At 43.2% G+C, this 115,096-nt stretch carries 95 protein-coding genes; 40 read left to right on the top strand and 55 right to left on the bottom strand.

What is annotated here, in order from left to right; translation table 11 throughout:
• Positions 1 to 193: 193 nt before the first annotated feature.
• From DC094_RS20205 to DC094_RS20190, 3 genes are all read right to left on the bottom strand, one after another.
• On the bottom strand, positions 194 to 481 hold the full coding sequence (locus tag DC094_RS20205; protein WP_116688939.1) for a hypothetical protein: 288 nt from the start codon (positions 479 to 481) through the stop codon (positions 194 to 196).
• Between the two features lie 121 nt (positions 482 to 602).
• Entirely contained in the window at positions 603 to 2,951 is a 2,349-nt protein-coding gene (locus DC094_RS20200; RefSeq protein ID WP_116688938.1) for an AAA family ATPase, read from the bottom strand.
• Between the two features lie 580 nt (positions 2,952 to 3,531).
• Positions 3,532 to 5,319 (bottom strand): NACHT domain-containing protein, encoded by a 1,788-nt coding sequence (locus tag DC094_RS20190; protein ID WP_116688937.1) that lies wholly within the window; start codon positions 5,317 to 5,319, stop codon positions 3,532 to 3,534.
• Between the two features lie 379 nt (positions 5,320 to 5,698).
• Here DC094_RS20190 and DC094_RS20185 point away from each other — a divergent pair, with 379 nt between their 5' ends.
• Entirely contained in the window at positions 5,699 to 6,649 is a 951-nt protein-coding gene (locus DC094_RS20185; protein ID WP_116688936.1) for an integron integrase, read from the top strand.
• A 200-nt stretch (positions 6,650 to 6,849) separates the two neighbouring features.
• On the opposite strand, the gene DC094_RS20180 is transcribed toward DC094_RS20185, so the two are convergent.
• Both DC094_RS20180 and DC094_RS20175 read right to left on the bottom strand, forming a co-directional pair.
• Positions 6,850 to 8,295: a protein adenylyltransferase SelO gene (locus DC094_RS20180; RefSeq protein WP_116688935.1), complete on the bottom strand. Its 1,446-nt coding sequence runs from the start codon at positions 8,293 to 8,295 to the stop codon at positions 6,850 to 6,852.
• A 239-nt stretch (positions 8,296 to 8,534) separates the two neighbouring features.
• Entirely contained in the window at positions 8,535 to 9,164 is a 630-nt protein-coding gene (locus DC094_RS20175) for a YgjV family protein (protein WP_116688934.1), read from the bottom strand.
• Positions 9,165 to 9,688: 524 nt separating this feature from the next.
• Here DC094_RS20175 and DC094_RS20170 point away from each other — a divergent pair.
• Positions 9,689 to 11,356, top strand: coding sequence for a putative transporter (locus DC094_RS20170; RefSeq protein WP_116688933.1), 1,668 nt, complete (start codon positions 9,689 to 9,691; stop codon positions 11,354 to 11,356).
• Positions 11,357 to 11,508: 152 nt separating this feature from the next.
• On the opposite strand, the gene DC094_RS20165 is transcribed toward DC094_RS20170, so the two are convergent.
• Positions 11,509 to 12,102 (bottom strand): porin family protein, encoded by a 594-nt coding sequence (locus DC094_RS20165; RefSeq protein WP_116688932.1) that lies wholly within the window; start codon positions 12,100 to 12,102, stop codon positions 11,509 to 11,511.
• A gap of 846 nt (positions 12,103 to 12,948) precedes the next feature.
• Here DC094_RS20165 and DC094_RS20155 point away from each other — a divergent pair.
• The 5 genes from DC094_RS20155 (at position 12,949) to DC094_RS20135 (ending at position 17,911) form a co-directional block, all read left to right on the top strand.
• Positions 12,949 to 14,481, top strand: a complete 1,533-nt coding sequence (locus tag DC094_RS20155; RefSeq protein WP_116688930.1) for a Re/Si-specific NAD(P)(+) transhydrogenase subunit alpha — start codon at positions 12,949 to 12,951, stop codon at positions 14,479 to 14,481.
• Positions 14,482 to 14,491: 10 nt separating this feature from the next.
• A complete protein-coding gene (gene pntB, locus DC094_RS20150) occupies positions 14,492 to 15,871 on the top strand; it encodes a Re/Si-specific NAD(P)(+) transhydrogenase subunit beta (protein WP_116688929.1) in 1,380 nt (459 codons plus the stop codon).
• Between the two features lie 81 nt (positions 15,872 to 15,952).
• Positions 15,953 to 16,282: a hypothetical protein gene (locus tag DC094_RS20145; RefSeq protein ID WP_116688928.1), complete on the top strand. Its 330-nt coding sequence runs from the start codon at positions 15,953 to 15,955 to the stop codon at positions 16,280 to 16,282.
• A gap of 192 nt (positions 16,283 to 16,474) precedes the next feature.
• Positions 16,475 to 17,185, top strand: coding sequence for a hypothetical protein (locus DC094_RS22315; RefSeq protein ID WP_178030942.1), 711 nt, complete (start codon positions 16,475 to 16,477; stop codon positions 17,183 to 17,185).
• A 249-nt stretch (positions 17,186 to 17,434) separates the two neighbouring features.
• A complete protein-coding gene (locus tag DC094_RS20135) occupies positions 17,435 to 17,911 on the top strand; it encodes a hypothetical protein (protein ID WP_116688927.1) in 477 nt (158 codons plus the stop codon).
• A gap of 26 nt (positions 17,912 to 17,937) precedes the next feature.
• Here DC094_RS20135 and DC094_RS20130 read toward each other — a convergent pair whose 3' ends face one another.
• The 4 genes from DC094_RS20130 to DC094_RS20115 all read right to left on the bottom strand — a co-directional run bounded on the left by DC094_RS20130 (position 17,938) and on the right by DC094_RS20115 (position 21,529).
• Positions 17,938 to 18,849, bottom strand: coding sequence for a radical SAM protein (locus tag DC094_RS20130; protein WP_116688926.1), 912 nt, complete (start codon positions 18,847 to 18,849; stop codon positions 17,938 to 17,940).
• Between the two features lie 106 nt (positions 18,850 to 18,955).
• Positions 18,956 to 20,023, bottom strand: coding sequence for a methyltransferase domain-containing protein (locus tag DC094_RS20125; RefSeq protein ID WP_116688925.1), 1,068 nt, complete (start codon positions 20,021 to 20,023; stop codon positions 18,956 to 18,958).
• Between the two features lie 116 nt (positions 20,024 to 20,139).
• Positions 20,140 to 20,880 carry a TIGR04283 family arsenosugar biosynthesis glycosyltransferase gene (locus DC094_RS20120; protein WP_116688924.1) on the bottom strand — a complete coding sequence of 247 codons (741 nt, stop codon included), beginning with the start codon at positions 20,878 to 20,880 and terminating at the stop codon, positions 20,140 to 20,142.
• Complete coding sequence (locus DC094_RS20115) at positions 20,840 to 21,529, bottom strand: DUF2064 domain-containing protein (RefSeq protein WP_116688923.1); 690 nt, start codon at positions 21,527 to 21,529, stop codon at positions 20,840 to 20,842. The genes DC094_RS20120 and DC094_RS20115 overlap by 41 nt, the downstream gene beginning before the upstream one ends.
• Before the next feature lie 203 nt (positions 21,530 to 21,732).
• Between DC094_RS20115 and DC094_RS22975 the strand changes: the two genes are divergently transcribed.
• The 3 genes from DC094_RS22975 (at position 21,733) to DC094_RS20105 (ending at position 26,171) form a co-directional block, all read left to right on the top strand.
• Positions 21,733 to 22,419 (top strand): TVP38/TMEM64 family protein, encoded by a 687-nt coding sequence (locus DC094_RS22975; RefSeq protein ID WP_339374138.1) that lies wholly within the window; start codon positions 21,733 to 21,735, stop codon positions 22,417 to 22,419.
• Positions 22,416 to 23,873 (top strand): dihydrolipoyl dehydrogenase family protein, encoded by a 1,458-nt coding sequence (locus DC094_RS20110; RefSeq protein ID WP_339374137.1) that lies wholly within the window; start codon positions 22,416 to 22,418, stop codon positions 23,871 to 23,873. Before DC094_RS22975 ends, DC094_RS20110 begins: the two co-directional genes overlap by 4 nt.
• A gap of 717 nt (positions 23,874 to 24,590) precedes the next feature.
• Complete coding sequence (locus DC094_RS20105; RefSeq protein WP_116688922.1) at positions 24,591 to 26,171, top strand: BCCT family transporter; 1,581 nt, start codon at positions 24,591 to 24,593, stop codon at positions 26,169 to 26,171.
• A 45-nt stretch (positions 26,172 to 26,216) separates the two neighbouring features.
• Here DC094_RS20105 and DC094_RS20100 read toward each other — a convergent pair whose 3' ends face one another.
• From DC094_RS20100 to DC094_RS20090, 3 genes are all read right to left on the bottom strand, one after another.
• Entirely contained in the window at positions 26,217 to 26,924 is a 708-nt protein-coding gene (locus DC094_RS20100; protein WP_116688921.1) for a 3'-5' exonuclease, read from the bottom strand.
• A gap of 3 nt (positions 26,925 to 26,927) precedes the next feature.
• Positions 26,928 to 28,814 carry a DUF294 nucleotidyltransferase-like domain-containing protein gene (locus DC094_RS20095; RefSeq protein ID WP_241504096.1) on the bottom strand — a complete coding sequence of 629 codons (1,887 nt, stop codon included), beginning with the start codon at positions 28,812 to 28,814 and terminating at the stop codon, positions 26,928 to 26,930.
• 197 nt (positions 28,815 to 29,011) lie between these two features.
• Positions 29,012 to 29,761, bottom strand: a complete 750-nt coding sequence (locus tag DC094_RS20090; RefSeq protein ID WP_116688919.1) for a DUF547 domain-containing protein — start codon at positions 29,759 to 29,761, stop codon at positions 29,012 to 29,014.
• A gap of 289 nt (positions 29,762 to 30,050) precedes the next feature.
• Here DC094_RS20090 and DC094_RS20085 point away from each other — a divergent pair, with 289 nt between their 5' ends.
• The 6 genes from DC094_RS20085 (at position 30,051) to DC094_RS20055 (ending at position 38,827) form a co-directional block, all read left to right on the top strand.
• The gene (locus tag DC094_RS20085; RefSeq protein WP_116688944.1) at positions 30,051 to 30,332 is read left to right on the top strand and encodes a peptidylprolyl isomerase; all 282 of its coding nucleotides are present in this window, start codon (positions 30,051 to 30,053) and stop codon (positions 30,330 to 30,332) included.
• A gap of 153 nt (positions 30,333 to 30,485) precedes the next feature.
• Positions 30,486 to 31,490, top strand: coding sequence for an asparaginase (gene ansA / locus DC094_RS20080; RefSeq protein ID WP_116688918.1), 1,005 nt, complete (start codon positions 30,486 to 30,488; stop codon positions 31,488 to 31,490).
• A 146-nt stretch (positions 31,491 to 31,636) separates the two neighbouring features.
• Positions 31,637 to 33,193 (top strand): methyl-accepting chemotaxis protein, encoded by a 1,557-nt coding sequence (locus DC094_RS20075; protein ID WP_116688917.1) that lies wholly within the window; start codon positions 31,637 to 31,639, stop codon positions 33,191 to 33,193.
• A 517-nt stretch (positions 33,194 to 33,710) separates the two neighbouring features.
• Positions 33,711 to 34,250, top strand: coding sequence for a hypothetical protein (locus DC094_RS20070; RefSeq protein ID WP_116688916.1), 540 nt, complete (start codon positions 33,711 to 33,713; stop codon positions 34,248 to 34,250).
• 541 nt (positions 34,251 to 34,791) lie between these two features.
• Entirely contained in the window at positions 34,792 to 35,898 is a 1,107-nt protein-coding gene (locus DC094_RS20060; protein ID WP_116688914.1) for a transposase, read from the top strand.
• 511 nt (positions 35,899 to 36,409) lie between these two features.
• Positions 36,410 to 38,827, top strand: coding sequence for a helicase-related protein (locus DC094_RS20055; RefSeq protein WP_116688913.1), 2,418 nt, complete (start codon positions 36,410 to 36,412; stop codon positions 38,825 to 38,827).
• Positions 38,828 to 38,859: 32 nt separating this feature from the next.
• On the opposite strand, the gene DC094_RS20050 is transcribed toward DC094_RS20055, so the two are convergent.
• Positions 38,860 to 39,834 (bottom strand): GlxA family transcriptional regulator, encoded by a 975-nt coding sequence (locus tag DC094_RS20050; protein ID WP_116688912.1) that lies wholly within the window; start codon positions 39,832 to 39,834, stop codon positions 38,860 to 38,862.
• Positions 39,835 to 39,967: 133 nt separating this feature from the next.
• Between DC094_RS20050 and DC094_RS20045 the strand changes: the two genes are divergently transcribed.
• Both DC094_RS20045 and DC094_RS20040 read left to right on the top strand, forming a co-directional pair.
• Positions 39,968 to 40,528: a cysteine hydrolase family protein gene (locus DC094_RS20045; RefSeq protein ID WP_116688911.1), complete on the top strand. Its 561-nt coding sequence runs from the start codon at positions 39,968 to 39,970 to the stop codon at positions 40,526 to 40,528.
• Positions 40,529 to 40,634: 106 nt separating this feature from the next.
• Positions 40,635 to 41,165 (top strand): class I SAM-dependent methyltransferase, encoded by a 531-nt coding sequence (locus tag DC094_RS20040; RefSeq protein ID WP_116688910.1) that lies wholly within the window; start codon positions 40,635 to 40,637, stop codon positions 41,163 to 41,165.
• Between the two features lie 43 nt (positions 41,166 to 41,208).
• On the opposite strand, the gene DC094_RS20035 is transcribed toward DC094_RS20040, so the two are convergent.
• Entirely contained in the window at positions 41,209 to 42,087 is an 879-nt protein-coding gene (locus tag DC094_RS20035) for a sulfurtransferase (RefSeq protein ID WP_158527413.1), read from the bottom strand.
• 254 nt (positions 42,088 to 42,341) lie between these two features.
• Between DC094_RS20035 and sstT the strand changes: the two genes are divergently transcribed.
• From sstT to DC094_RS20020, 3 genes are all read left to right on the top strand, one after another.
• Positions 42,342 to 43,592: a serine/threonine transporter SstT gene (gene sstT, locus DC094_RS20030; RefSeq protein WP_116688943.1), complete on the top strand. Its 1,251-nt coding sequence runs from the start codon at positions 42,342 to 42,344 to the stop codon at positions 43,590 to 43,592.
• Between the two features lie 89 nt (positions 43,593 to 43,681).
• Positions 43,682 to 47,122, top strand: coding sequence for a DEAD/DEAH box helicase (locus DC094_RS20025; protein ID WP_116688908.1), 3,441 nt, complete (start codon positions 43,682 to 43,684; stop codon positions 47,120 to 47,122).
• Between the two features lie 176 nt (positions 47,123 to 47,298).
• The gene (locus tag DC094_RS20020; protein WP_116688907.1) at positions 47,299 to 47,904 is read left to right on the top strand and encodes a hypothetical protein; all 606 of its coding nucleotides are present in this window, start codon (positions 47,299 to 47,301) and stop codon (positions 47,902 to 47,904) included.
• A gap of 123 nt (positions 47,905 to 48,027) precedes the next feature.
• Here the strand turns inward: DC094_RS20020 and DC094_RS20015 are convergent, their stop codons facing one another.
• The 17 genes from DC094_RS20015 to metG form a co-directional block, all read right to left on the bottom strand.
• The gene (locus tag DC094_RS20015) at positions 48,028 to 48,321 is read right to left on the bottom strand and encodes a hypothetical protein (protein ID WP_178030940.1); all 294 of its coding nucleotides are present in this window, start codon (positions 48,319 to 48,321) and stop codon (positions 48,028 to 48,030) included.
• A gap of 378 nt (positions 48,322 to 48,699) precedes the next feature.
• On the bottom strand, positions 48,700 to 48,993 hold the full coding sequence (locus DC094_RS20010; protein WP_116688906.1) for a hypothetical protein: 294 nt from the start codon (positions 48,991 to 48,993) through the stop codon (positions 48,700 to 48,702).
• Positions 48,994 to 49,181: 188 nt separating this feature from the next.
• Positions 49,182 to 49,409: a FeoC-like transcriptional regulator gene (locus DC094_RS20005; RefSeq protein WP_116688905.1), complete on the bottom strand. Its 228-nt coding sequence runs from the start codon at positions 49,407 to 49,409 to the stop codon at positions 49,182 to 49,184.
• A 1-nt stretch (position 49,410) separates the two neighbouring features.
• Complete coding sequence (gene feoB, locus DC094_RS20000; protein WP_116688904.1) at positions 49,411 to 51,702, bottom strand: Fe(2+) transporter permease subunit FeoB; 2,292 nt, start codon at positions 51,700 to 51,702, stop codon at positions 49,411 to 49,413.
• 122 nt (positions 51,703 to 51,824) lie between these two features.
• Positions 51,825 to 52,052, bottom strand: coding sequence for a FeoA family protein (locus DC094_RS19995; protein WP_116688903.1), 228 nt, complete (start codon positions 52,050 to 52,052; stop codon positions 51,825 to 51,827).
• 161 nt (positions 52,053 to 52,213) lie between these two features.
• Positions 52,214 to 53,842, bottom strand: coding sequence for an FAD-dependent oxidoreductase (locus DC094_RS19990; RefSeq protein ID WP_116688902.1), 1,629 nt, complete (start codon positions 53,840 to 53,842; stop codon positions 52,214 to 52,216).
• Between the two features lie 274 nt (positions 53,843 to 54,116).
• Complete coding sequence (locus tag DC094_RS19985; RefSeq protein WP_116688901.1) at positions 54,117 to 56,228, bottom strand: bifunctional metallophosphatase/5'-nucleotidase; 2,112 nt, start codon at positions 56,226 to 56,228, stop codon at positions 54,117 to 54,119.
• Between the two features lie 381 nt (positions 56,229 to 56,609).
• Positions 56,610 to 57,017: a lactoylglutathione lyase gene (gene gloA / locus DC094_RS19980; protein ID WP_116688900.1), complete on the bottom strand. Its 408-nt coding sequence runs from the start codon at positions 57,015 to 57,017 to the stop codon at positions 56,610 to 56,612.
• 130 nt (positions 57,018 to 57,147) lie between these two features.
• A complete protein-coding gene (locus DC094_RS19975; protein ID WP_116688899.1) occupies positions 57,148 to 58,275 on the bottom strand; it encodes a fatty acid desaturase in 1,128 nt (375 codons plus the stop codon).
• Positions 58,276 to 58,629: 354 nt separating this feature from the next.
• A complete protein-coding gene (gene nth, locus DC094_RS19970) occupies positions 58,630 to 59,262 on the bottom strand; it encodes an endonuclease III (RefSeq protein ID WP_116688898.1) in 633 nt (210 codons plus the stop codon).
• A 3-nt stretch (positions 59,263 to 59,265) separates the two neighbouring features.
• Positions 59,266 to 59,967 carry an electron transport complex subunit E gene (locus DC094_RS19965; protein ID WP_116688897.1) on the bottom strand — a complete coding sequence of 234 codons (702 nt, stop codon included), beginning with the start codon at positions 59,965 to 59,967 and terminating at the stop codon, positions 59,266 to 59,268.
• Positions 59,960 to 60,631, bottom strand: a complete 672-nt coding sequence (rsxG, locus tag DC094_RS19960) for an electron transport complex subunit RsxG (protein WP_116688896.1) — start codon at positions 60,629 to 60,631, stop codon at positions 59,960 to 59,962. The genes DC094_RS19965 and rsxG overlap by 8 nt, the downstream gene beginning before the upstream one ends.
• 22 nt (positions 60,632 to 60,653) lie before the next feature.
• Complete coding sequence (gene rsxD, locus DC094_RS19955) at positions 60,654 to 61,673, bottom strand: electron transport complex subunit RsxD (protein ID WP_116688895.1); 1,020 nt, start codon at positions 61,671 to 61,673, stop codon at positions 60,654 to 60,656.
• 3 nt (positions 61,674 to 61,676) lie between these two features.
• A complete protein-coding gene (rsxC, locus tag DC094_RS19950; RefSeq protein WP_158527412.1) occupies positions 61,677 to 64,553 on the bottom strand; it encodes an electron transport complex subunit RsxC in 2,877 nt (958 codons plus the stop codon).
• Positions 64,550 to 65,137 (bottom strand): electron transport complex subunit RsxB, encoded by a 588-nt coding sequence (rsxB, locus tag DC094_RS19945; protein ID WP_116688942.1) that lies wholly within the window; start codon positions 65,135 to 65,137, stop codon positions 64,550 to 64,552. The genes rsxC and rsxB overlap by 4 nt, the downstream gene beginning before the upstream one ends.
• 21 nt (positions 65,138 to 65,158) lie before the next feature.
• Complete coding sequence (gene rsxA, locus DC094_RS19940; RefSeq protein ID WP_422615590.1) at positions 65,159 to 65,743, bottom strand: electron transport complex subunit RsxA; 585 nt, start codon at positions 65,741 to 65,743, stop codon at positions 65,159 to 65,161.
• A gap of 236 nt (positions 65,744 to 65,979) precedes the next feature.
• Entirely contained in the window at positions 65,980 to 68,022 is a 2,043-nt protein-coding gene (gene metG, locus DC094_RS19935; protein ID WP_116688893.1) for a methionine--tRNA ligase, read from the bottom strand.
• Positions 68,023 to 68,213: 191 nt separating this feature from the next.
• Between metG and apbC the strand changes: the two genes are divergently transcribed.
• Together apbC and dcd are read left to right on the top strand one after the other, a co-directional pair.
• Positions 68,214 to 69,299 carry an iron-sulfur cluster carrier protein ApbC gene (gene apbC, locus DC094_RS19930; RefSeq protein WP_116688892.1) on the top strand — a complete coding sequence of 362 codons (1,086 nt, stop codon included), beginning with the start codon at positions 68,214 to 68,216 and terminating at the stop codon, positions 69,297 to 69,299.
• 73 nt (positions 69,300 to 69,372) lie between these two features.
• Entirely contained in the window at positions 69,373 to 69,957 is a 585-nt protein-coding gene (gene dcd / locus DC094_RS19925; RefSeq protein WP_116688891.1) for a dCTP deaminase, read from the top strand.
• Between the two features lie 68 nt (positions 69,958 to 70,025).
• Here the strand turns inward: dcd and DC094_RS19920 are convergent, their stop codons facing one another.
• The 4 genes from DC094_RS19920 to purM all read right to left on the bottom strand — a co-directional run bounded on the left by DC094_RS19920 (position 70,026) and on the right by purM (position 75,152).
• The gene (locus DC094_RS19920; RefSeq protein ID WP_116688890.1) at positions 70,026 to 72,584 is read right to left on the bottom strand and encodes an ankyrin repeat domain-containing protein; all 2,559 of its coding nucleotides are present in this window, start codon (positions 72,582 to 72,584) and stop codon (positions 70,026 to 70,028) included.
• Between the two features lie 125 nt (positions 72,585 to 72,709).
• Positions 72,710 to 73,447, bottom strand: coding sequence for a DUF3108 domain-containing protein (locus DC094_RS19915; protein WP_116688889.1), 738 nt, complete (start codon positions 73,445 to 73,447; stop codon positions 72,710 to 72,712).
• Positions 73,447 to 74,103 (bottom strand): phosphoribosylglycinamide formyltransferase, encoded by a 657-nt coding sequence (gene purN, locus DC094_RS19910; RefSeq protein WP_206605714.1) that lies wholly within the window; start codon positions 74,101 to 74,103, stop codon positions 73,447 to 73,449. Before purN ends, DC094_RS19915 begins: the two co-directional genes overlap by 1 nt.
• 14 nt (positions 74,104 to 74,117) lie before the next feature.
• Positions 74,118 to 75,152 carry a phosphoribosylformylglycinamidine cyclo-ligase gene (gene purM, locus DC094_RS19905; protein WP_116688888.1) on the bottom strand — a complete coding sequence of 345 codons (1,035 nt, stop codon included), beginning with the start codon at positions 75,150 to 75,152 and terminating at the stop codon, positions 74,118 to 74,120.
• Between the two features lie 264 nt (positions 75,153 to 75,416).
• On the opposite strand from purM, the gene DC094_RS19900 reads away from it, so the two are divergent.
• Both DC094_RS19900 and hda read left to right on the top strand, forming a co-directional pair.
• On the top strand, positions 75,417 to 76,577 hold the full coding sequence (locus DC094_RS19900; protein WP_116688887.1) for a DUF2066 domain-containing protein: 1,161 nt from the start codon (positions 75,417 to 75,419) through the stop codon (positions 76,575 to 76,577).
• A gap of 59 nt (positions 76,578 to 76,636) precedes the next feature.
• A complete protein-coding gene (hda, locus tag DC094_RS19895; protein WP_116688886.1) occupies positions 76,637 to 77,341 on the top strand; it encodes a DnaA regulatory inactivator Hda in 705 nt (234 codons plus the stop codon).
• Between the two features lie 72 nt (positions 77,342 to 77,413).
• On the opposite strand, the gene DC094_RS19890 is transcribed toward hda, so the two are convergent.
• From DC094_RS19890 to DC094_RS19860, 7 genes are all read right to left on the bottom strand, one after another.
• Positions 77,414 to 77,848 carry a DUF2069 domain-containing protein gene (locus tag DC094_RS19890; RefSeq protein ID WP_116688885.1) on the bottom strand — a complete coding sequence of 145 codons (435 nt, stop codon included), beginning with the start codon at positions 77,846 to 77,848 and terminating at the stop codon, positions 77,414 to 77,416.
• A 9-nt stretch (positions 77,849 to 77,857) separates the two neighbouring features.
• Positions 77,858 to 78,487, bottom strand: coding sequence for an NAD(P)H:quinone oxidoreductase (wrbA, locus tag DC094_RS19885; protein ID WP_116688884.1), 630 nt, complete (start codon positions 78,485 to 78,487; stop codon positions 77,858 to 77,860).
• Positions 78,487 to 78,831, bottom strand: a complete 345-nt coding sequence (gene arsC, locus DC094_RS19880; protein WP_116688883.1) for an arsenate reductase (glutaredoxin) — start codon at positions 78,829 to 78,831, stop codon at positions 78,487 to 78,489. The genes wrbA and arsC overlap by 1 nt, the downstream gene beginning before the upstream one ends.
• Positions 78,832 to 78,924: 93 nt before the next feature.
• Entirely contained in the window at positions 78,925 to 79,470 is a 546-nt protein-coding gene (gene greB, locus DC094_RS19875; protein WP_116688882.1) for a transcription elongation factor GreB, read from the bottom strand.
• A 479-nt stretch (positions 79,471 to 79,949) separates the two neighbouring features.
• Complete coding sequence (locus tag DC094_RS22970) at positions 79,950 to 80,417, bottom strand: DUF4382 domain-containing protein (RefSeq protein ID WP_369406230.1); 468 nt, start codon at positions 80,415 to 80,417, stop codon at positions 79,950 to 79,952.
• Between the two features lie 259 nt (positions 80,418 to 80,676).
• Positions 80,677 to 81,309, bottom strand: coding sequence for a lytic transglycosylase domain-containing protein (locus DC094_RS19865; RefSeq protein WP_116688880.1), 633 nt, complete (start codon positions 81,307 to 81,309; stop codon positions 80,677 to 80,679).
• Between the two features lie 161 nt (positions 81,310 to 81,470).
• Positions 81,471 to 81,686 (bottom strand): hypothetical protein, encoded by a 216-nt coding sequence (locus DC094_RS19860; RefSeq protein WP_116688879.1) that lies wholly within the window; start codon positions 81,684 to 81,686, stop codon positions 81,471 to 81,473.
• A 162-nt stretch (positions 81,687 to 81,848) separates the two neighbouring features.
• Here DC094_RS19860 and DC094_RS19855 point away from each other — a divergent pair, with 162 nt between their 5' ends.
• The gene (locus DC094_RS19855; protein WP_116688878.1) at positions 81,849 to 83,195 is read left to right on the top strand and encodes a hypothetical protein; all 1,347 of its coding nucleotides are present in this window, start codon (positions 81,849 to 81,851) and stop codon (positions 83,193 to 83,195) included.
• A 54-nt stretch (positions 83,196 to 83,249) separates the two neighbouring features.
• Here the strand turns inward: DC094_RS19855 and DC094_RS19850 are convergent, their stop codons facing one another.
• A complete protein-coding gene (locus tag DC094_RS19850) occupies positions 83,250 to 84,956 on the bottom strand; it encodes a proline--tRNA ligase (protein WP_116688877.1) in 1,707 nt (568 codons plus the stop codon).
• A 104-nt stretch (positions 84,957 to 85,060) separates the two neighbouring features.
• Positions 85,061 to 85,759, bottom strand: coding sequence for a tRNA (N6-threonylcarbamoyladenosine(37)-N6)-methyltransferase TrmO (gene tsaA / locus DC094_RS19845; RefSeq protein ID WP_116688876.1), 699 nt, complete (start codon positions 85,757 to 85,759; stop codon positions 85,061 to 85,063).
• A 187-nt stretch (positions 85,760 to 85,946) separates the two neighbouring features.
• Here tsaA and DC094_RS19840 point away from each other — a divergent pair, with 187 nt between their 5' ends.
• The 4 genes from DC094_RS19840 (at position 85,947) to DC094_RS19825 (ending at position 94,803) form a co-directional block, all read left to right on the top strand.
• Positions 85,947 to 87,680: an FG-GAP repeat domain-containing protein gene (locus DC094_RS19840; protein WP_133245644.1), complete on the top strand. Its 1,734-nt coding sequence runs from the start codon at positions 85,947 to 85,949 to the stop codon at positions 87,678 to 87,680.
• A gap of 162 nt (positions 87,681 to 87,842) precedes the next feature.
• Positions 87,843 to 89,609 (top strand): FG-GAP repeat domain-containing protein, encoded by a 1,767-nt coding sequence (locus DC094_RS19835; RefSeq protein ID WP_116688874.1) that lies wholly within the window; start codon positions 87,843 to 87,845, stop codon positions 89,607 to 89,609.
• A 107-nt stretch (positions 89,610 to 89,716) separates the two neighbouring features.
• Positions 89,717 to 93,649, top strand: coding sequence for an ATP-dependent RNA helicase HrpA (gene hrpA, locus DC094_RS19830; RefSeq protein ID WP_116688873.1), 3,933 nt, complete (start codon positions 89,717 to 89,719; stop codon positions 93,647 to 93,649).
• Positions 93,650 to 93,828: 179 nt separating this feature from the next.
• Positions 93,829 to 94,803 (top strand): DUF3187 family protein, encoded by a 975-nt coding sequence (locus DC094_RS19825; RefSeq protein WP_158527411.1) that lies wholly within the window; start codon positions 93,829 to 93,831, stop codon positions 94,801 to 94,803.
• Positions 94,804 to 94,970: 167 nt separating this feature from the next.
• On the opposite strand, the gene DC094_RS19820 is transcribed toward DC094_RS19825, so the two are convergent.
• Complete coding sequence (locus DC094_RS19820) at positions 94,971 to 95,309, bottom strand: tyrosine-type recombinase/integrase (protein WP_304598355.1); 339 nt, start codon at positions 95,307 to 95,309, stop codon at positions 94,971 to 94,973.
• Between the two features lie 232 nt (positions 95,310 to 95,541).
• Here DC094_RS19820 and DC094_RS19815 point away from each other — a divergent pair, with 232 nt between their 5' ends.
• From DC094_RS19815 to DC094_RS19795, 5 genes are all read left to right on the top strand, one after another.
• On the top strand, positions 95,542 to 96,648 hold the full coding sequence (locus DC094_RS19815) for a transposase (protein WP_116688870.1): 1,107 nt from the start codon (positions 95,542 to 95,544) through the stop codon (positions 96,646 to 96,648).
• Positions 96,649 to 97,025: 377 nt separating this feature from the next.
• Positions 97,026 to 97,295 carry a hypothetical protein gene (locus tag DC094_RS19810; protein WP_116688869.1) on the top strand — a complete coding sequence of 90 codons (270 nt, stop codon included), beginning with the start codon at positions 97,026 to 97,028 and terminating at the stop codon, positions 97,293 to 97,295.
• A 166-nt stretch (positions 97,296 to 97,461) separates the two neighbouring features.
• Positions 97,462 to 97,941: a YiiD C-terminal domain-containing protein gene (locus tag DC094_RS19805; RefSeq protein WP_116688868.1), complete on the top strand. Its 480-nt coding sequence runs from the start codon at positions 97,462 to 97,464 to the stop codon at positions 97,939 to 97,941.
• Positions 97,942 to 98,033: 92 nt separating this feature from the next.
• Positions 98,034 to 99,158 carry a beta-ketoacyl-ACP synthase III gene (locus DC094_RS19800; protein ID WP_116688867.1) on the top strand — a complete coding sequence of 375 codons (1,125 nt, stop codon included), beginning with the start codon at positions 98,034 to 98,036 and terminating at the stop codon, positions 99,156 to 99,158.
• Positions 99,159 to 99,304: 146 nt separating this feature from the next.
• Positions 99,305 to 100,054, top strand: coding sequence for an MlaA family lipoprotein (locus tag DC094_RS19795; protein WP_158527410.1), 750 nt, complete (start codon positions 99,305 to 99,307; stop codon positions 100,052 to 100,054).
• 68 nt (positions 100,055 to 100,122) lie between these two features.
• On the opposite strand, the gene DC094_RS19790 is transcribed toward DC094_RS19795, so the two are convergent.
• On the bottom strand, positions 100,123 to 100,446 hold the full coding sequence (locus DC094_RS19790; protein WP_116688865.1) for a PilZ domain-containing protein: 324 nt from the start codon (positions 100,444 to 100,446) through the stop codon (positions 100,123 to 100,125).
• Positions 100,447 to 100,597: 151 nt separating this feature from the next.
• On the opposite strand from DC094_RS19790, the gene DC094_RS19785 reads away from it, so the two are divergent.
• Together DC094_RS19785 and DC094_RS19780 are read left to right on the top strand one after the other, a co-directional pair.
• Complete coding sequence (locus DC094_RS19785; RefSeq protein ID WP_116688864.1) at positions 100,598 to 101,779, top strand: SpoIIE family protein phosphatase; 1,182 nt, start codon at positions 100,598 to 100,600, stop codon at positions 101,777 to 101,779.
• A 2-nt stretch (positions 101,780 to 101,781) separates the two neighbouring features.
• Positions 101,782 to 102,270, top strand: a complete 489-nt coding sequence (locus DC094_RS19780) for an STAS domain-containing protein (RefSeq protein ID WP_116688863.1) — start codon at positions 101,782 to 101,784, stop codon at positions 102,268 to 102,270.
• 53 nt (positions 102,271 to 102,323) lie between these two features.
• Here the strand turns inward: DC094_RS19780 and tal are convergent, their stop codons facing one another.
• The 7 genes from tal to DC094_RS19745 form a co-directional block, all read right to left on the bottom strand.
• Positions 102,324 to 103,271: a transaldolase gene (gene tal, locus DC094_RS19775; RefSeq protein WP_116688862.1), complete on the bottom strand. Its 948-nt coding sequence runs from the start codon at positions 103,269 to 103,271 to the stop codon at positions 102,324 to 102,326.
• Between the two features lie 6 nt (positions 103,272 to 103,277).
• Complete coding sequence (locus DC094_RS19770) at positions 103,278 to 104,945, bottom strand: BatD family protein (RefSeq protein ID WP_116688861.1); 1,668 nt, start codon at positions 104,943 to 104,945, stop codon at positions 103,278 to 103,280.
• Positions 104,939 to 106,843 (bottom strand): vWA domain-containing protein, encoded by a 1,905-nt coding sequence (locus DC094_RS19765; RefSeq protein ID WP_116688860.1) that lies wholly within the window; start codon positions 106,841 to 106,843, stop codon positions 104,939 to 104,941. Before DC094_RS19765 ends, DC094_RS19770 begins: the two co-directional genes overlap by 7 nt.
• Positions 106,836 to 107,822 (bottom strand): vWA domain-containing protein, encoded by a 987-nt coding sequence (locus DC094_RS19760; protein ID WP_116688859.1) that lies wholly within the window; start codon positions 107,820 to 107,822, stop codon positions 106,836 to 106,838. Before DC094_RS19760 ends, DC094_RS19765 begins: the two co-directional genes overlap by 8 nt.
• A complete protein-coding gene (locus DC094_RS19755) occupies positions 107,819 to 108,262 on the bottom strand; it encodes a DUF4381 domain-containing protein (protein WP_158527409.1) in 444 nt (147 codons plus the stop codon). Before DC094_RS19755 ends, DC094_RS19760 begins: the two co-directional genes overlap by 4 nt.
• The gene (locus DC094_RS19750) at positions 108,255 to 109,301 is read right to left on the bottom strand and encodes a DUF58 domain-containing protein (protein ID WP_116688857.1); all 1,047 of its coding nucleotides are present in this window, start codon (positions 109,299 to 109,301) and stop codon (positions 108,255 to 108,257) included. Before DC094_RS19750 ends, DC094_RS19755 begins: the two co-directional genes overlap by 8 nt.
• 161 nt (positions 109,302 to 109,462) lie before the next feature.
• The gene (locus tag DC094_RS19745) at positions 109,463 to 110,422 is read right to left on the bottom strand and encodes an AAA family ATPase (RefSeq protein WP_116688856.1); all 960 of its coding nucleotides are present in this window, start codon (positions 110,420 to 110,422) and stop codon (positions 109,463 to 109,465) included.
• 462 nt (positions 110,423 to 110,884) lie between these two features.
• On the opposite strand from DC094_RS19745, the gene adeD reads away from it, so the two are divergent.
• Together adeD and DC094_RS19735 are read left to right on the top strand one after the other, a co-directional pair.
• Entirely contained in the window at positions 110,885 to 112,654 is a 1,770-nt protein-coding gene (gene adeD / locus DC094_RS19740; protein ID WP_116688855.1) for an adenine deaminase, read from the top strand.
• 565 nt (positions 112,655 to 113,219) lie between these two features.
• Complete coding sequence (locus DC094_RS19735) at positions 113,220 to 114,002, top strand: hypothetical protein (RefSeq protein WP_116688854.1); 783 nt, start codon at positions 113,220 to 113,222, stop codon at positions 114,000 to 114,002.
• A gap of 74 nt (positions 114,003 to 114,076) precedes the next feature.
• On the opposite strand, the gene DC094_RS21935 is transcribed toward DC094_RS19735, so the two are convergent.
• Entirely contained in the window at positions 114,077 to 114,259 is a 183-nt protein-coding gene (locus tag DC094_RS21935; protein ID WP_133245643.1) for a hypothetical protein, read from the bottom strand.
• A gap of 77 nt (positions 114,260 to 114,336) precedes the next feature.
• On the opposite strand from DC094_RS21935, the gene DC094_RS19730 reads away from it, so the two are divergent.
• Positions 114,337 to 115,096: transposase (locus tag DC094_RS19730; RefSeq protein ID WP_133245642.1), on the top strand; the 760-nt coding region annotated here is incomplete at its 3' end.

The following is a 115,096-nucleotide window of genomic DNA, read 5'->3' as shown; positions in this document are numbered from 1 at the left end:
CTGAAGGCTTATTCTCGTTAAGGGAAAGATGGATCACGCTTCACTATCCCAAGTGAAACGCCCTGTGCGGACCCGCATGCAGGGTGTTGTGGGGGCTGAGGGTTAGAGACCCTCGGCTACCCGATTATGTGCTACTTACGAGGCTATTAACAGAAGCCATTACTTCTATTGGAAGCAATGGCTAATAAAAAAGCTACACCGATTTAGGAGTTAAATTGGATGCTGCCTTACTGTCTTTTCTCTTTCGCGCCAAGCACCGATTTGTTGCTTCAGTGATAGGAGTTTCCCCACCTTTAACTCCTCTCATGTACATCAATGCTGCAGCAGCTTGCATGATAGATTGAGCCGACTCAGGATCGGCCATATCTTTAGTCATTTCTTGCACAAGTTCAGCATCAGTTATGCTATTTTTTTCTGCACGATCAAGAGCTTTAAACTCTTTTCTCGCTCGAGTTTGTTGCGTTTCAAACAGTTTTTGCATCAGAATAACCTCATAAATTCAGGTTTCGAAATTGAAGCCTGAACTTATGGTATTGGGTTGCATGATATATTTTTCAAGATTTATCTGATTTTTTATGCACATAACGGTTTATTATGTGCATCTACAGTTCATCATAAACAACAGTAATGACCTGTTCAGCTAGCGCTCTTGTGTTTTCAAGCGCGTCATCGCCAATTTCGTGCATAGGTGTGTTTAAAGTATCTCGAATCGCACTCAGGCGAGCTTCAAGTTCAGCAGTGATATAGCCCTTTTCCCTTAAAGCAACAGTGCAAACTGACAGGTCTGATTTCGCTTCACCAAGATCAATGAGCTGTTTCTTAAAACGATGACGAATTTCTCCCTCAAAGAAAGGTCGCAAGGTTGTGAGAATGTCGTTATTAGTTTCACGATTAACAAATGCTTTAATTCTGTCAAAAGCAACATCATGCTCTGTAGCCATCATGTCATCAATTTCAACGGCTTCTATCGAGCAAGTTTCAGCACCATGAACTAATTTTACCGATTTAGCGCACCGCCTGAATTTCTTCACAGCTTTTGCTGCCATTCCTTTATAGTGAGTCGTTAGTACAAGTTGTTTAATAGTCCGTTGCAGCTCATCCAGTTTATTGAGAATCAGTGCTATTCGTTCATTGTCAAAACTAGTAACAGGATCATCCAGCACTAAAATAGCCTTAGCTTTCTCCTCTGTTGGAAGAGACATCACCTTAGCTAAAAATATACAAAGGGCTAGCGCTCTGCGGTCTGACTCACTAAATACTGTATTAATCTTATCAGCAGAAATATCCTCACCTTTAAACTTAACACGAAGATCATAGATAACTTGTCTGCCGCGATTATTAGGTACTTTGATAATCTCAAAGTTACTTGAGCCGAGCTGACGAAACAGTCCATTTATCAAATCAAAGTAAGTATCTAAATACGCTGTTTGTGATTGTTCGAGCTTCTGCTTTTGTGCTTTATAAGTAGTATCTAACTCATTAACAGTTGCTAGCTTCTGTCTGTACTGAACACAAAGAGGCTCTAATGCTATCCGCTTTAGCGCCAAATTAGCTTGTGTTTGTTGTTGTGCAATTTCTGTCAATTGATGATTCAGCTCCACTTCATTAAGTGAGCCTTTATAAGCATTGAAGATAGCGTTAATTTGCTCTGCGACTACCCAATATTCATAGATAGCTTGATTATACGTTGTTGCTGCTGTGTTCAGTACATCGAAGGTAACGAGTTGAGCAGGTTCGTAGGGCGTAGTAAACTTTTGCTCTAGTCTCGGTATCCAGAATTCCGTTGCTTGCTGACTATTTGCAATAACGGCATCAAAAGAAGCGAGAATATCTTCATGCTTTTGTTCCAATGAAGCAGTTAAAGGCGCTAGAGCTTGATTGGTTATAATTTGAGGCTCCACATACAGCTCAAACACTTGTTTATTGGCTTGGTGTAGCTGAATAAGGTTTTCACGAGTATTTGGAATACTAAATGGCTGACGAAGGCCATTTAAAGTTTGTCTTTTTTCTCTGTTAAATCTATCAAACTCAGCATTAAAAGCCTGCTGGTACGCAGCGATTAGGCCTTGAGCATCAGCACTTAAAGCCTGCCCACAGAAAGGACAATCATCTTTTATTTGTGCGATACCTTGGCTAGCCCAACCTTTAAAAGTAGCTGAGTTGTTCACATGATTGCTCATGTGATTTTGCAGTGATACCAATGAATCTTGATGAACATTTTGAAGGCTAGATGCTAGTACAGCATTAATTGAATCAATTGCTTGAGCAAAGTTGACCTGTGTACCAACCGCATTTAGAACATTACGACGTTTGATTTTTTCGATATTCTGAATGGTAGTTGTGACTTGCAGTTTTGATTCGTCATGTGCCGCCACGTTAGTTTCTAACTGTTCTTTAGTCTCCGAAGGTAAAGCGGAGTTAGCATACGCAGGAGCATTACCCACAGCGTGAGTTATAAATTGCCCTTCAATATCAGAGAGAAGTTTTTTATCAGCACGAAGGTTGTTATTCATCTCAGCTAAAGCCGCAAACAAAGCGGTGTTACTCTCACCAAGAATAAAACTTGTCATGTTTTCAGAGTTTGGCCGCTCTTGCTTCTGACCAGTGATTACATTCCTATGTATAAAGCTTTGGTCAAAAACATATAAACCTGAACAATCAGGAGTTTTTACTTGCCACTGGCCGTTTTCGAATTTAGATGTAACATTACCTGTCGCAGTACCGAACATGAATTCAACTTTAGGCGGTTTAGTTGGGTCATTTGGTATGCTTTTTCGATGCATTATAAAATCAGGATCATCTTCTGCTAGTGAATGAATAACATCACAGAGGGTACTCTTACCATTTCTATTCTCACCATAGATAACGGTCACATCACCAAGATCTATTCCACCTGCAACGGTTTTGGTGAAATTGCCAATACCTTGTATTAGCTTTATTTTTTTTAACATCTAACACTTATCCTTAAGCCATCAATGTAAATTAACGGATTGAGAGATCAGTTAATTTATCTTAATCTGACCGAATTTACTGTGAGTTCGAAGTAGCGAAAGCACATAACGTGGTAGCAACACCGGTGAGCAAATGAGCCTGCGGCGAAATTTGTGATCCGGTGCCTGCGATTGTTATGTGAATTACTCATTTAAATGCAATTAAGTAGCTAAAAAAGCAGGCTATAGAAAACCAAATTATTAGAATAGTATTTCGATGTTTTTCTGAATCGGGCCTCGCAGGGATATCCATGAAATGAAGATACTTCATTGGGCGCCCTAGCAATTTTTCAACAAAAAATTTTGCCAACACAGCCCACAAGAACGCTACAGCGTAGTGCTCAAAAGCGCCTCCGTCGTCAGCAAAGTAGAAAATACCAGCTGACATTAGCAAAAATACAAATAGACCGATACTAAACAAATAACTACCTTTCACATAACGCCCTGTTAACAGGCTAAATAAAGTTGGCTAGAATAAGCGACGAAGGAGCAAAAGCCAACTGTATTTTGTCCTTGTTTAACAGCTTGTTAGGCAAATATTTTAAAAGGGTAAAATAGCATCAGTTACTTTGTCTGATATTTCCAAATCTGCCTCTAAATTTAAAACCTCGTCTTTAAATGAACTATTCTCAAACTTTTTGGAAAGATACTTAGTCACTTCTTTTTGTATTCTGTTTTCTTTAAAAAACTTATCAATAACTATTACATAGTCGCCATCCAAGTCTTGAGAGTCGATATAATCTGGTTCATCACAATAAGATAGAAACTCAGCGAGCATCAACGTTTTACCTTGTAAGTATGAGTTTATAGCTTTTTTTGCAAACTCTGAATATCGAACGTATAAAACAGAAGACAATGTATCTCCCCAATAAAAGTTCTTTAGCTTACCTGATTCATCTATTCGTACTTTTGAATCACTACCTACTAATTTTATTAGCGAAGGATAATTTATATTAATGCTTGAGTTATCATCTAAACAAAGTGCATTTTTCTTATACGGGATAAGGAAATATTTTGTGTAATTTCTTTCATCAATAGTTTCAAGAAACGATAGAGTGTTTTGCCATTTTCTAAATTCATTAAAATCATTGATAACTAGTTTATAAAAACCTATTTTACGATCTTCACTAAGCATTGAAATAAATACTGAAGCAAAATACTCTTGAATACTTTTATGAGTGAAAGAGAATTCATTAAAACCATCTCGAACGATTAGTGCAGTAATACTTGTTATATCGTCAATTAAACGATCTTCCAAATTTTCTGGGAGTCCGTCCAATTTTGCAGAATTATGTAAATAATCTTGAAATAAATAGCTGGGAAATCTAGTGTTATTATCGTTCAAAGATAAAAAACTTAAGGAGTTAAATAATCGTTGCATTTGATAATCGGTTAAGCCAGCCTTTCTTTCTCTCTCAAAACCCATTTTCATTCTATCGTGTCTATAAAGCATTGTTGGGAAAATTAAACTGTAAAACTCAGAAAGGCTATCTGGTTTAAACTGTCTTGCATTATAAGTAATAGTGAATAAGGTAAGTAATAAAGCTGTAGTAGTAACTTCAGAGATAAAGTCACTATTTGAAAGGATTGTATTAATACTTTCTGCTTCTTTATCTGATTTATATAAGTGGTTTACAAATTTCTTTTGCGTATCAAGTAACATAGGGCTTATTTTTCGTTTAGAAAAATAAAATGAAGATCCCATACCAGAATCTGGTCTTGATGACACAACTATCCGTAATTCAGGATAAGTTCTTACTATTGTTTCTAACTCTCTCGCGATTCGGGTTCTTTCGTTATTTGGAACCTCATCAAAACCATCTAAGAATAAAACTATTTTTTCTGACTTCGCCAAAAAATCAAATAGAGAATTATCAAGTTTAACTCCTAGATCTTCGATTGCTTCCATTAACTCTTCTTTGAGCTTTTTCTTATATCCCAAATTTCTAAATTCGATAAAAATAGGGATATAATTACTTCCAGCTCCTTCTTTGATGCAAAGTTTTCTAAGGTATAAAGATTTCCCTTGCCCAGGGCCTCCTTCGACTAGAACTTGTTTAGTACCAAATTGACTAAAGGATTCAATTTTTTCACCGTCAAAAAGTACAGCTTCATCAAAAAATATATTATTTAAATTTACGATTGAATCGGGATTTAATATGGTTTTGACTTGTCCTATTCGTTCAACATTATCTTTAAAGGACTTAAGCTTACCAATAGCGAATGCTTCAGATATTTTTTCTTGAACTTTACCCTTGGCAGACTTCAACAAATCATCAACAATACCATCGAGACCACCAGTTGCTTTTTTTATTATATCGTCAATCATAACGGCTCCATGTAGGTTGAGGATTTCACTATTTGCCTAACAGCAACCTATACCGCATTTTTGCCGCATAGTCTTATATAAATATGAAAGACAAATTCCGCTTTAGCTCGCCGCTAGGGCTTTACTCTGGTGGCTTGCTTGCCTTTTCATGGCTTGCTGGCGACGATATATTTTGATTCCGTGTATGTCAATTGATTGAACTATCGACAAAATGCTGCTGAACAGAGGGGTTTTGAAAAAAACACATTAACTCATTGAAATAAAATAGTTACTTTAAGGTTTGCTCAATCGACATATACGGTTAACTTTTGTTGAGTTTGACATAATTAGACACTGTATCTATATACAGCTATCTTGTTTTCGTTTTGTCAGGTGCAGTATGCGATTACAGCAGCGTTATTGCGAAGCCGTTCGCCAAATGAACTATTCCTATGCGACTGAGAAAACTTACTGGCAGTGGATTCGCCAATTCTTGCTGTTTCATAAGATGCGTCATCCAGATGACATGGCTGAAGCTGAAATCACCCAATTTCTGAGTCATTTGGCAATAAAGAAAAATGTCTCAGTTTCAACGCAACAAATTGCGTTAAATGCCCTTGTTTTTTTATACCGCCACGTTCTTAAAAAACCAGAACTGAAACTTGATGCCTGGCAACGTCCAATGCGCCCTAAAAAATTACCGGTGGTTTTTTCCCGAGCGGAAGCCAAGCGCGTTATTAGTTACCTGACTGATGCACCATTGGCTGTAGCGCTACTTATGTATGGTGCGGGGTTGCGACTGCAAGAAGTCTTGCGCTTGCGGGTTAAAGATATTGATTTTGATCGTTTTGAAATAACAGTAAGAGAAGGAAAGGGTAATAAAGATCGTCGTACTATGTTGCCGAATCAGGTTGTTTCTTTGTTGAAGACAGCGATAAAAAATTCTGAAAAACTGCATCAAGAAGCATTGGAAAATGGAGTTGAGTTTGTTCACCTTCCATATGCTTTAGCTCGGAAGTATCCTAATGCTGGAAAGGAACTGGCTTGGCAATATATTTTTGCCAGCAAGCAACTTAGTAAAGATCCCAGAAGCGGAAATATTGGTCGGCACCATATTGATGCTAGCTGCATTCAAAAAGCGGTGAAGCAGGCGGTGTACCGTGCGAGGCTGAACAAACACGCCAGTTGCCATACCTTCCGGCATAGCTTTGCTACCCATTTGCTTGAAAGCGGCTATGACATTCGCACGGTGCAAGAGCTTCTTGGTCATAGCCATGTGAACACAACTATGATCTACACCCATGTACTGAATAAAGGTGGGCGCGGTGTCAGAAGTCCGCTGGATTTATAACGTATTATTCTAGATTAAATGTTTATTTAAATTGTTGAAGTTGTGGGTAGTAATTAACTGGCTGTTGTCCTTTTTTTCTGACATGCTGCATCGTCCTGACGCTAGTTAATGCTGGGTTTCACCCCGCCAGAAATTGACGGGGTTCAGGTTGAATAGAGGTGATGTTTTTCCAAATTATAGTTACCAGCCTTAATCAGGTTTTAAGAAGAGCAGCTAATTTCCATATGTTTTCCTTGCTGAGGTGGCGGCATACTGAAATGGCTAAGCTCGGCACGTACTTCAAAAGGTCGGCTGACAGCTTCAAATAATTGCTGTACTACTGAAAAATCACCAGCTTCAGCTGCTTCTATTGCTTGCTGGCAGTACCAGTTACGCAGTACATATATTGGGTTTTTCTGTGCCATTACTGCCGCTGCAGTGGTGTGCGTGCCATCAATGGCATGTTCAAGCATTGCCCGGCGATAGTCGTCGAGCCATTGCAAGGTTGCTGGGTTTTCAAGGTCGAGGGTCAGCGATGCCTGCTTGGCTTCGGGTAGGTCTTGTTCTACCCATAAAGTCAGCTTGCGAAAGAAAAAATGATAATCGATTTTTTGTTCGGTAAAAATATTTAATAAACCACTAATTAACGGTGCTATTTCAGGCGTATTTATATTTAGTCCTAATTTATGAGTTATTAATTGTAAATAATGTTTTCTTAAATGCGTTTCATATTGCTCTAACGCTGCTTTTAATTGTTCTGGCTCACATAGTGGCGATATTGCGGCGGCCAGGCATTGTAAATTCCACATGCCAATGGCTGGCTGGCGATCAAATGCATAGCGGCCTTGGTAATCGGAATGATTGCAAATATAACCCGGTTGATAATCATCGAGAAAAGCAAAAGGGCCGTAATCGAAGGTATCGCCAATAATCGACATATTGTCGGTGTTCATAACGCCGTGGCAAAAGCCTTGTGCCTGCCATTGGGCAATTAATTTTGCGGTGCGGCTAACCACAGCTGAAAAGAAACCATGGTAATCGTCTGCAGTCACTTCAGGGAAATGTTGCTTAATGGTGTAGTCGAGTAATTCTTTTAATAAATCATGTTGCTGGTTAAAGCTGAAGTATTCAAAGTGACCAAAGCGGATATGACTGTTGGCGACGCGTAATAGCATGGCACCGGTTTCGGCCGTTTCACGAAATACATGGCTTTGGCTGTTGGTCACTGCCAATGCGCGAGTAGTGGCAATGCCCAAACCATGCATGGCTTCAGAGCAAAGAAATTCACGAATAGAAGAACGTAGTACCGCGCGGCCATCGGCATGGCGGGAGTAGGGGGTTTGTCCGGCACCTTTTAAATGCAGGTCATAGCTTTGATCATCGGTGGCGATGATTTGTCCGAGCAATAAACCACGGCCATCACCTAATTCAGGGTTCCAGCCGCCGAATTGGTGGCCGCCATATTTCATTGCCAGAGGTTCGGCTCCTGGTGGCAATGCTTGCCCTGAGCAGAGTTCCAGCCACTGTTGCTCCGAAAAGGTTTCTTTAGAAAGCTGTTGCGCCAGCGTTGAATTAAAAACCATCATTTGAGCATGGTTTAATGGCTTGGGTAGTTGGCAGTGATAAAAAGCCGGGTTTAATGTAAGGAAATGATTATTAAAATTCATACTCAGACTTTGGTAGATGCAGCTAGGCTGAGCTTAATTGAATTGTCTGGGCAGGTCGAGCTTTGGGCCGAGGATGCCGCGTAGTTAGATGGCTGGTTAGCGGATAAAGAGAAAAAGGTGACAAGCTAGATAGCTGAACTATTTTGCTGGCTCAGGCTGCGCTGTTTATATATTTTCCAGATATAAAAAAGCCGAAGTTGTAATGGAGCAACTTCGGCTTTAAATAGATTGTCGCTGAATTAAGCCAGTTTCAAGCTGTAGTCGTTACCGTCACGGGCAAAACCCATGTTTTCGAGATAGCGATCGTGGCCAACGCTGCCGCTTTTACAAGTGACTAATTTAATCCCTTGCTTGGTAAAGAAATCAGCATTTTCTTTGAAAATATACTGGCCGGCTTTTAAATCACGGTATTGAGGGAGTACGAAATCCAGCTCAACATCTAATGTATCTTTACCACTGCGGCTACCGATAAATACACCTGCCAATGCCAGATCACGGTGAATCATCATTGAAATAGTTTCTTTTTGGCTGGCTTTTTCAATATCAAAGCTTGGAAATAGTGCTTTTACATCCGTGTTATTGAACTTCAAAAAAGCATCTAAATACTTATCGTCAAGGTCGATGTCGAGATAGCTGAAGTGAGCCTTCTCGTTATACATCTTCCACAAATAATAAATGTTTGCACAAGCAATGAAGTAGTTCAGGGCAGCAACCGGGGTCGCACCAATTAATACACCGTAGGTTCCGAAACAGGATGCACCTAACAGGTTGAGCCAGCGCAATCGAACGATAGAGTTCATCGTCAGACTGATGCCGGTGATAATAGAGGCTACATAGCCAAAAATTTCTAACCAATTCATATCGAACATTTTGATTTAACTTCTGTGAGAGGAGTTTAGACCGGGTTACTAGCTAATATCGGTAAACCAGATTGCCTGCCGAAGGTATCGCAAACAGCTCGTCAGTTTGCAATACCGAACAACTGTTCGGAATTTAGCGTTAACGCATTTGACCGATCAGGTTCGTTTAGGTGCAGGGAGGAAAGCCGCGTAATGTGCCAGAGTGGTTACTGATTGTCTAGATTGATAGGATGAATTTCGTATCAATCTTTGCCTACGCACAAGGTTTTGGCGTGCATATAGCCAAGCTTCTTTAAAGGGTGCTGAATCCTGAAGTTTGCAGTGGTTTGGTCAAGGTGCTTACAGAGTTTCGGAAGTTGTATCAATTTTTCGAGTGTGAGCATTTGTTATGATTGGCCTGATCAATATCGATCATTCAACGGATCTCCCGTTGTCTGCTTTTTCTTTTTCGTAAGGCGACACCCGACTGAATGCTTCAGAAGGGAGAGCCGTCCTGCGCGCTTTTTAAACAAGACGCATATTAGGCAGGGATTATGAGTCAAATAGCGACATCCTTGGTGATTTTATCGCTAGTAGCGGTCATTGGACTTTGGATTGGTAATTTTAAGATACGCGGAATGGGCCTAGGAATAGGTGGTGTTCTGTTTGGCGGCATCATTGTCGGCCACTTTGTCTATCAAAATCAGATTGAACTGAATATGGAATCGCTGCATTTCATTCAGGAATTCGGTTTGATTTTATTCGTTTACACCATTGGTATTCAGGTCGGCCCTGGCTTTTTTGCCAGTTTGCGCAGTTCTGGACTGAAGTTGAATGCGCTGGCTGCCAGTATTGTGGTGTTGGGTTGTGTGGTTGCTGTTGCGGTTCAGCAGATTTTTGATCTGGAATTGCCGGTAATTCTTGGTATTTATTCCGGCGCAGTCACCAACACACCTTCGCTTGCGGCAGGCGGACAAATTCTTGCTGAATTAGGTGCCAGTAGTGAAGCCTTGACGGTTCCAGGTCTGGGCTACGCAGTGGCTTACCCGTTTGGTATTTGCGGTATTTTACTGACTATGTCTTTGGTGCGGCTGTTTTTTAAAATCAATATTGATAAAGAAGCAGAGCAATTTGAACACCAGAACAGTAAATCAGGGCAAGCACTACAAACACGCAATTTACGAGTCAGCAACCCGAATCTGATTGGCATGGCGCTATCTAATGTGCCGGCGCTGAATGATGGTGAAGTGGTGTGCTCTCGCTTAAAGCGTGGCGAGAATTTAATGGTGCCCAAGCCCGATACTTTGTTGGCAGAAAACGATCTGATTCATTTAGTCGGTAAAGATGAACTGCTGGATAAGGTTCAAGTGGTGGTGGGTGAGCCGGTTGATGAAGATTTAACCACCCATGGTTCAACCATGAAGTCGATTCGTGTGGTGGTCACTGAAGAAAAAATTCTCGGTAAAACGCTCAATGAATTGGGTATCAAACAGAAATACGAAGTGGTTGTTTCTCGTTTGAACCGTACCGGTGTTGAGCTAGTGCCTAGCCGAGATATGTCACTGGAGTTCGGTGATATTTTAAATATTGTCGGTACCCAGGAAGATTTGGACGAGGTGAGCAAGTTGGTGGGCAATGTCCGCCGTAAGCTTCAGCAGGTTCAGATGATGCCAATTTTCATTGGTATCGGACTCGGCGTGTTACTCGGTTCTATTCCGTTTCAACTGCCGAATTTGCCGGCACCATTAAAGCTGGGTTTGGCAGGTGGACCATTATTAGTGGCGATTATTCTGTCGCGGATTGGCAGTATTGGCCGCTTGTATTGGTTTATGCCGCCCAGTGCCAACTTGGCATTGCGAGAAGTTGGCATTGTACTGTTTCTTGCAGTGGTGGGTTTGAAATCGGGCGCTCATTTTATGGATGTGCTGGTGGGTGGTGATGGCTTAATGTGGATGCTCTATGGCATTTTTGTCACGCTGATTCCATTGATGATCGTCGGTATTGTTGGTCGCTGGTATCTCAAACTAAATTATCTGACATTGTGTGGAACGCTGGCAGGTTCAATGACAGATCCACCGGCGCTGGCTTTTGCCAATAGCCTGCATCCAACCAGTGGTGCTTCTGCATTGGCCTATGCCACGGTTTATCCGCTGGTGATGTGTTTGAGAATTCTCTCGCCGCAGATTATGGCGATTTTACTTTGGTCTGCAGGGGCAGGTTAAGAGACGGTGCTAAAAAAACGGCCAACTGCAGCAATACAGTTGGCCGTTTTTTTGTTTCTATAACCGTGGTACTTGAAAGAGCGGATACATTGGCTGCTCTAGCTTACCTTAGTCACTTAAATTGTGAGCTTAAAGGGCTTGATTTGCTGGGACTAGAAATCTAGCTGAATCCCAATAAAGCCACCTTTAATTGTTTCGTCTTCAACCAAGCCGTCAAATCCATCTAACTCAATTTTATTATATCGATAACCAGCAGTAATGGTTGTTAGCGGTAAAATATGGAAACCGACCGCCGCAGAAAGATCGATAAAATCGCCATCTTTTTTGCCGATAGAACCTCGAATATAAGCAGATAAATCATCAGCATCGGGCAATAATTCAATGTCGGCTATCAGCATCGGCGTATAGCCATCAAAAGACTGGCTTAGAATTCGGCTATTGTTGTACTGGCGTAATCCGCCACCTAAATCTAATGAAACCAGATCGTTATCTAGGATTTCATAATATAGCCAAAAGTCACGGGCGCTTATTTCGGTGTTGCTGTCATCTGCGGAGAAACCACTAACCGCTAGGTTAGGAAGGAAGGGCAGAGGGTGTTCGAACTGAAGATTAAGGGTTTCTACATTGCCTTGATCGGCTGTGAACCAATAGGTTGCGCCGATTTTTGCTCCAATTACATCGGCTTGTACGCCGCTGCTGACGCTAACAAGACCAGCTAATACAACTGCACTTATTTGTGTTCTCATAAAATTCCTAAATATTGCTCAGTGGTGAAAATATTGTTTTGTTGTCGAATCGGCCGAGTTAGCTGCTTATCGATCAGTTAAGTATTTTGATAATAGCAGGCAGTTCGCTGCAAGTATCTCTAGACAGTCGGCTATAGATAACAATCCTAAATAAACGGTGATTGCGGCTAATAATCCCAGCTTTCAATAACAATCTATTGGTATGAATATTTTCAAGAATAGTTAGTAATGTCTGTAAGGAAAACTTTTTGATAGATCCTTGTTTTTTCCATGGAGTTAGTAAGAGCGCAATATTGGATTGCAAGATAGCAAAGATGGTTTTCATTTTATCAGTAATCAATGTAATTAAGCTGTTGATATTCATCTTTAAAGACGATTGTTTTGGCTGAATCGATTAATTCTGCTGGATTGAATCTAAAACAGAAATAGTAGGCGAGTTAAAAACATTTATAGCAGAAGTAGTTGGAGTGAAACGCAATAAGAATAGAAATCTCTCAGAGCTTTTAACCGTCGTGATTAGTTATATCAACTAAGGCTCAACTGCTGGTAAATTTCGATCAACAGTTTAGGTTTGCTGGGTTGTTAGCGACATTTTTTTGCGAATTTAGGGTCAAACTCGTGTCTTTTGCGTGCAACCGTCGTTTGAGCTGGTAGTATTGGAAGCCTGTCATGGCGGGCTGGTTCAATAACTGTTGTTTATAGACCTTAATAGATGAACTTGAAAAGTTCGGGCATAGGGTACTTTAGGTGACAGGTGATTATATAAAGCAACCCGCCTTATAAAGGTGAATCCGCCGACAGGTGTTCAATCTTTTTTTTTCTGGTCAGTTACGTCAGGACTTCTCCATGCTGATAGGTATTCCGAGAGAGAGTCTCGCTGGTGAAACTCGGGTCGCTGCGACCCCAGCCACCGTCGAGCAGCTGCAAAAGCTAGGCTTTACCATTGCCGTAGAAAGCGGTGCCGGTGAAGCTGCCAGCTTTCAAGATGCAGCCTATGAAAATTCAGGTGCTTCTATTTCGCCAAGCGCAGATGTTTGGCAAGCAGATATGCTGTTTAAGGTAAATGCACCAAGCGATGAGGAAATTGCAAAAATTCGGGAAGGGGCAACCCTAGTAAGCTTTATTTGGCCTGCTCAAAATGCCGAATTAATGGAAAAGCTTGCTGCTCGAAATATTACTGTGTTGGCAATGGACTCGGTACCGCGTTTGTCGCGTTCCCAGTCAATGGATGCTTTGTCATCTATGGCCAATATCGGTGGTTATCGTGCTGTCATTGAAGCTGCCCATGAATTTGGTCGTTTCTTTACCGGTCAGATTACCGCTGCAGGTAAAGTGCCACCGGCTAAGGTTTTGATCATTGGTGCGGGTGTTGCTGGTTTGGCTGCGATTGGTGCTGCAGGTAGCTTGGGTGCGATTGTTCGTGCTTTTGATACCCGCCCAGAAGTTGCAGAGCAAATCAATTCAATGGGTGCAGAATTCCTCGAGCTAGATTACGAGGAAGAAGACACCGGATCTGGCGACGGTTATGCCAAGGAAATGTCTGCAGCATTTATTGAAGCTGAGATGGCATTGTTTGCTGCGCAAGCAGCAGAAGTTGACATTATTGTTACCACTGCATTGATCCCCGGCCGCCCAGCACCGAAGTTGATCACTGCTGAAATGGTTGCATCGATGAAGCCAGGTTCTGTGATTGTCGATATGGCAGCACAAACTGGCGGTAACTGTGAGCTGACAGTTCCTGGTCAGAAGCACGTTACTGAAAACGGTGTAGTGATTCTTGGTTATACCGACCTACCTGGTCGTTTGCCAACCCAGTCTTCGCAGCTATATAGCTCGAATCTGGTGAACTTGATGAAGCTGCTGTGTAAAGAAAAAGACGGCACGCTAGACATCGATTTCGAAGATACCGTGGTTCGTGGTGTAACGGTGATCCGTGAAGGCGAAGTCACTTGGCCTGCACCGCCAATCAAAGTTTCTGCGGCACCGCAACAGCCCAAGTCTGAGCCTATTGCGCCGCCAGAACCGCCAAAACCTATGGCTCCTTCTAAGAAGTACGCCATTATGGCTGGTGTTGGTTTGACCTTTGCCTGGTTAGCTGATGCTGCGCCGACTGAATTCCTGTCGCATTTCACCGTGTTCATTTTGGCATGCGTGGTGGGTTACTACGTGGTGTGGAATGTGAGTCATTCGCTGCACACGCCGCTAATGTCGGTAACCAATGCAATTTCTGGCATCATCGTCGTCGGTGCATTGCTACAGGTTGGCTCCGGTGGATTTGTTGTTGGCTTATTGGCATTTATTGCCATTTTGATCGCAAGCATCAATATCGTCGGCGGTTTTACTGTTACTCAGCGCATGCTGAAGATGTTCAGGAAATAGGGGCAATATTATGTCTGAAGGATTGATACAGGCGTCCTATATTGTTGCCGCCTTGCTGTTCATTATGAGTCTTGCTGGTTTATCCAAGCAAAATACCGCCATGGCGGGTAATACATACGGCGTTGCTGGTATGGCGATCGCATTGATCGCTACTATTGGTGGCGCAGCTGGTGGTGGCGGTATTGTACTGACCTTGCTGGCAATGGCGATTGGTGGCGCGATTGGCGCCAAGCTGGCATTAAAAGTCGAAATGACGGAAATGCCAGAGCTGGTCGCTATTTTGCACAGTTTTGTTGGTTTGGCTGCAGTTCTGGTTGGTTATAACAGCTATCTGGACCACGGTGTAATGGAAGGCGTATTGCTGACTATTCATCTAGGCGAAGTATTTATCGGCGTATTTATCGGTGCAGTAACCTTCACCGGTTCAATCGTTGCGTTTGCCAAGCTACGTGGCCTGATTAAATCGACGCCTCTGGCATTGCCACATCGTCACAAACTCAATTTAGCTGCGGTGGTTGTTTCACTGTTGCTGATGAAGTGGTTTGTTGGTGCTGATGGTGCGCTGTTCCCATTAATTTTGATGACCTTAATTGCATTAGCCTTTGGCTGGCACTTAGTCGCATCAATTGGTGGTGCAGACATGCCAGTTGTTGTTTCAATGCTGAATTCCTATTCAGGTTGGGCGGCAGCGGCGGCAGGTTTCATGCTGGCCAACGATTTGTTGATTGTCACCGGTGCATTGGTAGGTTCGTCAGGTGCGATTCTTTCTTACATCATGTGTAAGGCAATGAACCGTTCCTTTATTAGCGTTATTGCTGGCGGATTTGGTACAGATGGCGCTGCTCCAACGGGTGATGAAGAAGTTGGTGAGCACCGTGAAACGTCTGCTGAAGACGTTGCAGAAATGCTCAAAGATGCCACTTCTGTCATTATCACTCCAGGTTACGGTATGGCAGTTGCGCAGGCTCAGTACCCGGTATACGAAATGACCGAAGCATTGCGCAAGCGTGGTGTCACAGTTCGCTTTGGTATTCACCCGGTTGCTGGTCGTTTGCCCGGTCACATGAACGTATTGCTCGCAGAAGCCAAAGTACCTTATGACATTGTTCTGGAAATGGATGAAATCAACGAAGATTTCCCAGAGACAGACGTGGTGCTGGTGATTGGTGCTAACGATACGGTGAATCCAGCTGCGCTGGAAGATCCATCCAGTCCAATCGCTGGCATGCCAGTATTGGAAGTTTGGAAAGCTAAAAATGTTGTCGTATTCAAGCGTTCTATGAATACTGGTTATGCTGGGGTGCAAAACCCATTGTTCTTTAAAGAGAACACCGGCATGTTGTTTGGCGATGCCAAAGACAGCGTAGAGAAAATCTTTAAAGCGATTTAATCGTTAAAAGATCATCTCTTGGAAAGGCCGCGAAAGCGGCCTTTTTTGTAATTTTTCATGATGAAGAAATAGGGAGCCACTGTGACCGACAAAATTTTAATTAAGTTATCCGACCGGATTACTGAAGCACACACCAGAATTCAAAAAGATTTTGAGCAGCTTAATCCAGTGGTTGGCTTGAGTCGTGGTATGCGTGCTCAGGGCATTCCAGCTGATGCAATCACCATTGACTGTTTGAAAAGCAAAAAACGGATCATTCTGATATTGCATGACCATCAGCAGGAAATTGTCAGTTATCAGCGCTCATTTAAAGATCAAGATCCTTCGGATAAATTTGAGCAGGTTTCGTATGATGAGCTGACTGCTGAAACTTTATATTGTTGGATTAAAGATTATTTTCTAGAAAGCTAGAGATAGACAGTTAGTTCCGCTTAGTTTTTGAGCGTGAACAATCTTATTTAGTCAATTTGATGCAAAGGCCATTGACCTCAAATGGCATCTAATATTAAGTTGCGCGTAGTTTCCGGTATTTCCTGGTGGTTAATTTTAATTAATGATTCAGGTCAATTAAATTATTTGCAGCAATGCTGCAGGCAGGTTTTTATGCGCAAATCAAATCGATTACTTTTAGTTTCAGTCATGGCTTCTTTGATGGGAGTTAGCTCGCTGCAAGCAGCAGAAAATTTAAGCACAATCTGCGCTTCTGGTAAGCAAGTTCGTTTAATCGAAGTGATTTATCCCACAGGAAAAGTGGTTCCTTGTGAAGTGCAATATACCAAAATGGAAAATGCAGGTGCTGAAGTAAGCAATACGCTTTGGAAAGCCCAAAATAGCGTTGGTTTCTGCGAAAAGAAAGCAGCAGAATTTACAGAAAAACAACGGGGTTGGGGTTTTAACTGCAGCACGGTTGAACCGGTGGTAATTAATGAGAATGCCCCAGTTGGTGAATCATCTGATGCTGTTGGTGATACTAAAGGCCTCAGTGTCAACCAGATTGCCATTGAAGTTTTGGTTAGCGAAACCGTAGACGTTATCAATAATCCAAATGACGTATCAGAAGTTAATTCAAGTGGTGAATCGGCCGCTGTTTCAGCTGACAAGCCGACACAGATTCAGCCAATCGAAGCAGATACCACTTCAGATACTCAATCAAAGGTGAGTGATGATAACTTGCTGCAAGTTGAAGTGGTTGATGAGCAAGTACAAACAAAGCCTGCTGCAATGGAAACGGTGTCTGTTTCTAATCAAGCAGCTGTTAATGGTAAGGCGGCGGATGCTGAAGAAATCTCGCTTCAGTCAGAACAAATTCAATAGTTTGTATAGATAGTACTGCTTCACTGGGGTTTGTTTACAAGCTCTGGTGAATGCTCGAAAATAAAAATCCATAATGTCAGTTTTTCATTTCTAGTAGTTTTCTTGCTTTATTTATAATAATGTTTTCATCTATAAGTGAGCTGGTGCACATTGCATTGGTTCTTTTTGTATTGGCTAAAGTAACAGTTGCTAAAGTAACAGTTTGAAATTAAATATTTTAAAATGACAGCTGTGCGTTTTAGTTAATTATTGGAAATTATTGATAAGGCACTGGTTGTGAATAAATCAAAGATTTTGTTAGTGACATTTTTTGTACAAATATTATCTAACCAGGGTTTAGCCAATGAAAATCTAGTCAGTGAAGATTTAACTATAAGTTGCAATTCTAGTTTGCAAACGCACCTCATCCAAGTTGAATTCCCATCAAATGAACCGCTGCCTTGCCGCCTTATATTAAAGATAGATCAACAGGCAGATGTACTATGGACAGCAAATTATCAGCAGGGATTCTGCGAAAAAAAACAATTAAAATTGGTAAAGAAATACCAAGCAGAAGGTTTTGTATGCCAAGCAGGCAAAGTAGAACTGAATGATTCTGAACTAACAGGTGTTATTCAAGACAATCGATCTGTTCGTGCTGTTGTTACAGAAAATTCTCTGGAAGGCTCTACAAATCAACCGACAAAGCCTGCTGTTTCCCTACCCCGAGTGATTCGTTTGAAGTAGTAGAGATTCAAGCAGGCCTTTGCCTATCACATCTCACTACAAGATGAGCCAAATTTAAAGCAGCTAAAGCAGCGGTGATGTTTCATTGAAATCCGCTGTTCTAGGCTTTCTTTCAAAGTGCCGCCTTGGTCGTAATCTGGGTCGTCGTCGACTAATGTGCAGGCATAAACACGCATTTCACCTTTGTCTTTCACCACCATTTTTGAAAAGGCGCACATGAAAGATTGGCGTGTTTGTTCATTTTGGTAGGTGGTCATGCAATGCTGCGTTACATAGGGCACTTCGGCATGAGCGCCGGGTAATAAAAAGTCAGGGAAGGCGACTAGGTGTAAATCGGTTGGTAAGCCGTAACGTTGAAATATGTCGGCAAATGCCTGTTCTATCTCTTTAGCATTTTCATCAGGTTTCATCTGTCTGGCGACTGAAATATGAAAGCCTAAATCAAACAATGCTTTTAAACCTTGCAGGGCTTTATCGAAATTACCTTCGCCGCGGCCTAGGTCGTGTTGTTTTTCATCTGGAAAGTCGATGCTGACTCGAAATGAAACGGGGTGTTTGCTTTTTGCTAGGTCGTTTAATTGGTCAATTCTTTTTAATAATGCATCGGTGCCGTTAGTTAATACCAAGCAAGGTCGAGCATCTGCCGCATATTCGAGAATTTTTACCAGATCTTTTGCTAGAAAAGGTTCGCCACCGGTAAAAGAAAACTGTTGGACGTCCAGCTCGATCGCTTCATCGATGAAGGGTTTGGCGTCGTCAAACTTAATCAATTGCAGTCGGTTGTCGCCCGGTTTGGAACCTTCGAAGCAAAATGGGCATTCTAGGTTGCAAGCAGTTCCGGTATGAAACCATAGTTCTTTAATTCCGTGGGCGTCGATATAGCCGCGCGGATCTCCGTTGGGTGTAAAAAACCAGTCTTTTGTTTTAATTGTTTGCATAAAAACCGCTAATTTAATAAATGCTTAGTTGTGCAGCGCAAGATGTTGTTAACCCATATTTCTGGCGAAATTTCCGCCAGAAATATAATGGGTGCTTTCTAATTACCTAGCAGCAACCACCGCCAGAAGAACCGTCGGCTGATTCAGCTGTGGCAAATGGCATTAAGGTACCGCAGTCGGCATAAATACCGTAGTGGTTGCTAAAGTCGCCGATAAATTCAAAGAATTCAGCAAAACGGGTGTCATGCAGCATTTTCCAAGTATTGCCACATACTGGGAAGATTCTGTTCTTATCGATCAGGTGATGGTTGTCGAGAGCGAATACATTTTCATGGTTTTCAATGCCACCACGGTAAATCACTGCTTGACCATAATCTTCGCAGTGACTTTCAAGGCCTTCTAATTTAAACAAGCGCCATGTCGCTGAGAAAAAGCCAATGTGACCAATCTTTTCTTCGATTGCTTCATTGGCAATGGTGATCGGGCGATCTTCCACTAGGCGTGGATCGCCAAAACCTGCGCCTTTTGCCAGGTTAATAAAATCATTCCAGTAAAGCGCACCCGATAAACACTCACCGTGTAACACGGGGTCGGCAACCAATTCTGCTGAAACTCTGCGGTCGGAATAGACATCTGAGAAGTAAATTTCTCCGCCAGGTTTTAATAATTTGTAAGCCTGTTCTAAAACAGCTGCTTTATCTGGGCACAGGTTGATGACACAGTTAGAAACGATGATATCAAAGCTGTTTTCTTCAAGGCCGAGTTGGTCTAACTGTTCTAGATAACCTTTAACAAACCGCACATTGGATTTTTGATAGCCAAATTTTTCTTTGTGCCAGTCAACATGGCGATTAGCAACTTCCAGTTGTTGATCGGTCATATCAACACCAACCACTTCACCTTCTTCACCGACCAGCTGTGCCAATACATAACAATCACGGCCACTGCCGCTGCCCAAATCGAGAATCCGACAACCTTTTAACTGCTCTGGTGCCACCAGTCCGCAGCCGTAATAACGGGTCATTACTTCATCGTGGACATTGATTAAGGCGGCTTTCAACCAGCTTGGTGGTTGGGTGTCAGTACAGCAGGCGTTGGTTTGCAAATCGAATGACGATTGCAGGGTTTCACCGTAATACTCTTGGGTTTGCTGATGTTTGTTATCAGTGCTCATGTATGTGGTCTCTTATCTTTGGAATCACTTGCCGCAAACTTAGAGCGCGCAAGTGATAAAAAATTCATTGGGTTTTTCCGTGCTGGGTTTCTAGCGATAGTTTTCAACTTCAATTTTCAACTATGTGTTTTCCAACTACGGTACCAGCTGGCTAACCGGTGGGGGCTGACACCTAGCATGTAAAGCAATGCAAAAGCTCTATTGAGAATGATTCTTTTAACCCAACCATCGTGCTGCCAGCGGCGGGCATCAACACCAATGGTTTGCTGAAGCGGTAGAAATTGCCCCAGCTGACGTAGTCGCTTAACCAATCGAACTTCTTCAAATAACGGTAAGTGTTCAAAGCCATCGGCTTTTAAATAGTCTGACTTAAGGCAAAACAAACCTTGGTCACCGTAAGGAATGCCTTTTTTGCAGCGCCAGTTGGTCATTTTTTCAATCAGGGTTGCTAGCCAGCCATGTTGCCCGATAAAACTGAATTGAAACCAGCCGCCGTTTTGCCCATTAGCAATCGCAATATGGATCAGTTCTATCGCGTTTTCAGCCAGTTGGCTGTCAGCATGAACAAACCACAGAATATCGCCGGTCGCCTGACGCGCCGCTAAATCTAACTGGGCGCCTCGGCCAGGCTTGCTGGCAAGCCAACCGGCTGAAAATTGCTGGCATATCTGCTGGCACTGAGGATCGGCAGCGCCATCGCACACCAGAATTTGCTCTGGGCGATGGTGCTGCTGTTGTAGTGACGTTAACAATTGCAGCAGGGCAGAATTATCCTGATAAACCGGCACAATTAATGTCAGGCGGGTTTTAAATGGGCTAATGGCTTTTTGTTCCCTGTTCTTCGGCAACTTGTTCAATTAGCGAAACCAAATTTTTTCGTGCTGGTGACATACGGAGCTGCAAGTGTGATTTTACTGCCAGTAAATCGGATAAGTGATCGACATCTGAAAACATCGGTAAACAAGCAACGGTTAATCCTTTGGATTGGCACAATGCGAATATTTCTTCCCTCAGTGTTCGAGTGCTCCATGGCAAGTTTTGCAGGTCTGGCCAAGGCTGCTTGCTGGCCATTAAGTAAACACCGCCATCCATCGCTGGGCCTAATACAATATCGGCATTAATTAATAATGGAATGACAGCGTGGAATATATCTGGAGTGATCGATGGGCAATCACTTCCGATAATAATCGTTGTCTGGTGGCCTGCATTTCTGGCGTTTAAATCAACCTGCTGTATTTTTTGGCCAAGATTGCCTTCTAATGGCTGGCTGATAATTTCCACTTGGCTATGGGTCATTGTGCTAGCCCAAATTTCATCAGCTGGTGATGAAGGTGACAAAATCTTCGGTCCATGCCATCCATTAAAATCTTCCATTGCGCAACTATGTAAAGCAGTTGCTACCTTAAAGGCAGTGGTTGGGTTGGTATCTTTTGCCAATCGTTGCTTTCCAACCCCCAATGAAGGCCGTTTGCAGAAAAGTATTAACGTAGGATCAGTGTTTTGCATTTAGACTCTAACCAAATTGTCATTAGTTACTGTATCGGAATTTACCTTAGTGGAATGCATTAAGCTCCCACAACCGGTTAGACCGTCAGCTGCTGAATGATATCGATGATGATTTGTGTATCGATTAATTGCAACTATGACAAAAATGACAGGTCATAGCAGGCATAGTGGTTATTTAAAAATTCCATTTTTTGGAGAGAAGAATGAGTCGGGGAAAAATAGTACTTCTTGTTGTGTTAGCAGCCATGATTGCCGCTTTCTTTATTTTTGATTTAGGCAGGTTCTTCAATCTGGAATATATCAAGAGCCAACAAGTTGCTTTGTCAGCATTTTATCAAGATAACACCTTGTTGACCGTCGGTGGTTATTTTGCAGTTTACCTTTTGGTGACTGCGCTTTCATTGCCGGGTGCGGCGATCATGACTTTGTTGGGTGGTGCGATTTTCGGTTTGTTATGGGGAACCGTGATCATCTCGTTTGCCTCTAGCATTGGTGCAACACTGGCATTTCTGGTTTCAAGATTTTTGTTGCGTGATTCGATTCAACAAAAATTTGGCAGTAATCTAGCATCCTTTAACAAGGGAATTGAGCAAGAAGGTGCATTTTACTTGTTCACCCTTCGATTGGTTCCAGCTGTACCATTTTTTGTGATTAATTTGGTGATGGGATTAACGCCAATAAAAGTTAGAACTTTTTATTGGGTCAGTCAGTTAGGTATGTTTGCCGGTACGATTGTTTTTGTAAATGCCGGTACCCAGTTAGCGCAGATTGATTCATTGAGTGGCATCTTGTCTCCTGGCCTGATTGCTTCATTTGTATTATTAGGCGCGTTCCCATTGTTGGCTAAAAAAGGCGTGGCCTTAGTCAAAGGAAAAAAGCAATCAGTATGAAAAATTATACAAAACCAAAAAAGTTTGATCGTAACATTATTGCGATTGGGGCAGGTTCGGCAGGTCTGGTCACTTCATATATTGCTGCTGCGGTGAAAGCCAAGGTCACGCTGATCGAAAAGAATAAAATGGGCGGAGACTGCCTGAATACCGGTTGCGTACCATCCAAAGCACTAATTCGTAGCGCCAAGATGGTTTCACATGCCAAGCGCTGCCAAGAATTTGGTATTGAAGCCTGTGATGTCAAAGTTGATTTTGCCAAGGTAATGGATCGGGTGCAGGCGGTTGTAAAAGAAATTGAGCCCCATGACTCAGTTGAACGTTACACCGAGCTGGGCGTTGAATGTATTCAGGGTGAAGCCAAGCTGATTTCACCTTGGGAAGTCGAAGTGAATGGGCAGGTGTTATCTGCCCGGGCGATTGTGATTGCTACCGGTGGCCGTCCGTTTGTTCCACCGATTCCTGGTTTACAAGAATCGGGTGTACTGACTTCGGATAATATTTGGGACTTGCGGGTTCAACCTAAGCGTCTTGCAGTGCTAGGTGGTGGTCCGATTGGTTGTGAATTGGCGCAAAGCTTTCAGCGTCTCGGCACCCAAGTGATTCAGATCGAGCTGGACTCTCGCTTAATGCCTCGTGAAGATGAGGATGCTTCCAGTTATGTTATGAGTAGCATGCGCAAAGATGGCGTTGATCTTCGTTTAGGTCACAAAGCGGTTAAGGTTTCAGTAGAAGATGGTAAAAAGCGAATCACTTGTGAGCATAATGGTCAGCTGGTAGAAATTGTTTGCGATGAAATTTTATGTGCCGTTGGCCGTAAAGCGCGTTTGCAGGGCTTTGGTTTAGATGACTTAGCAGTCAAAACTACCAAGTGGGGCACTATTGAAGTCAACGAGTTTTTACAAACTAATTATCCGAGTATTTATGCTTGTGGTGATGTTGCTGGTCCTTATCAATTCACTCATACCGCGGCGCATCAGGCTTGGTATGCTGCGGTAAATGGATTGTTTGACGGTTTCAAAAAATTCAAAGTCGATTATTCGGTTATTCCATGGTGTACCTTTACCGACCCAGAAGTTGCCAGAGTCGGTTTAAATGAGCAGGAAGCTAGAGATAAAGGCATCGCTTTCGAAGTCAGTAGTTTTGACCTAGAAGAATTAGACCGGGCGATTGCCGATAGTGAAAACCACGGTTTTGTAAAAGTACTTACGGTACCCGGAAAAGATAAAATTCTTGGTGTAACGATTACCGGTAATCACGCAGGTGATTTAATTGCTGAATACGTGTTAGCTATGAAACACGGAATTGGTATGAACAAAATTCTTGGCACGATACATATTTATCCAACAATGGCTGAAGCCAATAAATATGTTGCCGGTGAATGGAAACGGGCCAATGCGCCACAAGGCCTATTGAAGTGGGTTGAAAAATTCCATAACTGGCGTCGCGGCTAATTAACTGTGCGCTAATCGATGATTAGTTGTTTGACTTGATATATTTAAACGCCTGATGATTTCATCAGGCGTTTTTTTGTTATGTAAATAACAATATATAGTGCCGATAGGTTTGGTTTAAGTAATAGTTGGCGATTTACAAAGGTAGGTGCATCAGCAATTTGGTTCGACCAGCCAAGCTGATGGGGTGGTTTAGCTACCGCTGATATTTGAAAAGAGACCAGTTAAAGTGATTGATGCTCTGATTTTTTACTTTGAGCTCTAACTATGTTCAAATTTACTCATTCGCTTGCCCAAAAAACATGTGGGCTGAAATCCTCGAATCAAGCAATATCATCGATTTTAAGTCGGTTGGATTGCATTCAAAGAATTACTTATCAAGAAAATGGTGGGTGATTTCGTAGTTTATTCTGCGTTTCTGTTAGGGGCGTCTGTTAAATCTTAAGACCTCAAATAGGCATAACTGTCGTCGGCGGTCTGCGTAAATCTATGTTTTGAATCTATAGATTTGAATACGCTGTTGATTATGTTTTTATGCAGATGACCATTCGGAATTTTTATTTTGTGTTAAATCAGTTGCAAGCTAGAGCAAGAAAATCAAAGGATGTGGTTTTTAAAAATTAGCGTGTAAATATATTTCAATTCTTATTTTCATGACATTGTTAGTCATTTAAGGCAGTTTTAACTTGATGGCTGATACTTTCCCTGCGAGGAATTATGAGTTCAAAAGAACGTAGTTCTAAAAAATATAGTATAGACAGTACCGATTATATGATCGGCCAGGATAATGTTCAAAAGTGGGGTATTGATGTTCATCAGCCTGTTTTTGGCATTAGTGCTGGCTTGGTTGTTCTTTTTATTATTGTGGTGCTGTTATCTGACACCAGCGTTGCTAAAGCAACACTAGATGGCCTTAAGTGGGACATTATTAATTCGTTTGATGCGCTCTTTCTATGGGCAGGCAATTTCTTTGTCGTTTTCTGTATTGCTTTGTTTTTCTCGCCTTATGCCAAAATCCGCTTGGGTGGCAAAAATGCCAAACCTGAATATTCCAGAGCCTCATGGTTCGCCATGCTATTTGCCGCTGGAATGGGCATCGGCTTAATGTTTTGGTCAGTTGCTGAGCCAGCTGCTTATATGACGGGTTGGTATAAAACGCCATTAGGTGTTGAAGCGTTTACTCCAGAAGCAGCAAAACTAGCGATGGGTGCAACCATGTACCACTGGGGATTACACCCTTGGGCTATCTATGCAGTGGTTGCGTTGTCATTAGCATTCTTCACTTTCAATAAAGGGTTACCTTTATCGATTCGCTCGGTATTTTATCCTTTATTAGGCGATAAAGTGTGGGGCTGGCCTGGGCACATCATCGATATACTTGCAGTGCTGGCAACATTATTTGGCTTGGCAACTTCTCTTGGGTTGGGTGCGCAACAGGCTGCTAGTGGCATTCATCATGTATTTGGTGTCGAGAATGGTCTTGCATTGCAAATCATGGTTATCGTTGTCGTTACTTTACTGGCAGTTGTTTCTGTTTTAAGAGGCATGGACGGTGGTGTAAAGCTGCTTAGTAATATTAATATGTTGATTGCTATTGCTTTGTTAGTTTTTGTTTTTGCAGTCAGTTTTTCAACTTCACTGCCGAACATTGCAACGACGCTTTCTTCATATATTGAAAATATCATCCCATTAAGTAACCCACATGGCCGACCAGATGAAGCATGGTTCCAAGGTTGGACTGTATTTTATTGGGCGTGGTGGGTTTCATGGTCACCATTCGTTGGCATGTTCATCGCTAGAGTTTCTAAAGGGCGGACCATTAGAGAATTTTTAGCCGGTGTTTTATTTGTTCCTACATTTGTCACGTTAATTTGGATGTCGGTTTTTGGTGGGATTGCACTAGATCAAATCATTGAAAAAGTCGGTGTTTTGGGTCAAGAAGGCTTGACCGAAGTACCACTGGCGATGTTCCAAGCGTTTGATCAATTACCTGCAGGGCAACTGTTGTCGGTGATCGCGGTGCTTTTGGTAATGGTATTCTTTATTACCTCTTCAGATTCCGGATCGCTAGTAATTGATAGTATTACTGCTGGCGGAAAAATTGACACGCCAATGGCCCAGCGAGCTTTTTGGGCAAGTAGTGAGGGTGCGGTTGCTGCACTGTTACTATGGGTTGGTGGAACTGAAGCGATTCAAGCGTTGCAGGCCGGTGCTATTTCAACCGGATTGCCCTTTACCATTATACTGCTGCTAATGTGTGTCAGCCTGGTAATGGGACTGAGAACAGAAGAACATTAACCAAGCGTAAATAGTAGCGTGCTCCCGCTTATTAGCGGGAGCGTGTTAATCGTCATGCCATATTTTGCCGATTACTTGATGTTCTGGAAAGTGATGAACCGCTTGGGCTTGAAATAACTCGGCGGTGGCAATCGCATCGGTTAATGCATGGTGTGGTTGGTAGGTTGGCAAGTTGTAACGATGACGACATTCTTGCAACCGCAATGATTCTTGGGGCTGATTACGTTTAAGCCAGCGCCCAATTAAACCTTTGCGTTGTAACAGTGCTTGAGATTCGACTTCCATGGTGTCAATAACAGGAAAAGCGAGAGACTCTCCTACCAGCTCAAGTAGTGCGTGGGTTATAAAGTTTCTTTCTATTGCCCTGCAGTGCACCACGACAATTTTCCCCTCAAGTGCCTTTAAAAAGTCTTCTAAAATATCGTTAAAATCAGGTGCATCTTCTAACGCATTATGAGTAATGCCATGAATAATGACAGAATCATCCTGCATCGGTTGGCTGGGTTTTACCAACCATTCCATTGCCTCACTGATGAAAATTCTATCTAGAGTAAAAGGCACTAGCCCAATGCTGATGATTTCATTATTTACTGGATCTAAACCACTGGTTTCAAAATCCAGCGCCACCATTGAAAGCTGGTTTAAGGGTACATCGGCAGCAACAATTCCAGCGGCATAGTAATCTTTCAGCCGTTGGTCTGCGGCTGAAATTTGTAGCTTAGAAAACTGGCTATTCCATTGTTTTTTCTTCATGGGTTATAAGTTGTTCTTTTTGCTTGGATAACAGAATTTTAGATAGCTTTGAGATCGGTCAAGCACTTGAAACGCTTCTTTTAGATTTTTTCGTTCAAAGGTCGAAAGATTATCTGGCTCGATATTATTATCCGGCGTATCGCCCCGTTCAATATCGGCTGCTTGGTGTCGAATTCGCACCATAGAGATATATTCCAGCGCATCACTTAAATCTTGTGCCTTTCCCGAAGGTAGTACATTTGCTTTGGCTACATCATCTAGTCGTTCAAATGAATTTTGAATAGTCGAGCCAACCGCTAGGGCATGAACTCGAATAACATCGGTTAATGGCGCAGTACCACGGCGTTTAAGGTTGATCGATTTTTTATGTTGGCCGTCTTGTTCCATAACAAAGCCTTTAAAAAAACCGAGTGGCGGAGTTCGATTCAATGCGTTTCTTGCCAGATGACTGAGAAAACGTGGAGAGTTTCTGGTTTTTCTAGCAATAAATAATGATAAATGACGTGCCCATTTTTCTTGTCCCCAAACGCCATCTAGATCAAAAAATATCGAGCTATGCAATAGAGCTTTGGGCGATGGTTTTTCAATCCAGTCAGTAAATAAATCTCGCCACTGCTGAAGTGTTAGGCGCCACTCAGGGTTGCTGGCCATTATGTCACCAGTACAATAGCAATAACCGCATTTATCTAATCCATCACAAACCAGTTGCGATAATTGATCAAAGTATTCGCCGTGCAGTTCTTCTTGGTAGCTATTATCAAGAATAATTGCGTTGTCTTGGTCAGTGACAATCAACTGTTCATCTCTGGCCATTGCGCCCAATGCCATAAAGCAATAAGGGATCGGTGGCGCGCCTAGTTGTTCTTCTGCCAATTCTAATAATCTTTGTTTAATTGCCCGGCCAATAACCGCCATCGCTGAACCGATCATATGGGAATTGGCATCTTCATTGACCATGCGTACAAATATATTAGGCAGTTGTTCCGAGAGTTTTGCTAGCTCTTCAATATTGGCTTGAGTGGCGATACTACGAACAAACAGCAAGCTGCTTTGCGATTCATGCTGAACAATATCGGTAAGAGAAATAACCGCGAGCGTATTATTGGTTCGAACGACTGGTAAGTGATGAACACCTTCACGGAGCATTTTTAAAGTGGCTTCATAAACATACGCGTTTTCATCTAATACCGTCAGGTCAGTGGTCATCACCTCGCCAACTTTGGTGTTGTAGGGTAATTGGTGCGCTAAAACTTTACTGCGTAAATCATGGTCGGTGACTATGCCGATGATTTGACTGTCTTGTTCCCATATTTCGGCATCATCTGGTTGCTCGTCGACAATCAAAACATAAGAGACACGTTCATCGGTCATTAGTTTTGAGAGCGTAACGATATCGGCTTCAGCTGATATGGTTACTGCATCGCGAGTGATTAGCGATTTAATTTTAACGGTGGTTAGGTCGTTGCTATCTGACTGATTAGATAATGTTTGCCGAAGTAACGTGCTGCCTTCCGATTCAAAGAAATCTGAAAAAACATCATAGTTATCACAATATTCATGATAAATACTTCTAGGGAAGCAATAAAGCAATGTGTCTTCCATTGCCCGAACCGGAAAACGCACCCGGCCATTCATCATTAATCCCATTTGGCCAAAAATATCGCCAGCATCTAGCCGATTATGTAAATCACCATTGCGGCGAAATACTTCAACAGAGCCACTGCGGATCACATATAAATCTTGAATCGGGTCGCCGTATTGAAGAATATCAGCTCCAGATCGAACGTAGCTAATCTCAGCGCTGCTGGCTAGTCGTTCTAAAGCTTCTTCAGATAAACCATCAAAAGGAGGGTAGCTTTTTAAAAATCTTGAAATCTCAACCAGCTGCATGGCAATGCTAAACCTTTAATTATCTAATAAAATCAGGCTATTGATAGCTATAAGAGAACGATTAAATAGCCTCTTTACTATCGATTAACTTTGCCTGTTTAACTTCTGTCGAAGACCCATCAGGGTATCAGTATAAAATGCATGAGTATCTCTAGTTATGAGATAACTCATGCATTGAGTACTAAGCAGTAGCAAGGCTAGTTCCCGTTATGTTTCCAGTTATATTTTAAGTTACTTACCAGTCGAGACTCTTTTTCAAGTGGTCGATATTGTTTGATAAATTGCAGAACACCAGTTTTTTTGAAGTCTTCTTCGAACCAATCAAAAATCTTCGAAGGCGTAACTTTTAAACCGTTAACCTTTACGCCTTTTAAGTTGTTCGCAACAAAACTTTTGGTTTGATCATCTAATTGATTTTCCAGTTTAATGGCCGTGTATGCCTCAGGTCTTAAATCTGGGCAGCTAATTGAAGCGCAAACAATCGCCATATGCACTCTTGGGTCGCCCATTGGACGAAGAATTTTGTGTTCAATTTGATCCAGAGTGACTGACTTGCCACCGAGCGTACCAATGGTTTTTTTCCAAACAGGGCTGAAGAAATTACCAATGTCGCGAATGCTATCAACCGGCCAGTTGCTAACCATCATTTTCAGCGTCAGTAAGTTGTAAGCATTAATGTAGAAAGCTTGTTTTTCAGCGGGCGTTTTAAGGTTTTCTAGTGGATATTGTTGTAACTGGTCGAGCGCTTGCTGATATTTGGGATCTTTAGCGATTGCCGAGTAATCAACAAGGTTCAGTTTAATCCCATCTTTTGTGCCGCTAGTAATGTGCTGCTTCAGCAATTGATCATAGATTTGCCAATCTAGCTCTGCTGCTTGTAATAAGTTAGGTAGCAACAGAGAAGAAATCAGAATCATGCGATTAAGCAGTCGAGTGAATGGTTTCATGTAGCGCCTATATGGGTGTATGAACAGATTATTTGATATAGAACATAACAGATAGTTTGGCCCGCTTGCAGCAAACAAACGGTTAACTGGTGCCTCAAGAGCGCTGGATTAGCTAGATCTGGCGATCATTGTTCTATTGCTGGTAAAAAAAATTACCTAACCAGAATGGCTTGCGAATATCGACACTTTCAACCGTCAATTGTTGCAGCCAAACAGAAGCAAAAGTGAGATTGATCGGCTATTATCGGCTGACGACTCAATCATATTACCTACCAACGGAAGCGATACTATGGCAAATGCTAGCGCACGTCACATTTTGGTTACCACTGAAGAAACATGTCAAGACTTGAAAAGTCAAATTGAAGGTGGTGCTGATTTTGCCGAATTGGCAAAAGAGCATTCCCAGTGTCCATCGGGCCGTCAAGGCGGTGACTTGGGCGAATTCGGACCAGGAATGATGGTTCCTGAGTTTGATGAAGTTGTCTTCTCTGCTCCAGTGAAAACAGTTCAGGGCCCAGTGAAGACTCAGTTTGGCTTTCACTTGTTAGAAGTGACTAGCCGCACTGACTAATCAGGTTGAGGATTACTTGATTATTGTTAGCAATCTTCTTTTTTAGATTGTTAAAATGGCCGCAAAACGCGGCCATTTTTGATGCGTCTAAAAAATCAGTTAACTAACTAAATCGTTATTAGAAGTAAATTACAGCGAAATTCAGAGGGAAATATGAATAAAGTTTTGGTGATTTATACTGGCGGAACAATTGGCATGCAGCCGACTGATCGAGGATATGCGCCTGCAGGCAATATGCTTGAATTAATTAATCAAAAAATCCCTGCTGCATCGTTATCTGATTTGCCTCAATTTGAACTGTTGGAATACCAGACGCTGATTGACTCCAGTAATATTCAGCCAGAAAACTGGGCCCAGATAGCGACTGATATTTCAAAAAACTACGCTCAATATGATGGTTTTGTAGTGCTGCACGGCACCGATACCATGGCTTACACCGCTTCAATGCTGTCATTTATGCTGCAAGGTCTGAGCAAACCGGTAATTGTTACTGGCTCGCAAATACCACTATGCCGGAGTCGAACCGATGCGGTTGAAAATATTGTCGGTGCATTAACCTTGGCAGCAAATGACCAAATTGCCGAAGTCTGCCTTTATTTTAATGGTCGAGTATTACGTGGTAATCGAGCCAGAAAATTAAATGCATGGCATATGGATGCATTCGATAGCCCTAACTTTGGTTGGTTAGGCAGGCTAGATATTAAATTACAACTCAATGCTACTTTGCTAAAAGCCTCCGATAAGCCCCAGTTTGATTTAACTTGCCAGCCTGAGCCTTTAGCAATGCTATTGCCATTATTTCCGGGTATTTCTCCGCAGTGGATTCTTAAAGCAGCTGATATGCCAGCTAAAGCAATCATCTTACATACTTACGGCGCAGGAAATGGACCGGAATCTTCAGAATTTCTAGCAGCATTAAAATCTTTGACCGATCAAGGCAAGTTGATTGTTAATCTGACCCAGTGTTTAAAAGGCGCTGTGGTTCAAGATAGCTATGCCGCAGGTACTGCTTTAGCCGAAGTAGGCGTCATTTCTGGTGGAGATATGACACCAGAAGCAGCGTTTTGCAAATTACATTTTTTGTTCTCCCAAGGTTTAACTAGAGAGCAGGTCATTGAAATGATGCGAACCAACCTGGTAGGTGAAATTAGCCTGTAGTGCTGGCACGCTATGTTTATTTGTGTGACACCTTAAATGTCATAACAAATTGATAACCCACAAAGCCATCTTGTTGATCTATATCACTCAAGCTTTTACTGCTCGAGTCGATAGCAACTATAACATCGTACTCGAGAGCATTTGGCATGAAAAAAAACCTGCCAGTTACCCAAAAAGAAGTCCTATTCGGTGAAGATGATTTATTGATCTCAACGACCGATCTAAAGGGCCGGGTCACCTTTGCTAATGAACACTTTTGTCGCATTTGCGGATTCTCCCAGGAAGAATTAATCGGCGCAGCACATAATATTGTGCGCCATCCTGATATCCCACCGGTGGTTTTTTCCAACATGTGGAGTGAGCTTAAAGCCGGCCGCTCTTGGTTAGGCGTGGTTAAAAACCGTTGTAAAAATGGTGATCATTATTGGGTCAATGCCTATGTGACGCCTATTTTGGAGCATGGCCGGGTAATTGGTTATCAATCAGTTCGCTGCGTCGCAACCGAAGATGAAAAGATTAGGGCAGAAAAATTCTACGAAATGATGTGGAATCCGCCAAAAACTTTTGGTTTAAGAGGGGTTTCTTTACAAGCAAAAATTTCTTCATTAATTATTGTTGCAGGTTTTGCGCCTCTAGCCGGATTCTGGTTAGGAAGTGGTGAGTTATTGCCGGTATTGCTTACCAGTTTTGTTAGCGTGATTGCAGCAGCTAGCCTAGCCAATATTGCGTTTGCGCCGATGCGCAAATATGAAAAATCAGCAATGGAATTGGTAAATAATCCTGCGTTGAACCTTTTATATTTTGGCCGTAATGATGAGCCAGCAAGAATGCGCATGGCCAATCAAATGTTAACTGCCAAGGTCAGAACCTTGTTTGGTCGCGTTGCCAATGAAGTCACGTCGTTAAATCAGCTGACCAGTGAAACATGCAAAATTGCCGATGAAACTAATCAAAACCTTGCTGCACAAAGCAAAGAGCTGACCAATATTCATGTGGCATTTAGCCAGAACTCTGTGGCAATTCGTGAGATCGCAGCCAGCGCGGGTGAAACTTCAGGCGCGACCCACGCAGCACGAACTGAAACCATGCAAGGCCGGGAAATTGTTGAAACCACGGTCAGTGGTATTAATCAGCTAGCCGATACCATGATCGAGGCATCGCAAAAAGTTGAAGGTTTGCGTAATGCATCGCGTGAAATTGGTAATGTTCTGCAAGTGATTACTTCAATTGCCGAACAAACTAATTTATTGGCATTAAACGCTGCAATTGAAGCGGCGCGTGCCGGTGAGCAAGGCCGAGGTTTTGCAGTGGTGGCCGACGAAGTTCGCGTATTGGCAACCCGCACTCAAACTTCTACTGAAGAAATTCGCCAAACCATTAATAAATTGCAAGAAGAATCCGAACACGCAATGCACGCGATGCAACATGGTGCTGGCATGGCATCAGAAAGTGTCGAGCATGTATCTAAAGCGGGCGATGCCTTGCAAGGTATTGATAAAGCAGTGGCTCAAATTAGTGAAATGAGTGAGCGAATTGCCACCGCTGCAGAAGAACAAAGTGCAATTTCTGAAGAAATGAGCAGAAACCTAGCGCGGATTAACGATGCAGCAGGCGCGAATCAGGAATCAGCAGAATCAACGGCAACTGCCAGTGAAAAGCTTAACCAATCGGTGGGTTATCTAATGGAAACCATTAGCCGTTAAATTCGTTATTAAATGTCCGTTACCAGGCATTTTTATCGATAAGATGCGTCTGTGAATAGTCAAGCAAGCTATTACATAAATCGTCCTCTCTTTTCAGATGAAGGTTTGTAATGGCTTGCTTTACTTTATTGTAACTTCGAAAGAAATTGTTGGATCTATTGCCAATAGATTGCTTCAGTAGCATAAGCATAGTTAGCCTGACGAATCGCTTGCTATACCTGACGCTTCAAGCAACATAACTGTATATAAGTACAGTGCCGAAAATGTCAAACCTGGTGCACCAATTCGAGTATGTAAATCGAGCACCCTTAATAACTACTATATTTCAAATGTTTGGTTATATGTGCTAGTTAGTATCGGGCTAATCGGGCTAATCGGGTAGCTGAAGGTCTCTAGCCCTCAGCTCTTAAATAATCGCCAAAACATTCGCAGGCACTGGATCGCATTTTGCTACAGGCTCATTTGCTTATCGGTGTTGCTACAACGTTAAGTTGCGTCAGTTAAAGAGATTGAAGTTATGTTAAAGAACATTATTCTATTTATAATCATAGTTATATATAGCTCTTTGACTTTTTCAAATGAGAAGGTGAAGGTACATACTTATAAGAATAGTAAGGGCTTCACGTTTAGAAATTTTAGTTTTACGCTGACTCCTGAAAATACGGTATTAGCATCAGATGTTCGTCTGAGAAGAAAAGGTTATTCTCGTAATGCTTCTAACTATAGAAATGAGATATTGGATGAAAAAAGCATAAACTATATTGAATACGGTCAATTTCAGATATTTATTCCAAAGGAAAAATTTCCGTTAAAAAACAGTGCTGATTTTTTCGTCATAGCTAGAATGCCTCCAACTTTTTCAAGCGACCCTGCATATGATAAACATGTAAAGAAGAAAAAACAGCTTTATGAAAGAATTTCTAAAATAGTCAAAGAGAACACGGGTTCAGTAAAGGTAGTATTCGAATTTCCTCATAAAAATTCAGAAAAAATAGATGCCAACATTTATTTCAGAAGCTACAACGGCGCCTATATTGATAAAGTTGGTAAGCTGTAAAGCTGCTGTTTGACAGTCAAGCGTTAAAATTTACAGCGGTTATGTAATTAGGTATCCTCAGCTATCACAACACCCTGCAGGCGGATTCGTACAAAAAAACAAGCGCCAGCCACAGTTTTAACCCATTCATGCCGCTAAAGATAAAAAATATTGATTCACGATAAGCGAGTAATAAAAATTATTGGTTTCCTAGTAGTGTTTTTTTGATATCTTGAGCTGGTAGCAGCTTCTGAGCGAGATGTTGCTACCATCAAAATAATATATTTTGAATGCCTCTAATGCGCTGGGGCTTTGGGTGGTAGCAATTTTATTGGTAGCAATTTTACTGTTTTGACTTGGAAAAACCATTCTCTTGATGCTCATTTTTATTGAATGGGTTTCAGTCAGAAACTTTAAATCAGACAAACAATGACGCCACCCAAGATATTTTTTATACCCACCAAAAAATATTCAATTTCTCATGCGGTTGTAACTGGTTTAATCTCCTACAACCGTTGAAGTTTGCAGGAGCGGCACTTGAAAAAGTTGTCTTTTTAACACCATGCCGGCACCCAGAGCCATTCTCTATGACCCAAAAGAAAATCCGTTTCTACATGTAGTAAGTCGCTGCGTACGCCGTGGGTGGCTATGCGGTGAAGATCCAACACTACTCAAAAAGCACCGTAAAAATTACGACCACCGCCGCCAGTGGATTGTCGACCGAATTGACCGACTCAGCCAAGCGTTCGCCGTCGATATTGCAGCTTACGCCGTGATGTCCAACCACTATCATCTGGTGGTGTATGTAGATGTGGAGCGCGCGAAAAATTGGAATATCAAGCAGGTGTTGTTGCAATACTGCAAGGTATTCGAAGCACATCCATGGGTTAAAGATTATCTTGATCCTGACAAATTTCACGCGCTGACTCAAATACAAATTCAATGGGTTGAAGAAACAGCTGATACTATTTACCGCGAGCGATTATATTCCATTAGCTGGTTTATGCGCTCAATTAATGAGCCGTTAGCACGTATGGCAAACGCTGAAGACCAATGTAGTGGTCGATTCTGGGAAGGCCGCTTTAAAGCACAAGCCCTTTTGGATGAGCAGGCCTTGCTCACCTGCATGGCCTATGTCGACCTGAATCCGCTTCGCGCCGGTATTGCACAAACGCCAGAAACATCGGATTACACTTCAGTGCAAGCTCGGGTCGAAACTGAATTACCCGTCAATAATCATCGTAGAAAGAAAAGTCGAAAAACAAATAATCAGCGTCGCTACGATTATAATTTCGCCCGATTAAAACCTTTTGTTAATAGCAAAACCAAATCTAGCATTAATATCAAAGATAAAATTCATCCGCTGCCATTTAAATTAAAGGATTATTTAGAATTGGTTGATGCCAGCGCTCGCATGGCACGAACGAACAAAAAACATTACATGGATAATAGTTTGCCGCCAATTTTTGAACGATTACAAATTGAGACTGATGCACGCTGGTGGGCATCTGCCATGAGCGGTCGCAGCACTGTGATGGCCAGTGCGCGACAGTTTGCCCACGCAATGGGTAATGCGCTGAACCTCAAACAATTTCGTGATCGAGTCAAGCAACAAACCGAGGCTTGGCGACAGCAAGCACAAGCACTTGGGAAACAACCACCCTCTTGATAGTCGTTTTGATTGAGTGGGTTTAAATCTAGAATCTTTAAAATCAGATGTAATTTAAATAACCGGAGCTAATCTGGTTTTCGTCGTGGCATCAATTCAGTATAATCGCATTCGAAACGAAGAAAGCGGTTGCCGCAATCGCGTCGAATGCCAGCTTTTTCAGTTAGCCTAGTCATTAGATTTCTTGATTAGGATATAGTTAAGTTTATGGGTGGCATGATGTTTTGTGATGTTTTGTTTTTTCTGCCTGACGAATCAGGCTATCCAAAAGGAAATTCTCCCGAAAGAAGGAATAGCATTTAAATAAAAAGCATGCTGTTCACAATACTTTCAATGCTTACGAAAAAACGCGAGGTTTAAATTATCAGCTGTTTGTAAAATACCCATTTCCTCGCAGCCCTAATAATGCAAGCTGTTTCAAGGAATATCGAGCGATGCGCCATCACTTGCTTCAGCCCTTCATTGCAACGACAATAGCAAACCGATAATTGCCTCAGGTCTTGCTTGTTTCATGCCTTCAGTTTCTCTTCCGATTGATTCGGTTAAAGCCGAGTTTCTTGAAAAAATCTCATTAAATCATCTGGTAGTCGCTGCAGAAACTGGCTCGGGTAAGTCTACTCGCTTACCGTTATGGGCTGCTGCGCTGGGGCAAAAAGTGTTGGTGGTTCAGCCGCGTCGGCTGGCTTGTGTCGCACTGGCGGAGTTTTTGTCAAAAACCGTGAATGCTGCGGTGGGTGACAAGATTGGTTATGCGATTCGTTTCGAGCAGAAAATCACCGCCAATACGGAAGTGGTTTTTGTCACTCCGGGGGTGGCGCTACGCTGGCAGATGAAGGGTGAGCTGAAGCAATTTGATACGGTAATTCTGGATGAGTTTCATGAGCGGTGTATTGATACCGACTTGTTGTTGGCACTGTTAAAAAAAGAACAGCGCTGTCGGTTGATTGTGACCTCGGCGACTTTGTCAGCAGCTAGGCTGCAAGATTATTTATCGGCTGATTTAATTACCGCCAAAGGTCGGCAATACCCGGTGACTAGTCAGTATTTGGCGCAAGATAGCCGAGCCATGCCCGATTTAACCAGTCTGCGGCAAATGGTTTTTACTGCAATAGAAAAAGCACTGGAATTTAAAGATGGCAATGTTCTGGTTTTTTTACCCGGTCGTAAAGAAATTACTCAACTGCAGCAGCAATTAAATGCTCGCTATAAAGAACAAGTTTCTGTGATTCCGCTGTATGCCTCGGTTGATCCGGTCATGCGAATGGCGGCATTAAGCACACCAGCAACAGCTGATCTACCCAGAATCATTCTAGCGACCAATGTTGCTGAAACATCGCTGACGATTCCCGGCATTACCAGTGTGATTGATTGCGGTTTAGAGCGGCAAACACACCAGCGTAATGGCCGAACTGTATTGGGCTTGCAAGCGATTAGCCAAGCCAGTACTGAGCAGCGGAAAGGTCGGGCTGGTCGGACACAGCCCGGGCGAGTATTTCGCTTGTGGGGTGAACATGCACCGCTGGCTGCCCATGGTTTGCCGGAAATATTGCGAGAAGAACTAGCAGAAATGATGCTAGCCAGCGCGTGTTGTGGTGAGTCTCTAGCCGAATTGCAATTTATTGATTCGCCGAAACCTAAACAGCTAGAAATGGCTGCATTACAGCTGCAACAAATGAATGCGCTTGATGACCAATCTAAGATTACTCAACATGGAAAAATCATTTTTCCATTGCCCATTGATAGCTTATTTGCCCATTTAATTTCGACGATGCCAACGCCAGAATTACAAGGCGCGATGGTCGATTTGGTCGCAGCTTTATCGGTTCAGCAGCGGCTGTGGCAACTGCCCAAAGAGCAACATCAATTACAAGTTCTGCAACAGTGGCAGCCTCATAGCTGCGATGCGACCACGCTGATTTTATTATTACGTAGCGATGGTAAGTTAATTCCAGATGAAGCCAATGCCGATTTAACCGCGATTAAAGAAGCTCGGTTGCTTGCGAGGCAAATCCGTCAGCAGCTTGCTTTACCAGCGATTCCTAAAACACTCGATTTTGATCGGCAGCAATGGCTAAATGCAGTGATTAAGGCTAAACCGGAATTATGCTTTGTTCGGCGGACTAAAAGACGCCAAGCGCTGGGTAATGGTTATTGCGAAGTATCACCCGCTAGAGAGTCGCGCTTTGCCGAAACCGATGAGGCGGCGATTGTTTTTGATGACTTTGCGATTGCTGGTAAAGGCACTCGGCAAGCTTTGACGATTGCCAGTTGCATGGCATCGGTGACATTGAAGCAATTATCTCAAGCCGATGTCGGCGAAATTGCGCCAGGTAATGCCAGTCTTGAAAAAGGAAAATTGTGGTTAAAGGTTGATCGATTATTGGCCAATCGAATTATTGAACAAAGCCTGATTGAGCCTAAAGGTGTTTTGGCTCGACAAGCACTTTTGCAGTTAATACAGCGCAATAAACTATTGCCGGGTTTGTTTGATCAGTTACAAATAGATATTGCTGGCTGGCAATTATGGCGAGCCATCGATAGTGATGATTTTCCCAAATTGGATGCTCCATTAATTAATGATCATTTGTTGCCATTAGAAATCGCCGAAGCCGCCCAGAGTTGGTTGTTAGGTCAGCTAGTTGATTTGGAAATTGAATCGCTTGAAGATTTACGGTTATTTGATTCGGCTGATTTTGTTTTCCCGGGGATTACCAATTGGCAACAAGAAAAATTCCAACAAAATTATCCGTTAAGGTTGGTGCTGGCCGAGTTGCAATTAAAAGTTAGTTATCAGATAGTAACCAAAACAGTTGTTATTGAAAAAATTACCGGTAGCCGAAAAAAAGACCCTGCTAGATGGGAGTTACCCAAGTGGATTGGCTGGAAAATTCATTATCGGCAGGCGAGTCGCTTGGTTGTAATTAAGTAATTGAAGTTGTTTAGGAGAGCCTGTAGATACACCTAACTTTTAACAAATCTAGCTTTGAATTCTCCCGGTGTTAACCCAATAATTTTTTGAAAAATTTTACGGAAAGAAGAACTGTCTTGATAGCCGACTTGAAGTGCAATTTGTTCAATTGCCTCGCTACTATTTTCAATTAAATCGCACGCTTTTTGTACTCTGACTCTTTGTAAGTAAGCCAGAGGCGTGAGGGTAGTTGCTTTGCTGAATCGTCGAAGTAATGTTCGTTCAGTGGTATGAAAAATGCTGGCTAGTTCACTGATTAATATGGTGTTGTTGAAGTGTTTTTGTAAGTGGTGCTGAGCATTTAATACTAACTCGTCGCCATGAGTGAAAGAGGGGGTGAAGCTCTGATAGTACCGCTGCTGGCGGGCACCGGTATCGACAATCATAAATTTACCCAGTTGGCGCATGCAGGCTGATCCCGCAAACTGCGCAACCAGCTCTAGCCCAAGATCAAGCCACGACATTAATCCACCGGCAGTAATTAAATCACCATCATTGATTAATATCTGATTGGTATCGAGTTGGCACTGGGTAAACTTTTGTCGAAAAATATCAGCCAATCCCCAGTGGGTAGTTACTTGTCGCTGATCTGCTAACCCGCAAGCCGCGACAATAAATGCACCGGCGCAAGCCGAGCAGATAATGGAACCATTACTGTGAGCATCTCTTATGTAATCCAGCAGATTGTTTTCTGGTTGCAAGTAATAGCTTTCACCGATGCTAGGTGGAACGACTAATGCTGATAAAGGTGTCGATCGTGAATAGTTGGCTTTAATAAACGGATTTGCAATGTGTGATGAATTGACAAATTCACATGAAAATACCACCGGATGGCTAAAACGGTTCGCCATTTGGAACAGCTCATCTAGGCCGCTAACGGCCGATTGCATTGCTTGCGGATAATTGACTATTTGTATCACGACCTGATGAGTTGTCTCGTCAATTACGGATGCTTTTACAGATGTCATTTGTCTGTTATGACCTTAAATGTGTCAAATATGACAGCAGTATAGATTGCCGCTGTGATCAATAATAGTCCGCAGATCAGCCGCACTGCTTGCGAAGCATGAAGCTGGAAATTGTTGATTTTTGGAGTGAGACATGAAACGTCAGGCATTGTTAGTTATTGATTTACAGAATGATTACTACCCATCAGGCAAGTGGCCGCTGCATAAAATTGAACAAGCAACAGAAAATACTCAGCAGCTATTGAGTCAATTTCGTTCGTCAAATCAGCCGGTTATTCATGTTTACCATGAGTTTGAATCAGATGATGCACCATTTTTTACCATCGGCTCCCAAGGTGCAGAAATTCATCATCAAGTAAAACCGATTGCAGGAGAGGATGTTGTTAGGAAAACTACTGTAAATGCATTCTTAAACACCAACTTGCAACAAATTTTGCAGCAAAAGAATATTGAAGAGCTAGTCATTGTTGGTGCGATGAGCCATATGTGTATTGATGCGGCCGTTAGAGCGGCATCTGATTTTGGTTTCTCTTGCATTGTTCCTCAAGATGCTTGTGCCAGCCGTGATTTAGAAATTAATGGCCAAGTAGTTGCAGCTGAGCAAGTTCATAATGCTTATATGGCGGCATTAGGTTTTGCTTATGCAGAAGTAACGGATACTGAGCAACTGTTGCACAAGCTAAAAGCTGCTTGAAATATTAAGTATTGAAAATCATGCCAGAGCTATAAAGCGCTGGCATGATTTTGAATTAATCGCAGGTTGTATGAATAACCAGTTAAATTAATAGCAGAGAAGGTAGATGGCAAAGAATAAAGTAATCGCAGGCAGAGTATTGGGGAAGGTGCATTATATTCATCGCTCTGCATTAACTTGTTTAACCGCAGATCAGCAGCAGGCGATTAGTCAAGCAGAGCAGCTAGTCAAAGAAAATGATCAAGTTCCAGCAGAGTGGGTTGAAAACTGGAATCTGGCAAAAGTAGCGACTGACCTTTCGCAAGTTTCACTGTTGGTATATCAAGATTTCAAGCAGCATTTATTCCCTTGTTTACAGCATGCTATGATTGTTTCGTTAAGTCAGCCACCGATAAAACCACTGAAACTGATCGATTATAGCCAAAGAGAAAATCCGCCGGTGTTACATCGCCAAGAGCTGATGTTAATGCCAGATGACCCAAGACGAGCTCAATTGGCTGAAGTGACTCACTTTTGTGAAAGCAATGGTTTGTTTGAACAAGCGTCTTATATTGGTACCTGGAAAAAATGGCTCGAACGATTACAGAATCGCGGGTATCAGATCAAAAAATTTACAATTGAAAAAATACCGGAGTAATCAAAATAGACTATTCCGATATTTTGCATTTTATATTTGAGAATTAAGATGTTTCAATCGGCGTATTTTCAATTTTGGTCCATTGACTCCACGAGCCATTATACAATTTAGGCATTGGTAGACCGGCAATTTGACTGGCTAAAATGTTATGGCAAGCAGTTACGCCAGAGCCACAATAAAATACTGCTGTTTTTTCACTATCAAGCAATTGATTAAAGGCAGTGCTTAGATCTTCAGCTGTTTTAAATAAACCATCTTGATCGAGATTGTCTGGAAAGGGGCGATTTTTGGCGCCAGGAATATGACCGGCAATTGGCCCCAGTGGTTCGACTTCACCCCGATAGCGTTCAGCGGTTCGGGCATCAACCAGCAGTAATTCATTTTGCTGATTTTCAATTTGCTGCAATATCTGCGGCATCTCGACCAGCATGGTGTCATCGGGCGATACACCTGCGCAATTGCTACGAATAATGGTTGGAATTTTATTATCCAGCGGATAATTACAGGCTTGCCACTGCTTTAACCCACCTTCCAGCACGCGAACATTGTCTATTCCGTAATGTTTTAAAAGCCACCAAGCTCTGGCTGCGGCCATTGCACAACTGCTGTGATCATAAACCACTACTGAACTGTATTGGTCGATGCCCCAGCTTTGCAGCTTTTCAATAAATTGCTTTGGCGCTGGCAGAGGGTGGCGACCTAATTTTCCATCGCCAATTGGTGCAGAGAGATCTAAATCGAGGTGTGCATAGCGAGCACCAGGAATGTGATTTTTCTGATACTCAGCAATATTGGCTTGAGGCTCAGCAAGATCAAAGCGGCAATCAATAATCACCAGTCCAGCATGTCCCAATTGAGCCAATAGCTCGCTACAGGAGATTAGTGGAGAAGTCTTGATAGAAATATCTTGAGAAGTTGTCATATGCCTGTGGAATAGGTGGCGAGCAATAGCTCTATTCAGGCGCAAAGACTGCATGAGATCAAGTCTTCGGTAACAAAAAAGATGTTAATGGCTAGACAAAAGATGTGACAGGCTAGACGTGAGTCAGGGTTATCGTTTAACAGCTCAGGTATTTTTAATCGGAATCTGTGAACAATTATGCAGATCTAGATCCCTGCAGCGAGATGTTGCTGCTGAACAGGGCTAAAGAAAATTATTACGGGTGTGCCTATAAAATGTCTAATGCATCAATAAGTGAACGAATGTTCAAGGGAAATCTGGTTTTGCAGATACTGGTTGGCATCATTGCAGGTCTAGCACTTGCGATGATTTCTCCAGAAACCGCAAAATCTTTCGGGCTTTTGGGAAGCCTGTTTGTTAAAGCTTTGAAAGCAGTCGCACCAATTTTGGTATTTGTATTAGTTGCTTCGGCAATTGCTAACCAAAAAGCTGGCCAACAAACCCATATGAAGCCAATTTTGAAGCTTTATATTGTCGGCACACTATCTGCTTCGTTCATTGCAGTTGCATTAAGCTTTGTATTTCCAACCGAATTAGCACTGACTACGGCAAATGTTACAACCACGCCTCCAGAAGGCATTACTCAAGTTCTGAGTAATTTATTATTCAATATCGTGGATAACCCAATTAGTGCTTTGATGAACGCAAACTTCATTGGCATTTTGGCTTGGGCGATTGCTCTGGGTGTTGCGCTACGTCATGGCTCGCAAGCGACCCGTGAAATGGTTGGCGATCTGGCACACAGCGTTTCTTCAATTGTGCGTTTGGTGATTCGTTTTGCGCCTATCGGTATTTTTGGTCTGGTGGCTAACACATTGGCTACCACTGGTATGGGTGCACTGCTGGGTTATGCCTCTTTGTTGTCGGTATTAATCGGCGCAATGCTATTAATGGCACTGGTCGTTAATCCAATTATCGTTTGGAGTCAGATCCGACGTAACCCATATCCACTGGTATTTACCTGCCTACGTGAAAGTGCGGTTACCGCATTCTTCACCCGTAGTTCAGCAGCCAATATTCCAGTTAACATGGGTCTGGCTAAGAAATTAAAACTGGACGAAGACACTTATTCAGTATCTATCCCACTGGGTGCAACGATTAACATGGCGGGTGCGGCAATCACGATTACCGTATTAACCATGGCGGCAGCTCATACTGTTGGCGTTGATGTTGATCTACCGACCGCATTACTGCTGAGCGTTATTGCTGCGGTATCTGCATGTGGTGCATCGGGTGTTGCTGGCGGTTCTTTGCTGTTAATTCCTTTGGCATGTGGCCTGTTTGGTATTCCAAGTGAAGTGGCAATGCAGGTCGTAGCGGTTGGATTTATCATCGGTGTATTGCAGGATTCTGCAGAAACGGCACTGAATAGTTCAACTGACGTATTGTTTACTGCAGCGGTTTGTCAGGCAGCAGCTAAAGCTTCAGAAAGCGTTGAAGTGGTTACCGAGAAAGCTGCCGCATAAAAACTAATGAGTTTTACGTTTTGAAAAAACCCGCTTCGGCGGGTTTTTTTGTATAATCTCCAGTCTGAGCTTCTAGTGTTTGATCGCCAATGCCTGCATTTTCTGGATCTACCTCTCAATTGATAAGTAAGCAACTGACGCAAAAGCTAATTGAGCATTTTGGTCAAAAAACCTATGCCCGTGCGCTGAACTATTTCTATCAGAATATGGTGATTAGTTGCTCGATGAGTCAGGGCGGTTATCACGTAAAAGTGTCCGGCCAGATCAAAGGTTCTGAATCCCAGATTTATCAAGCGAGCTTTAGCGATGAGTATTTATCTGGACGTTGTAGTTGTCCGGTGAGAATAAATTGCAAACACAGTTGTGTGCTATTGCTTCATTTAGCTGCTGAGCAGGGCAGTGATCTGGTTTTTCGATTTTTAAATAAGCAGCTAGATCAGACACCATTATTGCCAGATGAATTGCCAGATGATGATATTTTCGGCGAATCAGATCAGCCGGTTTTTGCTGGCTGGCAAGAAAAGCATGCTTTCGAGCGCTGGAGCAAATTATTACAACAAGCGGCTGACGGAAAAGATAATTCTCAGGCGGGCGCTGCGCAAAATACATCATCTGCTTTTGAGTTAATTCCAGGCTCAGTAAGAACGGGAAAGAAAGAATATCTGCTGTACATGTTAACGGAAGATTTTCCAGGCGACGGTTTGGGGTTAGCTTTAGCTTCCAGCCGAAAATTAAACAATGGCCAACATGGTAAAGCCAAGCCATTAAAAAGAATTAGCGATGGTTTATCTCCTTACTTAGTTTCTCCGTTTGATGAATCCGATCGAAAGTTTTTTCGCCAGATGTACCATGATGATATCTTGCAAATTTTAAAACCAGATCAACCGCCGCGATTATTAAATCGAAGCCCTGATGTGCTATTTGAAATAGCCGAGCAGGCGCGTTTGGTTTTAGATGCCGAGCATTACCCGCAGGTGACCTTTTCAGATCAATCGATTGAGCTTCATGTCGGTTGGTCTTGCGATGAACAGCAAAAGCAAACACCTTATTTTTGTGATGAGCTGAAAACTCAAATCATGATGGTGTTGACTGATCCGCCGTTGGGATTAACCCAAGTCGATGATCAATGCCTGCTCAGCAAAATACAGTTTAACTTCCCCCAAGAAATTTTTGATTTGTTGATGGAAGCGCCGGTGATTCCCCAGGCTTTTTTGCCACAAATTCGTCAGCAATTAAAACAGGCCGGGCTACCCCAAGAACAATTGCCGCCTGACTTGACTTATATTCGATCAGCCCCAAAACCGAAATTGATTTTAGATACGGTGGTGGCGATGCCGGGAATGCCGGTCGATATTGCTGCACGGGCCAAATTGCATTTTGTTTATGGTGATTTACAGACTCAAATTGAATTTTTGGGTTTGGCGGACCAACGCATCGAAGCTGAAATTGATGGTCGCTGCTATGTTCGCGCAAGCAATGAAGAGCAACGGGCAAAAGAATGGTTGTTGAAATTCATGCAAATGGTCGAACCGTCGCATTTGCAACAAGCTGATTATCAGACCGGTGACTTTATTGCGGCCGGTTTGCTTTATCCAAGGGCCGATCAAAAATGGTTGGAGTTTTTTGAGCAGGTTGTGCCGCAATTGCAAGACCAAGGTTGGCAAATTGAAGTGGCAGCCGATTTTCCTTATCAGCTGCTAGAAATTGACGATGATGCTTGGTATGGCAGTTTTTCTGAAGCTCAAGATAACTGGTTTGCCATGGAGCTAGGTTTTGAACTCAATGGTAAAAAAATTGATTTAATGCCGATATTGGCTAGTCAATTACAGTTTTTACCTTCGGCGGAACGACTGGCAACTATGGGTGATAAGCCAGTATCAGTTGCGCTAGGTAATCAACAATTTGCTAAATTACCAGCATCGAGAGTGCGCTTTTTAATTACCACTTTGTTGGAGCTATATGATCCGAGAGGTGTTGGTGTTTTGCCTTCACAGGCTTTGGTGGTCCATGAAGCTGCGCAAAGGTTTGGTCTGAATTTTTCTGGTGGAAAACGACTACAAGAAATAGCACAAAGCCTTAAAGATTTTAAGAAGCTTAAAAATGTTTCGGTACCGCGAACACTTAAAGCAAAATTGCGTGATTATCAGCAACAAGGTTTGAATTGGTTGCAGTTTTTACGTGAAATGGGTTTAAGTGGCCTATTAGCAGACGATATGGGTTTAGGTAAAACTGTTCAGACTTTGGCGCACATTTTAAAAGAAAAGCAACGATTAAAAGATACAATGCTACCGGTGTTAGTAGTAGCGCCCACCAGTCTCATGCATAACTGGCGCAGAGAAACAGAACGATTTGCGCCTTCGCTTAAAGTGTTGCTGCATCACGGAAGTGGCCGTGAAAGATCGCTAGAAAGTATTGCCCAATATGATTTAATTCTGACGACCTATGCCTTGGTCCAGCGAGATGCTGAACTTCTTAAACCGCAAAAGTGGCAAATGCTGATATTGGATGAATCGCAAGCGATTAAAAACCCACTTAGCAAAGCCGGTAAAGCGGTTCGTGAATTACAAACAGATTACCGAATTTGTTTAACTGGAACGCCAGTAGAAAATAATCTTCAAGAGTTATGGAGTCAGTTTGATTTCTTAATGCCTGGTTTTTTAGGTAATAAAAAAAGGTTCGCTCAGCTTTATCGTAAGCCAATAGAGAAAGATGCCGACTTTGCTACTCAGCAACGGTTGGTGCAACGAATCGCCCCCTTTATGTTACGTCGAACCAAAGATTTGGTTGCAACAGAATTGCCGCCGAAAACAGAAATGATTCGTGAAATTGAACTGATAGATAAGCAGCGAGATCTGTATGAAACCGTTCGCTCTGCGATGCAGTTGAAAGTCTTTCAAGAGGTTAAAAACAAAGGTTTGGCACAGAGTCAGATAATGATTCTGGATGCAATGCTAAAAATGCGTCAAGTGTGTTGTGATCCATCATTGGTTAAATTATCGGCAGCTGAAAATGTGCATCAATCTGCCAAGTTAGATGAATTAACTGAATTGCTGGAAGAGCTGCTAAGTGAAAATCGTAAGGTGCTTATTTTCTCACAATTCACCAGCATGCTAGCGATTATCGAGCGAGTACTTCATCGGCGAAAAATTGATTTTGTAAAAATTACCGGTCAAACCAAAGATCGAGATACACCGATACAGCAATTTCAAAATGGCTTAGCTTCGGTATTTTTAATCAGCCTTAAAGCAGGTGGAACCGGTTTAAACCTGACTGCTGCTGATACGGTGATTCATTACGACCCTTGGTGGAATCCTGCTGTGGAAGACCAAGCAACTGACCGAGCACATCGTATCGGTCAAGATAAACCGGTATTTGTTTATCGCTTGGTTGCCAAGGGTACCGTTGAAGAAAAAATGCAGGCAATGCAGCAACGCAAGCGGGCATTGGCAAGTGGGGTGTATTCAGCTGATGGTAAAAGTGCCAGCGCACTTACCGCGGAAGATTTAAAGGTATTATTTGAACCGATGTAACGATTAACAAAAAGATTGAATCAATGAACCTGAACCATTCCAAAATGCAGAATTTGAGGTGGTTCGGGCATAAAATATATCAAGTTCAAGCAAGCCGCTTATCGGTGGCTACACTTTCAAAGACGATAATCGATAGCGACGAAGGATCAGCTATTTTTCTTTGACAAGGACTCGATATGAAAACCTTTCTTGCTGCTGCAATTGCCCTTTCATGCAGTGTTGTTAGCACCGGTTCGGCTCAGGCCAGCGATGCATTTCTCAGTTCAGAACTTTCTAGTGTTAAACCTGGTTGGCAAGGCCAAGCACAGCAGCAAAATGTTGAACTGGATACCAGTCAACAACAATCCTTTGGTTTGAGAATTGGCAAAGTCAGTGAGCAGCGCCGTTATTATTTAGGGTTGCAGTTAGTCAGTGCCGATAAAATCCAAATGACCAGTTTTACCGGCAATCATGATTGGCTGTGGCGTGCAGGTTCAGTTAGTTTTTTCTCGGGGCTGACGGCAGGGGTGGATATCGCCAGTTTTGAGCCAGAACTAAAAGTAGGTTTTCTGAATGATCGCTATCAAATAAAAGCCGACACCGCTTTAGGTTTTGGTTATGGCGGACAAGCAGGTTTTTTGTGGCAACCTAGCAGTCATCTGCAATTAGAGCTGGGATTTCAGTTACGTAAGAGCACCTTGTCTGCAGATATTGAAGTTCAATTGGGTAATGGCTTGCCGGGCAATGCGGATCTGGAAGATTTACAGCGAGCATATATTGGTTTGAATTATCGAATCGACTAAGTGATTGATTGCAAAAAAGGCCTTCTAAACAGTCTTTGTAAATTGTTGGAATGGTTGTTGTGACATTTGATGATAGTAGCCACTGGGAAAGATTCAGCGGCTACTGTCAATTTAATTATTAGATTATTCGGCAGCAGGTTCTTCTTCAGCGGGTGCTTCTTCGGCAGCTGCTTCCTCTTCTGCAGGCGCTAGTGATGCTTCAATCGGTGGTAAGATTTCCTTATCAAGAAATATTTCCAAATCCTTCATCATAATTTCTTTGACTGGTCCCATATCAAACTCATCACCTTCTACACTACCGGCGTTGACTATCTGTACCAGTTCTTTGACGATTTCGGTTAAATCCGAAGAGAGTTTGTCTTTTAATTTAGGCAGAATTAAACCTAGCTGGATTTTGAACGCAATATCATCTGACATTAGAAATTCCTGATTATTTGATCGGCTCTATCAATATAGCAGGGGATTATCAGGTCGAAAGCTCAGTCTGCGGGGCTATTTCAGTCGTCTGATTGTGATATCGATTTTTGGTTATTCATAATAAGGAGCTTACGGATAAGCTAAAGCCCTTATCTAGTTGATTGGTTGCTAGTTTGCTTAGTAGGTTGGCAGATAAGGGCAGCTTTGTAGTGATCTTGAGGATTTAAAAATTTGCTAGCTGAATCACATTTGCGGCAGTTGTTTTATTACCTTTCAAAAGGTTTTTCTAGTGGCTTAATAGTCAATAAGTAAGAAGATCAGGAAACTATCAAATAGGTGATGTTTTGGTTAATTTAACAGCTTCCTGACATTGTTTAATTATTCTGCTGCTGGCGCTTCTTCAGCAGCATCTTCTTCTGCGGATTCTTCTTCAGGGGGTGTTAACTCGGCTTGAATAGGAGGTAGGATTTCTTTATCAAGAAATATTTCCAAATCTTTCATAATGATTTCTTTGATTGGGGCTAAATCAAAAGCTTCATCTTCATCAAGACTACCTGCGCTAACAATTCCCACAAGTTCTTTGATGATTTCGGTTAAATCTGGAGCGAGTTTATCTTTTAGTTTGGGTAAGATTAAGCCCAACTGAATTTTGAACGCAATATCATCTGACATTTTGTAACACTTCCTGATTGATTAATCTGCTGTGACCAAATGGTCGGAGTTTTCATCAAGCAGTCGGAGTTTTGCAAATTCAGAGGGTGAAAACAATTGGCAGAACAAGTTTTTACGTGACGGTAAATCACCTTGAAACAAAAAAATGCTCGATTCAAAGAATACGAGCGTTTGAAAAACATCGGTGCTTATTTACCTTTACCGGCACCTTTCCAGTAATAATAAGTTTTACTGGCGGAATCACATTTACAGCAATCACCGCATTTGTCTGGTGTCGCTTTTGCGATCAAACCTTTACGGATCCAGACCTGCAGCATGCCTTCAATTGCCGAAGGTTGGCTATTGAATTTCAGACTTAGCTGTTCGAGCGTTGCCTGTTGATTGTGATGTAAAAAATCTCTGATATCCGTCAGCATTTTAAGCTCCCTGCTGGTTGATCTGCCAGCGCTTCATCATGCTTAATCCTGCAAGCGACAATACGATTAATCCAGCGACCCAACTCATGCTAATGATTGGCTGAACTGAAATTTGGCTGATTTGATAAAAACCAACTGAAACAATCCAGGCCATGGTGAAGGTCCATGCAGCGGAGAACAGCATCCAGTTTTTACCTGCTTCACGTTGAATGGCACCCAGTGCGGCAACACACGGGGTGTAGAGCAGAATAAATAACATGTAGGCAAAAGCAGCGGCGGCACTTGGGAAAACTGCTTGAATTTCCTTAAAGGTGCCTTTGGTGACTTCTTGCGCTTCGGCTGCGTCGTCTAGTTCTCTACTGGCGGCTAAATCCATCCCTAGCGGGTCAGATAAATTCGCCATTACGTCTTGCAGGTTTGCCGGTATGGTGGCAAACGCCTCAGCGATTGTATCAACCAGTGAAAATTCAGCAGCATCTTCTGGATTAGTTTCGGTTCGGGCATAAAGCGCGTCTAAGGTTCCAACAACGGCTTCTTTGGCGAAAATACCGGTGAAGATGCCAACAGTCGCTGGCCAGTTTTCATCGGTAATGCCCAGTGGGTGGAATGCTGGAGTAATGGCTTTGCCTGCGACGCTCAATATTGAGTTTTCACTGTCGTTGTTGCCAAAGCTGCCATCAGCACCGATAGAACCAACAAAGTTAAGTGCAGCCACTACGATGACGATGGTTTTACCCGCGCCTAATAAAAAGCTTTTGCTGCGCTTCCAACATTGAATCCAGATAGTCGACAAGTTCGGCATATGGTACGAAGGTAACTCCATTACCATCGGACTAGATTGACCGGGCAATAAAGTTTTACGAAGCAAAAATCCGGTTAGCATCGCCATTGCAATACCGGTCAGATAAAGCGCGAACACTACATTTTGACTGTTTTGTGGAAACAGTGCTGCAGCAAATAAGGCATAGACTGGTAACCGAGCACCACACGACATGAAGGGTGCCATCATAATGGTCACTAAACGATCGCGTTCGCGGTCTAATGAGCGGGTTGCAGTAATTGCCGGAACGTTACAACCGAAACCAACTAATAAAGGAACAAAAGCTTTGCCTGGCAGGCCAATAGCTTGCAAGGTTTTATCGATAACAAATGCAGCCCTTGCCAGATAACCAGTATCTTCCAAAAATGATAAAAATAAATAGAGGAAAATAATCACTGGAATAAAGGTGGCAACAGTTTGTAAGCCTGCACCAATAGAAGTGATAATGGTAATTAACCATTCAGGAAAACCAATTGAACCGAGCCATGCGGTTGGTCCATCGACAAATAATGCGCCGGCTGAAATATCGAAAAAGTCGATAAATGCACTGCCGATATTAATACTGAACAGAAACATTAAATACATTACGGTTAAAAATACCGGAATTGCTAACCAGCGATTTAACACCCAACGATCAATTTTTTTTGTGATATCTTTTTTCAAGTCGCGAGTTTTTGAAATTGCAATCTGGCAGATGCCGCCAATATGAGAATATTGTGCATCGGCAATAATAATATCCAGATCTTCAGCTAATTCAGTTTTAATCTGGCTATTCATTGAATCCAAACGCTGCTGTAGACTTTTGGAAACTTTAACTTCTTTAGGTGCGGTGCCTTCCAACAGTCGTAAAGCCAGCCATTCATGGGGAAAGTTATGCTGTGCGTTGATTGGCTGAAGATCAGTTCTTAATTGATTTATTGCATTGGCTAAAACCTCAGGCCATTGCATTCCAAACGGTAATTCTGGGCGCTGGGAAAATGCCTGAATGTGCTGTTTGAGGGTGGCCATACCTTGGTTTTTACTGGCGCTGATGGGCACAACTGGGCAGCCTAATTGTTCAGACAAGGCCTGAGCGTTGACTTCAATACCTTTGCTGGCAGCAACATCGGTCATGTTGAGCGCAACCAGCATGGGTTTGCCCATAGTCAGCAACTGGGTAGTTAAATATAGAGAACGTTCCAGATTACTGGCGTCAATAATGTTCAATACCAAGTCGGCGTTATCGGACAGAACAAAATTGCGAGCAATTTGCTCGTCAATAGCACCTTCTTCAACCGGCAAATCAAGAGAATAAGCGCCGGGTAAATCGGTGAGCAGTGATTCTTGCTCGGCTAACAGAAAACGACCTTGTTTACGTTCAACCGTAACACCCGGCCAGTTACCTACGGTTTGTTTACTGCCGGTGAGGCGATTGAAAAGGGTGGTCTTGCCACAATTAGGATTACCCACTAACGCAATATGCAAGGTACTCATGCTACAGCTGCTCCACTTCAATAACGCCCGCTTCAGCCAGTCTCAAAGAAACCTGCATAACTGTGCGAACCTCAGTTGAAGGATAAACGTCGCCCACTAGGTCGATATACAAGGTGCTCATGCTACAGCTGCTCCACTTCAATAGCGCCTGCTTCAGCCAGTCTCAAGGAAACTTGCGTACCACGAACCTCTATTTGTATCGGATCGCCCATAGGGGCAGTTCGAACGAAGCTAATTTTGGCGCCGGGCGTTATTCCCATTGACAACAATTGCTTGCGATAGCTAGGGCTAGCTTTAGAGAGGCTAATAACACGAGCTTGGTTGCCGGGACTAAGCTGATTGAGCTTCATTGGGGTCGTTGCCTTGAATCACACAAGAATAATAATGATTCTCAGTTTGCGCCAAATGAGAATAATTCCCAATGATGCTAATCAATAAAATTTGCTGCCGATAGCACTGGCAGCAAATTTTATTAGATACAACTGAAGTTACAGCTGAAAAGAATGTTACATCAGTTGTTTATATCGGTTTTTTTGATTGCGGAAGAATAGCGTTCAGGGTTGATTTGATCGAAGTAATCTCTAAAGGAAGGTAGTGCTTGCTTGAGTCGACCAAAGTCAGTCTTGTCCATTACCAGCACTAGGCTATCTTCCAAGGCGGTGACTACACCGGTGGTAGCTACTTGGTTCTCCAGTATTTTTTCACCCCAGTGATCGCCCGCACCAATCTGTTTTACAAATTCTTGTTGATCATCTGTGGCAGCAATGCGCATTTCAAGCTTGCCCGAAACCACGATATGTAATCCATCTAACAGTTGATTCTGGTCAAACACCAATTCTCCGGCTGAAAAGTGCATGTATTTACAGCCAGAACCTGATGCTTGCTGAACCTGCACAATGGTTCTTGGCAAGAAATAATCATAAAACCAGTTAAGGCCGACACGAAGTCGAGTGGCGAAGCCAGGCAAAAGGGCAATATAAAAGCTGCGCCATAATAGCCAGGCAAAAAGCCCTGACATATTAATGCCAAACATACTGGCAACACCGGAATAGTTGCCGAGCGATGCCAACATGCCGCGAGGCGTGAAGGTAAATGCCGTCATGGCTTTGCCTGACTCTAATGCATGAATATTCTTTGCCAACTGACTAGCTTCGCGCACCGTGAACTGTGCGGTGGGTGGAGCAAAGTCAGTTCTTTCGGTTGGCTGATCTTTTAACGGCACCAATGCGGTGTCACCCAAAGACCAAATATTGGATTGCCCTTCAACTTGTAAATGTCGATTAACGCAAATTTTACCGTGTTGCTGGGGCAAGTCGATTTTGCGAATAAAAGGAGACGGGCCGTTGCCGATGGTGCAAACGATGGTTGAGGTGTTTAGCTTTTTGCCGCTACCAAGCGTTAAAGTCGTTGCCGATGCAGATTTAACCCCTTCGTGTAATAAAATTTCAACGCCACGTTTTTCCAGTTTTTCTCTGGCGTATTGGCTGAGCTTTTCAGGTAGTTCCGGTAAGATTCGAGCACCCGATTGGACCATGATGCACTCAACATCATCCTTATTAATATTGGGATAAAAACGCAGGGTGCGTTGAATCATTTCTACCATTTCACCAATGGTTTCAACACCAGAAAATCCACCGCCAGCCACTACAAATGTCAGCATGCGCTTTTTAATCACTTCATCTTCAGTCACGTCAGCTAGCTCAAGGCACTGAATAATATGATTTCTAAGTTGGTGGGCATCGGAGAGGTTTTTCATGGTTAAGCTGTGCTGTTCAAAACCATGAAACGATTCAAGGTTAGTCACCTGACCGGTTGCAAGTATCAGATGATCATATGCGATTGGGATTAATACTCGCTTGCGCCCTTGCACCACGATTAATTGTTTTTTTTCTGTATCGACATCGACCACTTCTGCCTGACGGACTTTTACTTTGGGCAGTAACAGGCGAAGTGGAGATACCGCATCTTGAACATTGATAGTGCCAGAAGCGACTTCAGGCAATAGCGGTTGGAAAACAAAATAATTATTTTCACTGATTAATTCGATTTGGTACTGATCACCCGATAATTTTTGTAGTTGTTGGGCGGCAAATACACCACCAAATCCACCGCCGGCTATTACAATCCGTTTTTTCTGCATCTTTTACTCTCCTTTAGCTATGTAGGTTAAGGTAGCAGTCAGGGGAGAAAGTTCAGGTTGAACAGATAAATAACAAAGGGTCTTGTTATTTATCTAGCAGGTGCTGGGCTGCAACCAGATGCCGAGCATCCGCATTACTGTTGTGCTGCTTGTTTTTAAAAAATCAAATAAAAGAAGTGGGTGTAGCGGAGAGGTGTATATCAATTATTTGTTGTTGGAAATAAAAACGCCCAGCAAGGGCTGAGCGTTTTTATTGATCTGCAAACAAAAATTACTACTTGTAATTCACAGTTACAGTTTCAAATGGAAGAACATTAACTTGTTCACTTGCTAATGTCTTGGCTTTGAAGTAATCGATGATAGTTTGTGAATCCATATTGCAGTTATTGCCATCAGCTTTGCAATCAACTGATTCGCCTTCCTTGTAAACGGCATAGTATTTGTGGCTGGCATCATATTCTGTAACAGGGACTTTGTTACCTTCTGAATTTTTATACAGATAGCTAACTACGGATTGAGCTTTATATGCATCACCTGCTTTTGCAATATCTACACGCTCGGGTGATCCAATCTGAGCATTCATAATTTCACTCCAACCATCACGACCATTGGAGTTATAGTTACCTAAGACCACTGTGTACTTGGTCGCATCTTCCAGTGGCTGCCAGTCTGGAGAAGCAACAGTACCCATGTTGACTTTCACATTACTCAATTCACCAGTAGCATCAACACGTTCGCCGCTTTCCATGTATGCCTTAGCTGTCTCAGTAAAGGTATACATCATGCCGCCAACGTAAGGGAATTTACCTGCGTGAGGGCTATCTGTAGCATCCATTGGCAGTGTTGGAGCAATGGTACTGGCAATCAATTTTTGGATTTCTGCGCCAGTCATGTCGATAACTGACATTTGAGTGGTGTAAGGATAGATATCGAACTTGGCTGTACCTTCTTTAAAGTCGCCGTATTCGAAGCCCTTGCGAACACCACCGGCAGGTGCAAACGAAATGTGAACTTTTTTATTGTTTAAAGCAACTTGAACTGGAGTGCTGTTAGCCCAATCCAAGATACCTTGAGCAATGATTGGAGCCGCGTCTGACCCGTGGTTATCCGAGCCTTTTTCGCCAGGGCGACGAACATGAGCAATATCATTAGCTACTTCACCAACTACTGCACCATAAGCAGCATCAACAGTAGGTTTATACTCTGAATTGATGCGTGCTCGCAGTGTTGCGTTTTCTTCTGTAAGTTCAATTCGCTTGCTTGAACCAATGAATTCAACTACTGCATCACGAGGGTCACCAGCTAATTTGTTTTCATCAGAGCGAATAGTTGATGAGTAGAAAACCTTATCTGATAAAAGGGTGTTGTTTCCTACGCAAGACTCAACTTCACCATATTGGTTGAATTTGATTTTTACCTTGCCAATTGCTTGAGCATATTCACCAGCTTGTACAATACATGCGCCATTAACCATTTGCGCATATTGGCCAGTATCACCTTTACCTAAGTCAGTGAAATCACCCAGTAATGTGTGAGAGTGGCCACCAACAATTACGTCTACACCAGTGGTGCCTTTAGCTACTGCGATATCACGTGACATGCCAATGTGAGTCAGTAGGATAATGTTATGAACGCCGTCAGCTTTTAGTTGATCAATTAGCTTTTGAGTAGTTTCTATTTCACTTTGGAAAGTTACACCAGCAGTTTTGTCAACGATTCCTGGCATATCTTCAAGAACAAGACCAATAACGGCGATAATTTTTTCGCCTGCATCTGCGCTTTTTGCAGTATCAATCTTGCGTTTGACAACGCCATCAAATGCAAATAACTGGTATGGCTTTAGCTTGTTTGTATCAGCAGTTGCAAGTTTAGTATCTCCGGATACATCGATATTTGCTGCAACAACAGGGAATTCAACAGCACTAATAAAGTCCAGAAGTTTCTGGTTGCCGCCGTCAGCTTCATTTTCAGTTAAATCGAATTCGTGATTGCCTAAAGCCATCGCATCTAATTGCATGCGAGACAGTAAATCAGCGTTTGCCGCACCATCAAATTGCTTGAAGTATGCAGACCCCTGCCAAGCATCGCCACCATGTAAAAATAGCATCGGGGTTTGCGCAGCAGCACTTTGCGCACGAGCTTCATTTGCCGCTTGCATAATGCGAGGGTAGCCGCCGAAATTAGTGTATATAGCTGTACTTTCAGAGCCAGGCTTAAAGCTGGATCTCACTGGGTCAAAGCTAGAGTGGGTATCATTTACATGAGCAATGTCTAGCTCAAAGGCATCTTGAACGATAACTTTTTCGTTCTTGTTGTCATTGTTGCTATTACAACCAGCAACCATTAATGATGCTGCAATCAGTGTTAGTGGAAATAACTTCTTCATCTAAAATTTCTCCCCCAGAGAAAATGAAAATTGCATGGCTCACATGCATGGTTTGGCAGTCTACGATGATCTTGTTTCAATTAATTGACCGACAGCATATTTTATTCTGCAGCCATTACTTGACAATTCCAAAGCAAGACGTGACGAACTACCATACAAAAGATTTTTGGGAGGAAAGTTATGTTTTTTTTGTGTTGTTGAGTTGTTATTAGTTTGATGTCTTTTGCAAACAATGACTTATATTAACTCACATTTATTTTGTTGATGTTACTTTATAACAAACGTATCGAACGGCTGAATTGTGATGTATGTCATGCTTTTGTCGCTTATATCAATTGACGCAGGGCACGAAATACCCTGCATCATAAAAAAGACAGAAAACTAGCCTTCTAAGCCTTTTCCCGCACTTTTTGCAGTGATTAATTCAATCTTGTAACCATCGGGGTCTTCAACAAAAGCAATTTCGGTTGAGCCGCCTTTAACAGGTCCGGGTTGGCGAACAATTTTTGCCCCTGACGTGGCAATTTTGTCGCAAGCGCTATAAACGCTTTCCACTTCTATTGCTAAGTGACCAAATGCGGTTCCATGGTCATAACTGTCAGTTCCCCAGTTATAGGTGAGTTCTAAAACCGTATTTTCAGATTCATTGCCATAGCCCAGAAAAGCCAGAGTATATTGATATTCCTTGTTTTCTGAAGTCCGTAATAATTTCATGCCTAAGACATCGGTATAAAACGCTATAGATTTTTCAAGGTTGGCGACTCTGAGCATAGTATGTAGTAGGCGCATAAATTTTTCCTTCATTCATGGGTTTTGGCTGGTATTAAATCATACAAGAGCATCTGAATATGACGTATTAAAAAGGCCGCGTTAAAGCGACCTTTTTAATACTGTTATTAATAATATGGACTTTAGATGGTTAAGTTAATTGGCCAAATCGGGCTAATTTCCAACGTGCCTGTTGTTCTTCAAAAGCTGCTTTTAATTCATTAGCTTTTTGTTTTAGATCGGTTGCTTGCCACTGCTCTTTATACTGCTGTTTTAAATCTTCAAGCTGATCCATTTTGCCTTCTAGCCACTGTTGGCGAAATTGACTCCATTCACGCAGAGACTCCATCACTGCTTGGTATTGAGCCTCCAGCTTTTCTCTAGCCTGTTGGCCTTTTAATCGTTTGCTGGCATTTAAATACTGAGTTTCGATTTTAGCTCGTAGTATTTTAAATTCACTGGTGCGTTTTAGATTTGAAGTTAAGCCGATTTTCGAACAGCTCCAAATCATCCATTTGGTTGGATCGAACTGCCACCAGTGAATGCCGTTGCGGTAGTCGAATTGAAAAATATGGTGAAAGTTATGATAGCCCTCGCCATAAGTCAGTAGCGCCAAAAAATCGTTATCTTTGGCGGTGTTCTTATCGGTATAAGGCTGACGGCCCCAAATATGAGCCAGTGAATTGATAAAGAAAGTAAAGTGCTGATTTAGAACCACTCGCAGCAAACCTGCCAGTAGTAACATGCCCCAGATATCGCCATTCAGCCAGCCAAGAAACATCGGCAATGCGATGTTAATTACGGCTAACAGCGGCAAATAGAGCTTGTGTTGCCAGATTACGATAGGGTCTCGCTTCAAATCCTGTAATTTGGAAAAGTCCGAAGTGAGCGGATCATAATCACGCAACATCCAACCGATATGGGAATACCAGAAACCACGGGTTGCGGCGTAGGGATCTTTTGCCGGATCATCGACGAAAGCATGGTGTCTTCTGTGTCCACCAGCCCAGTGCAGAATACTGTTTTGAACCGCTGCGCCACCCCAAATTGCCAGCCATAAACGAAGCAACCAATGGGCTTCAAAGGCCTTGTGTGACCACAGTCGATGGTAGCCAGCAGTAATCCCGGTACCGGTAAACAGCATGAACAAGCCCATGGTTGTCCATTCCACGGCATCAAAGCCATAGCTGAAGCCATACCAAGGAATCAGTGTCACAGTTGCCAGAGTTGTAATAATAAAGAACAGGGTTGTTAGCCATATACGGCGAGGCTTTTCCATGGAGTGTCTCTTTGTTATGTAATGCAGCAATTACAGTGTAACCGGATCGATAACGATGAAACAGAGTAAAAGCGATATTGAGTGACCAGTCGGTTTAAGTCGAGTTGTAGGCTTGATAAGTCTAAGGCGCAATCAGGCACTTTTGGAACATATCGCTAGAAGTCTGATTTCGCTGTGTGCCCCACAAGGAAGTGGGAAATGCCGAAAAATGTATGGAACATTTTCGGCCTCATCAAATCTACGCTGAGTGCTTAAAACGGCTCAAGTATTACTTGATAAATTTAGATAAATCAGACGTTAGAACGGCTTGTAAACAATAAGCTGCAAAGGACATAGTGGTGTTGAGCTTTAAACCTATTCAGTTTTTTCTTTGAACTCACACAGATCTTCAATAATACAACTTCCACAACGAGGCTTTCTGGCGATGCAGGTATAGCGCCCATGCAAAATCATCCAGTGGTGTGCATCGAGCAAGAACTCTTTGGGTAAAAACTTCATCAGGTTCTTTTCAACTTCCAGAACGTTTTTACCGGGTGCGACTTTAGTTCGATTGGAAAAACGGAAAATATGCGTGTCGACGGCCATAGCGATTTGGCGAAACGCAGTATTTAATACAACATTGGCAGTTTTGCGCCCAACACCGGGTAATGCTTCTAAATCTTCTCGGTTATCCGGCACTTGGCTGTTGTGATTTTCAATCAGTTGCTGGCACAGCTTGATGACATTTGCCGACTTGGTGTTATATAAACCAATGGTTTTGGTGTATTCCTTTAAGCCATCCAAGCCCAGTGCAAAAATTGCTTCGGGTGTATTGGCGATTGGATAAAGCTTTCGAGTGGCTTTGTTAACGCCCGCATCAGTTGCCTGTGCAGAAAGTACCACGGCAACTAATAGTTCGAAGGTGGAGTTATATTCCAGCTCGGTTTGTGGGTTTGGGTTTTCAGCACGTAACCGCTGAAATATTTCAGTTCTTTTTTGTTTATTCATAACCTACTTAACTTCGACTACTTGCGGCTCGGTATTGAATAGTTCGGCTCTAGCTTGTTTTTGCTTACGCTTCTGATCCAGCCAGTTCTTTCCAGCAATTAAAAAGCCTAAACCGAGGAAGGCACCTGGCGGTAAAATGGCGAATAAAAAGCCTGGATAGTCAGCACCAAAAACGCTCATTTTCCAATCAGCAGCAAATTCGCCCAGTAATAAATCCATGCCATCAAATAGGGTGCCTGCGCCTAATATTTCGCGAATTGCACCCAGCAATACCAATACCAGAGCAAAGCCCAAGCCTTGCATTAAGCCATCGATAAACGACGGTAGTAGCTTGTTTTTTGAAGCAAAGCCTTCGGCGCGCGCCAAAATAGTACAGTTGGTGACAATCAATGGAATGAAGATACCGAGGTTTAAATACAGCTCATAGGTAAAAGCATTCATTAACAGTTCGATGGCCGTTACAAAGGCTGCAATCACTAGTACGAATATTGGCACTCTGATTTCATCAGGAACAAAATTACGGATTAATGAAACAGTAGTGTTAGACATCACCAAGACAAAGATAGTCGCCAGCCCCATGCCCAAACCATTGACTACGCTGCCGGACACCGCCAATAAAGGACACAGGCCAAGAATTTGCACCAGAGCCGGGTTATTGCTCCACAAGCCTTTTTCGCTGATTTGCGCTAACGATGGACTAGCCATGGTTATTGTCCTCGCTGGTTAATCCATTTGATGCCGTTTTTTTCTGATTGTTTTCTAATGCAGGTTGAGCAAAAAATGCTTTTTGGTTGGCTTGGAAATATTCCAAGCTGCGGCGAACAGCACCGACAACTGCTCTTGGAGTAATCGTCGCACCGGTAAATTGATCAAACTGGCCGCCATCTTTTTTTACCCGCCAGCCTGAAGGTGTTGGGTTGCTCAGACTTAAACCATCAAAGCTAAGCATCCAATCATTTTTCCGTAACTCAATTTTATCGCCTAACCCCGGCGTTTCCTTATGGCTGACTACTCGGGCACCGGCTAAGCTGCCATCGGTATAAACACCAACTGATAATTGTATCGGGCCGCCGTAACCATCGGGTGCGCTTGGGGTAAATATAGCGGCGACCGGTTTGCCAGAGTTCAGCAATGGAAATACAGTAATTTCACCACCAAGGCTTTGAACGTTCAATGTGAATGCTTCAGAAACCGGATCGTTGTTATAAAGGTTCGCTGGAATCAATGCTTGAATGTTTAACTCAATAATTCGGCGCTTTTGCGCCGCAATAGGTTCAATGGTTGCTTTATTAACCACCGCTAAAACAGCGGTAGTAATTAATGCGAACACCGCCAGAATTAAGGCGTTTCGAGAGATAGAAATAATCATATTTTCTCTTGTTCCTTTCTGGTTAGTGGCCGTAGGCACGAGTTCGGGTTAAATGATCAATTGCTGGTGCTGCCATATTCATTAGCAAGACTGCAAAAGCGACAGCGTCTGGATATTGACCAAAGCTACGAATCAACCAAATCAGCAAGCCAACTCCTGCACCAAAAATCAAACGACCTTTTGGTGTGGTGGATGCAGAAACTGGGTCGGTGGCAATAAAGAAGGCACCGAGCATGGTGCCGCCGCTAAACAAATGCATTAACGGTGAGGCAAATTGGTCAGGGCTGAATGCATAAAACAAAGTTGCCGGAACCAATAAACCGAGCAACACCGCTAACGGAATTCGCCATTCGATCACCCTGCGGCTCAACATATAAATGCCGCCAAGCAACAATGCCAGGTTAATTAATTCCCAGCCACTGCCGCCAACCCAGCCAAAAATAGGTTGCGTGATAATTTCACTAGTGGTTTGGCCGTTAATTAAACCGGTGCGCAAACTATCTAATGGTGTTGCCATGGTGAATGCATCAATCGGCTGGCCATTAAAACTACTGCTAAAAGTAATCTGCGCTGCTTGCAGTAAGTTAGGTTGTAACTCACCAACGCCAATCGGCGCTAACCAGCTGGTCATTTGTACCGGAAATGAAATCAGCAGCAAGACATACCCGGCCATTGCCGGATTAAAAGGGTTATTTCCCAGTCCACCATATAACTGTTTGGCGATGGCAATAGCGAATACAACACCCACCACCGTCAGCCACCAAGGTGCAGTCGGCGGAATGGCGATAGCCAGCAATAATGCGGTGAGTAGGGCGCTACCATCTTTTAAGAAAAATCTAACTGGGCGCTGGCGCTGGCGAAGCATTATGCCTTCAACTAACAAAGCGGTGCCCATGGCAATCGCTAAATTGAACAGCACACCGAAACCAAATTGCCACAGCATAATCGCAATGGCAGGTACCGCCGCTAGCATCACTTGGCGCATGATCCAGCCAGTGTCTCTTCTGCCATGGGTATGAGGTGAAGATCTAAAGGCAAACATCTATCAAGACTCCATGGCCGTAGTTTCGGCCTCTAACTTTTTATTGGCTGCTAGCGCCTTGTTTTCTGCTTCAATAGCAAGTTTGCGTAATTCAGCTGCATTATCGGCATTTTCCGCCTCAGCTTCATCGGCTAGTTTGGCTGCCTTTTTCGCTTTGGTTCGGGCAATTGCCGCTGCTACTTTGAATGCTTTGATATCCACAGCAGGTTTATCTGCTACAACCGGTGATGGTTGAGCGGCATTTAAAGCTTGGTCTGCTTGATCTGATTTTTGCTGCGCATCAATAGCTAATTTACGTAATTCAGCTGCGTTATCGGCATTTTCTGCCTCAGCTTCATCGGCTAGTTTGGTTGTTTTTTTCGCTTTAGTACGAGCAATCGCGGCTGCAATTTTCAACGGTTTAAGGTCTACCGCAGCTTTATCTGTGGCTGCTGGTACTGCTTGAGCCGCATTTAAAGCTTTATCTGATTGATCCGATTTTTGCTGTGCATCAATAGCTAATTTACGTAATTCAGATGCGTTATCGGCATTTTCTGCCTCAGCTTCATCGGCTAGTTTGGTTGCTTTTTTCGCTTTAGTACGGGCAATTGCTGCTGCAATTTTCAGTTGTTTTAGATCTGCGCCAGCGGCTACTGGGGCCGCTGGTGATTTAGGTTGTAACTGAAGCTGTGATTTTTCGGCATCTTCAAAAGCCTTGGTTGCGACATCGGCTTTGTTTTGCATTAAATCAGCTGCTTTTTTTAATGCTGGGGCGTTTCCAGCATTAGTTGCTTGTGCATCATCAGCCATTTTTGCCGCTTTTTTTGCTTTGGTACGAGCAATAGCTGCGGCAGATTTCAGCAGTTTAAGGTCAACTTCAGGTGAATCCTGAGGCTGTAATTTTTCGGCTGCTTCATATTCTTTAATCGCTTTATCTGCTTTTTGCTGGGCATCTAAAGCGAAGCGGCCCAGCTGCTGGGCATCGTCACGTGCTTCGCTCTCGGCTTCTTCGGCAGCCTTAACTGCTTTTTTAGCTTTGGTGCGAGCGATCGATGCGGCAGTTTTTAATGCTTTTAGATCAGGTGCATTATCTTTTTCAGTTTGCTGAATTGCTGAAGCTAATTGCTGTTCTTTAGCGGCCACGGCAGATTGTGCGGTGGCGACTGCCGCTTCGGCGTCGGTTAACGCTTGGCCAGCGTCTTTGGCTTTATCTAATTCGCGCTGAACTTTCTTCAATTTGGTTCGAGCAATGGCCAGCTCGGTTTTCAACTTGCCCGGACTCACACCCGCATTGGCAGCTGCGGCTTTCTTTGCTTTAGTTCGGGCTAAAGCGGCGGCCACTGGGTCAAGTGACGCAGAGTCGAGAGGCGCGGATTCTATAGAACTGGTATCGCCAGAAGCTGCTGCTTCTTCTGCGGCTGTTTTGGCAGCTAACTGAGCTTTGCGTTTTTCAGCCATCAGACGATGTTTTTCAGCTTTTTGCTGTTTTTCCAATTCAATTCGTGCTTCACGTTGGTCGTGACGCATTTTTGCGTGTTCAGCTTTGTCTTTTTCTACCTGCAATACTCGAATTTCATTTTTCGAGTAGCGGTAATATTGCACTAGCGGAATGTTGCTTGGGCAAACCCAAGCGCAAGCACCACATTCAATGCAATCAAATAGATTATGTGCTTGAGATTTTTCAAAAGATTTACTTTGAGCAAACCAGAAAAGCTGTTGCGGCAGCAAATTGGCCGGGCAAACTTCGGCACATTGACCGCAACGAATGCAAGGCATTGCGGATTCTTGTGACGGCATTTCTTGTTCGGTAGCAGCAATAATACAGTTGCTGGTTTGGGTCAGCGGGGTATCGGTGTCTTTGACGGCAAAACCCATCATCGGCCCGCCCATTACCAGTCGAGATACCTTTTGGTAATCTGCTTTGGCTCGTGTTAGCAGCCAATCAGTTGGAGTACCCAAAAGTGTAATGTAGTTACCCGGCGATTTAATGGCTTCGCCGGTCACAGTGATATAACGGCGCGTTAATGGCTTGCCTATAACGATAGCGTCATAAACTGCAGCGGCGGTGGCAACGTTTTGTACCACAACACCTAATTCAGCCGGTAATTTGCCGCTAGGCACTTCTTTACCAGTGAGGATTTTAATCAGCTGCTTTTCACCGCCACTGGGGTACAAGGTCGGAATAGTCACTTGGGCAAAGGCCGAATTATTTAATTGGGCCAATGCGGTTTGAATCGCAGTAATTGCTAGTGGTTTATTATCTTCAACTGCCAATAAAACCGTTTCCGCACCGGATAAATGCTGCATGATTTCAATGCCACGCAACATATCTAGCGTGCGCTCGCGCATTAAAAGGTCATCAGAGGTTATATAGGGCTCACATTCAGCACCGTTAATAATTAAGGTGCTAATTGGGTGTTGCGGTAATCCTTTCAGTTTGACTGAAGTGGGAAAACCAGCGCCGCCCATACCGGCAATGCCGCTTTGACGAATTCGATCTAATAAAACATTTCGATCTTGATTGGCATAATCATCAATCGGTTGCAGCGCAAGTTGTTGGTCCGATCCATCAGGGATTAAAACAAAGCACTTGCCGCGAATGCCAGCCGGAGTTGGCATTGGATGATCTTCAATGGCTTGAATCTGACCAGAAGTCGGCGCAATCACCGGCAAACTGATTGGCCCAGATGCCTCTGCAATCACTTGTCCACCAATCACCTTGTCGCCAATGGCAACGAGGGGCTTGGCTGGGTTACCTATTTGCGGCTTGAGCGGCAACAATAAGCGGTCTGGCATACCAGCAATTTCACTGGCTTTGCCATTCGATAAATGCTTTTGCTGCGCAGGGTGTATGCCACCGTGAAACTTGTGAAGTTTAATTGGACTCAACTGCTGGCTCATATTTGCTTCACCGGGATCATGCCGGGTTTTTGGAAGGTCTGTTCCGGCAATGGCCACTGCCATGGCTGCTTGATTTCAACGATGTCAATACAGTCAACCGGACAAGGCTCGATACATAAATCACAACCGGTACATTCTGATTCGATCACCGTATGCATTTGCTGTGCTGCACCAACAATCGCATCGACCGGACAGGCCTTGATGCATTTGGTGCAGCCAATACATTCATCTTCTCGAATGAATGCCACGGTTTTTTTGGCCGGTTGACCGTCGCCAGCATCGGCAGCCAAAGGTAGCACTTCACGATCGAGTAGATCGGCTAATGCCGCAATGGTCGCTTCTCCGCCGGGCGGGCAACGATTAATCGCTTCGCCATTGGATATCGCTTCGGCATAAGGTTTGCAACCGGGATAGCTACATTGACCGCATTGGGTTTGCGGTAATTTATCATTGATCTGGTCGACAATCGGACTGCCTTGAACCTTAAAGCGAATCGCTGCATAACCCAGCAAACCACCAAAGCACAGAGCTAGCCCGCCCAGAGCGACTAGCGGATTGATCAATGTCTGCAATGCTTCCAGCATCAAGACAACTCCTTATAACAGTTAGGCAATGCCTGCAAAGCCCATAAAGGCTAAAGACATCAGGCCTGCTGTCACCAGACCGATCGCGGGGCCTTTGAAAGAATCTGGCACATCTGCCACGTTGATTCTTTCTCTCATGGCCGAAAACAGGCTGAGCACTAAGGTGAAACCTAATGCGCCGCCAAATCCGTAAACAAAGCTCTGTGCCAAGCTGTGTTGCTGTTGAATATTCAACAAGGCAACGCCTAAAACGGCACAGTTGGTGGTAATTAATGGCAGGAAAATGCCCAACACCTGATGTAACAAAGGACTGGTTTTGGCAATCACCATTTCGGTAAAGCCAACTACCACTGCGATCACCAGAATAAAACTTAAGGTACGCAGAAATTCCAGCCCTAAAGGCAACAGCAAATACTGATTGACTAGATAGCTACACACTGAAGACAGTGTCAGCACAAAAGTAGTCGCCAAGCCCATGCCAATGGCGTTTTCCAATTTATTGGAAACGCCCATAAACGGACACAAACCGAGAAACTTGACCAGTACAAAGTTGTTCACCAGTACCGTGCCAATCAGCAATAAAACAAAGTCAGTCAAACTCGCCATAAGTCCGCCAAATTGCCAGCCGTAATTAGCTGGTGCGCGTCTATGTTAGTGGTTGATCAAAAATGGTGAAGGATCGATTCGTTATAACGTTATCGAAAAACTGTTATATAAAACCAACCCCTTATTCTTTGAGGCTATATAGAGGCTCAAACATTATTCGATGCAACCAATCAATATGTCGTTGGTAACTAATGAAATAACAAGGGGATAGTAACCCCTTGTTATGTAGTTTGTCATCAGCAGATTCGCATGCCTGGCTCGGCGCCGTCGTCTGGATTCAAAATCCAAATATCTTTTCCGCCAGGGCCAGCAGCCAAAACCATACCTTCGGAAACACCAAATTTCATTTTCCGGGGGGCTAAATTTGCCACCATGACCGTTAAGCGACCTTCTAATTCTTCCGGACTATAAGCAGATTTGATGCCAGCCAGCACATTACGGCTTTCACCGCCCAGATCCAGCGTTAGTTGCAGTAGCTTGCCTGCACCTTTTACATGCTCGGCTTTGACGATGCGCACAACGCGTAAATCGATCTTGGCAAAATCAGCAAATTCAATTTGATCCGAAATTGGGTCATCGGCCAATGGACCGGTCGCTTTCGGTGCTTCAGCTTCTGCCATTGCGGTAATTTCAGCCTGACTTTGCGCCATCATCGCAGCAACCTTATCGCCATCTACCCGGGTCATTAAAGGCTTGAATTTGTTAACGCCATGGCTAGACAACAAGTTTTGGCTATCGCTCCATTGCATCGGCGCAACATTCAAAAATGCTTCTGCCTTTTCAGCTAGGTTAGGTAGCACCGGCTTTAAATAGACCATCAGCAAGCGGAACAAGTTAATACCAGCACTACAGATATCCTGTAATTGCTGATCCTGACCTTCTTGCTTGGCGACAACCCATGGTGCAACTTCATCGATCCAGACATTGGCTTTGTCTGCCAGCATCATTATTTCACGCATTGCTTTAGAGTATTCGCGGTTTTCATACAGCTCGGCAATTTTCTCGCCTGCTGCGATAAATTCACTGCTCAGCTCGGGTGCAATATCGTTGGCAGATAACTGACCATCGAAACGCTTCTTAATGAAGCCAGCACAACGACTTGCCAAGTTAACTAGCTTGTTAACCAAGTCAGCGTTGACGCGCTGAGTGAAATCTTCAGTGTTGAAATCAAGATCTTCAACACGATTGTTCAGCTTAGCTGCGTAGTAATAACGCAGATATTCTGGATCCAAATGATCCAAATAAGTACGGGCACTAATAAAGTTGCCGCGGGACTTAGAAAGCTTTTCGCCATTCAGAGTTAAATAACCATGAACATTGACGCTGTTCGGCTTGCGGTAACCAGCACCTTCCAGCATTGCTGGCCAAAACAGGCAATGGAAATTGATAATGTCTTTACCAATGAAGTGATGGACTTCGCAGTCGCTGCCTTCTTTCCAGTACTCGTCAAAGTTCAGGTCGTCACGCTTCTCACACAGATTTTTAAAGCTGGCCATGTAGCCAATCGGTGCATCCAACCAAACATAGAAATACTTGCCTGGCTCACCAGGAATCTCAAAGCCGAAATAGGGTGCATCGCGAGAGATATCCCAGTCTTGCAGGCCAGAATCCAGCCACTCTGACATCTTGTTGGCGATTTCATCAGAAATGCTACCGCTGCGTGTCCAGTCTTTCAGCATGTCGCCAAAATCACTTAGCTTGAAGAAGAAATGCTCTGAATCTTTTTTGATCGGTGCTGCGCCCGACAAAACTGAATAAGCATCTTTCAAATCAGTTGGCGCGTAAGTAGCACCGCACTTGTCGCAGTTATCGCCATACTGATCTGCTGCGCTACATTTTGGGCAACCGCCTTTAATGTAACGGTCTGCTAAAAACATTTTCTTTTCAGGGTCATAGGCCTGGCTGATTGAGCGACTGGCAATATGACCTTTCGCTTTCAGTGCCAGATAAATTTCACTGGAAAGTTGACGGTTTTCTTCCGAATGCGTGGTGTGATAGTTATCAAATGCCACTAGAAACTCACCAAAATCAGCTTTACGATCTAGGTGGATTTGCGCCAGTGACTGTTCAGGCGTAATGCCCATTTTCTCGGCATGCAGGCTAATCGCAGTACCATGCGCATCGTCGGCGCAAACATAAGTACACATATGGCCACGCATTTTCTGAAAGCGAGACCAAATGTCGGTCTGAATATATTCAACCAAATGACCGAGGTGGAGCGGCCCATTTGCATAGGGCAAGGCACTAGTGACCAGAATTTTTCGCTGTTGCGCTGACATGTATTATCCGAGCTGAAACGGTGATAACAAAGGGCGAACAATATACTCCTTTAGGGGGCTGGTTTCATCTTTTCCCTTGTTTCGATCTGCGCTGTGCGCTTGTTAGGTTGATTTCAATCAGCAGCTGGTTGGATCGTTTGCTCTGACAGGGATAGAATGCCCGCACCCGATTCTATTGGTGATTAATCTTCATGTCAGATGCGTACCAGTTGTTGAGCCTTCAGTTGGCTAAAATTAGTTTTCCACTTTTAGATTGTCCGCTTGATCAGCTAGCTGATATCGAGCATGCCCAGCTTGAAAGCAAAAAGCTCAGTGCAAAAATTACTTTGAAAGTCCCTTCTCAGCAGTTTCTAGCTCAGTTGCAGCAGCAATTAACCTCGCAGCTGCAAGCGTTACCTGAAATTGAGTCGGTTGAGTTATCTTTGAAATGGCAGGTGGTTGCTCAAGCGACTAAAAGCGAAGGCAAGCTGGCACAAGTTGCCAATATTGTGGCAATTGCTTCGGGAAAAGGTGGTGTTGGTAAATCAACCACAACGGTGAACTTGGCGCTGGCGTTTGCTGCCCAGGGTGCCAAAGTTGGCGTGTTAGATGCTGATATTTACGGCCCTAGCCAACATCGCATGTTAGGCATTAAACAAGGCCCGCAAGTTACTGAAAGTAACAGCATGATTCCGGTCGAAAACTATGGCGTAAAAGCCATGACGATGGGCGTGTTAGTCGAAGAAGATAACCCGATGGTGTGGCGTGGCCCTATGGCCAGCGGTGCATTACTTCAGTTAATCAATGAAACTGAATGGGGTCAGCTGGATTATTTGTTTGTTGATATGCCACCCGGCACCGGTGACATTCAACTGACCTTGTCGCAAAAAGTGCCGGTTTCCGGTGCGGTAATTGTTACAACACCGCAAGATATTGCTTGCATTGATGCACGTAAAGGCTTGGCAATGTTTGAAAAAGTCCAGGTGCCAGTATTGGGCGTGGTCGAAAACATGAGCACTCATATCTGTTCAAGTTGTGGCCATGCTGAACCAATTTTTGGTGAAGGTGGTGGCGAAAAAATGGGCGAAGATTTCAATGTATCTTTGCTAGGGCGATTACCATTGGCATTAGCGATTCGTCAGCAGTCTGACGAAGGTAAACCGACCGTTGTGGCAGAACCTGATAGCGCAGCGGCGCAAGAATATGCAAAAATTGCGCTGAAAATTGCAGCTGATCTGCTTAAGATCGCCCAAGGCGAGGATGATCAGCCAAGCATTATGATTTCTGACGACGAATAAACAGATTGTTTGAATGCCAGCCTGACAAACGTTGCTTGTCAGGCTGTTATCGATTCAGCATCAGGGGTAAAGCATGCGACTGTGTGATCGGGATATCGAAAAATGTCTAGATGAAGGCAAAATAGTTATTGAGCCGCGTCCAGCAAAAGAAAAAATCAGTGGCGTTACGGTTGATCTCGAACTGGGTAATAGTTTTCGAGTGTTCAACGACCATGTTGCTCCTTATGTTGATTTGAGCGGCCCAAAAGAAGAAGTGAATAAAGTACTCGACCAAGTGATGAGTAAAGAAATTCTCATTAAAGACGGTGAAGCATTTTATTTGCATCCGGGTGAATTGGCGCTGGCCGTCACTTTGCAATCAGTCACTATTCCTGATGATTTGGTCGGTTGGCTAGATGGCCGATCTTCATTGGCGCGTTTGGGTTTAATGGTGCATGTAACGGCGCACCGAATTGACCCGGGCTGGAGTGGAAAAATCGTACTGGAATTTTTCAATGGTGGAAAATTACCATTGGCATTACGTCCGGGCATGACCATTGGCGCGATTAATTTTGAAATGCTAACTGGCCCAGCAGAGCGACCTTACAATAGTCGTAGCGATGCCAAGTATAAAAACCAACAAGCGGCAGTGGCGAGCCGAATTGCAGCGGACATCTGATTGGAATGAATAAAAAAATCCCGAGCTGAATTTTCAGCTCGGGATTTTTTTATCGGAAGCTAACTTGGCTAGCAGCTGCCGGAATCCCACTCCCACTGGCTGTTAAAGGGATTGTATTTCCGTTCTGCCTGGAAACGGACTTTTCTTCCGTCGGAGTAAGTTCGGTAGCAATCGCCATTTGAGCAGCGAGTATTGCAGCGAATATAACCCGATTTTGCCGCTGGGCGATCGGGGTATTTTGCTGCTTCCAGGCCGCTACTTGCCTTATTGTTTCTCAGTAGACTGGCTACTTGGTAATTACCCTCCTTGATGGCGTAATCCAGTGCTGAGCGCTGGTTATCTTTCCAGTTCACTTCGTTCAGATCCGCTCCGATTTCAATTAAGGTTTCTGTTACCTGAACCCGATTGTTCATTGCGGCCAGCATGAGAGGTGTTAAACCAGCATCATTTTTTTTGTTGAAGCTGGCGCTCGCACGAACCAGCATCTTGGCAACTTTTCGATTATCAAACTGATGTTTACCATTGCTCAAGAGGTGCAGTGCAGTCCAGCCAGATTTTTGGCTGAAATCCGGATCAGCCTTCGCCTTAAGCAAAATTTGTACAATTTTCGGCAGGTTTTTATTGACCGCATTCATAATGGGTGTCCATTGATCTGTTGTGGCTGTGTTGGGGTTGGCCCCGGCACGCAGTAATTTTTTGGCTATCTCTGCTTGAGCGTTATCCACTGCAGCACTAAGCGGTGACCAGCCTTTATGCGTAGTCAGGCTGATGTCAGGTTTGTGTTTTAATAGCTCAGTAAAAGTGTTTATCTTGTTATTCAGGACGGATAAATATAATGGAGTCGCGCCAAAATTGTTCCGGCTGTTGAGGTTTGCTCCGTGCTTGATTAGTAATTGGGCGATTTCGGGGTAGTCATGTGTGGCATCTTTGCTTTTGTTAACAGTAAGGTGTAGTGCGCTCTCGCCATCTTTATTTGAAATGTTTGGTTTGGCGCCAGCTTTTAAAAGCTGGGATGTGATTTTTTGATAGCCTTTGTTTACGGCGTTCATTAACGGAGGCCAGCCGTTGTTGTTCTTCAAGTTCAGTTTCGCTTTCTGCTTGATCAAGACTTCCAAAGTTTTTGGTTTGTTATTGGTGGCGGCTAAATTTAATGGCGTATAGCCACTATTTGTTTTTTGATTAATGTTTGCGCCTGCTTCAATTAATTGTTGAGCAATTAAATTAAGATCATGCTGCTTGTCTTTTAATATATTGACTGTGAAATGAAGCGCAGCCCAGCCTTTTTTGCTGCTCAGGTTCGGATTGGCATCTGATTTTAAAAGCGCGGTAACGCTATCGGGATGGTTGTTATAGGTTGCGCTTATCAGTGGAGTCCAGCCGCTTTCATCAGCTATCGATGTGTTTGCTTTATGATGAAGTAACACATTGAGTGTTTTTAGCTTATTGCCATATGCAGCGAGGTTTACAGCAGTATCACCAACTTTGGTTTGAGCATTGATATCCGCGCCAGCGTCAATCAACATTTGAGCGATGACAGGAAAATCATGTCTGGTCTTTTTGGGATGATTGACAGTGAGGTGGAGTGCCTGCCAGCCTTTTTTATTGGTCAGGGTTGGGTCTGCTCCGGCTTGCAGTAAGGCTTTTACCTGCTGTGGTTGGTTTTGATCAACGGCGTGCATCAGGGGTGACCAACTGTTATTGTCAAGGCTGTTTGTGTCTATTTTATAAATGAATAAAGGCACGAGAGCTTCTTGGTTGTTGTTTAGAACAGCAGTAAAAAGAGGGTTTCGACCAAATTTGTTCTTCTGGTTGATATTCACATTATGCCGCAACAGCGTTTCGATCATTTCTGGTCGATTAAAATATGCGGCGTAGTGCAGTGGTGTGTTTTTGTTTTTGTTGCCTGCTTCTAGGTCAGCTCCTGCCTCTACCAATAGCTTGAAGGATTGCTTTGCGTTTTTGGAAATGGCCATCATAACAGGGGTTTGTTGGTCCTTCATGCGAAGGTCTATTGGAAAGCCGGAATGGATGTAGCTGGCTACTTTTTCTTTGTCATCTTTTCCCAGTGCGGACTCAAGCCTACGTTGAGCAAGATATCTATCTGCTCTCTGGACGACCAGAAATTTTTTGATTGCATCTCCCTGAACAGTTTCAAGAAGAGTCTGGTCAGCCTGGTTTTTTCGATCAAGGTCTGATGATTTTGTAAATAAGAGCACAGCAAGGCTGCTGTGCTCTTTAGGTAAATAGCTCAGTGCAATATTTCCACTTTCGTCTGTTGCTTCAGGGTTTGCTCCCATTTCAATAAGCAGACGAATTAATGGCTCTGAGCCAGACTTGGCGGCCAGCATAAGAGGGGTTTTGCCATCAGAGTTTTTTTGATCAGCTGGATAGCCGGATTGAATCAGATACTTCAGTACTTCAGCTTGGTTTTTCTTAACGGCATAATGCAGTGAAAGCTTTGCCAGTTGCTTGGTGGCTATAGCAGTACGGAAGTTCTGTTGGTCAATCTCTTTTAGAGTTTGAATGTCACCAGTTTGTATTGCCCTGTGGTAGTTTTCAGTGGTGGGCTTGGTTGCACAGCCAATAAATAGTATAAAGCTTGCTGAATAAAGCAGGTTCCTGAACATTTTTCTTCTTCTGTACTAGTCCTTTAGTAATTTTCTATTTAACAGTAGTGGGCTTGTATTCTCAAGTTTTGGCGATGCAAAAAAAAGCCCCGGCGATTGGCCGGGGCTTTTGCAGTTAATCGTTGCTATTTAATTTTCAACTTGTGCTGGCTGTCAAGATAGGTGAATTTAGTTAATTCCAGATCGGCTATCTGACTGTCGTTTTTGCTTTTGGTAATTTTTACCAAAATATAGTTGTAGTCTTTAGCGACCCAAATTTCAGTCTGGCGATTTTTTACTTTTCGACTCAGTCGGATGGTGTTGAATTCACCTGCGACAGTATCTAGCGTTTCTTCACCGATGATTTTAAAGGTGTACTGAACCTTCTGGCCTTTGCGATAAATCGGGTAGGTTAATTCTGTTTTTCCTGCTTGCAGATCCATTCGTAAAGCCAGCTGGTAACTTTGTTGGTCGTAGAGCTCTTTTTCTAGCGGTACGGTTTTACGGTTAGATTCAATATCAATTTCTAACAGGCCGGCATTGTGATCAAAGTGCATTTTGCGAATGGTTTTTCTGCCGCGCTTACTGCGACTCATCATGTAGTTGTCTGGCGTTGGTTTTTTATCGACTATGGTGAGCGTTGAACGCTCCATTTGGTTGAACTTGAGAAATAAGCCAATCGCCCCAGTAGATTCTGAACGGGTTTCCAGTTTTACTTTATCGTCGTTAATGGTTAATCGGCGAGTGGCCTCGCCGATATTTAATCCTTTGGCTCTCAATGTATATTCAGCTTGATACGGCGAAAGCACGTTGTGATCCGCAAGAGCTATTGAGGAAAATGCAACAGCTGTTATCAGGCCTAAAATTGCGCCAAAGGACTTCATTAATCGCTCCTAGAATGGTCGAATTGCACCCCTGATATTCCTAGTAGGCGCTGATCTAAATAAACGCCATCATCCTTGAGTGCAACTCGTTTCTCAGCAAACCAGCTAACTGCTTGCGGGTAATAGCGATGCTCCAGATGATGAATCTTTTGTTGCAAACTGTTGACATCATCCGTGGTATCAATCGCAAGCTTTGCCTGAATTACTATCGGACCACCATCCAGGTCGGCCGTGACAAAGTGAATGCTCAATCCATGTTCAGCGTCGCCAGCTTGCAGCGCTTTGGTATGAGTATTCAAACCTTTGTACTTAGGTAGTAATGATGGATGAATATTTAACATTCTTCCGTGATAGCGCTCAACAAAAGAAGCAGTCAAAATTCGCATAAAACCGGCCAAAACAACTAATCCCGGTTCAAATTGATCAATAACTGACTGTAACTCATGATCATAGGCTTCGCGGCTAGAAAATTGACGGTGGTCAAGGGTGACTGCATCAATTCCTGCAGCTTTAGCGCGCTCTAGGCCATAGGCGTTTGGGTTATTGCTAATAACGGCACATAAATTGACAGCCTGATTATTAGCCAGGCTGTCAATGAGTGCCTGCAGGTTACTGCCGCTTCCGGACAGTAATACTACGACAGGCATGGCTTGCATATTTTATCTCTGATTTAGCAATAGCGAACTTGCTGATTGCCAGATTCAATACTGCCAATCTGCCAGGCAGTTTCACCGGCAGCTTGCAGGGCTTCAATTGCTGATTGAGCTTGTTCGACCGGCAAGCAAACTACCATGCCAACGCCACAATTGAGTGTGCGCAGCAATTCGTGCTGTTCAATATTGCCTTGCTGTTGCAGCCATTTAAATACCGCAGGGATTTCCCAGCTGGTGGTATCAATTTGTGCATCGCAATTGTCGGGTAATACTCTTGGGATGTTCTCTGGCAGTCCACCGCCAGTAATGTGTGCCATTGCGTGAATATCAAATTCTTTACAAAGTGCCAGTAATGGTTTGATATAAATGCGAGTGGGTGCCATTAAACGATCGGCCAAGCTTTCACCGTCAATATCCATATTCAAATCAGCATTGCTGATTTCTAGAACCTTGCGGATTAATGAAAAACCATTGGAGTGAGGGCCGGATGAACCCAGTGCGATAATTGCATCGCCAGGTTGTACCTTGGTGCCATCGATGATTTTACTTTTCTCGACCACGCCGACACAAAAACCAGCCATGTCGTAGTCATCGCCATGATACATGCCAGGCATTTCAGCGGTTTCACCACCGATTAATGCGCAACCCGCTTGTCGACAGCCTTCACCGATGCCAGAAACGACATCTGCAGCTTTTTCGACATCCAGCTTGCCGCTGGCGTAGTAATCAAGGAAGAAAAGCGGTTCTGCACCCTGGACGATCAAATCGTTAACACACATAGCAACTAGGTCGATGCCTACAGTGTCATGTCGATTTAAATCCAGAGCCAATCTGAGCTTGGTTCCAACGCCATCCGTGCCAGAGACAAGCACTGGTTGTTGGTAACCTTCGGGGATTTCAAACAAGGCGCCGAAGCCACCTAAGCCAGCAAGAACGCCTGGACGGCGCGTACTGCTCGCGACATCTTTTATTTTTTCTACCAATTGATTGCCAGCATCAATATCTACGCCGGCATCACGATAAGTCAGGGGAGAGCCATTTTGTTCAGACACTTGCTTACGGTCTCGTTGGGGTGCTGCGGGATGGCTAGTTTAACAATCCTTGGGCGAGAGAGAAATATCGTTTGGTAATGTAAGTAAAAATAACTGTTAGTTGGCTATCGATGGCCACTATTGGCGGGCGTTGCATATAGTTAAATTATTTCAAAATGTGGATTCTGTATCTTGAGATAGTTTGTCTGTGAACAATAATCTTGACATTAAATTGTCGCTGGCCTAGCTTGCGGCGCAAAGGCAAATATTTTTACTGGGAGAGATATGCACGCATTGCTGGGAAGGCTTCTGCTGACATGGTTAGTAATGATGGCAGTTGGCTCTGCATCGGCGGTTGAAGTCGATGGTTTGTATCAGGTTAGTCGTAAAGTGGCTGATCGAGGTGATGCACCCCGTATGCAAGCATTCCGTCAAGGTCTTGCGGAAGCGTTGGTTCGAGTGAACGGCCATACTGCAGTGTTGGCGCTACCAGAAATCAACCGAGCGTTAGAAAAACCGTCTAGCTATATCCAAGGTTTTTCCTACCGCACGCAAAAAATTCAACAGCAACTTGAAACCAGCTCCGGTACTAATTTGTCGCAGATTGTCTCACCGATTATCGATAATCAAGTCGCTCAAGTTCAGCCACTGGTTAACGAAATTGAGCAGTTATGGCTAGATATTCAATATGATCGCAAGAAAATGCAGCGGTTATTGGTCGCCCAAGGGCAGCCGGTTTGGGGTAGTCGTCGTCCTTCTCTATTATTCTGGACTGCGGTAGATCTAAATGGTCGTCGTCAGTTTGTTTCTGGAGAGCAGTCGTTTGGTGATCAGCTAAGAAAATCCATGCTAGATGCTGCAACTGAACGTGGGCTGCCGCTGGTATTTCCTTTGTATGATTTACAAGATCGCAGCAAATTAACGGTTTCTGATTTCTGGGGTGGTTTTTATCAAAATTTAGATAGCGCATCGACTCGTTATGATGCCGACTTTATTGTTACACTACGTGGCGCTGAATCTGCCGGTCGATGGAGCTGGCGTTGGCAATTGTTGAAAGAAGGTCGAGTTTTAAAGCAGTGGACTGTTGAGCAAACGCCGCAGCCTGCAATGGCGCAGGGTGTTAGCTTGATAACCGAATACTTGGCCGATTTGTATGCCATCAAACAAGATTTACAGCCGCATCAGTATCAGGTGCTGCTGACAGGTTTGGACTCTGCTGAGCAATTTGCCCAAGCAGAAGTTTATTTGGCTAGCCTAGGTCAAGTTGAACGGGTCGAATTACTGCAGCTTTCAAATCAAGGGGCGAGAATTAGTGTCACCTTGTTGCAGATTTGGCCAGATTTTTTACGTAGTCTGAAACTTGACCAGCTATTGGTTGCTCCTGTGAATCCCCAAGAGCTACCGGCTGTGCCAAACGATGACAAGATTCTTCAGTGGACGCTATAGCTTTTTACTTGGCTGCATTAGTATATGATGCAAATTGTCACTGACCCATCGCCGACGGAATGAGCTTGCGACAGGATCACCAATTACCTTTAGGTTTGCGTTTGCGGGATGACGCTACCTTTAACAGTTTTTATCCCGACGAATCGGAACAAGTACTCGCTTGCCTGCAAATGATGATCAGGGGTGAGGGTGAGCCTTTCGTATACCTGTGGGGTAGCGAAGGCAGTGGTAAAACACACTTGTTACAGGCAGCTTGCCAATCAGCAGCTGATGCCGGTCTGGGCAGTTTCTATATGCCACTTGAAGAAGCCGATTTTCTGGATCCGGAAATGCTTCAAGGGTTGGAACAGCTTGACTTGGTTTGCCTCGATGATATTCATTTAATTGCCGGTCGAGCTGACTGGGAAGAAGCTTTGTTTCATCTGTACAATCGGGTGCGTAATAGCAACGGAAAACTGTTAGTTGGTGGCGATAAAATGCCGCAAGCACTGGCAGTGAATCTTCCGGACTTGCGTTCACGATTAGCCTGGGGGTTGGTTTTCCAATTGCCTAACATGACAGATCAGCACAAAATTTCGGCGTTACAATTGCGAGCTGGGATGCGTGGTCTGGAATTGACAGAAGAAGCGGCAAGGTTCCTGTTGAAGCATTCTGATAAGCGATTCAGTTTGTTATTCGAAAAGCTCGATCAGTTAGATAAAGCTTCTTTGGTTGCAAAGCGCAAGCTGACCATCCCATTTATTAAAGAAGTATTGGGTTTTTAACTCAAACAATTTGGCATAAAAAAACCGACGGTTCGATTGTTGGTTTTTTTATGCCTGAAATAGTCGTAATCGCTACTTCTTTTTCTTCTTTTTCTTCTTTTTACGAATCGAAAGCCCTAATCGCTGGCCTTCACGCTTGGCATAAAATGCTGAGCTGAGTACAAAAGAAAGTGCAAGTAAGGTTTCAACCCAACCAACACTTCGTTCAATGGTGGTATCGCCAACTGCTAACACTACGCCGTGACAAATATAAATCACCATCAACAAACCGGCCCAAGCATGGGTATAAGCTTTGCCGTAGAGAATGCCGCGAATGGGGAATATTAACGGGCCGAGCAAAATAATCATACTGATTGAGCGCGGAAATACCGGGTCAGTGACTAAAGCGCTGTACCAACTAAAGATTAAAATAAATAGCGCCACATAACTGATCAATGCGATCCGACGTAATAAGTCAGCTCGACTATCTCTTGGCAAAATCTCTTTTTTTACTGGCTGATCATCCATTGTAAATGCTCATTTTGATGCGCTACTCATTTTTGATGCGATTGTACCCAAGCGTTTGCCTTGGCTATTGCAAATTTTTATTTCATCGTCGCTCAGCTTTAAGTCGCTATCACTGCCAGCCAAATGAGATGGGCCGTAAGGTGTTCCGCCTGTAGTGGTGCTAAGCAACGCTGTTTCGCTATAAGGTACACCAATTAGCATCATGCCGTGGTGAAGTAATGGCAGCATCATGCTGGTTAAAGTGGTTTCTTGGCCGCCATGTAAGCTGGAGGTTGAAGTAAACACGCAGGCGGGTTTATCGACTAACGAGCCTTTTAGCCACAGGCTGGAAGTTTGTTCCAGAAAATATTTAAGCGGTGCCGCCATATTGCCAAAGCGAGTAGGGCTACCGAGTGCTAATCCACTGCAATTTTGTAAATCATCCAAGGTTGCATAGGGTGCGCCTGAATCTGGAATAGCCGCTTCGGTTGCTTCGCAAACAGAAGAAATTGCGGCAACCGTTCTAATTCGAGCTTCAATACCCGTGCTTTCAATGCCGCGAGCAATTTGTTTTGCCATATCAGCAGTCGCGCCATGGCGACTGTAATAAAGCACCAGCACAAAGGGTGGTGCAACAGATGTTGAAGAAAATGCGCTCATTATAAAATCTCCAGCACTTGTTCGGGTGGTCGGCCAATCGCTGCTTTGCCATTAGCTTCAACAATAGGGCGCTCGATGAGCTTTGGGGTAGCAGCCATTGCTGTAATTAATTGTTGGTCAGTTGCATCGGCCAGCGATTGTTCTTTATATTCTACTTCTTTAGTGCGTATTAGCTGACGTGGCGATAAGTTCATCATCGCTAGTAGCTGAAGAATTTTCTCTTGAGGAATTGGATCTTTTAAATACTCAACAATCATAGGTTGGATGCCGCGATCTTCTAGCAAAGCCAGTGTCTGACGAGATTTAGAACAGCGAGGATTATGGTAAATAGTAACCTGGGTCATAGTGACTTCTTATTGGCAGATGCAAAAGACAGATCCATATTATAAATTGATCTGTCGGCTATTGAAGCGAAAATACAATGGAATGCGTGATTTTTATAAGGGTGGGTCAGTTGGCTGCAGTTCAAGGGAAGGGTAGTTGATTGAAATGATCGAGTAATGCTGCTCGTTATCTTCCACGCGAATCACTATTTCATCATCAACACTTTTGCCCAGTACCGCTTTTGACATCGGTGAGTGGATGCTGATTTGCTTTTTCTCCGGGTCGATTTCATCTGGCCCGACAATCCGAAAGTTTAAAATTTCTTCGGTCTGATCATTTTCAATCTCAATCATCGCACCAAAGAAAATTTTGCTTTGGTCATCAGGTAACCGATCAACTACTGTGATATTTTCCAGTCGCTTGCGTAAGAAGCGAATCCGACTGTCGATCTGGCGCAACTGTCTTTTGCCGTAGATGTATTCGGCATTTTCTGATCGATCGCCCATTGCAGCAGCTTCAGAGACAGCTTGAGTGACTTCAGGTCTTTTTTGTTTCCACAAAAAATCCAACTCATCTTTTAAGATTTTTGCGCCTTGATGCGTGATATAGGCCTGGCGGGTGGCAAAGCTAGGTTTGTCGACGGATGGTTTGCGAGACATAAAATTAGTTGGCTACAGCTGCATTAAGGTTTGTATTAGTAAATATTGTATCAAGAGTTTGTCTGAAAAGAATCGGGCGGAACAAACAGAAGTTGTCCACCCGCGATTTTTATTTGAAAAGAGTTAGTTGGGAATAATGTTGGGAGTAATGTTGTGGATAAAAGTGCTCCCAGTAACTGACAAGTTTGCAGTACCAAGGAAGTTTAGCTCCGAGTTATCCTGATCCTCGCTAGTATCCAATTGTGCAAGACAGGTAAAACTGATTGTGTAATCGCCATGGGGAATAAAACCCAAGGTGTAATGATAAGTGTTGCTGCCAGAGTTCAGTGACACATCAGCGGAAGCTAAAGGAGTGCTATTGGAAAATATAATATCTTGTGGTGTTGAATTGTGATCTTTAAAAAGATATACCGCTCTTTTAGTATTTTGATCTATAGCGCAGTCGTCATGGTCGGCAAATGTCGTTGATACGGTGCCTCTTATAGTGCTAGAGGACTGCATATTGGTAGAGCGGAGAGTTGGTCGAAGCATAAGCCATCTTGAGGATTCCCGGCGATTGATGCTCTAAGATTAAAATCGAAAGTAACATCAAGTCTGTCACTGGTATCTAGATTATAATCAAAAGCTATCCGTGGGCTTGAGCCAACGTTGAGAGGGATGTCCAGTGGGTGGGTGCCACCATTGATTGTGATATCTGATTTTGATGGGTCAAGAATAAGTCGCGAATTACTGTACGATTTCGGTGTAACAGCATAATTATTTATTAGCATGGTGCGGTTCCCACCCCGAAGTGCCAGAACATCAATTTTTCTATTGATATTAATTCGTTGCCAAACAAAATTTTCACCATCCACATCCAGGGGGGCATCATCTGCCAGAAGTTCGATAGCTACGATATGTATATTAACGTTACTGGCGTCTAAAACTGGAGAGTCCGTTAATCCAATAGATATAAATGCACGCTCTGACTCTGAAGGAGATTCGCTAATACCTCCGCAGGCTGAAAGTAATAATGCGGAAATTAAGGTGAAAAAATCGAAAATTTCATTGTGCCGCTCACTAATTTTGACTTAGATTCAAATCTAGTCAGATGAGGCATTGTTAAGTGTGCGTGTTAGTTGAATTTTTAATCGGCGTTTGCTTGAATTGATTTTTTTATAAGCAATGAGAGATTTATCACAAGTTTATGCAAGTGGGAAGGCTCGATTATCGCCAGTTGCGGTCCCATTTGCGCATCACCTTTTCTGGATACTTTCGCTTGCCTAGGCTGCCATTGTAGCGAGCAAGTGCTCGAACCAAATCACCTTTTTCTCTATCCAAATAATGTTTGAGTATGGTAGTGCCGTAACGAATATTGGTTTCGATATCAAAAAGGCTGTCGCCTTCGCTACCAATTTCTTTTTTCCAGAATCCCATTACTTGCATCAGACCGCGGGCATTGGCCACTGAAAGTGCCCAGGAGTCAAAATTGCTCTCGGTTTCTATCACCGCCAGCACTAATTCGGGCTGCAAGTTGTGCCGTTTGGCTTCACGGTGCACGGTTTTTAAAATCAATAAACGCTTTTTATTGTCCTTAACGCGACGCTGAATTCTTTGCGACATATCTAATAGCCAGACTTCTGCATCAAATCGATCTTCAAAACCATTGCCCTCATTAGCAATTTGTGCTGCCAGCTGTGATCTTTCTTCGGCGGTCAGTTTTGGTAGAGCGTTAGCTTGAGTGCTGCCACTGGTTAATATGAGTATGCAGGCCAAAACCAGAGAAAAGTGAGTGGTCAGGCCGCCGATCCAGTGAAAGGAAGGAAATGAAAATACTGATGAATTAAACGAAAGCGGCATATTGGGTTGGTTGCAGTTTTTATTATGATGGCAGATTCTGCCATGAAGCAGAATCTGCAGCAAAAATAATCACACTTTGTTTAAAATCTACGCTTTGGCCTAGCTGCCAACTGAAGTTTTCGGCTCAGTGGTTGCCATAAAATCAGCATAGTGTCGGAATACTATGCCTTGCTGAAACCCTGCGTTTTAGCCCAGCTGCCGACAGCAGTAGCCAATCCAATTATCGCCATAGGATCAGAGTGGCTAGCAGATGGTGGGATATTTTCTGGCACACCAGATTCTAAATTGGTGGTAACTACCGCCGCAGGCGTGCTGTTATTGTCAATTCGGTTTTCAATCGCAATAAAGTATTGGTCTTTTTCCCAGCGCTGTTCCATTTCGGATTCCTTAATCAGATTGATGGGTGTTTGAATAAGAATGGTCGAAGAAGTTCAGTGCTGCTAGTCAAACTGTCTTGTTTGAATGGTACTTTCAAAGGCAATATTGCACTATTAAATCATAGGGCTAATCTATTAATGCTTTGATAAGAGAAAAATACGATGCCGTTAAAAATAGGATTGGGAAATCAAACTGTTTCAGATCTTCAAAGAAGAGCCTACATCGAGCTTTTGCAGATCAAACTTAACCTTCATCCGTATGAACTAGAGAATGAGAATGATGTCAGTTTTGAAGAGCTAAAAGAAGATTGTAGTCAAGTCGCACGAAAGCTTCTTAGGTTGATATCATCCCACGACCTTGTTGATTGCCATGATTTTTTAACTGGTCTATATGATGCAAGGAAAAAAAGAGCAGAAAAAAAATCCCAGGTCTTATTAGACCAACAAATCGAAAGGGTCGCACAACGTTATATGTTGAGTGCGTTTGCTTCAGTTAGGCAGGAAATCAGTGATATCCAAGGAGAATCCATTATCCATCGCATTTGGGTGGGTAAGTTATTAAGCGAAGAAAAGTTGCGTGCAATGCGCTTTGCTAATTTACAGCTGGCTCGACGTTGGAAATGGCATGGAAAAAAATTAAAAGTTCGGCATATATTGTGGACTGAAAATAAAATGATGTTGACCTATGCTGAGAAATTTGTTGATTTATTCGAAGTGAGAGATGTCAATGAATTATTCGACAACCCGGATGCATTAAGGCATTTAAGGCCAGCATTCTTGTCGCACATGGCATGGAAGGAATATTCATATGCTGCAGACATAGCAAAAGTGCTGGCGGTGTATCTTTTTGGGGGGCTCTATTTAGACGCCGGTTTTGAAAATTTACACGATAAAATAGCCATAAAAAAACCTGCAACTGAAGATTTGGAATTTCATGAGTCTGATTTTAAAATCATCACATGGGACGACTATGAAGCACGAGACATCCGCTTCCCATTATGCGCCAGCAATGAGGCTTTGGATGATTCCGTTAGTGATCAAGCCGTAATTGGGTTGAAAATTGAAGTAAATCATGATAATCAGATGTTTTATTCTGGGAAAAGACATTCTGTAGTAATGAAGAGTGTTATTTCAACAATGGCTGCTTGTTTGGTTAGTAAAAACATGCAGGTTGAACAGGCGGCAAGGCGTTTAACTTTTCTGAGTGATGTTAGTCCGTCGAATACTCAGATATATCGAAGACGAGTTGGAGCAGAAAATACTGGCACTATATTGCGCCATCATGCCTTTGGTTCGGCGATTGCTAGATTTGTTTTAGACTATGATATTGGGAAATTTTTACGGTTTGGCTGGGATTTGACGAGATTTCCATACCAATCGCAAATAAGAACAGGCTGGGATTTGCACCATGGGATTTATTCACCAAAGCTCGGTATCGCGGTAATTGGTCAACGGAGTTGGTTGAAGGTCAGAAGAGATATGACGCCGTGGGTTGAAGCACCGTTTTAGTTTTTACTGCTAGCACCTATGAAAGGTGCCAACAGCAGAAAATTTAGAATTAAATTAAACGCCCAATGCTTCGAAAAGCTGTTCTTTAGTAAATTCTTTTTTCTCGCCTTCACGACGATTTAAATATTCAAAAGTGCCGCTATCTACACCACGTTCACCAATAACGATCCGGTGAGGAATACCGATCAGTTCCATGTCAGCAAACATTGAACCTGGGCGTTCGTTGCGATCATCAAGAATCACTTCAACGCCTTTGGCTTTCAGTTCTGCATAAATAGCTTCTGCAGCTTCTTTAACCCGAACTGATTTGTGCATTTTCATTGGCACAATACAAACGCGGAAAGGCGCAATGGCTTCTGGCCAGATAATGCCGCGATCATCATGGTTTTGCTCAACTGCAGCAGCAACCACGCGCGAAACACCAATGCCGTAACAACCCATTGTCATGGTGGCAGCCTTGCCGTTTTCATCGAGTACGGTGGCTTTCATAGCTTGTGAATACTTAGTGCCCAGCTGGAAGATGTGGCCCACTTCGATGCCACGTTTGATATCCAGCGTGCCTTGTCCGCATGGGCTAGGATCGCCTGCTTGGACATTGCGTAAATCAGCAACCTTTGGCAGTTCCAGATCACGACCCCAGTTAATGCCGAAGTAGTGTTTGTTATCAATGTTGGCGCCAGCACCAAAGTCAGACATTTTTTCAACACTACGGTCAATAATCACTGGAATGCTGCAATTAATCGGGCCTAAAGAGCCGGGTGACGCTTTCATAGCTTGACGAACTTCTTCATCGGTCGCCATGCGTAAAGGTACCGCGACTTCTGACAATTTCTCAGCTTTGATTTCGTTCAGGTCGTGATCACCACGAATCATTAAAGCAACAAAATTAGCTTCAATTTCATCTGACGCTTCAACAATTAAGGTTTTTGCGGTTTTTTCAATCGCAATGCTGTGTTGTTCAACCAATTGATCAATGGTTTTTGCGTTAGGCGTTTCAACCAATTCCATTGCTTGAGTTGGCTCGGCGCGATCGCCAGCAGGTGATAAAGCTTCAGCCATTTCAACGTTAGCTGCGTAATCACTGCTATCGGAGAACGCGATATCATCTTCGCCAGAGTCAGCCAATACGTGAAATTCGTGGGAACCGGTTCCACCGATAGAGCCGGTATCTGCCAGAACTGGACGATAGTCCAAACCTAAACGATCAAAAATACAGCAGTAAGCCGCGTGCATTTTCTCGTAGGTTTCCAGTAGAGATTGGTGATTGACGTGGAATGAGTAAGCATCCTTCATCAGGAACTCACGGCCACGCATTAAACCAAAGCGCGGACGAACTTCATCGCGGAATTTGGTTTGAATCTGGAAGAAAGTACTTGGTAGCTGCTTGTAGCTACGGATCTCGTTGCGCATCAGATCGGTGATGACTTCTTCGTGGGTTGGGCCCAAACAAAAATCACGATTATGACGGTCAGTAAAACGCAGTAACTCAGAGCCATATTGTTCCCAGCGACCTGATTCCTGCCAAAGCTCTGCCGGTTGGGCTGCCGGCATTAATACTTCTTGGCAACCTGCATTTTCCATTTCTTCACGAACAATAGCTTCAACTTTTCTAAGTGTTCTTAAACCCATTGGTAGCCATGAATACAGGCCTGCAGCGAGTTTGCGAACCATGCCAGATTTCAGCATCAGTTTGTGACTGATAACCTGAGCATCGGCTGGTGTTTCCTTAACAGTGGAAATCAGATACTGGGATGTGCGCATTAGCGGTTCCGTTCTATTCGAAAATCGAGCCATTTTAGCCAAGCTATGCCGTCTGACCAAGGCTTCTGGACAAAGAAAACTGAATAACTGATTAGAAAAAAAGTTTATTCAACAATCTCAATTACTTTCACCAAGCCGTTATCGATCTGAAAACGAATGTTTAGATCAAATAACTGCATGCCGTAAATTCGCTCGGCGTCTTGCTGATAGGCCGGGCGAGGATCTTGCGCCAAGACCTGTTGAATTAGGCTCGACAAATCATCGCACAAAGGGTGCTGCCATTGTTGGCAAAATAGCTTAGCTGACTGACTCAGGTTCACTTGCAGCATTTCTGGCGCAGCGCTAGCCAATTGCGATTGTGCGTTAACCAGTGAATCGGAATAAGGAATATAGGGTTTGATATCAATAACCGGTGTTTGATCCAGTAAATCAATGCCCGATACCTCAACAAAAATTTTACTGCCCTGAATAATCAGCTGTTCAAATTTAACTACTGACAGCCCCAAATTATTGGGTCGAAAACTGGAGCGGGTGGCAAACACGCCCATCTTCTGATTGCCACCTAAGCGAGGTGGTCGAACTGAAGCTTTCCATTGGCTGCGAATATTTTGATGGAATACAAACTCCAGCCATAAATGACTGTGTTGTTCGATACCAGCAAAAGCTTCAGGCCGATTAAACGGCGGCAAAATTTCAATTCGAGCTTTTGCGGCGGGCACTAACCCCGGCTGGCGAGGGATGCCAAACTTCTCGCTGTAGCAGCTGTGAACGGTGCCGATCGGATTAACTGTTAGTTCGCTCATAAAATTAGAAAAAACTGTGCTCTGGTTGCTTGATAGTGTGTTAACGGGACATAAGTGCAGCTTGTCAAAATCAATGCTTCCTATACTCGATTAAAAATGGAATTCACAAAAACTGAGCAGGGTTGTGCTGTCTATGTTGTTGAATCAAATGGTTAGAGGCTACCAAATCATACTTTTGGCCAGCGGAATGATAAACGCAAATGCTGCATTGGCACAGCAAAATAAGCCTGATCTGATGGTTTCACAATGGGCAGATGTAATTACAGCTGAGGTGGGTAATGATTTTACGGCTACTTATCATGTAACTGTTAAGGGGGGTGGTGCTGCCAATTTAGGCGAGCACGAGCTAACGATTACCTTGCAAGGTGACTTGAAATACGACGTATTGGGTGCGCCTTGCAATGATTCAGGCGTTAACCCAGGAATCACCTTAGTTTGTACAACATCTAATGAATATTTAAATATTCAAATTATGCCGCTATCTGCGGGTGAGGTAATTAGTAAGGCCAGTATCGCTGCTGTCGAGGCTGAGGTTTTACTTGGAAATAACTATAGTGAAATGATTGTTCATTCGGTTGCTTTGGGTGCGGTGATATCTGAGCCTAGTCAAGAGATAGATTACCAGCCGATTAACTATGCTTTCACTTATGACGTTGATGGAATAAACGGTCAAGATTTAATTGTTTTGAGTGATAATGCGGGTGAAACCTATCTAAATAATGGTGCGGGTGAATTTGAGCTAGCACCGGATTATCAATATATTTTTACCGCTGTTGCTTCTGATGTAACAGGTTTGGTGATTGGTAATATTGATCCGGCAGATGCGGCAACTGAATTTACCTTTTCTACTGGCGAAGATAATAATTTCCTTGCTTATAAGCTTAATATTTCACCAGTGCAGCAGCTTATTTCCCATCATGGGAAAACAATAATCATTCCAGCCAATACTCCAATATTCCAATCTGCGATCAGTTTGATTGCTACGGGGGCATCTGATGGTCTCGATAGCCATGATATTCAATTAGTAGATTTTGCTAGTGAAAACTCAAAATCATCTGTTGCGACTGATTTGTTAATTGCTAATGCCGGTACTGATCAGTCAGGTATTTATTTAAATAAAAATGGAATATACGCATCTGTTTTTAATGATACCGATGAGCTGGGCGCTAGAGATTCAAGAAAAATAGCTGCAGTTGATTTAAATAATGATTCTTTATTAGATATTGTCATTGCGAATTTTAACGGTCCAAATCAAATCCACTTTGCTGCAAATGGCAATTTACCTTGGTTAGATTTAACGCGTTTTGAAAATGAAACCTTGCTAGGTGATGCCAATGGGCTAACGACTGACTTTGTCGTTGGTGAATTCGGTGGGCCGGTAGATACGTCAGGGGAATCATTGATAGATTTGGTATTTGTTGAGTCAGGTGGAAGCTCTGGTGAGATTGGAAGATTAGATCAATTGTCATTATTAATTAATCAAAATGATGGCGAGTTTATGGATCCAGATGTTATTGCCCGCAGCAATGGTATTGAGAGCGTTCACTCAGTAGATGTTGATTCAAACGGCACAACTGATTTGTTGTTGCATAACCTGGATGGTTCTAATCAGCTGTACTTAAATTTTGGTCAAAATTTAACTAAATCGATTTTTGCATTAGAAACTGATCCTGACAGTATTTTATTACCGTTAGATTTAAATAACGATGGTCTACTAGATGTGATAACGGCTTCAAAAACGGGTGGCGGCATAAAGGTATATCTCACTGATCAACCATCAGGCGGAGCGCTTTTGATTGGTGGTGCTGAGCAAGCACTAGTAGCACCATATGGCGGGGGTGGAGGTGTTTTATGGTGGGCTGTTGTCGCTTTGCTAATAGTGCTTTCTTTGCGGATATACCAAAGAAAATTAGTTCATTAATAGATAGATGGAGATTTTTGGTTTGATAGCAATTTAAGGTATGGCTGTGTGGGTGAATTGATCCATAATAGAAGGTGAATCGCTCGTTTATCGAGCTGATTATAAATGGGTGGTGAGTTAATTACTTTTCGCTGTTGGTAAATGTAAAATGTTGGAGTTTCAATGTTGTATCTATTAAAATCAAAGGTTTTATTTCTTGTCTTTGTTGTTGGTAACTTCTCAATAATTAACCATGCATCTGCAGCAGTAGTTCCGCCAGATGTGCAGGTAAGACAGTCAGGTTTGCCAATAACCGCGCAGGTCAATCAGTCGTTTAATGTAACTTACACCGTAACTCAAGACGCGTCGGCGACAACACCGTTAACGAGTACAGGTTTAACTGTTGAGCTATATGGTGCAGTTGCTGCTGATCTAACGGGATCGACTTGTTCTAGTAGTGGAGTTAACCCATTAGCAATTAGCTGCAATCTTACGATAGGCCCTTCAACAATCGCGGTTCGTTCTTTTTCTATTACACCGACCGCCGTTGGAGAGATCTACAGTGTTGCATCAGTAACAGGCAATGCCCAGGAGGTTTCAGTCGATAACAATATTAGCCAGTCAGCGGTTAATGTCGCGGCAGAAAATCTATTGCTGACGACTGCGAACCAATCTGCTGATGCGGGTAATGTTAGGGCGTTGCTTCCCTACGATTTCGATAATCAAAATGGCGATGACTTGCTCGTGGTAACCGATACCACCGGGTATGTGCTATTGAATGATGGTTCAGGCGCATTACTGCCAGCTACTGATCAAAATTATTCTTTTGTTATTCCACTGCCTACGAACGTAACCAAAATTGTGGCGGCCAATGTTGTTGATGGCGATGAGATTGAATTTGTTATGTCGACAGGTAGTAATCATAATTTCGAAGTATACCAACTGCGCATTTTAGATGAAGATCTTACAACTACGATTGGTAGTGTAGTAACGACTTATGATGTAGGTACGCCGGTTTTTTTCTATTTCGGGACGAGGATACTGGTTTCTAATGCTGAAAATACAGTGGATTTTGCATTGGTTGATCTTGATCGCGATTTAGAACAACCAAGTGAAACGGCTCGGCTCGAGCTAATTACAGTTAATGCAGGAAGTGCGTTATCAGCCGTTCAGGCTCCCTCTGGAGATTTATATTTAGGGTTGATTGTTGATACTAGTGAACTTTCTAATAGCGATAGCCGATCTGTTGCGTTAGCCGATTTTAATAATGACAATGTACAAGATATTGTATTAGCAAATTATAACGCTTCTAGTGAAGTATTTATTTCTGCTAAAACTGCTTCGGTTAATAATCTTAAAGATCGAATTAGATTGGCTCAAACAATTGAACTTGGCAGTCGCGCAGGATCTTTGCAAGTGGTTGCCGGTGACCTTGACGATGCAGTAAATGGCCTGCCAGATATTGTAATTGCTCGAGTGGGCGATTCAGGAAGTGATCTGCAACGAACTGATTTGGTTGAACTGTTTTCCAATACTGGATCGGGAGCTTTTGCAGCAGCTGATGTCGTAGTAAGAAGTAATGGTTTTGATCAGATGTTCTCACAAGATATTGACGGTGATTCTGATAATGACTTATTGATTCATAATAAAAATGGTTCAAACTTACTATTGATCAATCAAGACGGTGTTTTAACGCTAGCCGATTTTGCTGTTAATGGGCATGCTGATTCGATTATGACCCTGGTCGATTTAAATGGTGATAATCGAAAAGATTTAATTGTAGGCTCTCGTACGGGTGCCGGATTACAAATATTTCTGACACCAGTAATAGGTGATAATCAGGTTGCTGGTTTCTCTTCATCTTCTGGTGGCAGTGGAAGCTTGCCATGGGGAGTTCTTCTAATTTTTCTAGTCGCTTTATTTGCTTTTAGAAAAACAATTAATAGTTAGCCTTTTAATTGGCTTGTTTGTGCGGCCTACAGACATCTCTGTTATCGTTGATGTCTGTAGGCCGCAATGCTGTGTGAACAAAATGATCGTGGTATCATTGCTGCTTTATGTTTTTTGATACCTGGGCCGTTTTGAAGTCTCGATTACATCACCTGCGCCAACAACTTTCCCAATGTCTGACCGAAGATGACTGGACGTTACGTCGTCGCTTACGCTCACTGAAGCGGCGAATTGAACAAAATCAGCCGGTTGATAAAGCACTGTCAGATGTTGAACGCCAAATTGAAAAGTCCAAAGCCACTTTGATTGAACGCAAGCTATCGGTGCCGAAAATCAACTTTAGCGATCAATTACCGGTTTGCCAAAATAAAGATGAAATCGCAAAGGCGATTCAAGATCATCAGGTGGTGGTGCTTGCAGGTGAGACGGGCTCGGGTAAAACCACGCAACTACCGAAAATCTGCCTAGAACTCGGTTTAGGTGTTCGCGGAATGATTGGCCACACCCAGCCGCGCCGTTTGGCTGCCAGAACCGTTGCCAAGCGAATTGCTGAAGAATTGAATAGCGCTCTGGGAACAGCGGTTGGATTTAAAATTCGTTTTAACGACCAAGTGGGCAAAAATAGTTACATCAAGTTGATGACCGATGGCATTTTGCTCAGTGAAATGCAACGGGATCCGCTGCTAAGTCAATATGAAGTCATTATTATCGATGAGGCCCATGAGCGTAGCCTGAATATCGATTTTTTAATGGGCTATTTAAAGCAGTTATTGCCAAAGCGTCCTGATTTAAAAATCATTATTACCTCGGCAACGATTGACCCTGCTAGATTTGCTCGACACTTTGATCATGCGCCGGTACTAGAAATTTCTGGCCGAACCTTCCCGGTTGAAACCCGTTATCGCCCTTTGCTAATTGAAAATGGAAGTGGAAGTGCAAGTGGTGAGAGTAGTGAAAGCGGCAAGGGTAGTAATGATAAAAACAAATCGATCGATCTTGACCAAGCGGTAGTCGATGCGGTTGATGAATTAAGCCGTGAAAGTCGTGGTGATATTCTGGTGTTTTTACCGGGTGAGCGAGACATTCGGGAAATTAGCGAAGCGCTGCGTAAGCAAAACTATCCGAATACCGAAGTTTTGCCGTTGTTTTCACGATTAAGTAGTTCAGAGCAAGACCGAATTTTTCAAAATCAGAAGTTTAGAAAAATTGTGTTAGCGACTAACGTTGCAGAAACCTCGGTGACAGTGCCCGGTATTCGCTATGTGATTGATTCCGGTTTAGCCAGAATTAGCCGTTACAGCTATCGCACCAAAGTCCAAAGATTACCTATCGAAGCGATTTCCCAAGCCAGTGCTAGCCAGCGGCAGGGGCGTTGTGGTCGTTTGTCTGATGGTATTTGCATTCGTTTGTTCAGCGAAGAAGATTTTTTAAATCGAGCTGAATTTACCGAACCTGAAATTCTCAGAACCAATTTGGCTTCGGTTATTTTGCAAATGAGCCAGCTTCGGTTGGGTGATGTAGAAAAATTCCCGTTTGTTGATGCGCCAGATGCTCGGTTTGTTCGAGATGGTTATCGATTGCTGGAAGAGTTATCGGCAATGGAAGATGGCCGGTTAACTGATACCGGCAAGAAAATGGCGCGACTGCCATTGGATCCGCAATTGGCTCGAATGCTGATTTCTGGTGGCAGCCTTGGCTGTTTAAGCGAGCTGTTGCCGATTGTTTGTGGTTTAAGCATTCAAGACCCTCGCGAGCGGCCTCAAGAGGCAACTGCCCAAGCTGATCAGAAACAGTCAGAATTTAAAGATCCTGATTCAGATTTTGCTTCTTTGTTGAATTTATGGAACTTCACCCGTGAAAAACGCAAGGAATTAACTGGGAATCAATTTAAGAAAGTTTGTAAGGAATATTACCTAGCGTATATGCGCGTTCGTGAATGGTGGGATATTCACCATCAATTAAAAGAACAGTTGCTGGAAATGAAGCTGACTTTTAATACCGAACCTGCTGATTATGAAAAAATCCATAAAGCGTTGCTAAGTGGTTTTATCAGTCACATTGGTTATTTAGATGAGGATAAAACCTATTTAGGCGCCAGAAATTCACGCTTTGAAATTTTCCCAGGTTCCGGGATTAAAAAGAAAAAGCCTAAGTGGTTATTTGCCGCAGAAATTGTTGAAACCTCCAAGGTATTCGCGCGGTGCTGTGCCAAGGTCGAGCCGCAATGGATTGAACAGCTAGCGGGCGATCAGCTGAAGCGAAGCTACAACGAGCCTTATTACGATTTACGTCGTGGTGAAGTAATGGCTAGCGAGAAGGTTACGCTCTATGGCTTGACCGTGGTCAGTGCTCGAAAAGTGCGTTACTCAATGCATCATCCTGCCTTATGCCGAGAGATTATGCTTCGACAAGGTATGGCGGTTGGAAAGTTTAAATCGACGGCACCTTTTTGGGCGCATAATCAGCGATTAATTGCTGAAATTAAAGAATTAGAAGAAAAGCAACGTCGCCAAGATCTATTGGTTGATGATGAAGATATTTTCTTTTTCTATGACCAGAATATACCGGCTGATGTTGTTGATCAGCGTGGCATTGAGAACTGGTTGAAAAAAACAGCCGATAAACAACCGAAAGCGTTGTTTATGGAAAAAGAGCAGCTACTTCGCTCCAATGCATCTATTGCCGGCGAACAACAGTTTCCTTCTTCTTTGGCGATCGGCAATCATAAATTACAGTTGAAATACTTGTTTGAGCCAGGCCGAGAACATGATGGTGTCAATGCTATCGTTCCTTTGTCTGTATTACCAGACTTACCCGCTGCGCCCTTTGAATGGTTGGTTCCGGGTTTAATTCGTGAAAAATTAATCGCCTTAATTCGTGGTTTGCCGAAACCAGTGCGTAAAAATTTCGTACCGGCACCTATGTGGGCTGATACCTTAATGGAACAACTGGATTTTCGTCAGGGAAGTTTAATTCCTGCGGTGACTTCTGCGCTATTAAGAAAAAGCGCCATTATGGTTGAGCCGGAAAACTGGAATTTTACTAACCTTGATCCACATTTGACCTTCTGCTTTAGAGTTATTGATGGCAAAGGAAAAATATTGGAAGTGGGTCGTGATTTAACCGCTTTGCAGGCGATGTTTAAAGACCAAGCCAAGCAAGCTGCCGAAGAGACCAGTAAAGATTTACCTTCGACGATGGTTAAATGGCAATGTGGTGAAGTGCCTGAGGTTCTTGATCAAGATCTGCCTGGTCAGCCGTTACGGGTTTTCCCGGCATTAATCTCTGATACTGGAGCGAAGTCGGTTTCTTTAAAGTATTTTGCAACGAAAGAAGATGCGCAGCAATCGCACAAAGAAGCGGTAATAACGCTTTGTGTTCAGCAAGCACCTGATCAAATGAAATGGCTGATTACCCGAGCAAAGGGCATTAATAAATTACAGTTGTTATTTAGTGCGTTGGGTAATGGTAGTGAATTAAATAAGCAACTAACGCGCTCATCGGTTGAGCGTTGTTTGGGAGAAACATTGCCTAGAACGCCAGCACAATATGATGCATTGCTATTAGATATAAAGCAGAATGTTTGTGATCGTGGTGAGCAGTTAATTCAACAGCTTATTGATATTCTTTTGTTGTGGCAAAAGAACCAAAAGCTTAGCCGTAAAGTTAATAATTTATTGCTGATGGAATCATTAAAAAATATTCAAGATCATCTGTCTTCATTGGTCTATCCCGGTTTCTTGTTAGAGATCCCTGAGCAATGGTTAGAGCAATATCCTCGCTATTTAAAAGCTTTAGCGGCAAGGTTGGAGCGATTGCCTAGAGAAGTTTCTCGTGACAGGGAGCGTTACCTAGATGTCGAAAACTGGCTGGAAAAATACCGGCAAGCTCTAAAAATATATACGCCAGATCAACTAGAAGAATTTCGTTGGATGTTGGAAGAGTATCGGGTGTCGTTATTTGCTCAAGAATTAAAAACCATCAAGCCGATTTCAGCACCTAGGCTACAAAAAATCTGGCAGGCAGTACATGCCCAATAAAGTCATATTGTAGTTGTGATTGTGGTTAGTTCAGTGTTTCAACCGAACCACAGCATTTATGATTTGTTGTGGTTCGGTAAAAGTTTTATATTGATAGCTTCAAAGGCGACTTTCCAGTGGAGAATGTTTTGTTAAACAAAAAAAATATCTTGATACTGAAGTGCTTGCAGTCTTTGTTTGTGGCTGTAGCAGTTTTGCCAACCAGTATTCATGCTGCACCTTTGCCACTACATAACAGCTTTCCTACCCTGCAACCTTTTTTAGGTTTGCAGCAAAAACCACTTAATCGTGATACTTTGTTAACAACGAGTCTCGAACATTCTAGTGTTAGTTTTTTTCGTCAAAATGATCGAGTGACTGCCAACTTTGACCTAGAAGTTTCTCGTTTAAATTTATCATGGCAACAACCGGTTACCGATGATTTATTACTATCGGTTGATTTGCCGGTGGTGAGTTATAGCTCGGGCGCTTTTGATAGCTTAATTAATGGCTACCATTCAGCTTTTGGTTTTCCTGAAAATGGTCGAGATCTCAGGCCAGACAACCAGTTTTTATATCAATTTGAATACCTCGGTCAGCCATTGGTGCAAGCAAATAATGGGAAGTATTATTTTGCAGATGCCCGAATTGCTGTGGATTGGTTATTTAGCGCTGACAGTCAATGGGCGCTAGGTTTAATTGCTGAAGCGCCACTGTCTAGTGGTCGCCATGGTGTGAGTAATGGCCATTGGGATTTTGCGATTTCAATGGCTTATCAGCAGCAAGATATTAAACCTAGATCTGAACTGTGGCTAGATAATCTACTAAATATCGCACAATTAACCAGTTTCCATTGGAAGGCGGGTTGGTATTTACCCGGAGATTGGAAGGGTTCACAGCAAACTCTTGCAGCCAAAAATAATTTTCAAATAGCTGCGGGTGCCAGTGTACCTCTAGATAGCAATTGGCAATTGGTGTTAGATGTTTTGGCGCAACAATCACCCTTCGAAACAACCGGCATTAGAGAGTTAGATAGCGCTTCAGTAACGGTTGCTGCAGGCATGCAATGGCAGGCGGATCAGAGCAATCTGCTATCGATTCATTTTGTTGAAGATTTAAATACCGCAGCATCGGCGGATATTGGCTTAATTGTTGGCTGGCAGAAAACTTTCTAGAGTCACATTATACCATTATCTTTTGTTGTGTTTGTTGTGTTTGTTGTGTTTGTTGTGTTTGTTGTGTTTGTTGTGTTTGTTGTGTTTGTTGTGTTTGTTGTGTTTGTTGTGTTTGTTGTGTTTGTTGTGTTTGTTGTGTTTGTTGTCAGGTGCTTAGATGGCTAATGCTAAAAGTCTAAAGGGCTTTTAACTGCGCTAGCACCATGATTAATTACGTGGGTATAAATTTGCGTTGTTTCTACTGATTTATGGCCGAGTTGTTCTTGGACGGTACGAATATCAGCGCCGCTTTCCAGTAGGTGAGTAGCAAAACTATGTCGTAGTGAGTGGCAGCTAATTTTCTTGGTGATGCCACTAGTAATTGTTGCTTTACGCAATGCTTTGCGTAGCACTGTTTCATGCAAATGGTGGCGTTTTAACTCCCCTGTCTCCCTGTCGATACACAGCCTGGTTGCAGGAAATAAATATTGCCACTTCCATTCAAACGGCGCAGGTTTATAACACAGCGCTATAACACACTAATATAACACAACGCCACCCAAAATATTATTTATACCTGCAAAAAAACATTTAATTTCTCATCTGGTTGCCATTGATTTTATAACACAACGCCACCCAAAATATTATTTATACCTGTCAAAAAACATTTGATTTCTCATTCAGTTGCCATTGATTTAATCTTTGGTAACCGTTGATTTTTGCAGGAGCGGCACTTGAAAAAGTTGTCATTTTCACATCATGCCATCACCCAGAGCGATTCTATACGATCCGAAAGAAAATCCATTTCTCCATGTAATTTCGCGTTGTGTTAGGCGAGGGTGGCTGTGTGGTGAAGATCCAACGCTACTTAAAAAGCACCGTAAAAATTACGATCATCGCCGCCAGTGGATTGTCGATAGAATTGATCGATTGAGCCAGGCGTTTGCGGTGGATATCGCAGCTTATGCTGTGATGTCGAATCACTATCACTTAGTAGTGTATATTGATGTTGAACGAGCAAAAAACTGGAATATCAAGCAGGTGCTGTTGCAATACTGCAAAGTGTTTTCGCCTCACCCTTGGGTTAAAGATTATTTAGATCCAAGCAAATACCATTTACTTACCCAAATGCAGGTTCAGTGGGTCGAAGAAACTGCCGATACAATTTACCGCGAAAGGCTTTATTCTATCAGCTGGTTTATGCGCTCAATTAACGAGCCGCTGGCACGAATGGCCAACGCGGAAGATCAATGTAAAGGTCGTTTTTGGGAGGGGCGTTTTAAGGCGCAAGCATTGCTGGATCAACAAGCGTTGCTAACCTGCATGGCTTATGTCGATCTTAACCCGCTTCGTGCAGGCATTGCGCAAACCCCAGAAGATTCTAATTACACTTCAGTTCAAGCGCGAGTGGAAACTGAATTACCTGCCAGCAATCATCGTAGAAAGAAAAGCCGAAAAACAAATGGTCAGCGTCGCTACGATTATAATTTCGCCCGATTAAAATCGTTTGTTGATAGCGAAAGTAAACCCAGTATTAATATCAAAGATAAACCTCAGTCTCTGCCATTTAAATTAAAAGATTATTTAGAATTGGTTGACGCTAGTGCTCGCATGGTACGCACAGACAAAAAATATCACATAGACAGCAGCTTGCCGACAATTTTTGAACGATTAAAAATCGAGACTGATGCACGCTGGTGGGCATCGGCCATGAGCGGTCGCAGCACCGTGATGGCCAGTGCAAGACAGTTTGCCCACGCAATGGGCAATGCGCTGAACCTCAAGCAGTTTCGTGATCGAGTCAAGCAACAAACCGAGGCTTGGCGACAGCAAATGCAAGTGCCTGGAAAACAACCACCTTCTTAATACCTAGTTGTGCTGAGTGGGTTTAAGTCAAAAACTTTAAAATAAGATGCCATTTCAATAACCAGAGTTAATCTGGTTTTCGTCGTGGCATCAATTCAATATAATTGCATTCAAAACGAAGAAGATAGTTGCAGCAATTGCGTCAAATGCCAGCTTTTTCAGTTATCCCAGTCATTATTTTTTTTGATCAAGATATAATTAAAGTCTTGGGTGGCATGCTGTTTGTGTTAATACCTAGTTGTGCTGAGTGGGTTTAAGTCAAAAACTTTAAAATAAGATGCCATTTCAATAACCAGAGTTAATCTGGTTTTCGTCGTGGCATCAATTCAATATAATTGCATTCAAAACGAAGAAGATAGTTGCCGCAATCGCGTTGAATGCCAGTTTTTTCAGTTATCCCGGTCATTAGATTTATTGATTGGGATATAGTTAAAATCGTGGGTGGCATGCTGTTTTGTCAAATGCCAGCTTTTGCAGTTATCCCAGTCATTATTTTTTTTGATCAAGATATAATTAAAGTCTTGGGTGGCATGCTGTTTCTAATTAAAGTCTTGGGTGGCATGCTGTTTCTAATTAAAGTCTTGGGTGGCATGCTGTTTTCTAAATCGTGGGCAGCATGCTGTTTTGGCATGCTGTTTTGTGATTAATACATTGGCTGGTATACGCATTGATATCAAAAGCAAAGCCATTGCTTTTTGTTCGATCCTCTAGCAGAGTAGCGGTATTTCGCGCTTCCCTCATACTTTTGAGCTCCTTGTTTCAAGTCCTCCAGGTAGTGCGGTCAGCGCAACGCATTAGTAGGTAACAATAAAAATGAGCCTTAAGCAATTAAAAAATAAGATTCTTTCCTGGGGGGTCTCCTTGGGTATTCGTCAGCAGATCCCCTTGCTTTCAAAAATATCACCTTGTTTAGAATCCTATGATGATCACAAGCTAGTGGTAAAAGTGCCGCTCAAAAAACTGACAGCTAATCCTTATAAAAGTATGTATTTTGGTGCGTTATCTATGGGCGCTGAGATGGCAGCCGGTTTGCCGGTGATGCTTTATATGCGCAAGAAAAAAATTAAGGTTTCGATGGTAATGCGTGATGTGCAGGGCGAGTTTATCAAGGCTGCCCGGGCTGATGTTCATTTTTGTTGTGCCGAAGTTGCCGCATTAAATCATTTGGTTGATCTGGCAATTGAAACAGGTAAACGCCAGCAATTAGTTGCTTTGGTTGAAGCGCGTTGTCCGAGCCTTGATTCTGAATTAGTGGCTAAGTTCGCATTTACCGTGTCAGTCAAAGCGGCCTGACTAGAATTACGTGACCAAAAGTTGCTTGATGACAAGTTGTCGCGCAGTTATGGTAATCCAATCTTCATAATCATAAGAAAAGAGAGTCTTCAGTGAGCAATGTAGTTATCAGTGGCTCTGGCCTGTTCGTTCCTGGTGAGAGTGTCTCCAATGATCAGCTCGTCGAAACCTTTAACCAGTGGGTTGCACAAGAAAACCAGTCTCGAGCCGAGGCAGCATCTGAATTGCCTGAACTATCGCCCTCTGGAAGTGAATTCATTTTCAAGGCTTCGGGTATTGAAAGCCGTTATCTGATGGATGCCAAAGGGGTGCTGAGCGTTGATAGAATGCGTCCGCAGTTTGAAAATCGTGACAATCAGCAGTTATCTATTCAGGCAGAAATGGGCGTTAAAGCGGCTCTTGAAGCGTTAGAGCAAGCGGGTCTTAAGCCTGAAGATGTTGATGCGGTGATTGTTGCTTGTTCTAATTTACAACGGGCTTACCCAGCGATTGCGATTGAAATTCAAAGCGAATTATCGATTGATGGCTATGCCTACGATATGAACGTTGCTTGTTCTTCGGCGACTTTCGGTATTCAAGCGGCTAGAGATGCAATCGCTAACGGTTCAGCGGACAGGGTGTTGGTGATTAACCCTGAAATCTGCAGTGCCCATTTGAATTTTCGCGATAGAGATTCACACTTTATTTTTGGTGATGCCTGTACTGCAGTTCTGCTTGAGTCTGAAGCTCAAGCAATTGAACGGAAAGTACCCCATTGGAAAATTCTGGATATTTCATTAAAAACCAATTTCTCGAATAATATTCGCAACAATGCTGGCTATCTAAATCCTTGTGAAGAGCCACCAAGATCCCAAAATGATCGGTTGTTTATTCAGCAAGGTCGAAAAGTTTTTAAAGATGTTGTGCCAATGGTTGCGGCAATGATCGGTGCGCAATTAGAAAAAAATAGTATTGAGAGTGAAGGGTTAAATCGGATGTGGTTGCACCAAGCAAATATCAATATGAACAATTTGATTGCCAAGAAAGTTTTGGGCCGGGAAGCCAGTAAGCAAGAAGCCCCTGTTATTTTAAATGAATTTGCCAATACCAGTTCGGCAGGTTCAGTGATTGCTTTTCATCGCCATAATAGCGATTTACCGACTGGTAGTGTTGGTCTGCTCTGTTCATTCGGTGCCGGTTATTCGGTGGGAAGTGTATTGCTAAGTCGTAGCATGTAACTTTTTTAGTACGAGTTAGATTAGTTTTGGCACTTTATTTGATTATTCATGTCCATCATTAATGCAAGTTAAGCATCAGAATAGAAAGCTGTGAGGCTGATCTATTTTTGCTATATTTGCCGGGTGAATTTTAAATGAGAGGCCAGATGAAACATCTTAAACTTGCTGCTATCGCGCTAAGCTTTTCTTTTTTGGCAGGCTGTGCAACTTCAGGGAATCCGATTGATCCTTATGAAGGTTTTAACCGATCCTCCTATGAGATAACAGATGCAGTTGATAAGGCAGTGCTTCGACCTGTTGCAGTGACTTATCAAGAATGGACGCCAAGGCCGATTAGAAACAGCTTCAGCCGATTTTTTGGCAATTTGGCCGAGCCATTAACCATCATTAATGACTTGTTGCAGTTTAAGCTGGTGCAAGGTGCTTCTGATACCGGTCGTTTTCTTGTGAACAGTACGATTGGTGTTTTGGGATTGTTTGATCCAGCGAGTGATTTTGGTTTAAACAAGCACAGCGAAGACTTTGGGCAGACTTTAGCTTATTGGGGATATGAGAATTCATCTTTTTTGTTTATTCCACTGCTTGGCCCAACCACAGTTCGAGATGGATTGGGCACAGTAGCAGGTTTCGCATTACAGACTGATCCAGTAGGGCACATCAGTGACACCGTGCCAAGAGTGTCAACTCAGGTAGTGCGTACGGTAAATCTTAGAAGCAGACTGATTGCTCAAGAAAGCTTGCTGGAAGGCGCAATTGATCCATATTTATTGTTGAGAGATGCTTGGTTACAACAGAGAGTTTTTTCAATCTACGATGGTGATGTGCCTGAAGATGATGACGAAGAAGCTTGGCTGGATGATGAGTCGGATGAAGAGTTAGAAGCACTAGGTCAGTAATTAAGTGCCCGCATGCTGATTAGGTTTCAATAACTAAGTTAAGTTGCTACCAGTAACAAGCCGGTCCATTATTGGATCGGCTTGTTGCTTTGTGGAAGGTCCATTTTTAGTGCGATTTCATAACATGATGAATCTGCTATTAGCTGGCATCGAATCACTAAGGCGTTGGTTATCAATGGCTGAACATTGATATCGGCACTGTAAACTTCAATTTCAACTTCTGAATTAACATTCAAAGCAGTTGCCGATTCAAACAATAAACCGTTAGCACTAATATTGATGCATTTTCCTTGCAGCGGTTGGTCGCTGTTGAATGGCTTTATGATGACCTTGCCTGGAATCCGCATCCGGAAAAAAGCGCGCTTTTCCTGATTTATTGTTTCATCTGACATTTAAAAGTCCTTTTTTTTATCAGTGGTGCTGGAACGATTCAGTGCTTTGTTTTAGCATCGATGACAGAAATCAGAACCAACACTGATAATTGCCTATCAGCAGTTTGGTCGCCTAGCTCAAGGATGTCCATTTTTACAAGTCGGAGTTGATATGGAGTTTGTCGAAGACTGTTGCACCCCAGCCAGAATTCTGACGATTGATGATGAAAAAGTACTTCGTGAAAGCATCGTTGCTTATTTGGAAGACAGCGGCTTTGAGATGATGGAAGCCTCTGATGGTCTGAAAGGTTTAGCGGCATTTCGCGATAACAAGCCAGACTTGGTGTTATGTGACTTGCGCATGCCGGAAATGGACGGTTTGGATGTATTGGCTGTTCTGCAAAAAGAATCACCTGAAACACCGGTGATTATGGTTTCCGGGGCAGGCATTTTATCTGATGCAGTTGAAGCTTTGCGGCTAGGTGCTTGGGATTATCTAGTTAAACCAATAGCCGATATGGCAGTGCTCGAACATGCAGTGAGAGCATCATTGCAAAAAGCTCGCCTGATTAAAGAGAATAATCTTTATAAAGCGCGCTTGGAAAAAGCCAACCGAGAATTAGAAGAAAGTCTGAAGCGGCTGGAAGAAGATCAGGAAGCAGGGCGCAAGGTTCAAATGCAATTGCTGCCAGAAAACGGCAGTTTGTGCGGCATAGACTTCACGCATAGAGTGATACCATCGCTTTATCTTAGTGGCGATTTCGTTGATTATTTCAAGTTGTCCGAGTCTCAAGTTGCCTTTTATGTGGCAGATGTTTCTGGTCATGGTGCTTCGTCTGCGTTTGTCACAGTCCATCTAAAAACACTCTTTAATGAGATGATGAAGCAACAAGATGGGGTGCTTGAACAACCTATCGAATTGCTAACACGCTTAAATAACGATGTTTTAGAGTCTCGTTTAGGCAAGTACCTCACCATGGTTTATGGTGTGATTGATACTGAAAGCAATGTTCTTAAATTAGGTTTTGCAGGGCATTTCCCGCATCCGGTTTTTTCTACCGGTGGTAAAGCAAGATACATTGAGCAGGCAGGTTTCCCGGTCGGTGTATTTGAAGGCGCGGAATACATGTCGCTGGAACTAGAATTACCTGATGCTTTCAGTTTGAATATTTTCTCTGATGGCGTTTTAGAAGTTATGCAAGAGCAGGGTTTAGCCAATAAAGAAGCTTATTTATTGGGATTAGTTGACCAAGATAATCAAACAGCCGATCAAATATGTCAAAAGCTAGGTGTGAGCGATATGGATGTGCCGCCGGATGACATTACGGTTCTGACGATTCAAAGAAAGGGGTGATAATGCATACAGGGCAAGTACTCCACACTGAGCAAAAAGGACTTTGCATCATCAAGTTCGTTGGAGAAATCAGATTTAATCTGTGCAGCGCGCTAGATATTTTAGTGCGGCAATTGTTTGAGCAACGACCATGTGAAGGTGTACTGGTCGATCTTAGAGAAGCAGATTTCCTCGATTCAACTGCTTTGGGTTTATTGGCAAAAATCACCATTGCCAGTAAAAAATATAATAAACCAGTGCCAACACTTATTTCGCCACAACCAGATATTAATCGGGTATTACAAAGTCTCGGTTTTGAAAAAGTTTTCCGAGTGCTTGAAACTACGGATATTACGCCGGAAGCTTTAAGCGATTTATATCCAATTGATGAAGACCCACAACAGATGGGCAAACGAGTTCTAGAAGCGCATCAAGCGTTAATGGAATTAAACCAGCAAAATGCTGAAGTATTTGCTGATGTGGTTGAATTACTGGAAAAAGAAACTCGATAAAAAAAAGGCTAGTAAAAACTAGCCTTTTTTTGCAAATTTGTTCGGTGTTGATATTACCAGCTGGCGAGTATCAGACTCTCCAGCTTGCGCTGATCGACTGCAAATTTTCGGATACCTTCAGCCAGTTTCTCGGTGGCCATAGGGTCTTCGTTCATCAGCCAAGTAAAGCTCGCCTGATTACTGGTATCCATTGCTTCTAATGGTGCCAGTTCACGGTTTAATTGGCTGGCAGGTTGATCTTGGCTCTGGCTCAATTCGCTGAGCAGGCCAGGGCTGATCGTCAGGCAAGTGCAGCCAGACAATGCTTCCACTTCGCCGGTGTTGCGAAAGCTTGCTGCCATCACTTCTGTAGTAAACCCTTTTTGCTGATACAGCTGCCAGATACGACTGACTGAAATCACCCCAGGATCATTTTCTGCGGTGTACTCAACATCAGTATTGGCTTTGTACCAATCGAGAATTCTGCCTACAAAGGGTGAAATCAGCGTAATGCCTCGTTCGCCACAAGCTTGTGCCTGAGCGGCATGGAAAACCAACGTCAGGTTACAGTGAATGCCTTCTTTTTCTAATTGAGCTGCGGCTTGAATGCCTTGCCAAGTGGCGGCAACTTTAATAAGAACGCGCTCAGATGACACGCCGTGGTTTTTATAGTGTTCAATTAAACGAAGACCCTGCGCGATGGTTTTTTCAGTATCAAAAGACAGTCGAGCATCGACTTCTGTTGAAATACGTCCTTCGATAATCTGAGTGATTTCAGCGCCAATGCTAGTGGCTAACCAATCTTGTGCATATTGTAATTGAGCATTTTTATCGCCGGCTTGTGCCTTGGCTTTTTCAATCGCATTTTTAATCCGCGTTTGATTTTCTGGCTTGCTAATATACGCCAGTACCAAACTTGGGTTGGTTGTTGCATCAGTTGGTTTATGTTGTTTGATCGCCTCAACATCAGCGGTGTCAGCTACAATTTTCGACTGAGTCGAAATTTGCTGTAATTTGCTCATTTAATATTATCTCCGTGATTCTGACGTTGCTTCCGGATAGAGAGGGGGAAGCACTGGCGAATTCTGTTTGCTATCGGCTCGTGTAAAGCAGCGCTTAAATATTTGTTCCGCTTGCTTACCATCCCAACTGGCATTTTCTGCGAGCGGATTAGCAGCGTAAAGAACCTGCTGCAGTCTGGCAATTTCTTTTGCCACCTCACTATCATAAGCGGCCAGTTCTGCCAGACTATTGACATTTTTAAACTGGTTTTGCTGTTTTAACCAAACTAACAATGCTTGATAAGCTTGCTGTGGTTGACCATTTCGGCAAGCCTGCAATAAATCTTTCAGATAAGCATTCGCCGAATTGATCGATAAAGAATGGCTATTTGATGCAGTTTGCATAACAGATTTGCCGATACGTTTTTTTAATCGTCGTCGATCAAACCACCAACCTAGCAGTGTTAGCGGCCACAGTAGCGCAAATACTGAAATAGTGAATTGGCGAACTTCCACCGATGGCTTGGTCGGTAATTCTGGTGCGGCAATAACTGTAGTCGCTGGATTAATAACCACCGTTTTTGCAGCTAGCCGAGCATAGTCAAGCGCCCCTGTTTGGGTGTTCCAAAAGGGAATGCTCAGCTCAGGTAATTGTAATTGCCCGGCTTTATTTGGAATTAAGGCTACTTTTAATTGCTTGCGACCGGTAAATAAATTATCACTAATAAAATTATCTAGCTGCTCTGGTTCTGGGTAAGCACGGAAATCTTCAGTTGGCTGCCAATTAATCGGCGGTAATTGCTCAGCTTTAACCCCAAATCCAATTAAATCTAATGTAGCGGTAACTGCTTGGCCCACTTGCCAATCATTTTGCTTAGGTAAATTTAATTCAAATCTTAATTCGGGAGATGCTATCCACCAATCACTTGGAAAATTATCTGGTTTTTCCACGACTTCAATTTCAAATGCTGGGCTAGATGTGCGAATCACTCTACCACGGCGTAAACGACTGCCGGTTTCAGCAGCCAATGGCAGTTCAGGAATAGTTAATATGCCCGCTTGTTCGGTAAACAATGCGTAGTTAATTTGCCTCACCCGATAGGTTTCACCTTCAATTTTGGTGTTATAGCTAGTTTGTTCACCGATTTGCTCAAGCGTGGCATTATCGACCGATAGCTCGCCATTTTGTAACCGGTTCAGATTAACCCGGCTATACACTTTAAGGGTTAAGCTAATTTGTTGTCCTGGCCAGGCCTTATCGGTTGAGCTTTCCAATGTCATAAACAGCTCACGGCTTTCGCCGGCTAATGCTGGGTCGGGCATTGCGACTCGAATTTGGCTGGGGCGGGTGGTTAAATTACCAATCGATATTGCCGGAATGGTAATAATGCCGGCTTTTTTGGGTTCCAGTGTTACTTGCCAACGAATTTGTTGCGACACCTTGCCATTAATATTACGCATTTCACTGGACTGGTTTTGCCCTAATAAATGAAAGCTGTTTTGCAGTGGCGATAAATCAGGGTTGCTACCATAAATTGCTTCACCTTCCACTCTAATAGTTAAAATTAAGCTCTCACCGAGGGTGATATTGCTCCTATCGGCAGTGGCCGATGCAACAGGGTTTGCCGCAGAGGCTTGAGCGCAAAACAATAATATACCGAATAAAAATAATAGATTAATCGATCGGCTTACCATGATTTTTCAACCTCCTGTTGTCGTGACGATTGAGATTGCTGTGATTCGCGACTCATAGCATCAACCTGAAAGCGATTTCGCCATAACAGGGCAGGGTCATTGCGTAATTGCTGTAACACTTTTTCGGTTTCCTGATCTTGCATTATTTGCTGTTGGAGCTCTGCCTGGCGCTGTTGCAGATCTTCATCGAGCTTTTCTTGCTGCTCTCTTTTCTCTGCTTGCTCTGCTTCAGACAATTGGCTTTCCTCAGCTGGATCTTGTTGGTCATCTGACTTCTGATCCTGCTCGGCTTGTTTTTGATCTTGTTCTGATTGCTGCTCAGAAGGATCATTACTGGCTTGTTGGGATTGTTCTTCTTTAGAAGAAGCATCCTTTTGATCAGACTCTGAAGATTGATCTTTTTTGGACTGATCCTGATCCGAATCTTTTTGCTCTTGGTCAGATTGCTGCTCCGAATCTTTATCTTGCTGCTGATTTTGTTGCTGTTGCTGTTCTAGTAATTTTTTAGCGAGAGCTAAGTTATCTTTCATCTCAGCATGATTAGCCGCTTGCGTTAACCCATTTTCATAACGTTCGATGGCTTTTTCATATTCACCCAGCTGCATTAAACTATTGCCTTGGTTATATAAACCTTGTGCGCTAGGATCTTTTTCAAAATTATCCAGTGCGGTTTGGTAATCACCGGCTTTATATGCCGCTGCAGCTTTCCATTGCTCGGATGAAAAATCTTGCTGGGCCTGCTGGAAATTCTGCTGCTTAAATTGCTGGTAGCCTTGCTGGTTTTTGGTTTGCCATAAATCATTCCACTCAAAAGCCGGTGCAGGGGTCGGCAGCAGAAAAATCACTGCAATACTGGCCAGCCAGCCTTTTCGAAAGCTGGGTAGCAGCAATAAAATAATCAAAGGTAATAGCCAAAAGCCGCCATCTTGCCTTTGTTTAAATGAATGCTGCTTTTCAGCTTGCCGCTGGGCATCTTGAGTTTGCAGGTTTTTCAATAGCTCGATATCTGAATCATTGGTTTGTAACTGACTGAACAAACCGCCGCCATTCGCCGCTAAATTCCGCAGCTCGGCAATATCTAGTTTGGCGACAATAATTTGTCCCTGCTGCTTGATAAAGCTGCCGCTGTTCTTGCTTGCAGAGTTACCCGCAGAATTACTTGAAGCGCTACCCGGTAGCGGAATCGGTGCGCCTTGCTCGGTACCAACGGCAATTACCGATAATCTGAAGCCGCCGGCAAGTTGCTGCGCGGCTTGTAGGTCTCTTTCAGAGCCAGCTTCGTCGGTAAATAAAACCAATTGTGCTTGAGATATTTTGGCTTGCTGTAATAGCTCGACTGCCTTAGCGATTGCCAAATCGGTACGACTGCCGCGAGCTTCTTCAGGGATTAGCTCAGGTTGCATCACTTGCAGCTGGCTAATAATGGTTTGGCTGTCTTCGGTTAGCGGCGAAACAATAAAACTATCGCCCGCATAAACAATCAGTGCTTGTTCACCGGCCAGCTGCTGCTGTAACAACTGACGAATTTTAAGCTTGGCGCTGTCAATTCGGTTCGGTTGCACGTCTCTGGCATTCATCGACAGAGATAAATCCAGTAATACCACTAATGCACTGCGATCTTGTTTAACTTCAGCTTGTTGACTGCTCCAGCTTGGGCCAGACAAGGCAATAATGGTTAGCGCTAATGCCAGCGGCAGCAGCCATGACTTTCCAAAGTAATCTGCTTGGCTGTCGGAGCGTTTTAATAAATGCGGCAATAAATGCGCATCAACACTTTTTTGCCAGCTCTTGCTTTGTAGTTGCGATTTTTTTTGCCATAGCAATAAAGCAATCAAAGGAATAAAGCTGATTAACCACCAAGGGCGCAGTAAAATTAAGCTGGTTGCAGGATCAAACATTCTGCCTCCTGCGTTCAAATAATAGGTTGAAAAATAGACTGATTAAGAAAATAGATAATGGCCAAAAATAAAGTGCTTCAACTGGATAAAACCATTGTTGATCGGCTTCAATCGGTTCTAGCTGATCAAGTAGCTGATAAATTTTTTCCAATTCTTGTGGGTTTCTGGCACGAAAGTATTGGCCGCCGGTTTGCTCGGCAATCAAGTTCAGTAAGGCTTCATCTAGATCGGCAGCCGGGTTTTGTCTGCGGCTTCCAAAGAAATCGCGAATAATGCGTTCTTCACCGCCTATGCCAATGGTATGAATTTTTAACTGGTTTTGTTTAGCTAAAGGTAGAATTTTTTCAGGCTCAATTTCACCGGCAGTATTACTACCGTCGGTTAATAATATTAATACCCGGCTTTCTGCGGGAGAATCTTTAAGGGTTTTTAAACTCAAGGCAATCGCATCGCCAATAGCGGTTTCTGGTCCCGCCAAACGAATTTGCGAGGTTTGCAAATATTGGTTGATGGTGCGGGTGTCTTGGGTTAGTGGTGCCTGCAAAAAAGCTTGGCTACCAAATAAAATCAAACCGATGCGGTCACCAACGCGCCGTTCAATAAACGGCCCCATCATGCTTTTAATCACTTGCAGTCGATCAACCGGGCGACCCGCTAGCTCCATATCTTGAGCCTGCATGCTGCCTGACAAATCAACTGCCAGCATCACATCGCGGGCATTTCTTTGCTGGGCGATCGGCTCACCAATAAACTGTGGTCGGGCAATTGCACACACCAGCGCTATCCAGCCAATGGCAAATAATAGTGAAGAAGCAATATGACGAACATTCAGCGGATGGCTGTTGTTTTGTAATAGTGTAATGCGATTAAAAAAGGGTAAGCGTAAACTGCTGCCTTGTTGCTTAATTGCAGGTAGCAGTCGCTTTAAAATCCACGGTAAGGGTAATAAAGCAAATAGCCAAGGCCAGGCGAAATTCATTTTAACCTCCTGATCCATTGACCGGTTTTTTGATAGCAGTCTGCTACATATTCAGCATTAACCGATTGTTTTGACCATAAATTCTGCTGTTGTTCAAAAATGCTGTCTAATTGCTGATCTAACAAAAACTGTTGCCATTTCTGTTGGCTATTGTCACCGACTGAAATTGAAAACTGCTGCTGGGCAATCCGGCGAATTAGCCCGCGAGTTTTAATTAATTGATCTCTTGCTGGTAAATCAACATAACCTTGCCACTCTTTATAAGCGTGAGTTTTTAAGGAGTTTTTTCTTTTCAAATAGAAATAAACCACCAACGCAATGGAAACAATAGCTGCCAGCATTAGCAGCCACCAGCCCGGCGCTAATGGCCAAAGCCCGGGTTCTATTGGTAATTGAATGTCTTTAAGGTCTTTTAGTGGGTCGGCTGCTTGATTAACCATGACGAATTCCCAGCGCATGCTTTAATGCCAGCGCGAGCTGATCGGGGCTGGATGCTTGTTCAGTACTCATTCGGATATTGGGAATACCATTGCCAGATAACATGGCCGACAAGTTCAGTTGATGTTCTTTAAACTGTTGTTGCCAAGCACTGCGCAACGCTTTGCTGTGGGTGTTGATTTGAGCAGTTTGCTGTTGATGGCTAATCCAGTACTTCCCCGGAGGCGGCGCGGTTTGCTCTAATTGATCGGAGATAACCACCGCTAGCGGGTCGCAATGTTGAGCCAATCGATTGATCTGAGTTTCCGCATTGCTATCGAGCTGATAAAAATCACTTAACATCACCACTAGGCTACCGGGGCGCAGTAGCGATTGTGCTTGCTGCAACACCTGATGAAAAGTAATCGGTTCGCTTCCGCCATGGATATTAATGTCGATGTTTGTTTGAGCGTTTGCATCTGGCTGGCTAGTCACGCTAGATTCAGCATCGGTATTACAAATTAAATCGAGTAATTTAAGCAGGCTTTTTTTACCATTGCCCGGTTTGATTTGGGTAATAGTATTTCGGTTAAATACCATGCCGCCCACTCTATCGCCATGGGCGGTTGCCGCCCAGCCGAGCAAAGAAGTAATTCTGGCTGCCAGTACCGATTTAAAACAGTTTCTGGTGCCAAAGTGCATGCTTGGATTTAAATCGACAATAAAAAGTAATTGCCGATCTTTTTCTTCTTGAAATTCTTTGCTGAATAATTTGCCTGCGCGAGCGGTAACTCGCCAGTCAATGTGGCGAATATCATCGCCAAACTGGTAAGCGCGGCTTTGCTCGTACTCCATGCCTCTGCCTTTCAAACGGCTCATATGCGCACCGCTGCGCATGCTGCTGCTGTTTCGGGACGGCGGCAGGCCAAGCCCTTTTGCGCCGGCTCTATATCCAACTAAATCTTCCAGTTGAATCTGCACGTCAGCACTTATTTTATTAGTGGCGGCTTTATCAGTGGCAGTTTTATCGCTAGCAATTTTATCAGTAGCAGGGTCAGTCATCCCTAAACCTATGCAATCTATACCGGTGATATTTGAAGATACAGGCGCATTTTATGCTTACCTGCATCGCCAACCATTTAAAGTATTTATATTTTAAAATTCGTAGAAAAAATATCGAAGTTTAAAATGTTTCGTTATTATCGCACTTATTAAAAAATGCGTTACGGCAATGCAACGCATTCAAGCAGTCGTTCAATGATTTGGTCATTAGATATGCCGGATGCTTCAGCCTTAAAGCTAGGAATCAGTCGATGGCGCAGAATTTCCGGGCAGAGCTGGCGAATATCATCGGGCGTGACAAAATCACGACCATCCAACCAAGCCACCGCACGTGCGCAGCGATCAAGCGCAATAGTAGCGCGTGGGCTGGCACCAAATTCGAGCCATTGTGCTAATTGATCGTCATAGGCTTTCGGTTGGCGAGTCGCTTCGATAATTCGCAGCAAATAGGCTTCAACTTCATCGGCCATATGCAGCTGCATTAATTCCTGTCGCGCCTGAAAGATATTGGCTTGAGATAAGGTTTCTGGCTCTGGCGTATCGGTTTTAACCACTTCATTTCTAGCCAGCGCTAATATTAGCTTTTCGGTTTCAATGTCCGGGTAGCCAACAGTCACTTTCATTAAGAATCTATCTAACTGTGCTTCCGGTAGCGGGTAGGTACCTTCTTGCTCAATTGGGTTTTGCGTCGCCATCACCAAAAATAGTTCAGGTAGTTTGTGACTTTCTCCGGCGACAGAAATTTGTTGCTCTGCCATCGCCTCTAGTAAGGCTGACTGAACTTTGGCCGGCGCTCGGTTGATTTCATCGGCTAACAACAAGTTGTGAAACATCGGCCCGGCACGAAAGCTGAATTGACCATCGTGGGGGTTAAAAATTTCGGTGCCGGTCAAGTCAGAAGGCAATAAGTCAGGAGTAAATTGAAGCCGCTGGAAATCAGCATCTAACCCTTTGGATAGTGCCACGATCGCACGGGTTTTCGCTAGGCCGGGCGCACCTTCAACCAGTAAATGACCGTCTGCTAGAAGTGCAATCAGGATACGGTTAACTAATGAAGATTGGCCAATAACCTGCTGGTTGAGCCAATGTTCGAGAACTTTAAATGCTTGGTGTTGCGACACGGTTTATCCTCCTGATGCGGCGTATCAATAGTGCTGCTGCCTGTTACTGGTTATCAGATGTGCTTGAATGGCTAATATGGTCGACAAAGCAAGGTACATAGGGTGGGCAGGCAGGGCAAGTGTTTCATAGTGATCGATTGAAATGATAGTTTTACTCAGAGTTACTAATTATCTCAATCGCAAACTGCGGCTTTCAAAATTTTTGCGATTTTTATCGATAGAGGCCTTGCTTCAATTGACTGGTTTTAAGAAGAAAATCAGATTTTATGGATGGTTTTCGACTATTGCCGAATATTGCTGTACTGGTATGGCTTGAAACTTGCTGCTTCTTGGGATGGTTCTAACGCAGATGACGTATGTTACGCCAGTGCCAACGTAGGCTTTTCAAAAAAAGTGTTGGCGAATCATCAAATTTCCAACGGCTAAAAAATCTACTTAAAATATCCATTCAAGGAGCGGGATATGCAACAGCCCAAAGCTGGAGTCACTGACCATAGTGAATTGCAATCGCTATTGGCGGTAGCTCGCGGTGATCAGCCTGCCGACCTATTAATCACAAATATTAAAGTGCTGGATTTAATCAATGGAGGTGAGTTTGCCGCCGATATCGCTATTTATAAAGATAAAATAGCCGGAATCGGTAACGATTACAGCCATACCGGTGTTGCCAGAATCATCGATGGAAAAGGGGCAACGGCAGTTCCCGGTTTTATTGATGGTCATATGCATGTTGAATCTTCAACGGTGCATCCCATGGCTTTTGAAGCGCTGACCTTAGCCAAAGGTACCACCTCGATTGTTTGTGATCCCCATGAAATTGTTAATGTGATGGGGCGCGAAGGCATTGACTGGTTTTTACGTTGCAGTGAATTAATGCAGCAAAATATGTGGGTCCATGTCAGTTCATGCGTGCCCGCTTTACCAGGTTTTGAAACCAATGGTGCGGATTTTACCTTGCCAGAAATGGCCTCGTTGCTAGATAACCCAAAAGTGACTGGCTTAGCCGAGGTAATGAATTTCCCCGGGGTGATTAATGGCGACCCGGATATGCTGGACAAGTTGCACGTGTTCAAGGGTAAAAATATTGACGGCCATTGCCCAACATTAACTGGCAATCAATTGAATGCTTATTTAGCTGCCGGTGTACAAAACTGCCATGAAACGACCACTTATGACGAAGGCATTGAGCGCCTGCGCAAAGGCATGAGTGTGATTATTCGTGAAGGCTCAGCGGCACGAAATTTAGATGCGCTCGCAAAGCTAATTACTCCGCTAAGCGTTGATAGCTGCCTGTTATGTACCGATGACCGAAATCCCTATGAAATTCGCCACGAGGGGCACATTAATTGGCTGGTGCATCGGTTAATTAATAAGCACAACATTGCACCGCACTTGGCCTATCGAGCAGCTAGTTTGTCTGCAGCAAAACACTTTGGTTTTAAACATCTTGGTTTGCTTGCACCTGGCAAGCAGGCGGATATTTTATTAGTCAACGATCTACAGCAAGTGGCGATTTCTGAAGTATTGATTGCCGGAAAAACAGTCTCTGAATTAAATCTACCGGAGCAGGTAGAACAAAAGTTTCAGCAGTCTAATCCGCCAATTCAAAATACTGTACAAAGGCAGCCGTTAATCGCAGCAGATCTCGAAATTGGCCTAACCGATGGTCATTATCATGCAATAGAAATTATTCCCAATGAACTATTAACTAAAGATTTTTTAGTCGAATGGTGTGTTGGAAAGGGACGTGTTGGAGCATTTGTTGAAGATGATATTGCACTGATCGCAGTGATTGAGCGTTATGGTCATCAATCAAAACCGGCATTAGGTTTGGTGAGAGGCTTTGGTATTCGCCATGGTGCTTTTGCCGCCAGCGTCGCCCATGATTCGCACAATTTAGTCGTCATTGGCAAATCGCCCACTGACATGGCAACCGCAGTCAATTGGTTGATTGAGCAAGGTGGTGGTTTCTGTACCGTCAATCAGCAAGGGCAAGTTTCTGCAGGGCTTGAGCTACCACTGGCAGGGCTGATGAGCCTAGAACCGGCTGAGATAGTGACTGAAAAAATCACCCAATTAAAAGCCTGTTGTAAAGATATGGGCGTAATTCCCGCTGAACCTTTTATTCAAATGGCATTTTTAGCACTGCCAGTCATCCCAGAAATAAAATTGACCGACAAGGGGCTATTTAACGCAGTTAGTTTTGAAATGATGAGTGTGAAGGTGGGGTGAGAGATAAATAAATGAGCATTGCTGATTGATATTTTTTAGGTGGCAAAGCCCTGTCAGACAAAGGTATTGGCAAGGTAGTAAACCCCTGTATTGCCATCCAATCTAGAAAACACCTTGCGACCAACGGTATCGGTAGACCAGTAGTTTTAATTACTGGCCTACCAAGAATTAATGTTTTTATCTGTAGTTGTGTTAATGAGTTAAAGCTATGGGTGGTGTCTGTTTTCGTGTCGATAACTGTCAAACCTAAGAGAAAGAATCCGTATATGTTGTTTTCAGCCAACTATAAAAATTAATTTAATTTCAACTGGTTAGGGTTGGATGATAGATGCCCTTCTGTTCAGCGGATCATAAGTGACATTTCAGTCAATTGACATATACGGAAAGGAGATATACGGTCGCCTGCAAACGGTGAAAGCGGCTTCAGGTCACGTGGCTAGCGGCCTAAAGCGGAATCCTGCTTTCATATCTATATAAACCTATACGGAAACAGAACCGTATAGGTTGCTGTTAGGCTTATTTCATAATCAGCATTTAAGCTTCAAACTTTTATAAAGGTCAACAATTGGATAAAGTCAGAATAAAGTTATTGTTTCTTGGTCACCCTAGGCATGTAATCAATAAAAATAAGTTATCATCGTTTTCATCAAAGTTTTTTGAAGTTTCATCATTGGAATCAATTGAAAACTTACCTAAAGCAAATAAAAACGATGGTTATCTAGACGTAGAATACTCCGTTGATGAAGTCTCTAACATTATTACTAAAGCAAAGAATGCTGATATCACATTCGCTATTATGAATTACCCTTATGATGATGATTTTTACCTCCACAGAATAAATGATAATGCTGTTTGTTTATCTATTGCAGGGATAGACCAGCTACTTCTAAATAACAATATTTCTATTGAAAATTTTATCCTGAAAAATATATATGAAGTAGCTGTTTTGGTTAACATTTTACCGTCTGTTTGTAGCGATGAGGCATACGATATTGTTCACGACGACACTCGTGGATGTTTATTCGATATGAACGGTGATAAATTTGATGTCATCTACAACACTGAAAAACCTCAGCTATGTAACTCGTGTAAATCATATATTAATAGCAAAAGCTTACCTGATGGATACATTTCTAAGTTAGAGAAAGAACTTAAAAAAATAAAGAAACCATTAATATCTAGAGTCGAGTTATTTATTAAAAAATACCCACTTTTTTCTGTTGGTTTTACTTTGGTAAGTTCTTTTATCATAAATATTTTAGCTAGTTTATTTCTTGAGTACTCAAAGTTAAACATTGCATTCACTGACTTGATCAAAGCTATGGTTAAATGTTTATCGGGTACATAAGCCTAATCGGGTAGCCGAGGGTCTCTAACCCTCAGCCCCCACAACACCCTGCATGCGGGTCCGCACAGGGCGTTTCACTTGGGATAGTGAAGTGTGATCCATCTTTCCCTTAACGAGAATAAGCCTTCAGCCTCTAAATATGCATTGGTTAAACCTTGCTGAATGCTCGATGTTTTCGAGCTGCGACAAGGCCCTTTGCTGCTGATGCCACAACCTACAGGAAAAATAGCGCCACCCATAAATTTATTTATGATCACGCTGCTGCCTAAAAACATTTGATTTCAAAAGTGAATCCATTCCAGATAACATCAGAAAACCACTGAAATAAGCTGGAGTGGATGCTTGTAAAAAGCCTTCCTTTTCTATTATGCCTGCACCTCGTGCGATCTTGTTTGACCCAAAGTCGAATCCATATGTGCATGCCTGTTCAAGATGCGTTAGGCGAGGGTGGTTGTGTGGTGAAGATCCTGCGATTGTGCCTGAGCTTCGAAAAAATTATGATCATCGTCGCCAGTGGATTGTTGATCGTATTGATCTGCTGACTCGGGCATTTTCGATTGATGTGGCGGCCTATGCCGTGATGAGCAATCATTATCATTTGGTGCTTTATGTTGATGTTGCGCGAGCCAATAAATGGAGTGCGCGCCAGGTGTTATTGCAATATACCAAAGTGTTCGATGCCGAGCCGTTAGTAAAAAAATACCTTAGTTCACAAAAGCGACGCCTGCTCAGCGCAGCTGAAATTCATTATGTTGAAACCAAAGCTGAAGAATATCGCAAGCGATTGTATTCAATTAGCTGGTTTATGAAATCGATTAATGAACCGCTGGCTCGGTTGGCCAATGCCGAAGACCATTGCAAGGGGCGTTTTTGGGAAGGCCGTTTTAAGGCCCAAGCGTTACTCGACGAACAAGCGCTACTGACTTGCATGGCGTATGTTGACCTCAATCCTTTGCGTGCAGGCATTGCTAAAACACCAGAAACATCAGATTACACGTCCATTCAAGCAAGAGTCGAAACCGAGTTGCCAGAAGTGGCGTCTAAATCGGGCCGTACCAAAAACAATAAAAAAGCAGCTAAAAAACGACGCCATG

The sequence above is a fragment of the Pelagibaculum spongiae genome, assembly GCF_003097315.1.
Classification (GTDB): domain Bacteria; phylum Pseudomonadota; class Gammaproteobacteria; order Enterobacterales; family Pelagibaculaceae; genus Pelagibaculum; species Pelagibaculum spongiae.
Note: the sequence above shows the minus strand (reverse complement) of the source record. Positions and strands in the feature narration are given on the sequence as shown.

What these genes read in the sequence shown, in the direction of transcription:
- DC094_RS20205 (WP_116688939.1), bottom strand. Translation starts at nt 481, where the DNA reads ATGCAAAAACTGTTTGAAACGCAACAAACTCGAGCGAGAAAAGAGTTT.
- DC094_RS20200 (WP_116688938.1), bottom strand. Translation starts at nt 2,951, where the DNA reads ATGTTAAAAAAAATAAAGCTAATACAAGGTATTGGCAATTTCACCAAA.
- DC094_RS20190 (WP_116688937.1), bottom strand. Translation starts at nt 5,319, where the DNA reads ATGATTGACGATATAATAAAAAAAGCAACTGGTGGTCTCGATGGTATT.
- DC094_RS20185 (WP_116688936.1), top strand. Translation starts at nt 5,699, where the DNA reads ATGCGATTACAGCAGCGTTATTGCGAAGCCGTTCGCCAAATGAACTAT.
- DC094_RS20180 (WP_116688935.1), bottom strand. Translation starts at nt 8,295, where the DNA reads ATGAATTTTAATAATCATTTCCTTACATTAAACCCGGCTTTTTATCAC.
- DC094_RS20175 (WP_116688934.1), bottom strand. Translation starts at nt 9,164, where the DNA reads ATGTTCGATATGAATTGGTTAGAAATTTTTGGCTATGTAGCCTCTATT.
- DC094_RS20170 (WP_116688933.1), top strand. Translation starts at nt 9,689, where the DNA reads ATGAGTCAAATAGCGACATCCTTGGTGATTTTATCGCTAGTAGCGGTC.
- DC094_RS20165 (WP_116688932.1), bottom strand. Translation starts at nt 12,102, where the DNA reads ATGAGAACACAAATAAGTGCAGTTGTATTAGCTGGTCTTGTTAGCGTC.
- DC094_RS20155 (WP_116688930.1), top strand. Translation starts at nt 12,949, where the DNA reads ATGCTGATAGGTATTCCGAGAGAGAGTCTCGCTGGTGAAACTCGGGTC.
- pntB (WP_116688929.1), top strand. Translation starts at nt 14,492, where the DNA reads ATGTCTGAAGGATTGATACAGGCGTCCTATATTGTTGCCGCCTTGCTG.
- DC094_RS22315 (WP_178030942.1), top strand. Translation starts at nt 16,475, where the DNA reads ATGCGCAAATCAAATCGATTACTTTTAGTTTCAGTCATGGCTTCTTTG.
- DC094_RS20130 (WP_116688926.1), bottom strand. Translation starts at nt 18,849, where the DNA reads ATGCAAACAATTAAAACAAAAGACTGGTTTTTTACACCCAACGGAGAT.
- DC094_RS20125 (WP_116688925.1), bottom strand. Translation starts at nt 20,023, where the DNA reads ATGAGCACTGATAACAAACATCAGCAAACCCAAGAGTATTACGGTGAA.
- DC094_RS20115 (WP_116688923.1), bottom strand. Translation starts at nt 21,529, where the DNA reads ATGCAAAACACTGATCCTACGTTAATACTTTTCTGCAAACGGCCTTCA.
- DC094_RS22975 (WP_339374138.1), top strand. Translation starts at nt 21,733, where the DNA reads ATGAGTCGGGGAAAAATAGTACTTCTTGTTGTGTTAGCAGCCATGATT.
- DC094_RS20110 (WP_339374137.1), top strand. Translation starts at nt 22,416, where the DNA reads ATGAAAAATTATACAAAACCAAAAAAGTTTGATCGTAACATTATTGCG.
- DC094_RS20105 (WP_116688922.1), top strand. Translation starts at nt 24,591, where the DNA reads ATGAGTTCAAAAGAACGTAGTTCTAAAAAATATAGTATAGACAGTACC.
- DC094_RS20100 (WP_116688921.1), bottom strand. Translation starts at nt 26,924, where the DNA reads ATGAAGAAAAAACAATGGAATAGCCAGTTTTCTAAGCTACAAATTTCA.
- DC094_RS20095 (WP_241504096.1), bottom strand. Translation starts at nt 28,814, where the DNA reads ATGCAGCTGGTTGAGATTTCAAGATTTTTAAAAAGCTACCCTCCTTTT.
- DC094_RS20090 (WP_116688919.1), bottom strand. Translation starts at nt 29,761, where the DNA reads ATGAAACCATTCACTCGACTGCTTAATCGCATGATTCTGATTTCTTCT.
- DC094_RS20085 (WP_116688944.1), top strand. Translation starts at nt 30,051, where the DNA reads ATGGCAAATGCTAGCGCACGTCACATTTTGGTTACCACTGAAGAAACA.
- ansA (WP_116688918.1), top strand. Translation starts at nt 30,486, where the DNA reads ATGAATAAAGTTTTGGTGATTTATACTGGCGGAACAATTGGCATGCAG.
- DC094_RS20075 (WP_116688917.1), top strand. Translation starts at nt 31,637, where the DNA reads ATGAAAAAAAACCTGCCAGTTACCCAAAAAGAAGTCCTATTCGGTGAA.
- DC094_RS20070 (WP_116688916.1), top strand. Translation starts at nt 33,711, where the DNA reads ATGTTAAAGAACATTATTCTATTTATAATCATAGTTATATATAGCTCT.
- DC094_RS20060 (WP_116688914.1), top strand. Translation starts at nt 34,792, where the DNA reads ATGCCGGCACCCAGAGCCATTCTCTATGACCCAAAAGAAAATCCGTTT.
- DC094_RS20055 (WP_116688913.1), top strand. Translation starts at nt 36,410, where the DNA reads ATGCCTTCAGTTTCTCTTCCGATTGATTCGGTTAAAGCCGAGTTTCTT.
- DC094_RS20050 (WP_116688912.1), bottom strand. Translation starts at nt 39,834, where the DNA reads ATGACATCTGTAAAAGCATCCGTAATTGACGAGACAACTCATCAGGTC.
- DC094_RS20045 (WP_116688911.1), top strand. Translation starts at nt 39,968, where the DNA reads ATGAAACGTCAGGCATTGTTAGTTATTGATTTACAGAATGATTACTAC.
- DC094_RS20040 (WP_116688910.1), top strand. Translation starts at nt 40,635, where the DNA reads ATGGCAAAGAATAAAGTAATCGCAGGCAGAGTATTGGGGAAGGTGCAT.
- DC094_RS20035 (WP_158527413.1), bottom strand. Translation starts at nt 42,087, where the DNA reads ATGACAACTTCTCAAGATATTTCTATCAAGACTTCTCCACTAATCTCC.
- sstT (WP_116688943.1), top strand. Translation starts at nt 42,342, where the DNA reads ATGTCTAATGCATCAATAAGTGAACGAATGTTCAAGGGAAATCTGGTT.
- DC094_RS20025 (WP_116688908.1), top strand. Translation starts at nt 43,682, where the DNA reads ATGCCTGCATTTTCTGGATCTACCTCTCAATTGATAAGTAAGCAACTG.
- DC094_RS20020 (WP_116688907.1), top strand. Translation starts at nt 47,299, where the DNA reads ATGAAAACCTTTCTTGCTGCTGCAATTGCCCTTTCATGCAGTGTTGTT.
- DC094_RS20015 (WP_178030940.1), bottom strand. Translation starts at nt 48,321, where the DNA reads ATGTCAGATGATATTGCGTTCAAAATCCAGCTAGGTTTAATTCTGCCT.
- DC094_RS20010 (WP_116688906.1), bottom strand. Translation starts at nt 48,993, where the DNA reads ATGTCAGATGATATTGCGTTCAAAATTCAGTTGGGCTTAATCTTACCC.
- DC094_RS20005 (WP_116688905.1), bottom strand. Translation starts at nt 49,409, where the DNA reads ATGCTGACGGATATCAGAGATTTTTTACATCACAATCAACAGGCAACG.
- feoB (WP_116688904.1), bottom strand. Translation starts at nt 51,702, where the DNA reads ATGAGTACCTTGCATATTGCGTTAGTGGGTAATCCTAATTGTGGCAAG.
- DC094_RS19995 (WP_116688903.1), bottom strand. Translation starts at nt 52,052, where the DNA reads ATGAAGCTCAATCAGCTTAGTCCCGGCAACCAAGCTCGTGTTATTAGC.
- DC094_RS19990 (WP_116688902.1), bottom strand. Translation starts at nt 53,842, where the DNA reads ATGCAGAAAAAACGGATTGTAATAGCCGGCGGTGGATTTGGTGGTGTA.
- DC094_RS19985 (WP_116688901.1), bottom strand. Translation starts at nt 56,228, where the DNA reads ATGAAGAAGTTATTTCCACTAACACTGATTGCAGCATCATTAATGGTT.
- gloA (WP_116688900.1), bottom strand. Translation starts at nt 57,017, where the DNA reads ATGCGCCTACTACATACTATGCTCAGAGTCGCCAACCTTGAAAAATCT.
- DC094_RS19975 (WP_116688899.1), bottom strand. Translation starts at nt 58,275, where the DNA reads ATGGAAAAGCCTCGCCGTATATGGCTAACAACCCTGTTCTTTATTATT.
- nth (WP_116688898.1), bottom strand. Translation starts at nt 59,262, where the DNA reads ATGAATAAACAAAAAAGAACTGAAATATTTCAGCGGTTACGTGCTGAA.
- DC094_RS19965 (WP_116688897.1), bottom strand. Translation starts at nt 59,967, where the DNA reads ATGGCTAGTCCATCGTTAGCGCAAATCAGCGAAAAAGGCTTGTGGAGC.
- rsxG (WP_116688896.1), bottom strand. Translation starts at nt 60,631, where the DNA reads ATGATTATTTCTATCTCTCGAAACGCCTTAATTCTGGCGGTGTTCGCA.
- rsxD (WP_116688895.1), bottom strand. Translation starts at nt 61,673, where the DNA reads ATGTTTGCCTTTAGATCTTCACCTCATACCCATGGCAGAAGAGACACT.
- rsxC (WP_158527412.1), bottom strand. Translation starts at nt 64,553, where the DNA reads ATGAGCCAGCAGTTGAGTCCAATTAAACTTCACAAGTTTCACGGTGGC.
- rsxB (WP_116688942.1), bottom strand. Translation starts at nt 65,137, where the DNA reads ATGCTGGAAGCATTGCAGACATTGATCAATCCGCTAGTCGCTCTGGGC.
- rsxA (WP_422615590.1), bottom strand. Translation starts at nt 65,743, where the DNA reads ATGGCGAGTTTGACTGACTTTGTTTTATTGCTGATTGGCACGGTACTG.
- metG (WP_116688893.1), bottom strand. Translation starts at nt 68,022, where the DNA reads ATGTCAGCGCAACAGCGAAAAATTCTGGTCACTAGTGCCTTGCCCTAT.
- apbC (WP_116688892.1), top strand. Translation starts at nt 68,214, where the DNA reads ATGTCAGATGCGTACCAGTTGTTGAGCCTTCAGTTGGCTAAAATTAGT.
- dcd (WP_116688891.1), top strand. Translation starts at nt 69,373, where the DNA reads ATGCGACTGTGTGATCGGGATATCGAAAAATGTCTAGATGAAGGCAAA.
- DC094_RS19920 (WP_116688890.1), bottom strand. Translation starts at nt 72,584, where the DNA reads ATGTTCAGGAACCTGCTTTATTCAGCAAGCTTTATACTATTTATTGGC.
- DC094_RS19915 (WP_116688889.1), bottom strand. Translation starts at nt 73,447, where the DNA reads ATGAAGTCCTTTGGCGCAATTTTAGGCCTGATAACAGCTGTTGCATTT.
- purN (WP_206605714.1), bottom strand. Translation starts at nt 74,103, where the DNA reads ATGCAAGCCATGCCTGTCGTAGTATTACTGTCCGGAAGCGGCAGTAAC.
- DC094_RS19900 (WP_116688887.1), top strand. Translation starts at nt 75,417, where the DNA reads ATGCACGCATTGCTGGGAAGGCTTCTGCTGACATGGTTAGTAATGATG.
- hda (WP_116688886.1), top strand. Translation starts at nt 76,637, where the DNA reads ATGAGCTTGCGACAGGATCACCAATTACCTTTAGGTTTGCGTTTGCGG.
- DC094_RS19890 (WP_116688885.1), bottom strand. Translation starts at nt 77,848, where the DNA reads ATGGATGATCAGCCAGTAAAAAAAGAGATTTTGCCAAGAGATAGTCGA.
- wrbA (WP_116688884.1), bottom strand. Translation starts at nt 78,487, where the DNA reads ATGAGCGCATTTTCTTCAACATCTGTTGCACCACCCTTTGTGCTGGTG.
- arsC (WP_116688883.1), bottom strand. Translation starts at nt 78,831, where the DNA reads ATGACCCAGGTTACTATTTACCATAATCCTCGCTGTTCTAAATCTCGT.
- greB (WP_116688882.1), bottom strand. Translation starts at nt 79,470, where the DNA reads ATGTCTCGCAAACCATCCGTCGACAAACCTAGCTTTGCCACCCGCCAG.
- DC094_RS19865 (WP_116688880.1), bottom strand. Translation starts at nt 81,309, where the DNA reads ATGCCGCTTTCGTTTAATTCATCAGTATTTTCATTTCCTTCCTTTCAC.
- DC094_RS19860 (WP_116688879.1), bottom strand. Translation starts at nt 81,686, where the DNA reads ATGGAACAGCGCTGGGAAAAAGACCAATACTTTATTGCGATTGAAAAC.
- DC094_RS19855 (WP_116688878.1), top strand. Translation starts at nt 81,849, where the DNA reads ATGCCGTTAAAAATAGGATTGGGAAATCAAACTGTTTCAGATCTTCAA.
- DC094_RS19850 (WP_116688877.1), bottom strand. Translation starts at nt 84,956, where the DNA reads ATGCGCACATCCCAGTATCTGATTTCCACTGTTAAGGAAACACCAGCC.
- tsaA (WP_116688876.1), bottom strand. Translation starts at nt 85,759, where the DNA reads ATGAGCGAACTAACAGTTAATCCGATCGGCACCGTTCACAGCTGCTAC.
- DC094_RS19840 (WP_133245644.1), top strand. Translation starts at nt 85,947, where the DNA reads ATGATAAACGCAAATGCTGCATTGGCACAGCAAAATAAGCCTGATCTG.
- DC094_RS19835 (WP_116688874.1), top strand. Translation starts at nt 87,843, where the DNA reads ATGTTGTATCTATTAAAATCAAAGGTTTTATTTCTTGTCTTTGTTGTT.
- hrpA (WP_116688873.1), top strand. Translation starts at nt 89,717, where the DNA reads ATGTTTTTTGATACCTGGGCCGTTTTGAAGTCTCGATTACATCACCTG.
- DC094_RS19815 (WP_116688870.1), top strand. Translation starts at nt 95,542, where the DNA reads ATGCCATCACCCAGAGCGATTCTATACGATCCGAAAGAAAATCCATTT.
- DC094_RS19810 (WP_116688869.1), top strand. Translation starts at nt 97,026, where the DNA reads ATGCCAGTTTTTTCAGTTATCCCGGTCATTAGATTTATTGATTGGGAT.
- DC094_RS19805 (WP_116688868.1), top strand. Translation starts at nt 97,462, where the DNA reads ATGAGCCTTAAGCAATTAAAAAATAAGATTCTTTCCTGGGGGGTCTCC.
- DC094_RS19795 (WP_158527410.1), top strand. Translation starts at nt 99,305, where the DNA reads ATGAAACATCTTAAACTTGCTGCTATCGCGCTAAGCTTTTCTTTTTTG.
- DC094_RS19790 (WP_116688865.1), bottom strand. Translation starts at nt 100,446, where the DNA reads ATGTCAGATGAAACAATAAATCAGGAAAAGCGCGCTTTTTTCCGGATG.
- DC094_RS19785 (WP_116688864.1), top strand. Translation starts at nt 100,598, where the DNA reads ATGGAGTTTGTCGAAGACTGTTGCACCCCAGCCAGAATTCTGACGATT.
- DC094_RS19780 (WP_116688863.1), top strand. Translation starts at nt 101,782, where the DNA reads ATGCATACAGGGCAAGTACTCCACACTGAGCAAAAAGGACTTTGCATC.
- tal (WP_116688862.1), bottom strand. Translation starts at nt 103,271, where the DNA reads ATGAGCAAATTACAGCAAATTTCGACTCAGTCGAAAATTGTAGCTGAC.
- DC094_RS19770 (WP_116688861.1), bottom strand. Translation starts at nt 104,945, where the DNA reads ATGGTAAGCCGATCGATTAATCTATTATTTTTATTCGGTATATTATTG.
- DC094_RS19765 (WP_116688860.1), bottom strand. Translation starts at nt 106,843, where the DNA reads ATGTTTGATCCTGCAACCAGCTTAATTTTACTGCGCCCTTGGTGGTTA.
- DC094_RS19760 (WP_116688859.1), bottom strand. Translation starts at nt 107,822, where the DNA reads ATGAATTTCGCCTGGCCTTGGCTATTTGCTTTATTACCCTTACCGTGG.
- DC094_RS19755 (WP_158527409.1), bottom strand. Translation starts at nt 108,262, where the DNA reads ATGGTTAATCAAGCAGCCGACCCACTAAAAGACCTTAAAGACATTCAA.
- DC094_RS19750 (WP_116688857.1), bottom strand. Translation starts at nt 109,301, where the DNA reads ATGACTGACCCTGCTACTGATAAAATTGCTAGCGATAAAACTGCCACT.
- adeD (WP_116688855.1), top strand. Translation starts at nt 110,885, where the DNA reads ATGCAACAGCCCAAAGCTGGAGTCACTGACCATAGTGAATTGCAATCG.